116 protein-coding genes (2 of these 116 only partly in view) are annotated in these 115343 nt (G+C 46.1%); 44 read left to right on the forward strand and 72 right to left on the reverse strand.

Annotation, left to right across the window (positions count from 1 at the left end; genetic code table 11):
* The 8 genes in view from ACT6NV_RS13820 to moaD are tightly spaced (at most 48 nt apart) and all read right to left on the reverse strand, a layout consistent with a single transcriptional unit that may run on beyond the window.
* A protein-coding gene (locus ACT6NV_RS13820; protein ID WP_445385027.1) for an amidohydrolase family protein crosses the window boundary here: on the reverse strand, positions 1-516 show its 5' portion. It extends 579 nt beyond the left edge of the window; the window shows 516 of its 1095 coding nt (coding positions 1-516); its start codon is at positions 514-516; the stop codon falls past the left edge of the window.
* Between the two features lie 14 nt (positions 517-530).
* Positions 531-1142 (reverse strand): nucleotidyltransferase family protein, encoded by a 612-nt coding sequence (locus ACT6NV_RS13825; protein WP_445385028.1) that lies wholly within the window; start codon positions 1140-1142, stop codon positions 531-533.
* Positions 1139-2149, reverse strand: a complete 1011-nt coding sequence (locus ACT6NV_RS13830; RefSeq protein WP_445385029.1) for an XdhC family protein — start codon at positions 2147-2149, stop codon at positions 1139-1141. Before ACT6NV_RS13830 ends, ACT6NV_RS13825 begins: the two co-directional genes overlap by 4 nt.
* Positions 2146-3348: a molybdopterin molybdotransferase MoeA gene (locus tag ACT6NV_RS13835; protein ID WP_445385030.1), complete on the reverse strand. Its 1203-nt coding sequence runs from the start codon at positions 3346-3348 to the stop codon at positions 2146-2148. The genes ACT6NV_RS13830 and ACT6NV_RS13835 overlap by 4 nt, the downstream gene beginning before the upstream one ends.
* A gap of 48 nt (positions 3349-3396) precedes the next feature.
* Positions 3397-4461, reverse strand: coding sequence for a ThiF family adenylyltransferase (locus ACT6NV_RS13840; protein ID WP_445385031.1), 1065 nt, complete (start codon positions 4459-4461; stop codon positions 3397-3399).
* On the reverse strand, positions 4458-5054 hold the full coding sequence (mobA, locus tag ACT6NV_RS13845; protein WP_445385032.1) for a molybdenum cofactor guanylyltransferase: 597 nt from the start codon (positions 5052-5054) through the stop codon (positions 4458-4460). The genes ACT6NV_RS13840 and mobA overlap by 4 nt, the downstream gene beginning before the upstream one ends.
* 25 nt (positions 5055-5079) lie before the next feature.
* Positions 5080-6063, reverse strand: a complete 984-nt coding sequence (gene moaA, locus ACT6NV_RS13850) for a GTP 3',8-cyclase MoaA (protein WP_445385033.1) — start codon at positions 6061-6063, stop codon at positions 5080-5082.
* A gap of 21 nt (positions 6064-6084) precedes the next feature.
* Complete coding sequence (gene moaD / locus ACT6NV_RS13855; RefSeq protein WP_445385034.1) at positions 6085-6330, reverse strand: molybdopterin converting factor subunit 1; 246 nt, start codon at positions 6328-6330, stop codon at positions 6085-6087.
* Positions 6331-6595: 265 nt separating this feature from the next.
* On the opposite strand from moaD, the gene ACT6NV_RS13860 reads away from it, so the two are divergent.
* Positions 6596-7693, forward strand: a complete 1098-nt coding sequence (locus tag ACT6NV_RS13860; protein ID WP_445385035.1) for a vWA domain-containing protein — start codon at positions 6596-6598, stop codon at positions 7691-7693.
* 398 nt (positions 7694-8091) lie between these two features.
* Here the strand turns inward: ACT6NV_RS13860 and ACT6NV_RS13865 are convergent, their stop codons facing one another.
* The 4 genes from ACT6NV_RS13865 to ACT6NV_RS13880 all read right to left on the reverse strand — a co-directional run bounded on the left by ACT6NV_RS13865 (position 8092) and on the right by ACT6NV_RS13880 (position 11601).
* Positions 8092-9558: a M14 family zinc carboxypeptidase gene (locus tag ACT6NV_RS13865; protein WP_445385036.1), complete on the reverse strand. Its 1467-nt coding sequence runs from the start codon at positions 9556-9558 to the stop codon at positions 8092-8094.
* On the reverse strand, positions 9555-10265 hold the full coding sequence (locus ACT6NV_RS13870; RefSeq protein WP_445385037.1) for an N-acetylmuramoyl-L-alanine amidase: 711 nt from the start codon (positions 10263-10265) through the stop codon (positions 9555-9557). Before ACT6NV_RS13870 ends, ACT6NV_RS13865 begins: the two co-directional genes overlap by 4 nt.
* A complete protein-coding gene (locus tag ACT6NV_RS13875; protein ID WP_445385038.1) occupies positions 10262-10663 on the reverse strand; it encodes a 3D domain-containing protein in 402 nt (133 codons plus the stop codon). Before ACT6NV_RS13875 ends, ACT6NV_RS13870 begins: the two co-directional genes overlap by 4 nt.
* Before the next feature lie 65 nt (positions 10664-10728).
* The gene (locus ACT6NV_RS13880) at positions 10729-11601 is read right to left on the reverse strand and encodes a pirin family protein (protein WP_445385039.1); all 873 of its coding nucleotides are present in this window, start codon (positions 11599-11601) and stop codon (positions 10729-10731) included.
* A 43-nt stretch (positions 11602-11644) separates the two neighbouring features.
* Between ACT6NV_RS13880 and ACT6NV_RS13885 the strand changes: the two genes are divergently transcribed.
* Positions 11645-12988, forward strand: a complete 1344-nt coding sequence (locus ACT6NV_RS13885) for a serine hydrolase domain-containing protein (RefSeq protein ID WP_445385040.1) — start codon at positions 11645-11647, stop codon at positions 12986-12988.
* Between the two features lie 232 nt (positions 12989-13220).
* On the opposite strand, the gene ACT6NV_RS13890 is transcribed toward ACT6NV_RS13885, so the two are convergent.
* From ACT6NV_RS13890 to ACT6NV_RS13910, 5 genes are all read right to left on the reverse strand, one after another.
* Positions 13221-14069 carry a 1,4-dihydroxy-2-naphthoyl-CoA synthase gene (locus tag ACT6NV_RS13890; RefSeq protein WP_445386704.1) on the reverse strand — a complete coding sequence of 283 codons (849 nt, stop codon included), beginning with the start codon at positions 14067-14069 and terminating at the stop codon, positions 13221-13223.
* Positions 14070-14103: 34 nt separating this feature from the next.
* Positions 14104-15363, reverse strand: coding sequence for a glycosyltransferase (locus ACT6NV_RS13895; RefSeq protein ID WP_445385041.1), 1260 nt, complete (start codon positions 15361-15363; stop codon positions 14104-14106).
* 18 nt (positions 15364-15381) lie between these two features.
* Positions 15382-16893 (reverse strand): DEAD/DEAH box helicase, encoded by a 1512-nt coding sequence (locus tag ACT6NV_RS13900; RefSeq protein WP_445385042.1) that lies wholly within the window; start codon positions 16891-16893, stop codon positions 15382-15384.
* A gap of 116 nt (positions 16894-17009) precedes the next feature.
* Complete coding sequence (locus ACT6NV_RS13905; RefSeq protein WP_445385043.1) at positions 17010-17939, reverse strand: 2-hydroxyacid dehydrogenase; 930 nt, start codon at positions 17937-17939, stop codon at positions 17010-17012.
* Between the two features lie 12 nt (positions 17940-17951).
* Positions 17952-18458, reverse strand: a complete 507-nt coding sequence (locus tag ACT6NV_RS13910) for a DUF6155 family protein (protein WP_445385044.1) — start codon at positions 18456-18458, stop codon at positions 17952-17954.
* Positions 18459-18633: 175 nt separating this feature from the next.
* Here ACT6NV_RS13910 and ACT6NV_RS13915 point away from each other — a divergent pair, with 175 nt between their 5' ends.
* On the forward strand, positions 18634-19497 hold the full coding sequence (locus tag ACT6NV_RS13915) for a sigma-70 family RNA polymerase sigma factor (RefSeq protein WP_445382201.1): 864 nt from the start codon (positions 18634-18636) through the stop codon (positions 19495-19497).
* A gap of 441 nt (positions 19498-19938) precedes the next feature.
* Here the strand turns inward: ACT6NV_RS13915 and ACT6NV_RS13920 are convergent, their stop codons facing one another.
* From ACT6NV_RS13920 to ACT6NV_RS13945, 6 genes are read right to left on the reverse strand one after another with little or no spacing between them, the layout of a single operon-like run.
* Positions 19939-21156, reverse strand: coding sequence for a YaiO family outer membrane beta-barrel protein (locus tag ACT6NV_RS13920; protein WP_445385045.1), 1218 nt, complete (start codon positions 21154-21156; stop codon positions 19939-19941).
* Positions 21153-23543, reverse strand: coding sequence for a sulfatase-like hydrolase/transferase (locus ACT6NV_RS13925; protein ID WP_445385046.1), 2391 nt, complete (start codon positions 23541-23543; stop codon positions 21153-21155). The genes ACT6NV_RS13920 and ACT6NV_RS13925 overlap by 4 nt, the downstream gene beginning before the upstream one ends.
* Before the next feature lie 2 nt (positions 23544-23545).
* Entirely contained in the window at positions 23546-24973 is a 1428-nt protein-coding gene (locus ACT6NV_RS13930) for a glycosyltransferase family 2 protein (protein ID WP_445385047.1), read from the reverse strand.
* An 8-nt stretch (positions 24974-24981) separates the two neighbouring features.
* Positions 24982-27510, reverse strand: coding sequence for a hypothetical protein (locus tag ACT6NV_RS13935; protein ID WP_445385048.1), 2529 nt, complete (start codon positions 27508-27510; stop codon positions 24982-24984).
* A 6-nt stretch (positions 27511-27516) separates the two neighbouring features.
* The gene (locus tag ACT6NV_RS13940) at positions 27517-27888 is read right to left on the reverse strand and encodes a response regulator transcription factor (protein WP_445385049.1); all 372 of its coding nucleotides are present in this window, start codon (positions 27886-27888) and stop codon (positions 27517-27519) included.
* Entirely contained in the window at positions 27885-29639 is a 1755-nt protein-coding gene (locus tag ACT6NV_RS13945; protein WP_445385050.1) for an ATP-binding protein, read from the reverse strand. The genes ACT6NV_RS13940 and ACT6NV_RS13945 overlap by 4 nt, the downstream gene beginning before the upstream one ends.
* Positions 29640-29785: 146 nt before the next feature.
* Between ACT6NV_RS13945 and ACT6NV_RS13950 the strand changes: the two genes are divergently transcribed.
* Positions 29786-31075, forward strand: a complete 1290-nt coding sequence (locus ACT6NV_RS13950; protein WP_445385051.1) for a dipeptidase — start codon at positions 29786-29788, stop codon at positions 31073-31075.
* On the opposite strand, the gene ACT6NV_RS13955 is transcribed toward ACT6NV_RS13950, so the two are convergent.
* On the reverse strand, positions 31072-31467 hold the full coding sequence (locus tag ACT6NV_RS13955) for an acyl-CoA thioesterase (RefSeq protein WP_445385052.1): 396 nt from the start codon (positions 31465-31467) through the stop codon (positions 31072-31074). The two genes, ACT6NV_RS13950 and ACT6NV_RS13955, sit on opposite strands and share 4 nt — an antisense overlap.
* A 358-nt stretch (positions 31468-31825) precedes the next feature.
* Between ACT6NV_RS13955 and ACT6NV_RS13960 the strand changes: the two genes are divergently transcribed.
* Complete coding sequence (locus tag ACT6NV_RS13960) at positions 31826-32236, forward strand: glyoxalase (protein ID WP_445385053.1); 411 nt, start codon at positions 31826-31828, stop codon at positions 32234-32236.
* Here the strand turns inward: ACT6NV_RS13960 and ACT6NV_RS13965 are convergent.
* Complete coding sequence (locus tag ACT6NV_RS13965) at positions 32225-32905, reverse strand: DUF2461 domain-containing protein (protein WP_445385054.1); 681 nt, start codon at positions 32903-32905, stop codon at positions 32225-32227. The genes ACT6NV_RS13960 and ACT6NV_RS13965 overlap by 12 nt on opposite strands.
* Before the next feature lie 121 nt (positions 32906-33026).
* Here ACT6NV_RS13965 and epsC point away from each other — a divergent pair, with 121 nt between their 5' ends.
* Both epsC and cysM read left to right on the forward strand, forming a co-directional pair.
* Entirely contained in the window at positions 33027-33809 is a 783-nt protein-coding gene (gene epsC, locus ACT6NV_RS13970; RefSeq protein WP_445385055.1) for a serine O-acetyltransferase EpsC, read from the forward strand.
* 4 nt (positions 33810-33813) lie between these two features.
* Positions 33814-34698: a cysteine synthase CysM gene (gene cysM / locus ACT6NV_RS13975; RefSeq protein WP_445385056.1), complete on the forward strand. Its 885-nt coding sequence runs from the start codon at positions 33814-33816 to the stop codon at positions 34696-34698.
* Positions 34699-34749: 51 nt separating this feature from the next.
* Here the strand turns inward: cysM and ACT6NV_RS13980 are convergent, their stop codons facing one another.
* From ACT6NV_RS13980 to ACT6NV_RS13990, 3 genes are all read right to left on the reverse strand, one after another.
* Positions 34750-35247, reverse strand: a complete 498-nt coding sequence (locus ACT6NV_RS13980; protein WP_445385057.1) for a Dps family protein — start codon at positions 35245-35247, stop codon at positions 34750-34752.
* A 147-nt stretch (positions 35248-35394) separates the two neighbouring features.
* The gene (gene corA / locus ACT6NV_RS13985) at positions 35395-36486 is read right to left on the reverse strand and encodes a magnesium/cobalt transporter CorA (RefSeq protein ID WP_445385058.1); all 1092 of its coding nucleotides are present in this window, start codon (positions 36484-36486) and stop codon (positions 35395-35397) included.
* Between the two features lie 27 nt (positions 36487-36513).
* Complete coding sequence (locus ACT6NV_RS13990) at positions 36514-37314, reverse strand: tRNA pseudouridine synthase A (protein ID WP_445385059.1); 801 nt, start codon at positions 37312-37314, stop codon at positions 36514-36516.
* A 91-nt stretch (positions 37315-37405) separates the two neighbouring features.
* Here ACT6NV_RS13990 and ACT6NV_RS13995 point away from each other — a divergent pair, with 91 nt between their 5' ends.
* Together ACT6NV_RS13995 and ACT6NV_RS14000 are read left to right on the forward strand one after the other, a co-directional pair.
* On the forward strand, positions 37406-38626 hold the full coding sequence (locus ACT6NV_RS13995) for a DUF418 domain-containing protein (RefSeq protein WP_445385060.1): 1221 nt from the start codon (positions 37406-37408) through the stop codon (positions 38624-38626).
* Between the two features lie 217 nt (positions 38627-38843).
* Positions 38844-39269: a hypothetical protein gene (locus ACT6NV_RS14000; RefSeq protein ID WP_445385061.1), complete on the forward strand. Its 426-nt coding sequence runs from the start codon at positions 38844-38846 to the stop codon at positions 39267-39269.
* Positions 39270-39359: 90 nt separating this feature from the next.
* Here the strand turns inward: ACT6NV_RS14000 and ACT6NV_RS14005 are convergent, their stop codons facing one another.
* The 21 genes from ACT6NV_RS14005 to ACT6NV_RS14105 form a co-directional block, all read right to left on the reverse strand.
* On the reverse strand, positions 39360-40838 hold the full coding sequence (locus ACT6NV_RS14005) for an AAA family ATPase (RefSeq protein WP_445385062.1): 1479 nt from the start codon (positions 40836-40838) through the stop codon (positions 39360-39362).
* Positions 40839-40860: 22 nt separating this feature from the next.
* Positions 40861-42003, reverse strand: coding sequence for a vWA domain-containing protein (locus ACT6NV_RS14010; protein ID WP_445385063.1), 1143 nt, complete (start codon positions 42001-42003; stop codon positions 40861-40863).
* Positions 42004-42057: 54 nt separating this feature from the next.
* A complete protein-coding gene (hisIE, locus tag ACT6NV_RS14015; protein WP_445386705.1) occupies positions 42058-42675 on the reverse strand; it encodes a bifunctional phosphoribosyl-AMP cyclohydrolase/phosphoribosyl-ATP diphosphatase HisIE in 618 nt (205 codons plus the stop codon).
* 14 nt (positions 42676-42689) lie between these two features.
* Positions 42690-43445, reverse strand: a complete 756-nt coding sequence (gene hisF, locus ACT6NV_RS14020) for an imidazole glycerol phosphate synthase subunit HisF (protein ID WP_445385064.1) — start codon at positions 43443-43445, stop codon at positions 42690-42692.
* Positions 43446-43454: 9 nt separating this feature from the next.
* Positions 43455-43961, reverse strand: a complete 507-nt coding sequence (locus ACT6NV_RS14025) for a DinB family protein (protein WP_445385065.1) — start codon at positions 43959-43961, stop codon at positions 43455-43457.
* Positions 43962-43965: 4 nt separating this feature from the next.
* Positions 43966-44721 (reverse strand): 1-(5-phosphoribosyl)-5-[(5-phosphoribosylamino)methylideneamino]imidazole-4-carboxamide isomerase, encoded by a 756-nt coding sequence (gene hisA, locus ACT6NV_RS14030; protein WP_445385066.1) that lies wholly within the window; start codon positions 44719-44721, stop codon positions 43966-43968.
* 7 nt (positions 44722-44728) lie between these two features.
* A complete protein-coding gene (hisH, locus tag ACT6NV_RS14035) occupies positions 44729-45313 on the reverse strand; it encodes an imidazole glycerol phosphate synthase subunit HisH (protein WP_445385067.1) in 585 nt (194 codons plus the stop codon).
* Between the two features lie 23 nt (positions 45314-45336).
* Positions 45337-46476: a bifunctional histidinol-phosphatase/imidazoleglycerol-phosphate dehydratase HisB gene (gene hisB / locus ACT6NV_RS14040; protein WP_445385068.1), complete on the reverse strand. Its 1140-nt coding sequence runs from the start codon at positions 46474-46476 to the stop codon at positions 45337-45339.
* A complete protein-coding gene (hisC, locus tag ACT6NV_RS14045) occupies positions 46473-47528 on the reverse strand; it encodes a histidinol-phosphate transaminase (RefSeq protein ID WP_445385069.1) in 1056 nt (351 codons plus the stop codon). The genes hisB and hisC overlap by 4 nt, the downstream gene beginning before the upstream one ends.
* 16 nt (positions 47529-47544) lie before the next feature.
* The gene (hisD, locus tag ACT6NV_RS14050) at positions 47545-48837 is read right to left on the reverse strand and encodes a histidinol dehydrogenase (protein ID WP_445385070.1); all 1293 of its coding nucleotides are present in this window, start codon (positions 48835-48837) and stop codon (positions 47545-47547) included.
* A gap of 10 nt (positions 48838-48847) precedes the next feature.
* Entirely contained in the window at positions 48848-49705 is an 858-nt protein-coding gene (gene hisG / locus ACT6NV_RS14055) for an ATP phosphoribosyltransferase (protein ID WP_445385071.1), read from the reverse strand.
* A 191-nt stretch (positions 49706-49896) separates the two neighbouring features.
* Positions 49897-50712: a prohibitin family protein gene (locus ACT6NV_RS14060; protein WP_445385072.1), complete on the reverse strand. Its 816-nt coding sequence runs from the start codon at positions 50710-50712 to the stop codon at positions 49897-49899.
* A 12-nt stretch (positions 50713-50724) separates the two neighbouring features.
* Complete coding sequence (locus ACT6NV_RS14065; protein WP_445385073.1) at positions 50725-52752, reverse strand: vWA domain-containing protein; 2028 nt, start codon at positions 52750-52752, stop codon at positions 50725-50727.
* Between the two features lie 113 nt (positions 52753-52865).
* Positions 52866-53612, reverse strand: coding sequence for a 3-oxoacyl-[acyl-carrier-protein] reductase (gene fabG, locus ACT6NV_RS14070; protein WP_445385074.1), 747 nt, complete (start codon positions 53610-53612; stop codon positions 52866-52868).
* Between the two features lie 107 nt (positions 53613-53719).
* Complete coding sequence (gene sucD / locus ACT6NV_RS14075) at positions 53720-54592, reverse strand: succinate--CoA ligase subunit alpha (RefSeq protein ID WP_445385075.1); 873 nt, start codon at positions 54590-54592, stop codon at positions 53720-53722.
* A gap of 58 nt (positions 54593-54650) precedes the next feature.
* Positions 54651-55586 (reverse strand): UDP-3-O-(3-hydroxymyristoyl)glucosamine N-acyltransferase, encoded by a 936-nt coding sequence (locus ACT6NV_RS14080; RefSeq protein WP_445385076.1) that lies wholly within the window; start codon positions 55584-55586, stop codon positions 54651-54653.
* Between the two features lie 8 nt (positions 55587-55594).
* Complete coding sequence (gene efp / locus ACT6NV_RS14085) at positions 55595-56161, reverse strand: elongation factor P (RefSeq protein WP_445385077.1); 567 nt, start codon at positions 56159-56161, stop codon at positions 55595-55597.
* Positions 56162-56163: 2 nt separating this feature from the next.
* Entirely contained in the window at positions 56164-56949 is a 786-nt protein-coding gene (lpxA, locus tag ACT6NV_RS14090) for an acyl-ACP--UDP-N-acetylglucosamine O-acyltransferase (RefSeq protein ID WP_445385078.1), read from the reverse strand.
* Between the two features lies 1 nt (position 56950).
* A complete protein-coding gene (locus tag ACT6NV_RS14095; protein WP_445385079.1) occupies positions 56951-58345 on the reverse strand; it encodes a bifunctional UDP-3-O-[3-hydroxymyristoyl] N-acetylglucosamine deacetylase/3-hydroxyacyl-ACP dehydratase in 1395 nt (464 codons plus the stop codon).
* Positions 58338-59369, reverse strand: coding sequence for a UDP-3-O-(3-hydroxymyristoyl)glucosamine N-acyltransferase (gene lpxD / locus ACT6NV_RS14100; protein WP_445385080.1), 1032 nt, complete (start codon positions 59367-59369; stop codon positions 58338-58340). The genes ACT6NV_RS14095 and lpxD overlap by 8 nt, the downstream gene beginning before the upstream one ends.
* Before the next feature lie 48 nt (positions 59370-59417).
* The gene (locus ACT6NV_RS14105) at positions 59418-60647 is read right to left on the reverse strand and encodes an HD domain-containing protein (RefSeq protein ID WP_445386706.1); all 1230 of its coding nucleotides are present in this window, start codon (positions 60645-60647) and stop codon (positions 59418-59420) included.
* Between the two features lie 105 nt (positions 60648-60752).
* Between ACT6NV_RS14105 and porX the strand changes: the two genes are divergently transcribed.
* Positions 60753-62297 carry a T9SS response regulator signal transducer PorX gene (porX, locus tag ACT6NV_RS14110; RefSeq protein ID WP_445385081.1) on the forward strand — a complete coding sequence of 515 codons (1545 nt, stop codon included), beginning with the start codon at positions 60753-60755 and terminating at the stop codon, positions 62295-62297.
* Between the two features lie 27 nt (positions 62298-62324).
* Here porX and ACT6NV_RS14115 read toward each other — a convergent pair whose 3' ends face one another.
* Positions 62325-62633 (reverse strand): HTH domain-containing protein, encoded by a 309-nt coding sequence (locus ACT6NV_RS14115; RefSeq protein ID WP_445382239.1) that lies wholly within the window; start codon positions 62631-62633, stop codon positions 62325-62327.
* Between the two features lie 181 nt (positions 62634-62814).
* On the opposite strand from ACT6NV_RS14115, the gene ACT6NV_RS14120 reads away from it, so the two are divergent.
* A complete protein-coding gene (locus tag ACT6NV_RS14120) occupies positions 62815-63186 on the forward strand; it encodes a hypothetical protein (RefSeq protein ID WP_445385082.1) in 372 nt (123 codons plus the stop codon).
* Between the two features lies 1 nt (position 63187).
* Here ACT6NV_RS14120 and ACT6NV_RS14125 read toward each other — a convergent pair whose 3' ends face one another.
* Positions 63188-63484, reverse strand: a complete 297-nt coding sequence (locus tag ACT6NV_RS14125; RefSeq protein WP_445385083.1) for a hypothetical protein — start codon at positions 63482-63484, stop codon at positions 63188-63190.
* A gap of 888 nt (positions 63485-64372) precedes the next feature.
* Here ACT6NV_RS14125 and tsaE point away from each other — a divergent pair.
* The 5 genes from tsaE to ACT6NV_RS14150 all read left to right on the forward strand — a co-directional run bounded on the left by tsaE (position 64373) and on the right by ACT6NV_RS14150 (position 67641).
* Positions 64373-64792, forward strand: a complete 420-nt coding sequence (tsaE, locus tag ACT6NV_RS14130; RefSeq protein ID WP_445385084.1) for a tRNA (adenosine(37)-N6)-threonylcarbamoyltransferase complex ATPase subunit type 1 TsaE — start codon at positions 64373-64375, stop codon at positions 64790-64792.
* A gap of 179 nt (positions 64793-64971) precedes the next feature.
* On the forward strand, positions 64972-65187 hold the full coding sequence (locus ACT6NV_RS14135) for a hypothetical protein (RefSeq protein ID WP_445385085.1): 216 nt from the start codon (positions 64972-64974) through the stop codon (positions 65185-65187).
* Positions 65188-65555: 368 nt separating this feature from the next.
* Positions 65556-65969: a hypothetical protein gene (locus ACT6NV_RS14140; RefSeq protein ID WP_445385086.1), complete on the forward strand. Its 414-nt coding sequence runs from the start codon at positions 65556-65558 to the stop codon at positions 65967-65969.
* A gap of 104 nt (positions 65970-66073) precedes the next feature.
* Entirely contained in the window at positions 66074-67270 is a 1197-nt protein-coding gene (locus ACT6NV_RS14145) for an alanine dehydrogenase (protein ID WP_445385087.1), read from the forward strand.
* A gap of 2 nt (positions 67271-67272) precedes the next feature.
* A complete protein-coding gene (locus ACT6NV_RS14150) occupies positions 67273-67641 on the forward strand; it encodes a DUF4258 domain-containing protein (RefSeq protein ID WP_445385088.1) in 369 nt (122 codons plus the stop codon).
* A gap of 25 nt (positions 67642-67666) precedes the next feature.
* On the opposite strand, the gene ACT6NV_RS14155 is transcribed toward ACT6NV_RS14150, so the two are convergent.
* Positions 67667-68833 (reverse strand): proline dehydrogenase family protein, encoded by a 1167-nt coding sequence (locus ACT6NV_RS14155; RefSeq protein WP_445385089.1) that lies wholly within the window; start codon positions 68831-68833, stop codon positions 67667-67669.
* Between the two features lie 96 nt (positions 68834-68929).
* Between ACT6NV_RS14155 and aroB the strand changes: the two genes are divergently transcribed.
* Complete coding sequence (aroB, locus tag ACT6NV_RS14160) at positions 68930-69994, forward strand: 3-dehydroquinate synthase (RefSeq protein ID WP_445385090.1); 1065 nt, start codon at positions 68930-68932, stop codon at positions 69992-69994.
* A gap of 113 nt (positions 69995-70107) precedes the next feature.
* A complete protein-coding gene (locus ACT6NV_RS14165) occupies positions 70108-70413 on the forward strand; it encodes a hypothetical protein (protein WP_445385091.1) in 306 nt (101 codons plus the stop codon).
* Positions 70414-70415: 2 nt separating this feature from the next.
* Here the strand turns inward: ACT6NV_RS14165 and ACT6NV_RS14170 are convergent, their stop codons facing one another.
* From ACT6NV_RS14170 to ACT6NV_RS14180, 3 genes are all read right to left on the reverse strand, one after another.
* Complete coding sequence (locus tag ACT6NV_RS14170; RefSeq protein WP_445385092.1) at positions 70416-70946, reverse strand: DinB family protein; 531 nt, start codon at positions 70944-70946, stop codon at positions 70416-70418.
* A 25-nt stretch (positions 70947-70971) separates the two neighbouring features.
* Complete coding sequence (locus ACT6NV_RS14175; RefSeq protein WP_445382251.1) at positions 70972-71451, reverse strand: Lrp/AsnC family transcriptional regulator; 480 nt, start codon at positions 71449-71451, stop codon at positions 70972-70974.
* A 96-nt stretch (positions 71452-71547) separates the two neighbouring features.
* Positions 71548-72648: a M14 family metallopeptidase gene (locus ACT6NV_RS14180; protein WP_445385093.1), complete on the reverse strand. Its 1101-nt coding sequence runs from the start codon at positions 72646-72648 to the stop codon at positions 71548-71550.
* 247 nt (positions 72649-72895) lie between these two features.
* Here ACT6NV_RS14180 and ACT6NV_RS14185 point away from each other — a divergent pair, with 247 nt between their 5' ends.
* From ACT6NV_RS14185 to ACT6NV_RS14195, 3 genes are read left to right on the forward strand one after another with little or no spacing between them, the layout of a single operon-like run.
* Complete coding sequence (locus ACT6NV_RS14185) at positions 72896-73255, forward strand: helix-turn-helix transcriptional regulator (protein ID WP_445385094.1); 360 nt, start codon at positions 72896-72898, stop codon at positions 73253-73255.
* Positions 73256-73294: 39 nt separating this feature from the next.
* Positions 73295-73666: a DNA topoisomerase IV gene (locus tag ACT6NV_RS14190; protein WP_445385095.1), complete on the forward strand. Its 372-nt coding sequence runs from the start codon at positions 73295-73297 to the stop codon at positions 73664-73666.
* Between the two features lie 2 nt (positions 73667-73668).
* Positions 73669-74478, forward strand: a complete 810-nt coding sequence (locus ACT6NV_RS14195) for a TerC family protein (protein WP_445385096.1) — start codon at positions 73669-73671, stop codon at positions 74476-74478.
* 30 nt (positions 74479-74508) lie between these two features.
* Here the strand turns inward: ACT6NV_RS14195 and ACT6NV_RS14200 are convergent, their stop codons facing one another.
* From ACT6NV_RS14200 to ychF, 5 genes are all read right to left on the reverse strand, one after another.
* The gene (locus ACT6NV_RS14200) at positions 74509-75468 is read right to left on the reverse strand and encodes a sterol desaturase family protein (protein WP_445385097.1); all 960 of its coding nucleotides are present in this window, start codon (positions 75466-75468) and stop codon (positions 74509-74511) included.
* Between the two features lie 99 nt (positions 75469-75567).
* The gene (gene mscL / locus ACT6NV_RS14205) at positions 75568-75999 is read right to left on the reverse strand and encodes a large conductance mechanosensitive channel protein MscL (protein WP_445385098.1); all 432 of its coding nucleotides are present in this window, start codon (positions 75997-75999) and stop codon (positions 75568-75570) included.
* Between the two features lie 11 nt (positions 76000-76010).
* Complete coding sequence (locus tag ACT6NV_RS14210) at positions 76011-78686, reverse strand: DNA gyrase/topoisomerase IV subunit A (protein WP_445385099.1); 2676 nt, start codon at positions 78684-78686, stop codon at positions 76011-76013.
* A 22-nt stretch (positions 78687-78708) separates the two neighbouring features.
* Positions 78709-80568 carry a DNA topoisomerase IV subunit B gene (locus tag ACT6NV_RS14215; RefSeq protein WP_445385100.1) on the reverse strand — a complete coding sequence of 620 codons (1860 nt, stop codon included), beginning with the start codon at positions 80566-80568 and terminating at the stop codon, positions 78709-78711.
* Between the two features lie 145 nt (positions 80569-80713).
* On the reverse strand, positions 80714-81808 hold the full coding sequence (gene ychF, locus ACT6NV_RS14220) for a redox-regulated ATPase YchF (RefSeq protein ID WP_445385101.1): 1095 nt from the start codon (positions 81806-81808) through the stop codon (positions 80714-80716).
* Between the two features lie 178 nt (positions 81809-81986).
* On the opposite strand from ychF, the gene ACT6NV_RS14225 reads away from it, so the two are divergent.
* A complete protein-coding gene (locus tag ACT6NV_RS14225; protein ID WP_445385102.1) occupies positions 81987-83459 on the forward strand; it encodes a carboxypeptidase-like regulatory domain-containing protein in 1473 nt (490 codons plus the stop codon).
* A gap of 1 nt (position 83460) precedes the next feature.
* Here the strand turns inward: ACT6NV_RS14225 and ACT6NV_RS14230 are convergent, their stop codons facing one another.
* Entirely contained in the window at positions 83461-83814 is a 354-nt protein-coding gene (locus tag ACT6NV_RS14230; RefSeq protein WP_445382262.1) for a 4Fe-4S dicluster domain-containing protein, read from the reverse strand.
* Positions 83815-83918: 104 nt separating this feature from the next.
* On the opposite strand from ACT6NV_RS14230, the gene ACT6NV_RS14235 reads away from it, so the two are divergent.
* The 9 genes from ACT6NV_RS14235 to ACT6NV_RS14275 all read left to right on the forward strand — a co-directional run bounded on the left by ACT6NV_RS14235 (position 83919) and on the right by ACT6NV_RS14275 (position 92103).
* Complete coding sequence (locus tag ACT6NV_RS14235) at positions 83919-84989, forward strand: acyl-CoA reductase (protein ID WP_445385103.1); 1071 nt, start codon at positions 83919-83921, stop codon at positions 84987-84989.
* Positions 84990-85051: 62 nt separating this feature from the next.
* A complete protein-coding gene (serC, locus tag ACT6NV_RS14240) occupies positions 85052-86116 on the forward strand; it encodes a 3-phosphoserine/phosphohydroxythreonine transaminase (RefSeq protein WP_445385104.1) in 1065 nt (354 codons plus the stop codon).
* Between the two features lie 33 nt (positions 86117-86149).
* The gene (locus ACT6NV_RS14245; RefSeq protein WP_445385105.1) at positions 86150-87100 is read left to right on the forward strand and encodes a D-2-hydroxyacid dehydrogenase; all 951 of its coding nucleotides are present in this window, start codon (positions 86150-86152) and stop codon (positions 87098-87100) included.
* A 66-nt stretch (positions 87101-87166) separates the two neighbouring features.
* Complete coding sequence (locus tag ACT6NV_RS14250; RefSeq protein ID WP_445385106.1) at positions 87167-87802, forward strand: DUF937 domain-containing protein; 636 nt, start codon at positions 87167-87169, stop codon at positions 87800-87802.
* 76 nt (positions 87803-87878) lie between these two features.
* Positions 87879-88337 carry a DUF6146 family protein gene (locus ACT6NV_RS14255; protein WP_445385107.1) on the forward strand — a complete coding sequence of 153 codons (459 nt, stop codon included), beginning with the start codon at positions 87879-87881 and terminating at the stop codon, positions 88335-88337.
* 32 nt (positions 88338-88369) lie between these two features.
* Positions 88370-88687 carry a DUF6787 family protein gene (locus ACT6NV_RS14260; RefSeq protein ID WP_445385108.1) on the forward strand — a complete coding sequence of 106 codons (318 nt, stop codon included), beginning with the start codon at positions 88370-88372 and terminating at the stop codon, positions 88685-88687.
* 64 nt (positions 88688-88751) lie between these two features.
* Positions 88752-89066, forward strand: coding sequence for a hypothetical protein (locus tag ACT6NV_RS14265; RefSeq protein WP_445385109.1), 315 nt, complete (start codon positions 88752-88754; stop codon positions 89064-89066).
* A gap of 96 nt (positions 89067-89162) precedes the next feature.
* The gene (locus ACT6NV_RS14270) at positions 89163-91517 is read left to right on the forward strand and encodes a TonB-dependent receptor (RefSeq protein WP_445385110.1); all 2355 of its coding nucleotides are present in this window, start codon (positions 89163-89165) and stop codon (positions 91515-91517) included.
* Between the two features lie 13 nt (positions 91518-91530).
* Entirely contained in the window at positions 91531-92103 is a 573-nt protein-coding gene (locus tag ACT6NV_RS14275) for a type 1 periplasmic binding fold superfamily protein (protein ID WP_445385111.1), read from the forward strand.
* Positions 92104-92124: 21 nt separating this feature from the next.
* Here the strand turns inward: ACT6NV_RS14275 and ACT6NV_RS14280 are convergent, their stop codons facing one another.
* Together ACT6NV_RS14280 and folE are read right to left on the reverse strand one after the other, a co-directional pair.
* Positions 92125-92424: a hypothetical protein gene (locus ACT6NV_RS14280; protein ID WP_445385112.1), complete on the reverse strand. Its 300-nt coding sequence runs from the start codon at positions 92422-92424 to the stop codon at positions 92125-92127.
* A gap of 19 nt (positions 92425-92443) precedes the next feature.
* Positions 92444-93043, reverse strand: coding sequence for a GTP cyclohydrolase I FolE (gene folE, locus ACT6NV_RS14285; protein ID WP_445385113.1), 600 nt, complete (start codon positions 93041-93043; stop codon positions 92444-92446).
* A 171-nt stretch (positions 93044-93214) separates the two neighbouring features.
* Here folE and ACT6NV_RS14290 point away from each other — a divergent pair, with 171 nt between their 5' ends.
* Both ACT6NV_RS14290 and ACT6NV_RS14295 read left to right on the forward strand, forming a co-directional pair.
* The gene (locus ACT6NV_RS14290) at positions 93215-93877 is read left to right on the forward strand and encodes an ABC transporter ATP-binding protein (protein WP_445385114.1); all 663 of its coding nucleotides are present in this window, start codon (positions 93215-93217) and stop codon (positions 93875-93877) included.
* 49 nt (positions 93878-93926) lie between these two features.
* Positions 93927-94694 carry a TIGR02757 family protein gene (locus ACT6NV_RS14295; protein ID WP_445385115.1) on the forward strand — a complete coding sequence of 256 codons (768 nt, stop codon included), beginning with the start codon at positions 93927-93929 and terminating at the stop codon, positions 94692-94694.
* Between the two features lie 18 nt (positions 94695-94712).
* On the opposite strand, the gene ACT6NV_RS14300 is transcribed toward ACT6NV_RS14295, so the two are convergent.
* Positions 94713-95852, reverse strand: coding sequence for a Gfo/Idh/MocA family protein (locus tag ACT6NV_RS14300; protein WP_445385116.1), 1140 nt, complete (start codon positions 95850-95852; stop codon positions 94713-94715).
* Between the two features lie 127 nt (positions 95853-95979).
* On the opposite strand from ACT6NV_RS14300, the gene ACT6NV_RS14305 reads away from it, so the two are divergent.
* From ACT6NV_RS14305 to ACT6NV_RS14335, 7 genes are all read left to right on the forward strand, one after another.
* Positions 95980-97467, forward strand: a complete 1488-nt coding sequence (locus ACT6NV_RS14305) for a S10 family peptidase (RefSeq protein WP_445386707.1) — start codon at positions 95980-95982, stop codon at positions 97465-97467.
* An 89-nt stretch (positions 97468-97556) separates the two neighbouring features.
* Positions 97557-98135 carry a hypothetical protein gene (locus ACT6NV_RS14310; RefSeq protein WP_445385117.1) on the forward strand — a complete coding sequence of 193 codons (579 nt, stop codon included), beginning with the start codon at positions 97557-97559 and terminating at the stop codon, positions 98133-98135.
* 59 nt (positions 98136-98194) lie between these two features.
* Positions 98195-98896 (forward strand): SGNH/GDSL hydrolase family protein, encoded by a 702-nt coding sequence (locus ACT6NV_RS14315; RefSeq protein WP_445385118.1) that lies wholly within the window; start codon positions 98195-98197, stop codon positions 98894-98896.
* A gap of 245 nt (positions 98897-99141) precedes the next feature.
* On the forward strand, positions 99142-101061 hold the full coding sequence (locus ACT6NV_RS14320; RefSeq protein WP_445385119.1) for a BatA domain-containing protein: 1920 nt from the start codon (positions 99142-99144) through the stop codon (positions 101059-101061).
* Positions 101058-102311, forward strand: a complete 1254-nt coding sequence (locus tag ACT6NV_RS14325; protein WP_445385120.1) for a dihydroorotase — start codon at positions 101058-101060, stop codon at positions 102309-102311. Before ACT6NV_RS14320 ends, ACT6NV_RS14325 begins: the two co-directional genes overlap by 4 nt.
* Positions 102312-102638 (forward strand): hypothetical protein, encoded by a 327-nt coding sequence (locus ACT6NV_RS14330; RefSeq protein WP_445385121.1) that lies wholly within the window; start codon positions 102312-102314, stop codon positions 102636-102638.
* Between the two features lie 10 nt (positions 102639-102648).
* On the forward strand, positions 102649-103311 hold the full coding sequence (locus tag ACT6NV_RS14335; protein WP_445385122.1) for an alpha/beta hydrolase: 663 nt from the start codon (positions 102649-102651) through the stop codon (positions 103309-103311).
* On the opposite strand, the gene ACT6NV_RS14340 is transcribed toward ACT6NV_RS14335, so the two are convergent.
* Positions 103312-103806, reverse strand: coding sequence for a hydrolase (locus tag ACT6NV_RS14340; RefSeq protein ID WP_445385123.1), 495 nt, complete (start codon positions 103804-103806; stop codon positions 103312-103314).
* A 4-nt stretch (positions 103807-103810) separates the two neighbouring features.
* The gene (locus ACT6NV_RS14345) at positions 103811-104575 is read right to left on the reverse strand and encodes an MBL fold metallo-hydrolase (RefSeq protein WP_445386708.1); all 765 of its coding nucleotides are present in this window, start codon (positions 104573-104575) and stop codon (positions 103811-103813) included.
* Between the two features lie 88 nt (positions 104576-104663).
* Here ACT6NV_RS14345 and ACT6NV_RS14350 point away from each other — a divergent pair, with 88 nt between their 5' ends.
* On the forward strand, positions 104664-106124 hold the full coding sequence (locus ACT6NV_RS14350; RefSeq protein WP_445385124.1) for a TonB-dependent receptor: 1461 nt from the start codon (positions 104664-104666) through the stop codon (positions 106122-106124).
* Between the two features lie 30 nt (positions 106125-106154).
* Here the strand turns inward: ACT6NV_RS14350 and bcp are convergent, their stop codons facing one another.
* Complete coding sequence (gene bcp, locus ACT6NV_RS14355; protein WP_445385125.1) at positions 106155-106610, reverse strand: thioredoxin-dependent thiol peroxidase; 456 nt, start codon at positions 106608-106610, stop codon at positions 106155-106157.
* 49 nt (positions 106611-106659) lie between these two features.
* Between bcp and nth the strand changes: the two genes are divergently transcribed.
* On the forward strand, positions 106660-107322 hold the full coding sequence (gene nth, locus ACT6NV_RS14360) for an endonuclease III (protein ID WP_445385126.1): 663 nt from the start codon (positions 106660-106662) through the stop codon (positions 107320-107322).
* A 225-nt stretch (positions 107323-107547) separates the two neighbouring features.
* Here nth and ACT6NV_RS14365 read toward each other — a convergent pair whose 3' ends face one another.
* The 3 genes from ACT6NV_RS14365 to ACT6NV_RS14375 all read right to left on the reverse strand — a co-directional run bounded on the left by ACT6NV_RS14365 (position 107548) and on the right by ACT6NV_RS14375 (position 109247).
* The gene (locus tag ACT6NV_RS14365) at positions 107548-108132 is read right to left on the reverse strand and encodes an RNA polymerase sigma factor (protein ID WP_445382288.1); all 585 of its coding nucleotides are present in this window, start codon (positions 108130-108132) and stop codon (positions 107548-107550) included.
* Positions 108133-108451: 319 nt separating this feature from the next.
* The gene (locus ACT6NV_RS14370) at positions 108452-108595 is read right to left on the reverse strand and encodes a hypothetical protein (RefSeq protein WP_445385127.1); all 144 of its coding nucleotides are present in this window, start codon (positions 108593-108595) and stop codon (positions 108452-108454) included.
* 70 nt (positions 108596-108665) lie between these two features.
* Positions 108666-109247, reverse strand: coding sequence for an RNA polymerase sigma factor (locus tag ACT6NV_RS14375; RefSeq protein ID WP_445385128.1), 582 nt, complete (start codon positions 109245-109247; stop codon positions 108666-108668).
* 241 nt (positions 109248-109488) lie between these two features.
* Between ACT6NV_RS14375 and uvrA the strand changes: the two genes are divergently transcribed.
* Entirely contained in the window at positions 109489-112281 is a 2793-nt protein-coding gene (gene uvrA / locus ACT6NV_RS14380) for an excinuclease ABC subunit UvrA (protein ID WP_445385129.1), read from the forward strand.
* 158 nt (positions 112282-112439) lie between these two features.
* The gene (locus ACT6NV_RS14385) at positions 112440-113618 is read left to right on the forward strand and encodes a hypothetical protein (RefSeq protein WP_445385130.1); all 1179 of its coding nucleotides are present in this window, start codon (positions 112440-112442) and stop codon (positions 113616-113618) included.
* Positions 113619-113676: 58 nt separating this feature from the next.
* Here the strand turns inward: ACT6NV_RS14385 and ACT6NV_RS14390 are convergent, their stop codons facing one another.
* Together ACT6NV_RS14390 and ACT6NV_RS14395 are read right to left on the reverse strand one after the other, a co-directional pair.
* Positions 113677-115131, reverse strand: a complete 1455-nt coding sequence (locus ACT6NV_RS14390; protein ID WP_445385131.1) for a lipopolysaccharide biosynthesis protein — start codon at positions 115129-115131, stop codon at positions 113677-113679.
* Positions 115122-115343, reverse strand: partial view of a glycosyltransferase family 4 protein gene (locus ACT6NV_RS14395; protein ID WP_445385132.1) — the 3' end only. 1059 nt of this gene lie beyond the right edge of the window; 222 of the gene's 1281 nt are visible here — the last part of the coding sequence; the start codon falls outside the window, past its right edge — the gene reads right to left on this strand; the stop codon is at positions 115122-115124. Before ACT6NV_RS14395 ends, ACT6NV_RS14390 begins: the two co-directional genes overlap by 10 nt.

Raw genomic sequence — 115343 nt, forward strand, 5'->3', positions numbered from 1 at the left:
TTTTGCCCATATGGGGTCCAGACGGGGGTCGTCTACTGCTATGCGATTCCCGTCAACATCCCTGTTGCGCAAGCCCAGGCTTTTATAGATTTTGAGCCCAGAGGCTCCGTTTTTTACATCTTCTTCCAGCTGGGCAGCTGCTTTCTGGCCCCATCCCGGACTTCCTACCCCACTGAAGTCCACATTGGCAAACACCACAAAACGATTCGGATAATGTGCATTAACATTTTCGACAGCAGCTTTCAGGTTGTCCCCGGAACCCCCGCTGAGGTTCACCATTACTGCAAGGTTAAGGCTATCCATAGCCCGTACCAATACGGACAGTTCCTGAGAAGGCATCCTGAATTGATGACTATGGATGTCCACAAAAGGGAATTTAGCCCGCTTTACGGGATGTTCCGGCACCACCAAAGTGCTTTTCGGATTGTACTGCTCAAAACCCATTTCCTGTCCGTAAAGGCTTAAGCCTGGCGGGAAGGCAGTAAGTAAAAAAGTAATCAGTATGTATTTTTTCATAATTATAATGCTAATTAGTCTATCCCTGCAATTCGTTTGAGTTCGCCATAGGCTTCCGGGGTATCCATATCCCTGCCGGCATCTCCGGCCCGCAGTAAAACCAGCTCCCCCGGATTGCAATTGCGCATCAGGGCCTTTGCGCCACCGCCGGGCTTCAGTTTTATTAATTCGTTAAAGTACCTTCTGGGAAACAGGGCAGGTACGCCAGGGCCTTCAGTATATTCAGTGGCAATAATACTTTCTGGGTTTTCGCGAAACTTATGTATCATCCTTTTGAGATACATCGTATTTACAAGCGGTTGATCGGCCAGTAAGACCAATAATCCTTCTGAATCCGGGTAGTCTTGCTTCATACAAAGAACCCCCTGGCTGATACTGCTTCCCATGCCTTTTGCCCAATTGGTATTATGGCAGAGTACAGCAGATCCGGGTGGTAATTCCTGCGCAATTTCCTGTTGACTAGCCCCGCTTACCACTATAAGTTGTTCAAGGCCGGCTTTTTTTACCTGACCCAGCAGGTGGCGCAATACACTCTGCTTACCCCAGGGAAGCAGTGCTTTTGGGCTGCCCATCCTGCTCGAGGCTCCGGCTGCAAGAATAACGCAGGAGATTGCAGTATTCATCATGAATGTATGGCTGTTGATTTCTCTTTCAGGGAAACCGGTTGGACTGATCTGAAGACGGCCAGAATTTCAGCCAATATGGAAACTCCTATTTCCTGAGGGCCTTCAGCCCCAAGATCAATCCCTGCCGGGCCGTATATTTTATCGAAGAATTCCCCGGGAACTTCCGGCATCCTTTCCAGTAATTCATTCAAAAGACGTTCCCGTCGGTTTGCTGGGCCCAGGATTCCAAGGTAGGAGGGCAAGGTGCTGCTCAGTCTCAGTAAATATTTGAGGTCCTTCACATAGCTATGGGTCATCAGCACAACAGCTGTTTGTTCATCTACCATACTTACGTCTGCAGTTTCGGGAATGACGGGTAAAAACAAGTCAGCTGCCGGAAATTTATCGGCAGCCTGGGCTTCATCTGCTGCAACAACAACTAAAACCTCCCATCCCATACTGGCAGACAGGGAAGACAAGACCACGGCGTCGTGTTCGCCCCCGAAAAGTGCAATCCGCATTCTGGGTTTGTAGGTTTGCCTGAACACCTTCAGGTCTGCATCCTTTTTCTCGGCATCTGTTCTATCCTCCTTTTTACCATCGAGAAGAAATAGGGTTTTCATGCCTGTTCTACTCCCTGTTTTAGTATTGTAATAAGTATGTAGTTCAAAGGGTTTGCGGGCGCTTATTTGCTCTTCAAAATCCCGAAGCAGTTTCTCTTCGGGTCTAAAGGGTTCAATTAAAATGTATAATATACCCTCGCATCCCAACCGATACCGGCCATCATAAGTCATCATTTTGGGAGTACCCGTTTGAAAAACCTCGGCAGCCTGCCGAAAGACTTCTTTTTCCACACAACCACCACTTACCGCACCGTAGGTGCCCCCGTTTTCCAACAAAAGCATGCGGACCCCCGGACGGCGATAGGAAGACCCTTCAAGTTCCACCACAGTTGCCATTACGGTTTTGACTCCTGAGGCCTCTGCTTTTTTATACGCCTCTACTATATGTATCAGTTCATGTGTCACAAGAAATTTGTTTTAAAAGGGATGAAGGGTAGTTTGCAGCCGGGCGGGTATTCTTTATCGGAAGGTTCCAGTTGCACAAAACCATGGGCCCTTGAGAGGCTTAAAAAATCTCCCGATCCATTCATAGGAACCGGATACCCCTTTAACATTCCCTGCTCCGGCTCAATTCGGAGCAGTTTAAAATGAGTCAGGTCGGACGAATTGACCGTTTCCTGCCCCATTTCCACCATAGTTTTTTTTGTTTGTATCCCCATTCCGGCCCGTAACCAATTCCTAAAATACAAATGATAATTCAGAAATGTGGAAACCGGGTTCCCGGGAAAGGAAAATACAGTAGTCTTCCACTCCGGGTGAATTCCGAACCAAAAGGGTTTCCCGGGGCGCTGTGCTACTTTATGGAAGGCCTTTTCTACCCCTAAATTTCCCAATACCTCTGGTAAATAATCAAATTTACCCATGGACACACCGCCGCTGAGCATCAGAACATCTGCCCTTTCGAGTGCGCTTCTAAGTTGTTTCTCAATGGTCTCAGGATGGTCGGGTAAATGTATTTTTTCTGCGACAATTCCCTCTTTATCAAGGGCCGCGGACAGGGCGTAAATATTCGATTTCCGGATCTGATGTGGCTCGGGTACCTGCTCAGGTTCTACCAGCTCATCCCCAGTTGAAACCAGAATCACTTTTGGCCGCCTGTGTACCAGCAGCTTGCTCTTACCCACCGAGGCCAAAATAGAAATTTCTGCCGGGCTGATTTGGGTGTTAAGCGGAATCAACACGCTATCTTTCAGTGCATCAGTACCCTTGCCATGAATGTTTTTACCCGCCTGAACAGGTTTGTCCAGAGCGGCTATCCCCCCGTTTATACTGATATCCTCATATCTGATAACGGTGTCCGCCCCATTGGGAAGTACTGCCCCGGTCATCACCTCAAAACACTGATCCGTTTTTGGTAAATTCTGAACCGCTTCCCCTGCCCTGGCGATCCCCGAAACCTTAAAACGTTTCAGGCCCATTTTTAAAGCGTCCGAATGAATAGCGATACCATCCATGGTGACCCTGTCAAACGGAGGAAGGTCCCGATCTGCAAAAATCTCCTCAGCCAGATACAGGCCAACTGCTTCCTCCAATGGAAGCAGTTCGGTTCCAAAGCTACGGGAATGCCTTATTACTAAATTGTAAGCTTCTGCAAAAGGTGTCAAACCATACTGTTTTTTCGGGCGATCCTGCCCTTATTCACATTAAGCCTATCAAAGTAGGGCTTTTAATTCCTTCATCCCTCCCCGTATCCAGCTGAAAACTGTTTTCGGGTATAGCGGGCTCAATTCCCGGTAGGCCTGATAACTGCGTTTTCCGGATTGACAGATCAGGTATACCTGTTCCGTCTTATCCAAATCCGGCAGCGATTCCTTTAATTTCCCCAGGGGAATGCTTATAGCATCCGGGTGATGGCCTGCCTCGTATTCCCAGGGTTCACGGACGTCTATCAGCAGACTTTGGACTGCGGCTTTTTTTTGGGCTGCAAAACTACTGACCTCAATAGCGCCGGGAAGTTCACACCCAGTCTCACTGCCGTAAGTACTGGATTTCAAATCAGGTCGGGTCAATTTTATGTTTTTATTAAAGGATAGCTGATATATATTTTGAATCAACCCATTGTAAATCATTAGGTTGCCACTAAGGACACCCTCCATATCGCACAAAACCTTAATTGCCTCCAGCACCTGTAAATTACCAATGATACCCGGAAGGATCCCCAGGGTTCCCAGGGTGTTGCAATCGGGGATTTCATTTTCAGCAGGCATCTCGGGATACAAGCATCTGTAAGTTGGCCCGCCGCAGTAATTAAAGACGCTTATTTGCCCTTCATAGGCATGCAGGGCCCCATATACCCACGGGATATTGCAGATAACACTGGCATCGTCAATCAGATATCTAGTAGACAGGTTATCTGTGGCATCTATAACCAGGTCGTAATCCGCAAAAACACTGGTTGCATTCCCGGGATGCAGAAAAGTGTCGTAAACTATAATTTGCGTCTCAGGATTTTGTTTGTTCAAAAAAGCGGAAAGTACTTTAACCTTCTGTTTGCCGACATCCGATGGGGTGTAAAGGGGTTGCCGGTGCAGATTGGAAGTTTCGACAAGATCACCGTCCATAATCCCTATGGCCCCTACCCCCATTGCATTGAGGTACTGACAAACCGGAACGCCAAGCCCGCCGGCCCCTACTACCAAAACCCGGGCTTTACCCAGTCTGTCCTGGCCATCTTCCCCAAATCCCTTTAACCGTATCTGCCGGTCATATCGGTTCATATACTATTTAATTTGGCAAGTAGTTTCTGGTGCTCATCAGGCTCGTTGGCATTGGCCACCCACAAGTCATCTTCAGGATGAACCAAAGTGGTTTCAACGTTTAGCAGGAATTTTCTGGGGCAACTGCTTTCCGCAGTTTTCATGTAAATTTCTGCCTGCCTCAGGCCGTGAGGTTCCCATATGGCAGCAAGGGGTTCGGGTAGTCCTGTTTTGCGCGTGGCAAAAGCGGTTGCCATTGCTTTTTTGTTGCGCCTTTCCATTAAGTAATTCAAAACCTTTTCATTCACCAGGGGCAGATCGCAGGCAACCACCAGCCAGGCAGCTTCAGGAAATTGGTGGTGTGCGGATAACAATCCGTTTAAAGGCCCCCTGTAAACATTCTCATCCACAATATACCTGAATTTACCGGGGATTTCTGCTTGCTGCTCCGGACGGATACTCATAAAAACAGCATCACAAATATTTTGCAACTGTTCATATAAAAATTCCCTCTGGGGTTTATTGTGATATTGCAACAAGCCCTTATCCGTGCCCATGCGTGTACTACGCCCACCAGCCAGGACCAGTCCGTAGATTTCCATATTCTTATTCATGCTGTGTCCTTTGATTTTATTATTCTTAACCGCCAATAGAGGTCATGGAACTGCCAAATATGGAGCCGAAACGCTCCTGGGCTTCAAAGCCATCCCTGGCCCGGGAACGGACAGCGCTGATTAATTCTTCCTGTACAAAGGTTTCGTCCAGTCCGGAACGCAATAGTCTTCGCAGGTTCGTTACGGGTTTTCCATACAAACAGGTAATGACATCTCCGGTTGCCGTGATCCTCAGGCGATTGCAGCTTCCGCAGAAAGTACGGCTGAATGAGGGAATGATCCCGAAGGACCCTTCATGGCCCTGAACCTTGTAATTTACAGAGGTAGAAGTAAGGGGAGCCGGAAGTTTTTCAAAACCCGGATACTCCTCACGGATATGGTCTAAAATCCTTTTATGGTTCCATTTGAGCTTTCTGAAGTTCCGGCTACCTCCATTAAAGGGCATTTCCTCCAGAAAACGAACCCGGACCGGATAGGCTTTCTGAAACTCCATCATATGATAGATATCTCCTTCATTTTGTCCTTCGAGCACTATAAAATTGACCCGTACATCCATCTTAGAGTCAATCAGTCGCATCAGGTTCTCGTGAACCGTTTCAAAGTAATCCCGACGTGTGATGCGGGCAAAGGTCTCGGGTTGTATGGCGTCCAGGCTCACATTTATGCTGTTAACACCATAATCCTCGAGCTGTTTTATGTAAGGCCCTATAAGTGTGGCGTTGGTGGTTATAGACAACTCTCTCAGTCCTTCCTGCTTTGCCAAATGTTCCAGCAATTGCATCAGGTTTTTGCGAACAAATGGTTCTCCCCCCGTAAGCCTGATTTTATCCACCCCCTGCCCGATCAGGATATCACACAACCGCTTCATTTCCGATATGCTCAACAGGTCATTTCTTTTTGAAAAGGCAATTCCCTCTTCAGGCATACAATAATTACACCTCAGATTACAGCGGTCCGTTACCGCAAGGCGTACGTAATTAATGACTCTATCGTGATTATCTATCAGCATACTGTAATTTCCGTATTCTTCTTAGCCGCCGCTTACCGGGGGAATCAGGGCTATTTCATCCGATCCCTTAATCGACTCTTTATCTGTGGCGTATTGTTGGTTTACCGCTACGGCGAGGGAGCTTAAATCATTCAGCTCCGGATATTCCTTTTTCAGTTGCGCCTTAAGCTCACCAACCGTATTCAGGCCTTTAGAATCCTTTTCCGCTATCATCAGGCTGCCCTCGCCAATAATGTCCCTGGTGATTCCAAATAGCAATATTTTCATTTTTTATCAACTTATAAGTTATGGCTGCGAGGGTATTCCCATACTTCCATAACTTCAGGTATGGATTTTAATGATTAAAATTGAGCAAACTCGCTTTGAACTTTAAAGGTATCAAAAAAAATATTCAGGGCCTTCCCTTTAACATTATGTTGAAAATAGTCTCATTTGACTAGATTTGCAGCGTTAAAACCAGTGTCCAAAAGAATTTTACACCCCTCAAATACTAGGATAGTCAATTATCCGTTCTCAGAGAAATTATCACTATATGAAAATGCAAAGGCTTACCCGAATTTTACTTCAATTTTTATTTTTAATCCTCTTTATTTCCTGTGGGAATTCAGACGATGACGTTCGTTTTGATCTCAATGGCCAGGGAGACCTTGGTATAGGGACCCCTGTGGATGACTGTCTGGACCTGGGAACAAATGAATTGCTCCTCGCCATTCAGGACCAGTATACAACCCTACCGGGAAAAGTGTCGATTTTTTTCCGGGTATCGGATGACCTGGGCAATCCTGTTGCAGGCTTGACTGCGGATCAGTTTACGATTTACGAACAGGGACGCAATGACGACTGCTTCAACACCATTTCCGCTTCGGAATCCCAGGCGCGCATCTCCCCGAATTCCCAGATCTTTCAAAACCATACACTGTTGGTCCTGGACCTGAGTAATAGTGTATTAAGCAGTAGCCTGAATGAACTGAAGTCTGCTTCCAGTAGTTTTGTCAACAATGTAATGCCGGCAACCGAGACAGAATCCTTTAAAATGGCCATCTACTGGTTTGACGGGGAAGATGTGCTGCATGTACTGAACCCCCTGACCACTTCTAAGGCCGAGTTATTGGCAGCCATTGAAGGGATACAGGCCGATATCAGTAACGATCCCTCAACTGACCTTTACGGGGCAGTTATTAAGGCATCCGACATTGCAGAAGATTTGGTGGACGAAAGCCTTCAGAACGAAACCATTGGGGCTGCCTCTGTAGTGATCTTTACAGATGGGACTGACCAGGCCTCCCGCTATCCCGAACAGGCTGCCCTCGATAAGGTGGAAGATGCAGACAGCAATATTTCCTATTTCACCATTGGCCTGGGTGCAGAGATCGACAGCCAGATCCTGGAGGAAATCGGAAAGACATTCAGCGTTTTTGCAGGTAATAAGGAAGAACTGGAAACTACCTTTAATCAGCTTTCGCAAAAAGTATCAGAAAGGGCCAATAGCTATTACCTCTTTGAATACTGTAGCCCTAAAAGGGATGGCAGCGGGGAAAATAACCTGGCCATACAGGTACAGTCCGGAAATCGCCAGGGCGCCGTACAGACCAAATTCAATGCTACCGGATTTACAGGCGGCTGTCAGTAAACCAACAAAACACATTTGCATTAAGCCGGTATTTGTACCGGCTTTTTTTATGCCTAATCGGTATATGCGGGCCATTGGCCGGATAAATCCCGTAACACATCCCGAACAGGCCTCCCGAAGTAGGGTTTTTGGCCATAACCTTGTTTTAGAAGTATACAACCCGCCTTTACATCCTGAAAACGAAAACTAAGAATCATTAAATACGCAACATCATGGATGTAATCAATCAAATTATTCAGCAAAGTCCCATAGGGGCTTTCTCAAACGCAGTACGTAAAATTATTCTGACCGTATTTTTGGCCATTGTTTTAACCCTGTTAAGCATGTTAACTGCCCTGCTCCTGAATGGACAGCAAATTCACATCAGCTTCGGGTACTAAATAATGGGGCCAGCCTCCTTATCTGAAAATCATACTGTTCTTCCCTTCTCCCTGCTTTGATGGCATATGATAGAGAAAACCGTTGATAACCGCATAAACGGGTTCTGAATCCTTCCACAAGACAAAGGTTGGATTGTCCCCAACATGGAATTGCTCCTCCGGCGCCTTGAAGGATTTAGTAACCAGGTTCAGGGGAAAGGGAGAATAGCTGAGGTCATTTGGGATCTTCTCCAATGGGATATAGGTGTATCCCTGTCCCAGCAGCTCCCAGAAATCCAGCTGTTTTACTGCTTCGGTGTTCGCCAGCACCTCCGGATAAACCTTCCCGGGCTCCAGACGGTATTCCCCTGCCTGCAGGGTCTCATATCCATAATAGGTAGATAAATCTCCCATATCGATGATACGGCTGCTGTTCCAGTAGCTGTTGTGTCCTTCCAGGTCCACCTCCGGTCGTTGAATGCCAATATCGATCACGTATTCCTTGCCCAAAAGGGGATAGTTTACCTTCTCGATCTTCAGGTCAAATAGTTTCCTGTCGTTTTCGGGAATAGCCTCATAGGCTTGCAGGCTGATCTCCCTGTAATCGCCCCGCGCTATGGTATAGATGGCTGAAAGGATGGAGGTGTAATTTAATTTGCGAATTTCCTGCTTTTCCACATCTTCCGGATATCCTCCGGATTCGATCAAAATGGCTGAGGTTCCCCATTTCTGGATATTGTCACCGAAAGCGCGCGGCTCAAAATCATCGTTGTACTTCCCCACCTGCCCGGGGGCGTAATTTTGGATAATCCCGTTCATATAGGCTATTACACGCATGGCGTTGGCCCTTACTTCGTTTATGTCCTTTTCGTAATTGTAAGCCGGTGCCAGATAAGAAATTGTGGCGGGTTTGTCGGTTCGTTCTGCATTGTAATAAGTACTTTGATCGTGCAGGTTAAATCCGAACTCCGCTTGCAGGCTGTCACGAACCTTTTTGAGGGTTTGTCCTTCGGGAGATTGCAGGCGCAAGGCATCTCTGTTGATGTCAATCCCGAGCGTATTTCTTCTGCGAAACAACTCTGCCCCGTCCGGGTTGAGCATAGGCAGGAAATGCAACCGAACCGAATCCAGGATGGCCTGTTTTTCATCCTGGAAGTCTTCCGAGGCAAAGAAATTGAGGAGGTCGAAAATGGCCTGGGTAGCCGTAGGCTCATCCCCGTGCATCTGAGACCAGAGAAAAACATCTGTTTCACCCCTGCCCAGGCTTATTAACCTGAGAGCACGGCCCTCAATGGAACTACCAACCTTGTGTACCTCAAATCCCTCAAGCGAAGCGAAGCGGTCGATAAGCGGCTGCAACTCCGTATGCTTGATCCGCCTTTTTCCCAGGGCAGCTTCCCTGTAATTTTCATAACTCTGGTAAAATCTAGCACTAAAATCCTCTTCCTGCCCGTAAGCCCCGGTCAGAAACAATAAACAGATGGAAATGCTAATAAAAAATTTCATAATTCAGTGGTTTTTGCCGGTGCTGTACCCAAATTCAGGTCACGCAGAGCGCTCCGGAGTTTTTGCATGAAATCCGTTCCCGGATCAGATTTTTCGGTTCTGTAAGCACTGTCCCGTTCCTTCCAGAGGGGGTGGCCTTCAAACCGCGTATATTCATAATGTCCAATAAGGAAGCGTATGGGATATTTTCCGTTTAATTCCCGGATCAGCCATTCGTTTGCCTTTAATTGTTCTCTTGTTAGCGGGGTACCAGGAGTCCCTCCCACGTTTTCGATCCCGATGGCACAGTGGTTTAAGCCAATCACATGCCGGGCCATAAGGGTATCCGGCATCAGCTTATATATAGTACCGTCCCTGTCAATCAGGTAGTGGGCGGATACATTCAGGGCCCCGGCAGCTGTGATATCACCACGACTGTTGGGAAGCCTCGGATCTTTAAAGGCATCAAAGGAAGCCTTCAGGGTGGGGATGGCTGTCCAGTGTACCACTATCATCCTGGGTGTAATCCTGGCGTCTTGCTGAACGATCCCATAACGGTCTTTCAAATAAGCCCGGGTAAGTTCCAGTCTTTCTTCATTGAACTCAATTGGGCGCTCAACCATCAGCGGGCCATAGGATTTACAGGAATAGCCTGCTGACAACAAGAGGAGAAGGACTATTCGCCCAATTAAAATGCCTCGCCTGGCTGTAAAACCTTGCACATTCATTCCGTTTCGCTTTTTTGAGGTTTCAGCCCGTAGCTAATGGTTACTTTTTTGCGACCCCATTCCCTTGCTTCCCGGATATCCAAACCCATATAAATATCAATATGCTTCTTAAACCGGGCGTTCATTTTATCTTTTACAAGGTAGGTGCCCTCCATACCGCTGATTTTTACAGGTGTGTCCCTTACGAGGCCAAGTTTTAGGAGGTCCCTCGAAACAGCAATGCACTTCATCCCTGGTCTTAAAGTGTCGCCCCAGGCAGCAATGGAGGGATCATCAGAGGTTTGCCAGCTTACTGAATTATAGGCTGTTGCCGTTACTTCCATTTCGTGCCAGACCAGGGACTCCCCTTTCTTGCCACAGGAAACCAGCAACAAACCGACCGTTAAGGCCCCAATCATATATAAAAAATTTGCCCGCACGGCTCTAAAGTAAGTTTTTCCGCATGACTTTTCAAGAAGGGCCTTTATTTGGGAAGCGGAACATAACTTACCTCGCCTTCCATCATTGGAAAGGTTTTGTCCTTCCAGCTTTTTTTTGCCGCTTCAATCTGCTGCTGCTCTGAATGCACAAAATTCCAGTAAATATTTCGGGGTTCGGGAAAGGGATCCCCTCCAAATACAAGCACATGGCTTCCGTTCTCGAGGCTGATATTACAGTTGTCTGCAGCCTTGGCATAGAGAATGTTCCCTTTTTCAATTTCCTGATCACAGGCGTGCAGTTTTCCGTCTACAACTATTATTCCGATTTCACCGAATAAATGTTGGTGTAATGCCAGTTTTGTCAGTCCTTCAGTTTTTATTTCCACCATAAAGAGCTCGGAATGCACCGGTAAGGGTGATTGCCGTCCGAATCCCTTCCCGGCAATCAGCTTGAAACGGGCCTTCCCCTCCTCCCATTTGGGCACTTCTTCCGCTGATAAGTGATGAAATTCGGGAGGCATATTCTCCAGTTCGCGGGGTAAGGCAACCCATATCTGATAGCCATGCAGGGTATAGATTTTACCGTTTCGAAGGTTTTCCGGACTGCGTTCAGTATGGGTAACCCCTTTTCCGGCGCTCATCCAGTTCACAGCCCCGGGCCTGATCCGTTGTTCGGTGCCCAAACCATCTTTATGGATAATTTCCCCTTCCAGTAGATAGGTAAGGGTAGACAAACCAATGTGCGGATGCTGGCCAACATCCAGGTATTTTTCAGGCCCCAGTTGGGCAGGGCCCATGTGGTCCACAAAAATAAAGGGGCCAATCATCCTCTTGCGACGAAAAGGCAGCAGCCGCCCTACTAAAAAATCTCCGATATCCCGGCTCCGTTCGGGAATAATCATCCCACTATTGGACATATCTCAAATGCTTATATTCGTTTGACTAAAGATAAGTATCCGCATGCAACCAAAAAAAAGAATAATAGCAGGAATCAGCCTGGCGCTGTTAGTGTCCATCGGGACCATTGGCTATCTGCAATACCCTAAACTCGCCATAATCAGTGGCTACGCAGCTAAAAACATGGCCTCGAATGCCTTTTTGGCCGGGAGAAACCCGGATAGCATTCGCGCAAATGACTTGCAGGTTCCACTTATTTCCCTGGCTTCAGTATCTATTGAGAAGGATTCAGCAGCAACGGCCAGTGTTTTTGGTTTACAAACTAAAAAGGCCATTTACCGGGAGGGTTTGGGAGCTGCTCTAATAAGGGAAGGAAAAACAGCCTCCCGAAATTTCCTGAAACCTGATCGCAAACAGGAGGCCAGGCCACTCCCCTATCCGGAAGGTAATGGAGAGGCTCTGGATACTGTATTCCCTGAGGTTGATTACCAAAAACTTACAATCGCCATAAACCAGGCTTTCAGCGATCCGGAAAAGCAGCGGACCCGAAGCCTACTCCTGTTATATAAGGGTTACCTACTGGCAGAACAATATGAAGGAGACATTGATGCAACTACCCCGGTCCTGGGGTGGTCTATGACTAAAAGCGTCCTTGCTACCCTCTATGGGATCCTGCAATATGAAAACAAACTCAATCTTTCCTCCGCAGCAGATCTTGAAGCCTGGCAGCAGGATGATCGCAGGAATATCACTTATAATATGTTGCTGCGGATGCAAAGTTCCCTGGCCTGGGATGAAGACTATTCTGAGATTTCTGATGTTACCCGTATGCTTTTTTTAAGTGATGATATGGCCGCGGTACAGGCAGAAAAAAAACTGGCAGGCACCCCCGGAAGTATCTGGAATTACTCCTCAGGGACTACCAACCTTTTGTCCGGTCTCCTTAAAAAGCAGTTTGACGCACAGCAGGAATATCTGAACTTTCCGTATGCGTCCCTGATCGACCGTATCGGGATGTACAGCATGCTGCTCGAAGCGGATCTTTCAGGAACCTTTGTGGGCTCTTCCTATGGATGGGCCTCAACCCGCGACTGGGGAAAGTTTGGCCTGTTATACCTGAGAAAAGGGGATTGGTTTGGTGACCAGCTTTTTGACCCTGCCTGGACAGACTATGTAAGCCAGCCAACCCAGGGTTCCAACGGGAGATACGGGGCACATTTCTGGCTGAACCGCAATGGGGCATACCCCAGTGCCCCGGCTGATCTGTATTCTGCCAATGGTTATCAGGGGCAACATGTATTTATAATACCTTCAAAAGACCTGGTGGTGGTTCGCACCGGGCTGGCTGAAGAACCTGATTTTGATGCAGACGCCTTCTTCGCTGCACTGATGCTGGCTTTTCAATAGAAATAAACGGTCAGAATTTGGAAAAATAACCCGGTTTGCGCCGCTTACCACATCTCAGGGCAGTTTCACAACAAAAAGTGGTGCAGTTTGAAAAATGGAACTAGGTTTACCATGTAAAACAAAATAAACGGAGTTAATTTTTTTTCATTTTCATATAGTGTTCTCGTAAAAGAGTCCTGGTTCCAAATCAGGGCTCTTTTTAGTTTATGGCCCTCCGTTGTCCTGCCGTCAATTAAGGAATCCAGTTATTTTTGCCAAAATTTGGTTTACGCTTTTCAAGAAAGGCATTCCGTCCTTCTTTGGCTTCATCTGTCATATAAGCCAGTCGTGTGGCCTCCCCGGCGAACACTTGCTGTCCCACCATCCCGTCATCGGTCAGGTTCATTGCAAATTTCAGCATTTTGATAGAAGTAGGAGATTTGGCCAGAATTTCCTGTGCCCATTCATAGGCCGTTGCCTCCAGCTGATCGTGTGGGATAACCGCGTTGACCATCCCCATCTGAAAGGCCTCCTCTGCATTGTAGTTTCGCCCCAGGAAAAATATTTCACGGGCCTTTTTCTGACCTATCATTTTTGCAAGGTAGGCAGAGCCATAGCCTCCATCAAAACTGGTAACATCTGCATCGGTTTGTTTGAAGATGGCGTGTTCTTTGGAGGCCAGGGTCAGATCACAGACCACATGCAGGCTGTGCCCCCCACCTACTGCCCAACCAGGTACCACGGCGATTACTACTTTGGGCATAAAGCGTATCAGGCGCTGAACCTCCAGGATATTGAGGCGGTGGTACCCGTCTTCCCCCACATACCCTTTATGCCCCCTTGCTTTCTGATCTCCCCCGCTGCAAAAGGCGTAACCCCCATCTTTGGGCGAAGGCCCTTCCCCGGATAAGAGCACCACCCCAATGGAGGTGTCTTCCTGGGCATCGTAAAAGGCCTCGTATAGTTCTTTGGTCGTTTTGGGCCTGAAAGCATTGCGAACTTCCGGGCGGTTAAAGGCTATCCGGGCCACTCCATTGGATTTCTTATAGGTGATATCCTCAAAATTGCCAACGGTTTTCCAGTCTGGTATTTCTTGTTTCATCATGCTACTATCTTATTGACTATAAATATACGGGCTATAGCGGATTCTCTCTTTCAACAGGCCCTTTTTGTTTTTTCTCACTGATCCATTTGGAAAGATACCGGCTGCTGTCAAAGGCTTTTTTTCCAAGCAGGCTGGCCAGCAGGCCACTTTCCGTCCCGGGATATGAGGGCCGGGGTTTATGTAGTTTTTCAATAAACTGGGAGCCAAAGACTTGTGGATCTTGAAAATGGTCTTTTGCAGCATTGCCGGCCAAATGAAGTGCCTGCCCCCAAAGCTGCTGATCCCGATATAGCTTTTCAGCCGTTACTACAAACGTTTCCGGAGTATCCGCACTCAGTATTCGCGAAGTTGCCGCATCATATATTCCCTCTCCCCCAATCGCAGTGGTAAGGGAAGGTAGCCCCATTGTTATGCCCTGCAGTATTTTTCCCTTTACGCCTGCCCCAAAGCGCAAAGGTACCAGTTGCAACCTTGCTCCCTGCATTACAGGTGCCAGGTTTTCCACCCAGCCTATTACTTGCAGACGCTTCTTTTTAACGGCAGCTCGTTTGAGTCTATCCGGGAGATATGCTCCGTAAATAAACAATTCCGCTTGCGGTACTTTGCTGCTTAACTCCGGCCAGATTGTTTCCAACAGTAACTCTATAGCATCCAGATTCGGGCGGTGCTTTCCGTTACCCACAAAAATAAAGTCTTTACGGGCTTCAAAACCTGGCTGTCTTTGCTGTGGCATGTTGAACTGAAAAGGCAAATAGAGCAATCGCTCCGAAAGTACCGGGAAGGTATGCTGTAACTGCTGTAATTCATAGCTCGAGATGATCAGGCTGTAATCACACCTGAAGATACTGGCCATTTCCCTGTAAAAAACAGGGTCAGCCCTCCAGAGGGTTTGGTTCCACTGCTGTTTATTCAAAAAAGCCTGTTCCCGGCTGCTGCGGAGGGAATGCAAGTCTTCAGTATCCAAAATACGAAGGCATTCCGGCAGTATAGCCAGTACCCGCCATCCGAATTGTTCCTCGGTCATAAACCGGTCAAATACAGCAATATCGAAGGCCTCTTCTTTTAAGAACTGATCAAAGGAAGGGTCATTTAGCGCAATCTCCCGGGTGCTGACTCCCATTGCCTCCAAATCGCAGCTATATGGGCCCCGGGTGGAAGCAGAGCAAAAAGTTATTTTGTATCCCCTGGCTTTGAACCAGCCCAGCAGCTGCATAATGCGCTCACCGGCAGCCGTGGCCTTGGGCTCAGGCCAGGTTTTTCCAATAAGCAGTAATTTGGATCTTTCGAGCATTCGGGGCCGGGAAAAAAATTACATTCGGGCTGCGAATAATTGTGAAATGCGCAGGCGCAATCTTCGCTCATAGTCCTCCTGCAACCACTCCTTGTAATTTTTGGTGTTGTTCATGATACAGTAGGAATACTGTTTGATACGATACTCTATTTCTTCCTTGAGTTTTTTAGCCAGTATACGCGCCTCAAAAACATCCTCGCTGTTTTCCATGCAGATGCGGGCATGTTGTTCTATACTGCGCTCGAGGACCAGCTTGGATTTCTTCCCTGCTGCAAACACTTTCTTATACTCGGCCTTAATATCAAAGTCTATCTGTTCTGAATTCTTAAATTCTTCCCTGAGAGAATCGGGCATTTCGTAAACAAACTCCCTTTCAATTTCCTCGTCATTTCGGATGTTTTCAAGGAAGAAATCCGGAAAGTGGAAAATTTCCTGCCAGTCTACCGGGGCATCCCAGGGCCCGAAGCGCGCAATATTGTTCCCCAGGTCAATCACATTAAACTCCTCCTTGTTCTCCGTAATCCGGGAGCCTCTTCCAATCATCTGAAAATAGAGGGTAAGGGAACGGGTCGCCCGGTTCAGGATAATGGTTTCCACCGAAGGTTCGTCAAAACCAGTAGTAAGGATACTTACAGAGGTCAGGATGGCATCAGGGGTATTAGAAAACCATTCCAGGATTTCCCTGCGCTCTGAAGCCGTATTTTTATTATCCAGGTGCCTGATGGGATAGCCGGCCCGCTTAAAGGTCTCATAAACATATTTGGAAGTACTGATCCCGTTATTGAAAATAAGGGTTTTGGTGCCTTTGGCGAGTTCCTCGTAGGCCCCGATCAGTTTGCCCAGCATGTTCTGGTTGCTGTACAGGCTATCGGAAGATTTTACGGTATAGTCCCCGCTGATTCCCAACTTCAGCGATTTCAGGCTTACATCGTAATTGTACATATTGGCCCGGGCCAGGAATTTTTTCTTAATAAGTGATTCTATCGACTCTCCGATGATCAGTTTTTTATAGTGATCCTTCATCGGAAGTTTGATATTCGAACTCAAAGGGGTGGCCGTTACCCCCAGGATCACGGAATCCTCAAAATATTTGAAGAGTTTCCGAAAGGAATTATAGTGGGCCTCATCGATAATTACCAGGCCCACCCCTTTCAGTTCTATTGCTTTTTCCTGCAATCGGTTGTTCAGGGTTTCCACCATGGCCACAAAACACTGGTGGTCATCTTCTTCGTCCAAATGTTTTACCTCGCTATTGATGATCTTGTTCCGGACCCCGAAACCACTCAGCATCCTGGAGGTTTGACTGCTCAGTTCGATCCGATGCGTCAGGACCACCACCTTTTTTTGTTGTTTGGCAATGTATCTTCGGGTTATTTCCGAAAAAACAACTGTTTTCCCTCCCCCGGTAGGAAGTTGATAGAGCAGGTTTATATTATCAGGGGATTCCTCGAGACAGGAAAAGATCTTGTTGAGGTCTTCCAGCTGGTAATCGTACAGTGTTTTTTCGCTGTATGTGGTATTCGTACCCAAAAAATTGGTATTTAAGGCGTTCGCAGCCGGCCATTCCGTTATAACCGGCCTAATTTTGCAAAACTAGCCGTTTTTTGCGCTTTGAAGAAATTTCGGACCCCGGAATTCAGAAAGGATTAATAGCCTAGCTTCCTCGACACCTGATTTACAGGAACTTCCCCCTTTAAAATTGTTCTGTAATTCTCGATAATCTGAGGGGTAACCGAGGCCGGATCGGATATACTGGCGATATGCGGGGTAATATGAATACCCGGATGATTCCAGAAGGGATGCGATTGCGGTAAGGGTTCCTCATGGAAGACATCAAGGCTGGCCCCCGACAAATGTCCCGTATCAAGGGCGGCTATCAGTTCCTCATCCCTGACCAGAGGGCCACGGGCAACGTTGATCAGGTACGCTCCCCCGGGAAGCTGGTCAAAACAAGCTTTGCCAAGGATGCCGCGGGTTTGCTCGGTTAAAGGCAGCAGGCAAACCAGGATATCGGTCTGATTCAGGAATGGCCGCAGTTTAGCTTCCCCTGTAAATAAAGGGATTTCCTCCTCAGGATGGGAACTGCGGGTCCAGCCACTAACCGCAAAACCGGACTTTTTCAATAAGTTGGCTGTTTCCTTCCCAAGCGTTCCCAGCCCCATAATGCCTACGCTTACCTCTTTAATCCTCTTATAGGGCTTCGGTTTCCATCGATTGTGAAGCTGATCGGATTTATAGACAAGCAACTCCTTCAGACTGGCCATAACCTGTGCTAGTACGAATTCAGCCATATCTGCAGCCAGGTAAGGATCCACCACCCGGATAATGGGGATGTCAGCCGGAATGCCGGGGTCTTCAAAGATAAAATCCACGCCTGCACCCAGGCTATGGATAGCCTGTAGTCCTGAAAAGGCCCTCAGGGAATTTTCGGGATGTTTCCACACAGCGACCATTTTTATTGCTTCCGGGGAATAGGACTCGTCAGAGGTATAGATTGGGATATCAGGCGCCGCAGCTGACAGCTCCGCTTTCCATTGCTTTGACTTGGAATCGTTTCGCAGAATAAGTATAGCCATATGTTACTGGTGTTAAAGTTGTTCTTCCAGGGCAATAAATTCATATGTGTTGGGCCAGCTACCGGCTTCAACGGCCCGGATATAGTTGATAAAGCGCTCTTGAAACTCAGGGTAGACCCCCTCTTGAACCATAAAAGTCAACCATTCCCGGCATGATTTGTACATGCTTGTATAGAAAGCTGCCGGACAGTTCCTCGTTTTTTCGTATTTCAGGGCCGTTTCCAGGTTGTACCCCATAAGGTCCGCCAGTAAAAAAGGCTCCATCCCCAGGTTGGCGTAGTGTCGTATCAGTTTTTGGGCCACGGACCGTCTTGCCTTGGCCTTCTTTCTCCTCTTTGGAAAATACTCCTCCCCTATGCGGCACTTGGCTTCCTGTATTAATTTATCTTCTTTGGGGTTGAATACAAAATCGTAATAGGTTTTTACCACAGCAAAACGTTCATACAGGTCCAGGATCTGTTCGGAAAGTTCGGCTGGGCCAAGTTCAGCCAGATATTTTTTAAGAGCTCTTTTACTCATTCTTCATTAAAATAGGGAGTTGATACCCTTTTATTTCTGCCGATAATACCAATTAAATTCTTAAAGTTTTCAAAATTACTCATAATTAATGTATAAGATTTCCTGATTGTTTTTGGAAAAATGATAATAAAAGCGTATAATGAGAGGATGTTAACCTATAATCCAAAATACGTACATGAGGCAACTTAAAATTGTCAAGCAGGTGACCAACCGGGAGTCCAAATCCCTAGACAAATACCTGCAGGATATAAGTAAAATAGATCTGATAACAGCCAATGAAGAAGTAGAACTTGCACAGAGAATCAAAGCCGGAGACCAGGCCGCTCTCGAAAAATTAACGAAAGCGAACCTGCGTTTTGTGGTTTCTGTTGCAAAACAATATCAAAACCAGGGATTAAAACTGCCCGACCTCATTAATGAAGGAAACGTTGGCCTGGTTAAGGCAGCAAAGCGCTTTGATGAGACCAGGGGTTTTAAGTTTATTTCCTATGCCGTATGGTGGATCAGGCAGTCCATCTTGCAGGCCCTGGCCGAACAATCAAGGGTTGTAAGGCTTCCCCTGAACAAAATCGGGTCCATCAATAAAATCAAAAAGACCTTTTCCTATCTGGAACAGGCACACGAAAGACCTCCTTCCGCTGAAGAAATTGCCAAGGAATTGGATATGACTGTAAGCGAAGTAAAACAATCCATCAAAAATTCAGGACGCCACGTATCCATGGATGCGCCTCTGAAAGAGGGCGAGGATTCAAATCTTTATGATGTTCTCAGGTCCGGGGAATCTCCGAAACCGGATAAATCCCTGATGCGGCAGTCCCTGAACACTGAAATCAACAGAGCTCTGGAAACACTTTCACCCAGGGAGGCCGATGTTGTTAAACTGTATTATGGGATCGGGGATCAGCAATCGATGACCCTGGCGGAAATCGGACAAACCTTTGATCTGACCCGGGAACGGGTACGGCAGATTCGGGAAAAGGCCATACGCAAGTTACGGCACCACTCCCGTTCGAAGCTTCTCAAAGCGTATTTAGGATAAATAAAAAAGCGGCCCCACATGGGGCCGCTTCTGTTATCAGTATATTAATATCAGCTTAAGAGCAATTTAAACGGCTGATATTATAATCCATCAATATTTCATTTAAGTTCTGGATAAAATCCAGATAGGCTGCATTGTCCTGATTTTGATTTGCCATATTGTTAAGATTTGGGGTTATCCGCTTCCTCAGACTACAGATAGTCCAACTCCGCGAGTTCATTTATACTTAGGATTTCGTTTAATTCCCGAAGAAATGTCAGATATTCCTCGCCGTAGGTGTCGTATAACATGTTAAGATCGGTTTATCGGTTAAATGGCTTAAGATTGTGGATGAATCTTTAACGCAACTAAACCTAGTACTATTATATTTTTTGCCCAATATTTTGTGGTGTAGCCCTTTTTTTTTGTTGACAATCCCGTCCTGGCGGTGGTATCGCAGGCCTAAAAGCCGAGCAAAAAGTTGAATCCCGCACGGAAAACCCAGAAAAAAGATCCGGAATCAAAAATATATTCCTGCCTGCTCAGGCCCAGTTCTGCCCTGTAAGCTTGTTTTGAGGACTTGCCATGGAACTGGTATTCAAATAAAAGCTGTTGAGACTCCACATATAACACGGTTTCGGCCAACAAAGTTCCCCCTGAACGCAATTGACGCAGTTCAGGGCTAAAACCATAACTGCCGCGAATACTCAGGAAATGCATTGAATCCTTCAGGTACTTTCGGGCGAGAAAACTCCCGCTAAATCCCGGGTCCCTGGCATCCGTAAGGGTTACAAAAGGCCTCAGGCTCAGGTAGTAATTGCCCCTGTAGATTCCGAACGAGCCGGTAATCAGCCTGGCCTGGGTTTCACGGAAATCCAGGTAACGAACTCCCAGAGAGACTTCAAGTGCATTGGGCAGATTGGCATACAATTCCATTCCTGCCCGGTGATTCGGGTAAATTCCGGCCTCTGAAAATCCGTAATTCAAATAGGCATAAAATGTCTTTGAGAATTTGGGATATAAATCAACTTCGTATTGCAGGCCATTTTCCCCGAAGCGGTTACTGTAATTGATCCGCGGGATAATCTTACCATAGGCTGTAATGCCCTGGTATTCCAACCCGCCATACAGCATGGGGTCGTAAAATTCATCAAATACCTCCGCTGCACTCATAACAGTTATCCAGTTTTGATACCCCTCGTTTTTAGTTTGAAGGCTATCCTGAACTACAGGGGATTCTGAATACTCAGACGAGTCGGACAATAGGTCCTCCCGTATATTTTCCACCTCCTTACTGGATCCCAGATACAGCAGGGCCTTATTGGCGAGACCCAGTGCAATGGAGGTATTTCCGGCATATAACTCATTTTTAACAGCTGCCACCCATATATCTTCCTGCATTCGTACCCTGGAAGTGAGGCGGTTGAAGTGCCGGCGAGCCAAGTCGAACTGCCCTTCCCAACTATAGGTCTTGGCCAGCAGGTTTTCGATATCTGCGTAGTCCGGATAATCTGAAAGGACGCGGTTTAAAGTATCCCGGGCTTTTGAATAATGCCCCTCAAAGGCCAGCCCCTGAGCATATTTCAGGGCCCGGTCAGGATCGTAATCACCCTGCTGTGCGCTGGCCTGGAGGTTTACCAATACCGCCAAAGCGATAAGTATAGTTTTTATTCCTTTCATCGTTCCGTGGTTTTGGCAATGAGTCCCTGGGTTTCCCTTTTAGGTCCGGCAGAGACCTCGCTGGCCTGTTGTTTTGCCAATTGCTCCATAGCCAACTGCATCTTGGCTTTCAGTCTTGAATTCCCGGGCATGTGTTTTTCTATTAAAGGCTTCAGGTACAGGGCCCGGCGGTTTTGGTCAGACCAGAAATAAACATCCAGCAGTGCCGAGTAACAATCGTCGTAGACCGGATATTTCTGAACAACCTGTTCCAGGATGGCAATAGCCTCTTCATACTGTCCGTTCCAGGCATTGATCCGACCCATCAGAATTTCCGTATCCACATGCCCGGGTACTTCGGTTAGTATGTAATTGCACATGAGCAAAGCTTTTTCCCGGTCCCCGTCCAGAGCCAATTCACGAGCTATGGTATATGCATCGTCAAAATCCCGGCTGTTAAAAACACTTTGAATCCATACCATTTGCTTTTTATCCGGTTTTCGGAAGATCTTCTCAAAGGGCACAGCTGTGGCGGGAATAATCTTATCGGAAGCCGTAACATAGCTGCCAATAGCCCTGAAGTCTTTCAATATTTCCTTTATGGAATCTTTTAAGCCCCCAGAAGCAATGCGCTTGAGCTTTAGTGCCTCCTCCACTTGATAGATCCTGTTCCCGTTTAGGAAAATCTCATCATTGATCATATCCCTTAAACTCCCGTTAAATCGGTAAAGCGGAATCATTTTTGGGCCTGTAGAGACATCCAATTCAAAACCCTGCCCCAGCCAGGAGGCTTTTTCGGGTAATTCCAACCCGTATTGTTCTCCGAGATTCCCTAAAAGCCCCGGTGCAATGTCCATATGCGAGCTGATATTGCTAATGACTTCTGGTTTTTTAAGAAGCGGCCCAAAAAAGAAGAATGGCACCCTGTATTCCTCAAGGGTATTTGATGCAGGGAATTCATTGGAATGGTGAGACCCGGTTACTATAAACAAAGTGTTCCGGTACTCCGGAAGCCCTGAAAAGGCCGAAATGAATTCCTTCAGGCTTCTGTCTGCATATCGCATGGCTGCAATGAGTTCCTGGTTCCTTCTGATAAAACGCCTCTGTTTGGAATCAAAATTGTTTTCTTCGAGCATCTGCCGTACTTCCTCCAGCAGCGTCTCCTGTTCAGGGAAGCGGTACGGGTAAGAAGAACTCAGGTTGTGGAAATAATCAAATCGGGGCTCTCCGGTGGTAATGCGATTATCGAGATAGCGCTTGTAGAGCTCTGCATCCGGATAGCCCAGGGAACCTCCTGCTGCATCCTCAGGCAGCTTGTCAAAGTCATTTCCGAAAGACTTGCGATCGATGATTTCATCTACCCGTTCCTCAAACAAAAATCTTCCCCAGCCTTTTAACGATAAATTCCCACCAAACTGAAAGGCAGTGCGGTATCCGTTCTTTTTGAGTAAAGAGAACAGGCTGAGACGGTTCGGACTGTTTCTGAGCTTTGTAAAATCTTCCTCCCCCATGGGCAGAGAAGAACTGATTACCGGGAGAGAATTGGCCGATTCCTTTATATTACTGAGGTGGTTTTCCAAATAGAGAGACTGCTTGCTAAGGGAATCCAGAAAAGGCGTAAAAATCCTTAAAGCTCCCTTTTCCCCCACAAAGTCATTGCTGAGGCCTTCAATAGACAGCAAAACAATATTGGGCGGGGTTTCAGGCCAGTCAAGCCTGTTCAGAAGGCTGGCTGAGGGCTTCCACGGCTTCCAGAGCGGATAGGGGTCTTCTCCCCTGTAAACCGTTGAACCGGTCAGCTCATTAATATAATCGGTAATGAGGTATTGGGTTTTGTTCAGGTTTACTTCCTTCTTATCAGAGAAGAGTGTGGCAAGGAAAAGCGTAAAAAGTATGATTGTAAAGGGATACATTTTCCCGATAACAGTGTACAAACTATCAGTAGCCCGATACAATGTCCTGAAAGCTGTTCCCAGGATCAGTAACCCGATACAGGCCTGAATCAAAAGGGAGCCCGTGTTTTCGAAGTACAGGTAGCGCTCCAAAAATCCTTTCCCAAGGATTTCGTAGTGTTCCGTATAGTATTCCGTGAGCAATACTTCCAAAAGCAGAACGCCAATAAAAACCACCACGGAAAATTTAAAGCCCCAACCGGGTTTTTTTGACTCCAGCCCGTTGAATATAAAAACAAGAAATAAAGACAGAATTGCTGTAAAACCGCAGTGATGCAGCCATAAAAGCAAGAGGTTCTTATTCAATAGCGTGTCCAGCACCCCGTCGGCATATAGCCTGAATTGCTGATAGAAGGCAATCAGTACCAGCGAGCCAAAGAATGCAAATACCAGACGGGTGTAGTCCCGTAGGGTATATTTCGATTCGCGGGTGGTATTTAATTTGATTACCTTCATTTTTATGCTTTGGCAAATCCTTTGCGGACCTGCGACCCCCAGCCAGATTTAATTTTAAATAACTTTTTATAGTTCCCCCTCACTGCAGACCAGACCACAAGAGGATGAAAACTTATGGGTTCAATTATCGCACAGAGCAACAACAACAAGATGTCCCGGGTGCGGGTATATTGATTATAGGACCATACTTCCCAGAGGACCGCGTAGAAAGAGAACATGATGGCGAAGCCGTAAACCATAGCCGTAATGGCTATAAAGAATTCAGTATTCAGAATCCCCAGATATATAAAAAGCAATACACAGAAAAAGCCAAGGAATTCCAGGAGTGGAGCAAGCCATTCATAAAAGAACCAATAGGGATAACTCAGCATTCCCAGGCGCCCGAATTTCGGGTTAAAAAACATATCCTTATGTCGGTAAAGGGTCTCCAGGTTACCTCTTGCCCAACGGTCACGCTGGTTTATGAAAATCCCAAGGTCTTCCGGAACCTCTGTCCAGCAGAGTGGATCGGGCATGTATTCGATGGTATAGGGAAGCTTGCGCTCATGCATATACCGGCGCATCCTGAAAACGATTTCCATGTCCTCTCCGACCGTTTCGGTATCGTAACCGCCAACGGAAAGGGCTATCTCCCGATCAAAAAACCCAAAAGCCCCGGAAATGATCAGCAAGCTGTCTATCCGCCCCCATGCCATCCTTCCCAACAGGAAGGAACGGGTATACTCCAGTAACTGGAAACGAGCCAGCCAATTTTTTGGCAGTCTTATGGCTTCCAGGGTTCCCCCGGTTATTTTACAGGAATTGGCAATCCTGATAACGCCTCCAACTGCAATTACCCTTTTTTTAGAGCGTTGTGAAAAGGACTTCACTACGTGCAACAAGGCATCCGGCATCAGCAGGCAATCTACATCTATACAACCTACATATTTACTTTCTGACAGGAAGATACCCGCGTTTAGCGCATCCGATTTTCCACCGTTTTCCTTATCGATAACCGTTAACTTGGAGAAGGAAGAAAGGGTTGACTTATAGACCCCCCGAATGGGTTTGCACTTTAAGTCAGGATCTGTTTTACGCTCTGCCCGCACCAGGTTATAGGCATCTATCATTTTTTGGAGGGTATCGTCTTTACTCCCGTCGTTAACAACCATTACCTCATAGTTTACGTATTGCAGGGAAAGCAGGGAACGGATGTTTTCCACAATAGTGAGGCCTTCATTGTATGCAGGGGCGATAATGGTGATGCTCGGAGCCAGAGGAGAACCCATTATTCGGGAGATATCACCAAAGCTGTTTTTATGCCGGTAATGGATGGAATTCCGGGCAGATAAATACCCCATAAGGGTAAAGAATATAAACAACAATCCTGTAAACAGCAGGAAGACGATGTTTATATACTCCAGTAATATTTGATAAATATTCGAGTCCATTCAGTGGTTCAGGTCAGAGGCCAGTCAATATTCTTTTGCAGCCGCTTTTTGTGTTTTTTATTTCTTTTGCTCGTATACCCTTCCCGGGAATTTGAAAGGGCCACGGTTTGGTCAAAATGGGGTGTGAAATCCAAATGACCTCCGCTTATAAATTGTCTTGATCCGGTCGTCCTGGGCTGCAGTATCCTCTTTTTTCCAAAAGGCTTATCTTTCGTTTTACCGGCTGCTACTGACTTTTCAGGAACCTTAGCCGATTCGGAACTTGTTGTCTGCTCCTGTAGTTGCCCCTCCAGATTCTTTTGTAGTTGCTGGCTAACCAGCCTGGCTTTGCGCGCTATTTTTGGATTCGGATCCCTGAAGAGGGTCTGAAGGAACAACAACTCCTTCCATTCCCCGATTGCCGGTATTTCATCCAGCATAATCAATTTTGATTCGGTATCGTAATTCCGGAAATACTCCTGGAAAATTGAAAAATGGGGCATCTCCTGTTCTGCTGGCTCCGAATCTGTTTCCACTTCTTCTGCCAGGGAAGGTTCCTCAATCAAATCAAGTGGAACCGCGGGTTCTTCAGAGGGCTCCGTAACCTTTTCCGATGGTACGGCTACGTGTTCAAGCTCGTCTGCATTCCCGGCAGTATTCTCAGAGGGAACCACAGAAATATCATCCATTGCTGAATCTGCTGTTCTTCCGGAATCTGCTGGCTGCTTTTCCTCCTGTTCTTTCCCAGCGGATTCTGCGGGCTGAGCCTCAGAAAACTCTTTATAAGGTATTTCTTCAGCTGTTTCCGCCTCAATTAAAGCCTCTTCCGCCTTTTCATGCTCCGAAACTGGTTCCGGCTGTGTTTCCTCGTCTGCAGATGGCGTTTCCGGGTTATTGGTTATCCAGGGGATAAAGCTGAGGTCAAATATCTCAGCAAGCTCGGGATAGTCCCCAGATAGGGTTTCTCTGAGCTGCTCATTGTAATTATCGGGTTCTACAACGAGCGGGTCCATGACCTCAATTTGCATAAGGTGGTTGTGGTCAGCAGGTTTGTTTGATGGTTTCATGGGAGTTGGGTTGATGTTATGGGTAACCAGGGGTAAAAACTCCAGCGGGAGTTCCCGTTGGTTCGGATCGTCTTCAGTGCTGGACAGGATGTCCTTCAATTCTTCCAGAAAGCACTGATCAAATATGGTTTCATCTTCAATATCCCAGGGTTGCGGGTTCTGCGCGGCTACCTGGGCTGCAATAGGATCAGTCTGATTTGGTTGTTCTTCATTTTCATTGGGCTGTTCGGCCTCACTGACTTCTTTAGTATCCTCAGCGCCTGAAGCTACCCGGGGTCCTTCTTGTATATTTTCGGGCTTTTGTTCCTGCAGTAATTCCTCATCCATAGCTGGCACGGAAGCTTGCTGCGCATTGGTAGACGCATTAAGGTCTGCGTTTTCCTGCTCAGTTGGTTCGGCATCCACAGTGGGAAATCCTTTCTCAAGGTCGTTTTGCGGGAGAATTGCTCCGGGAATTATAGTATTAATGGCAGAGAGGGCCTTACTGCGAACTACAAAGTTCCAGTCTTTTGCCGCCTTCTCTTTCAGAAAAACCACATCTTCTGAATTCCCGAACTGTGCCAGCACATCCAGAATCAGTAGTTTTAATTCCTCTCCGGACCTTTTGAACAATATTTTTAAATGAGGACGTGCCTTTATAAAGCCAAAATCCCGGATACATTCCAGGGCTGCGTATTTTATAGTAGATGAACGATGTCTGAGCAGGGTGATGATTGATTCTTCTGCCTCGCTTTGGCGGTAATGCCTGATTAGCCTCAGGCTGAACAGGACCACATCTTTATTCTCAGAGGTAAGCCAGTTATTGAATTTAGGAGGGATATAATCCTGCTTTTGTCTGAGTATTTCCAGGAGCTTAAGTTGTTGCCATTCGGAGATTTGGTAGCGGGCCTTATCCAGAAAATATTCAATACCCTCCTCCTTAAGGCTAACCGTGGCAAGTTGTGCCTGCTTTCGGATGGTTCCCCGCCGATGGTTGATAAACTTACGTATAAATATATAGGATTCAACCACCTGCATTTCAGCAAGTTGATTGATGCCTTTTGAAATCCGTTCCCAGCGCCTGCTTTTGAGCATTTCAAAGGCGTCCTGCTGCAGTCCCAGATTCACATATAGTTCCAGTAACTTTTTGCGGGCGTCCCCGGAAACATCCATTTTAAGGTCCATCAAAACCTCTGTAATGACTTCCCGGTTCAGTGGGTCCTTCAGTAATTCCCGAATCTCAATTTTCATTCGGATATACTCTTCCTGCTCCTCCCGGTCTGCCTGCTGCTCGTAAAAAAGGAAATTACTAATCATGGGTGCCAGCATCCTTTTTTGCTGGATGATGGCCTCCTTTCGTGCAGAAATACGGTTTCGCAACCTGAAGATGAGTAGAAAATACAGTCCAGCAATTCCTGAAAATAGGATACACAGCTTCCACAAGAGCCCTGTTTCAAGAACAGGCAGTTCCAAAAGGGGTAAAAGCTGGTATGTAAGTACTGTATATTTCAAATACGATTAGCTTCTCAGGAGTTTCCCTACCCGAACCAGGAGTTCAGAGGGGCTAACGGGTTTGGTTATAAAATCATCTGCACCCAGTTCAAAGGCGTTCAGAATATTGGATTCATTGCCTGCCGTTGAAACAATAATTACCGGGATATCGGAGCCCATTTCATTTCGAAGGAACTCCAGCAATTCTATCCCCGAGAAGTAAGGCATCATGATATCGCTTACGATAATATCCGGCAACTGTTGGCTCAGAATTTCTTTTACCTCCCGCCCATCCTTGGCCAGAACCACCCGATACCCTCCTTTTTCAAGACGGTATTTAAGCAGCGTGGATAACATTTCATCATCTTCGGCCAATAAAAGTTGTTTGCCCGGATTCATTCGGAATCTTTTAATTGTTGAAAGGCGGTCTTTATTTCTTCATGAAACAAGGGGTATTCACTGATAAACATCTCGAAAGCTCCGCGAATCTCCTGCAGGCCTGTACCGGTTTTGGCGAGCTGATGCATCGTTTCGGTCAATTCTACCAGTTGCCCTGCTTCCAGTAGTTTTAATCCTGCCTTTACTTTATGGGCCGCACCCGCAATTCCCTTGTAATCTGAAGATTCCAGAAATAATTTCATCTTTCCCAGAAATTCAAGGATGTTGTTGTCAAACAGTCCCAAAAGTTCTTCCAGCATATCCAGGTCCCCGGAACATTCATCCAGTAGATTGCCCAGGTTAATATCTCCGGAATACCCAATGCTCTCTGTGCTGCTGTCAGTCCGGCTCGGTCTTGCTGCCGGGGCTTCCCTTTTCGATTCTGCGGAATAGAATTTTAGCTTGGAAAACAATTCATCCGGACTGTAGGGCTTTAAGATCACATCATCTATCCCGGACTCCGTAAATTGACGGTTATCTTCTGCAGTGAAATCTGCGGTAACCGCAATAATTGGAATCTTGCGGATGTCTCGGTTTTGATGTGTTCGTATTTTCGCACTGGCCTGGTATCCATCCATTCCGGGCATTCTCAGGTCCATCAGGATTATATCTGTCTCCAGTTTTCTCAAAAGGCTTATCCCGTATGCCACCCGGTCGGTGCTGGTAACCAGGCACCCCCAGGATTTAAGGCGGGTCTCAATAAGCTTCTGATTAAGCGGGTTGTCTTCAAAAACAAGTACCCGAAGCCCTTCCAGCTCCTTTTTCGGCAGAATTTTTTTCGCTCGAGTTGCTTTAACCTCCGTATGGACAATGCTGTAAGGAATGGCGAGCTTGAAAGTAGTTCCGATTCCGGGCCGGCTTTTGACAGACACCTTCCCGTCTTGCTGTTCTATTAGTTTTTTTACAATCGAAAGCCCCAGGCCCAGGCCTTTTCTGTTTGAAGATATGGGCTGCTTTCCCTGGTGATAGGTGTTAAAAATATAAGGGATCTCCTCGGAAGCGATACCCACACCGGTATCCTCAATGCAAAAACGCATTTCACATTGCTGCCCTCTGGTTTTATGAGAAACCCTGAGGGTAATTCTGCCCTTCTTAACGTATTTTATCGCATTCCCAAGCAGATTTATCAGGATTTGTGAGAGTTTGGAAGGGTCCCCTTCCAGAACTCTGGGAAAATCCGATTCCAATTGTATTTCGAGATTTACGTCCGATTCAACAATAAGCGTACGGCATAAATACCCGACTTCATTTATAAGGCGTAGTGGTTCAAAGGCAATGCTGTTAATTTTATCCAGGCCTGCAGATAATTTTGAATATTCCAGCAGGTCGTTCACGATTTCCAATAAGGACTGAGAAGCCGAACGGATAGCATTTACATACTCCTGTTGATCTTCTCCCAGATTCCGCTCCTCCAACAATTCCGTAAATCCGATAATTCCATTGAGGGGGGTCCGCATTTCGTGGCTCACAGTGGCAATTAGCAGGGCCGATTCATTTTTGGTTTCCGAATCGGGGTCAACAGTTTCCGTGGCCGGGCTAAGCGGGCTGCCTTCTGGTTTCCAGATCTGATCCTCCAGGCGCCTTCGAAAGTCCTGAAAAGTGCTTTTTAATTGCTTAGCCTCTTCGGATTTCATATTCGCAAAGGAAAAGTGCTCCAGTGCCAGTTGCAGGTCCTCTATCTGGTCAAGTAAATCTTTGGATTTAAGCGGCATTTTGGGGGATTAAAGGTTGGTTTTTATCGATTAAATACATTATTCCCCTAAAAATCCGCAATTGGTTGACCGCCTACAATTAAATGTTCCCTATCTTTCCAATTCTGTTGTAAAACCGTAAATACTTGTTGGTTAAATTTTAATAAATGAGAAAGTCTTTGCTCCTCCCCCTGATAATACTGCTTGCAGCATGCGGACAGGAAAAGAACGAGAATACCGAAAATGTAATGGAAAAAGCCCGGGCCATTCACGAGAAAGTCATCAGCGTAGATACCCATGTAGACATCAATGTCAAAAATTTCACGGATAGTGTAAACTACACCCAGCGCCTTGGCACCCAGGTTAATTTGCCTAAAATGAAAGAGGGTGGCCTGGATGTGGCCTGGTTCATTGTATATACAGGACAGGATTCGCTCAATGCAGCTGGTTATGAGCGCGCAGCAGCAAACGCCATGTCCAAGTTTGAGGCCATTCACAGCCTTTGCGAGGAAATTGCCCCGGAACAGATCGGGCTTGCGCTTAATTCGGAACAGGTTCGTAAGATTCATGAGTCCGGAAAGAAAGCAGCAATGATAGGGGTCGAAAATGCATACCCCATAGGAGAGGACTTAAGCCTCTTTGAGGCTTACCACGCTATGGGAGCCCGTTATATTTCCCTGGCACATAATGGTCACAGCCAGTTTTCGGATTCCAATACGGGTGAAGCAGACAGTATATGGTTACATAATGGTTTAAGTGATCTGGGCCAAAAAGCTGTTATTGAGATGAATAGACTGGGAATTATGATTGATATCTCACATCCTTCGAAACAAGCAATTATGCAAATGCTGGAGCTTTCCAAAGCCCCTGTAATTGCCTCCCACTCTTCGGCCCGCGCCCTTTGTAATCACAGCAGGAACCTTGATGATGAACAATTATTGAAACTAAAGGAAAATGGGGGTGTCGTTCAGACGGTTGCCTTTTCCTCCTACCTGAATGAAGACAAAAGCGCCCTGCGTTCGGAGTATATGAAGGAATTGAGAGCTCAAATTGCGGATTCCCTCGGCCTGGAATGGTATAGCAGATCAGAATTTCGACAGTTAACAGACGATCAGCAGGAGGCCTATATGGAAAACTATCCCCGGATCCGGGAACTGGCAGATTCACTGGCCAGCCAACGAGCCGATGTGCCACCTGCGGTAAATGTTAGTGATTTTGCAGACCATATAGATTACATGGTCAATCTCATCGGCATAGATCATGTGGGTATCAGCTCCGATTTTGACGGGGGCGGCGGAATAGAAGGCTGGTCAGATGCTTCCGAAACCTTCAACATAACCCTGGAATTGGTCAAAAGGGGCTACAGTGAAGAGGAAATAGCCAAACTATGGGGAGGAAACCTGCTCAGGGTCCTGGATGAGGTCCAGGCAATTGCAGCCAGCTGGGAGCAGGACTAATCTTCCTTTTCGAGCCGGTCCTTCACGTATTCTATTTGTGTTTTCCCGTGTGGTTTGGGTGCGCCGTCTTTGTCCAGGTTCACCATTATAAGCTGGTCTACGGTAACAATGGTATCCCTGGTCATCTTATTGCGGGCTTCACATTTCAGGGTCAGAGAAGACTGTCCGAAGGAAACTACTTCTATCCCAATTTCCACAATATCCCCTTTGGCAGCAGAACTCATAAAATTGATTTCTGACATATATTTTGTCACCACTCGCTTATTCTCCAGTTGAATAATAGTGTAAAGGGCTGCTTCCTCGTCAATCCAGGAAAGCAGGCGCCCTCCGAACAAAGTTCCATTCGGGTTCAGGTCTTCTGGCTTGACCCATTTTCGGGTGTTAAATCTCATATTTTTCTTTCAAAGATATTTTCACTTTTCCATAAGCCGAAATGAAACTTCAATAATCGATGATTATTGCGAAATCCTAAAGTTTGTTAAGTTCAGAATAAACTTTTCATAAAATGATAACAAGCTGATAATTAATATCATAAATTAGGATTAACCTAAACAAAAACAAACAATGCAAGCCATCGTAAAATTGATAATAGCGCTTACTCTCGCATTTCTGGAGCACTGGCTTTAGGTACTTACAAGGACAACTTCCTGTACTGCCCTCATGTTTTATGTTCATAACCCCGTTGACAACTAAAACATGCAAGACCTCCGACACCCCCGGAAATATGTAATTTTAGAAAAACTTCTACCCATGAGTACTAGGTCATCCGATCTGTTGCGTATTCGCCCGGTTTTAAAGAATGTCAAGATCAGTCCTGAAATGTCTGCAGACGAGTATTTTCAGAACAGTACGCTAAGGCCTGTCATTAAATTACAAAACGAATTGTTGCTGGCGGCGTTCCGCAATTATGCAACAAAACACAAAGGGCATTTTTTTGAGTTGAGTCCAGAAAAGAAAATGGGGTATATCGAAAACGCCATTCAGAAAGACATAAAATTCCGCAATTCCCTGAAGGGGATGATCATCGGGCAGTTTACAGTACCTGAATACGAAACCTATATTCAGAATTCCTCAGCTCTGAACAAGCGAATGATGAATATGGTCATTGAGCGGCTTAAAGACCAGCTGCAAGGCTTGCACCATCCTGTTCTAGCTCAATAGGGATTCCCCATTCAGGTTTGTAGTAAGGATTTCACTCATCAGGTCAAAATAGGGCCGGATAGCTTTGAAACTCTCATTGACCTGAACCATGAATTCAGGAGCCAGCACTTCTTCATCACTGAATTCCCTGGTAAATACGAAGGCTTTTTTTCGGATCAGGTCAATATCCGGATGGTGCCGGTCAAAGCCCTTTGGCGCAGTTTTGACTTCCTCTCCCTGAAGTTCCCCCCAGATTTCCCGGAATCCTTTTTGCTCAATGCACTGACGGAAGGATGCGGAATCCATCTCCAGTTCTTTCCTGATGCGCAGCAAATCTTCTTTATTGGGCTGCCAGAAACCGCCGGCAATAAAAGATTCCCCTGGACGAATCCGCAAATAATAGCCTCCCCTGAGTGCTTCCCCCATCCGGGAAAAAGAAACTGCAAAATGGGGTTTGTAGGGTGTTTTATCGGCAGAGAAGCGCACATCCCTGTAAATCCGGAAAAGCTTGACCTTATCAATCTCATCGTGCTCCCTTAGCCGGTTAGCCAGGGCAGTATGGAATTCTTTTATAGCGTTTTGATGTTTTTTAAATTCTTTTTTGCGCGCTTCAAACCACTGTCGGTTATTATTTTCTTTCAGTTGTTTTAAGAATTCAAGGGCTTCTTCAGATATTACCGGACTGTTCATGGGTGGCTTTTATACAGAAATAGTAGCCGCCTGCAGCGGCAAAATTTTTAATTAAAGTTAACCTTTTTGATCCATTCTCTTTTTTAATAATGGCTACATTTGATTGACCATAGCAACTATTATGTGGAAAAAGGAAGTTATCAGGCAAATTGAAGACCATAAGGCCCATTCCAGATTGCGCTTCAGGCTTAAGGAACGCACTGAACAATTTACAGATTTATTGTTCCTGACACTCTTTGACAGCGAAACTTCAGTTAGTGGAAATCTCGATATCCTGGAAACCCGCTTTGATGAGCTTGTAGATTTGGCCTGCTGGGAGGTAAACCAGCCCTGCCGGGATATTTGGCAGGGATATGTGCAGGAATTACCGCGAATACTGGAGAAACTGAATCTGGATGCTCAGGCTATTTCCGATTGCGACCCTGCCTCTCTTTCCCTGGAGGAAGTTTATATGGCTTATCCGGGCTTCTACGCCATTGCTATTTACCGCCTGGCCCACGAATTTTATAAAAGTGGCTTCCCGATGATGCCCCGGCTTATGACAGAATACGCTCACCAGAAAACCGGTGTAGACATCAATCCGGGGGCACAGATTGGGGAATCCTTCTTTATTGATCACGCCACCGGAGTTGTAATTGGGGAAACAGCGGTTATAAAAAATAATGTGAAAATCTACCAGGGCGTTACCCTGGGAGCGCTTTATGTCGCTAAAAACCTGAAACAAACCAAAAGGCACCCTACTATTGAAGAGAACGTTACCATTTATGCCAATGCAACTATTCTGGGTGGAGAAACCGTTATTGGAGCCAACTCCGTGATTGGGGGTAACGCCTGGCTTACCGCCTCGGTACCGCCCAATTCGAAGGTATTCCACAATCCGGAAATTAGTATCAAAACCAAGTAGAACAATGCCTTCAAGTATACTGGAACTTATTTGTAATACCCCCCTTGTAAAGTCAAAAAGGCTCCTGAATAAACCAGGGGTGCATTTGTATTTTAAGCTGGAAGGGCAAAACCCCGGAGGAAGCGTAAAAGACCGTCCTGCCCTGAATATGATCCGTTCGGCCCTGGAGCGCGGAGAGATTACCCCAAATACTAAATTGATTGAGGCTACCAGTGGAAACACAGGGATTGCACTGGCAATGATTGCCAAACTGGTCAATTTGAATATGGAGCTGGTAATGCCTGAAAATGCAACCAGAGAAAGGGTGCAAACCATGAGGGCATACGGGGCTAAGGTTGTCCTAACCCCCGCTTCAGAAGGAATTGAAGGGGCCCGGGATTATGCAGAGCAAAAGGTTAAAAATTCAGGGTATTTTATGCTGAATCAATTCGCAAACCCCGATAACTGGAAAGCACATTTAAAAACCACCGGACCGGAAATATGGGAAGATACCCAGGGGAAAATAACCCATTTTGTATCCTCCATGGGTACTACCGGCACTATCATGGGAACGGGCAGGTATCTGAAATCGCGTAATCCGGAGGTACAAATAGTTGGAGTACAACCGGACGATGAGGCGAGCATTCCGGGTATACGAAAATGGCCACAAGCCTACCTTCCCAAAATTTACGATCCTTCGGTAGTAGATTCCATACTGGAAGTTTCTGAAGCCGAAGCTCGTAATATGGCCCGCAGGCTGGCTTCCGAGGAAGGAATCTTTTCAGGTATGAGCAGCGGAGGTGCGGCCACTGCAGCGCTGCGACTGGCCGATAGTCTCGAACAGGGGGTTATTGTTTCCATCGTCTGCGACCGGGGAGACAGGTATCTCTCCTCAGACTTATTTGATTAATTGCAAAAAAAAACGCCCCGAACGGAGCGTTTTTCAATTGTTTATCTGAGATTAGGCTATGCTCTCCAGCAGTTTGTCTACCTTATCTGTATTCCAGGCGTCCAGCATCCAGCTGGTTTTCTCCAATTCTCTGATGTAGGCGCCAATCAGATCAATTGTTCCTTCATCTCCAATCTCTGTGGCTTCTTCTACTACCGCGCTCATCCTTCTAAGCAGTAAGCCGTGGGCTTTTAACAACTCCCTCACCATTTCGGTATCTGTAAGGGCGGATTCGCTTTCTTCAATGGATGAAACATTCAGATAGGTACTCAGATTGCTCATGGGCCTTGATCTCAGGGTGAGAATTCGTTCCGCTATTTCATCTATTTTAGAACGGGCATCCACGTACATCTCTTCAAACTTTTCGTGTAAATCGAAAAAGTTTTTTCCCTGTACATTCCAATGGAAGTTTCTGAGTTTCTGATAATATAGGTGATAATCGGCGAGAAGGAAATTCAGTTCTTTTACTACTGGTTCAATTTTTTTCTCGTCAATATTTAAATAATTCATATTAAATTAAGGGTTTTAGATTTGTAAGTTAGCCATTGCATTCTGCAATGATTGTATTCAACTAACACTGTATAATATATAGTATATCTACTTGATTACAAGTTTTTTAACACTTTTAACCCTTCTTAACAATATCTTTAAAGAAACTTATAGCCAGCGCTTGTTTTTAAAGTAGATCATCATGCCAATAAAGAGTGCCAGCATAACCCCAAGCACCACAAAATAGCCATATTCCGTCTCCAGTTCAGGCATATTCTTAAAATTCATACCGTATATCCCGGCTACAAAGGTTAGGGGTATAAAGATTGATGCCATTATGGTGAGTACCTTCATCACCTCATTCATACGATTACTAACATTGCTCATATACATGTCCATCAGGCTGAAAGCCATTTCCCTTTGTATTTGGAGGTTTTCATTGATTTCTATGGAATGGTCCAGGGCATCCCTGAGAAAGACCCGGGTATCTTTGCCTATCAAATCAGATTCACTTTCAATAAGGCGGTTTACGAGCTCTTTAACCGGTGCCATCCATCCCCTTAATGTAATCACTTCCTTCCGGATCGTCTGTATTTTTACGGCAGTATGGGCGGTAGGGGAAGTATAGACCTCATTTTCCAGCTCGTCTATCTGATCCTCCATAGCGTCCAAAACCAGAAAATAGTTATCTATCAGTGCATCAATTAGGGCAAAGAATAAATAGTCTGCCCCCCGGCTCCGGATTCTGCCTGATTTTCCGTCAATCCGCTCACGTACCCCCCCAAAGACATCTGCCTCTACTTCCTGGTAAAGAAAAACCTGTCCTTTCTTTAAAATCAGGGCAACGTGCTCCTTTACAATTTTGCGATCCCCATTCAGATACAACATTTTAAAAACTGCAAAAATGTGGTCTTCGTATTCATCCACTTTAGGACGTTGTTCCGTGTTTACTATATCTTCAACAACCAGTGCGTTCAAGCCAATTTGCTCCCCCAGCCTGCTCATGGTGGCTTCTTCACTGAGCCCGGTAATATTAATCCACTCGGTTAAACCCTCTGCGGCTCCTTTGTGGACGGCGTCAGCTGTTATAGTGTTTTTCTCAAGGATTTCGTCGTTGTAAACAATTTGCTGTATACTGGAAGTCCCTCCTTCCCTGTTCCCGATATAGGTGACCGTTCCGGGTGCTTTTCCAAGTTTGCGACCTCTTTTGGAGATTCTGGGGGTGCGGATGCGAATGCGGCTTGCCTTCTTCTTAGACATATGGATGCTTTTTTTAAAGATAAGAATCTATACGGAGCTTTTATTGAATTCTACGGATCTAAGCTGTAGTCCGGAAGCCGGGGCGAGATTCTTTAACTGGAGGCTATCCGGATCCGAAAGGGCAACCTTTATGTCTGAGGGGCCCAGCTCTCCCCTCCCTACGGCCGCCAGGGCTCCCATCATCATACGGATTTGATAGCGGCCAAAGCCTTTCCCCGACACCTCCAGAAAATAGGATACTGCGGGAAAGAATACCGCAGTAAAATCCAGATTTTCCCGTATTTGGCATTTCTCAATGGTCCGCAAATATGTCCCTGACTCAGCAGACCCTGCGATAAACGACTTTAGATTGTGCTCGCCAATGAAAAGGGTGGCAGTTTTACTCATATCCTCGAGATTCAATTGCCCCCGGAAATATCCAAAAAAGGGAGCTGCATAGGGGTGCGGCTTTTCGCCAAAACAAAAATAGTAACGATACGTTTTTTGCCCTGCATCGCGGATTGCATTGAATTCGGGTGAAACCGATTTAAAGGACAGCAGGCGGATATCCGGGGGTAAATTCTCATTTAGGGTTTTAGCGAGCATCGATAAATCCTGTAATTCTTCTCCCTTTACGATCATTTGCACTGCAAAATCTTCAGCAGATACCAGGGCATCTGTGCGTCCGGCCCCCAAAAGTTTTACCGATTTTTTCGGAAGCACAAAGCGAATGGTTTTACGCAACATCCCTTCTATCGTTTTTACTCCGGGCTGCTGCTGCCAACCACTGTAGCGGAAACCCAGGAACTCCAGGCGAAGCAGGTAGTGATGTTTTTCGATGGTATCCATAAGCGAGGTTTCCTCTTCGTAATATTTATAAATTTAACAGAATCATGTAACAATAACCCGCTACCTGCCTCTAATAATAAACGCCTAAGAGATGAATGGACAAATTTCAGGGTCAACCAAACAACGATTGGCTATTGTTGATGCACTTCGGGGCTTCTCACTGGCAGGGATCGTAATTGTGCATATGGTGGAAAATTACATCGGGGGGCCGGCACCTGAAGAGGCCTTTGCGGCAACTACACCAGGGATAATCGATCAGGTTGTAAACGTTTTTATCTTCATATTTCTAAGGGGTAAATTTTTTGCTTTATTCTCTTTCCTTTTCGGTTTGAGTTTTTTTCTTCAGATGGATAGTGCCAATGCGCGGGGAGAAAGTTTTGCCTTGCGGTTTGCATGGAGACTTAGCCTATTGCTCGTAATCGGATATCTGCACCATTTATTTTACAGGGGTGATATCCTCACCATCTATGCCCTGCTGGGGCTTTTACTGATACCATTTTACCGGATAAAATCGGGCTGGATACTGGCACTGGCCGGTTTATTATTTTTAGGAATCGGCAGATATGCCATCTTTTGGATCAATAAGGGCCCTGATTTACTCATGGAAGATTTGATCAACCCGAATAATCCTTTGATCCTGTCCTATTATGAATTGCTTCAGAACGGGAGCTTATGGGAGGTTTTCCGCAGCAATGCCACATCCGGGCACCTGATGAAAGTGGATTTCCAGGTGGGCATATTCGGACGCGGTTATCTCACCTTTGCGTTTTTCCTAATAGGGTTATGGGTAGGGCGTATCAAATTTTTCCGGAATTTCCGGGATTACCGGGAAAAAATCTGGCTCGTTTTCTGGATTTCACTGGGTGTTTTTCTGGTCGGGACCGTACTGATGGGCGTTCTTTTCTCACAAATGGGCTCTGCTATAGCATTCGATAGCTGGAAAGCCATGTTTGCCCTTACAGCCATGGACCTGAGCAACCTGGGCATGACAGCGCTTATAGTCTGCAGTTTTGTACTGCTTTTTACGCATTCAAGGCTGTCCAAATTCCTGAATTCATTTGCCGCCTATGGCCGGATGGCCCTTACCAATTATGTGGCGCAAAGCCTTTTAGGTACCTTTATTTTCTACGGTTGGGGTTTGGGTTATCTTACTTCTATCCGCAATTCATACGTGTTTCTGATTGCCCTGCTGATTATTGGCTTGCAAATGGGCTTAAGTAAAGTTTGGTTGCAACGATTTTACTATGGCCCATTGGAATGGGCCTGGAGGAGCCTGACTTTTTTCCGCGCTTATCCGATGAAGCGCAAGTAATTTTGGGATTCCTTTAACCAATACCTCGTTTTCACAACAGCTTTAAGCCTGTTCGCAACATCGCGCGCGGTTCATCGAAAAGCTTGAAATATTGGGGATGCACTCCCGTTCTTAAAGAGAAATAAAAGTTCCCAAATCAGTGAATCCCCATAATTCGAACAATACCTTAAAACAGTTGATTTCCTGGAAGACCTGTTTGTATTTAAATTACATCCTGTTGTTTGTTCTGACCATCCTTAACTTTTATGGTCTGTACAGCAATCAGTTTTACTTTCAGAAGATAGACAATTACATCTTTCCACTGGTCAGTATTTTGCAGGTGACATACCTCAATGCTCTAAACGAGAAAATAAAGCACTCCCAATACGCAGATACTTCCCTGAGAAATCTGGAATACGGCGTATACGCCCTGCTGCTCATCCATTTGTTTAAGGGCCTGGAAACCCTTTACATCCTGTTGAGTTTTAACGATTATGATGTAACCCTCCTTCCGGATACCTTTCTTCCGGTCGGTTTACTTACACTTTTATTACAGGGTTTACTGATGATGACAACCCTGATTGCCTTCTGGTACCGTAAAAAGGAAGTGGGGGCATTTAATTTTGACCAGATTAATGAAAATATTGATTCCTGGCCATCCTAGCCGGGAAACCCTTGTGTTGTGGCAGACAAAAACCCCGGGAATGTCCCGGGGTTTTTCAATTATAAGAATGTCAGTTGCACCCTCTCTGAGTTACAATCCGCTAATATAGCTTCCATAAAGGTCCTTAAACTGGTAGCCTTCATCGAAACGATTTTTACTGAGCTTCTCATAGCCCACTAACCCCCAAAGCACTAACTCTTTAACAAAGTAACTGTCTGCTTGCTTCAGGTCAGGTTGATACTCCCTGACCAACTTATCCAGGGGTTCTACGCGGTCCAGGGCTTGGGTGTACTGTTCCTCCGAAGCAGCATCCGCTATTTCTACGCCAGCCCCTTCAAAGAACCACAAAACGAGTTCATCATACGGGGATTCCTGGTCTTTGCGTTCGAGCTTTCTGATTTCCGGAAACAGGTTTGAAAAAATAGTCTTTATAGCCTCTTCAATAATATTTAGTGCAACGGCATCCACCCCTTCCTGCTCTCCTTCGTATACCAACTCTATTTTCCCGGTGAGCGCTGGGATCACGCCCAGGAAATCCGACAGGCGGACCGCAGTTCGCTCCAGGCCGGCCCTGAGCATTCGCCTTTCGGCTGTGCTTATCAGATTTTCCAGGGCAGTAATACTCGTTCTTGCACTAACCCCGCTTTTAGCATCAACATAACTACTTTTACGAGCCTCAAAGCTGATTTGCTCCAGCAGGTCGCGGGCAACCTCAGGGACGTGTATCCGTTCAAGCTGTGGCCCGTCCAAAGCAGCCTCCTGGGCCGTAATCTTTCGGGCTGTGGCGATATCTTCAGGATAGTGCGTCAGGATTTGGGAACCAATACGGTCTTTAAGTGGGGTAACAATACTTCCCCGGTTAGTATAATCCTCGGGGTTTGCCGTAAAGACAAATTGTAAATCCAGTGGGAGCCTGACTTTAAATCCGCGGATCTGTACATCACCCTCTTCCAGTATATTAAACAGGGCCACTTGTATACGTGACTGCAAATCAGGTAGTTCATTGATTACAAAGATACAGCGGTTGGCCCTGGGGATCATCCCGAAATGCACCACCCGGTCATCCGCATAGGACAGTTTTAGATTGGCTGCCTTGATCGGGTCCACATCCCCGATCAGATCAGCTACCGTTACATCAGGGGTTGCCAGTTTTTCGTAAAATCGCTCGCTGCGGTGCACCCAGCTAACAGGAGTCTCCTCTCCATGTTCTGCAAGTTGTTCCCTGGCATATCGCGAGATAGGATTTAAAGGGTCGTCGTGTATTTCCGACCCGGCGATTTCTGGCATCCATTCATCCAGCAGGTTTACCATTAGCCTTGCCAGCCTCGTTTTGGCCTGCCCCCTGAGGCCCAGTAAATTAATATGGTGCCTGGAAAGCAAGGCCTGTTCCAGTTCCGGGATGACCGTATTTTCGTAACCCCATACTCCCTGAAAGCTCTCCTGCCCACTTTTGATCCGATCAATCAGGTTGGCCCTGAGCTCATCCTTGATGGAACGGGATTGGTAACCTGACTTTCTCAGTTCGGCCAGGGTCTTTATTGCGGGAGGGGTAAGTTTCTTTTCCTTCATCTAATTGCCTAATATTTTATGTTTATCCGCGAAGTCGCCTTTTGCGGTTTTGTTCGTAATCTTCAAAAATCATTTCCCCTAAACCTTTTAAGCCTGTAAATAAGGCTTTTCCTTTATTGGCCTCCGTAAAATGCCGGACAAATTGCATGAGATAGGGGTCTCTGGCAATCATAAAGGTGGTAATCGGAATATGTAATTTGCGGGCCTGGCTCGCCATATTATAGCATTGTTCCACAATAAAATCATCCAGACCCACACTGTTTTTATAATAGGTTCCATCGGGCATCCTCAAACAGGAAGGTTTGCCGTCTGTTATCATAAAGATTTGCTTATTGGTATTGCGCTTGCGCCTGAGCAGGTCCAAAGCGAGCTGCAATCCGGCAACGGTATTGGTGTGGTACGGCCCAACTTTAAGATAGGGAAGTTCCTTTACAGTAATGGGCCAGGCATCGTTTCCAAAAACCAGTATGTCTAAGGTGTCTTTGGGATAGCGGGTGGTAATCAGTTCTGCCAGGGCCATGGCTACTTTTTTGGCCGGTGTAATCCGGTCTTCCCCGTATAGGATCATGCTGTGACTGATGTCAATCATCAGCACCGTACTCATCTGGGCTTTGAAGTGGGTATCTTCCACTACCAAATCGCCTTCATCCAGCCGGAATTGATCCATTCCGTGATTTACCTGGGCATTTTTCAGGCTTTCGGTCATGGAAATATGCTCCAGCCCATCCCCGAAGCGGTAAGCCCGGAAGTCCCCGGTATGTTCATCTCCACTGCCGGCCTTTCCGGTACGGTGGTTCCCGGACCCCCTGCGCCTGAGTTTCCCGAAAATCTGATCCAGTGCCCGCTGCCGCAGCATGCGTTCTAATTTAGAGGTGATGGAAAGGGAGGGGCCTCCCTCTTCTCCTTCCCCTTCACCCTCAGGCCCGAATTTCGGTTCCTCGCGCAGGAAGCCCTTAGCCTTGAGGTCTTCTATAAAGTCATCTATAGTGTAATCCTCATCGGTAAGCTCGTATTCCTTGTCCAGCTCCCGAAGCCAGTCCAGGGCCTCATCCACATCCCCGGAAGTGTGGGTGATGAGTTCCTGAAATATATCGAAGAGCTTTTCAAAAGGGGAAAGTTCCGGTTTTTGATAAGCTGTAAAACGAAATCCACTTCTTTTTTCCATAGCTGTCCTAAAAATAAACTATTTACGCCATGGGGGTCAAGAAATTAAGAAATCTTAACGTCTCTGCTGGTGACGCTCTTCCAATATTCCAATAATATCCCGCATGCGAAAACCCTTGGCCTGCAGCAGTATAAGCAGGTGGAATAACAGGTCTGAGGCTTCATTAAGGAACAGGGAATCATCATCATCTTTGGCCTCAATAACCGTTTCAACGGCTTCCTCCCCTACTTTTTGGGCAATCTTGTTGATCCCTTTGCGAAATAAAGAAACAACATAGCTGTCGGATGCTGCTGCCGAACGGGCGACCTCCTGTCTGGAGGCGATCAGATCCTCCAGGGCCTGCATAAATGCCCCATCCGCCTTATTGGTTTCTCCCCAGCAGGTATCCTGCCCGGTGTGGCATACCGGACCTTCTGGTTTGACTTTAATAAGCAGTGTATCCCGGTCGCAATCCAACTTCATTTCCTTTACATTCAGAAAGTTTCCGCTCTCCTCTCCTTTGGTCCACAGGCGATTACGGCTACGGCTGAAAAAAGTAACACGCCCGGTCTTCTGGGTATGTGCAACGGCCGCTTCATCCATATAACCCATCATCAGCACCCTGTCGGTTTGCAAATCCTGAATGATAGCCGGGACCAGCCCGTTTCCTTTATTAAAATCAATTGCTTCCATATTCATAAAATAGTTTAAATCCGCACCGGGATGCCTCTTTGATCCAGATAATTTTTCAAATCGATAATAGGGATTTCTTTAAAGTGAAAAACACTTGCGGCCAGGGCCGCATCTGCTTTCCCCTCCAAAAAGGCATCTGCAAAGTGTTCCATGTTCCCGGCTCCGCCAGAGGCAATAACCGGGATATTGACCAGCTCAGACAGCTTTCTGAGGGCATCATTGGCAAAGCCCCCTTTGGTGCCATCGTGGTCCATACTTGTAAAAAGCAATTCTCCGGCCCCCCTTTCGGTTACTTCCCGGGCCCACTCAAACAGATCGAGCTCGGTTGGCACCTTGCCTCCTACCAGGTGTATTTTCCAATTTCCCTCTATTTCCCGGGCATCCAGGGCTACAACAATACACTGAGACCCGTATCGGGAAGCCAGGGTATCGATTAAATCCGGATTACGCACGGCAGCGGAGTTTACCGAAACCTTGTCGGCACCGTTGTGGAGCAGTACTTCTACATCTTCCAGAGAGGAAATGCCACCCCCAACTGTAAATGGAATGTCGATTCTTTCGGCTACATGCCGAACCAGCTGCGCCAGGGTCCTGCGCCTTTCTTCAGTTGCGGATATATCCAGGAACACCAGCTCATCCGCCCCGGCCTCTGCATAAGCAGCAGCCAGTTCAACCGGGTCCCCGGCATCCCTTAGATTCACAAAATTTACACCTTTAACCGTCCTGCCATTCTTTATGTCCAGACAGGGTATGATTCTTTTTGTAAGCATCCCTTATTTTTAATTACGGGTATTTAAGTCAATCCCCGTGTAAAAACCGAGATCTTCCCCACTTCGCGCCTTTACCATATGGGCAATCTGTCCGGTATGATAGCTCAGATGTTCCACTACGTGCATTACCATTCCCAGCCCGCTGAGTGAGAAACCCTGCACCAAGCTGTAGGACAGAAGCCTTTCTTTGGAACATGAAGTGATAATCTCCCTTGCTTCATTTATGGTTTTCGATAATTTTCCCCAGACCTGTGAAACCTCCTCTTTACTGCTATTGCTAAATTCCGATTCCCTGTTTCTGTTGTCTTTCTGGCCTGCCAGCCCACTGATGATGTACTGCCTGATGTTCCCTTCTAAATGGAGAAGCAGGGTGCCTATGGAATTTGTGTTTTCATTGACCCGGTACCAAAAAAAATCCCTGTCAATCCCCTTAAGGCATATATCCAGCATCCGTACCGATTCTGAAATCCGATAATCTGCCTGTTTTTTGAACTCTGCTGTCCAATCCGTTTCCATTGATTCAGTTTTCTGAAATAAAGTTTTGCAATTGTTTTAATGAAATCTTCCCTTCGTAAAGCGCTTTCCCGATAATGGCTCCTTCACATCCGGTTTCCTTCAAAGCGGTGAGGTCCTCAATAGTGCTAACCCCTCCACTGGCAATCAATTTAATTCCTTTGCCGGATGCCCCTGGAGCAGTGCTTCCAGAGGTCGCTTCCAGTAATTCCCTGTACAATTCGGTAGCGGGTCCCTGTAGCATGCCATCCTTACTCACATCTGTGCAAATGACATACTGTATGCCTGCTTTCTGGAATTTTTGCACGAAAGGGATCAGGCTGCTGGAAGATCCTTCCTGCCAGCCCGAAACGGCAATACTGCCATTTTTGACATCCGCTCCCAATATTATTTTACCAGCCCCGTAGTTCTGAAGCCAGGACAGGAAAGTCTCGGGTTCTTTAACCGCTATGCTACCCCCTGTGACCTGCCTCGCCCCACACTCAAATGCAATGCGCAAGTCTTCATCAGACTTAAGACCTCCCCCAAAATCTACTTTTAAAGAAGTGCCAGAACATATAGCCTCCAGCACCTTGTAATTTACAATATGGTTGGAGCGCGCACCGTCCAGATCAACCAGGTGAAGGTACTCAATTCCGCTTCCTTCAAAGTGGCGGGCTACTTCAAGGGGATCTTCATTATAAACTTTCTCCGTTGCATAATCGCCGCGGGTGAGCCGGACGCATTTGCCCCCAATAATATCAATGGCAGGGATCAATCGCATAACCTCATTATTTTAATTCTAAAAAATTACGCAGGATTCGGGCTCCAGCCTTGCTGCTTTTTTCGGGATGAAACTGAACTCCGTAAAAATTATCTCTGGCAAGGGCCGCACTGTATTCTAACTCATAGGTGCTGCTGGCAATGGTATCTGTTCCCGCAGCAGCGTAATAGCTGTGGACCATATAGACAAAAGCACCCTCCTGAACGCCTTTAAACAATGGTGATTTCAGTTTTTCAATCTTGTTCCATCCAATTTGCGGCACCTTTAATCCGGGTCCGAACCGAATGACCTCCTCATCAAAAATGGAAAGCCCAGGAGTGTTTCCTTCCTCGGAGTGATGGCACATTAACTGCATCCCCAGGCATATCCCCAGGACGGGTTGCCGAAGCTCGGGGATAAGCGTTTCCAGTCCACTCTGTTTCAATTTATGCATCGCGCTGGAGGCCTCCCCCACTCCGGGAAATATAACGCGATCTGCCTTGCTGATGACTTCAGGATCTGATGACAACCCGGCATGAACCCCAAGGCGTTCAAAAGCAAACCGAATGCTTTGAATATTTCCCGCACCGTAATTAATTATTATGACTTTCATAAACAGGAGCCGCGGCTATTTAGCTATAACATTCCTTTTGTTGTAGGTAAAACCATCTTATCCGGGTCGCGCCTAACTGCCATTTTCATGGCTTTTGCAAAAGCTTTAAAGATAGCTTCAATCTTATGGTGTTCATTGGTGCCCTCTGCCTGAATATTGAGGTTGGCACGTGCCGCATCGGTAAACGACTTAAAAAAATGCAGGAACATTTCCGTTGGCATATCCCCGATCTTTTCCCTTTTAAATTCAGCCTCCCATACCAACCAGTTCCGGCCACCAAAATCCAGAGCGACCTGCGCAAGGCAATCATCCATGGGAAGACAAAAACCGTAGCGTTCAATACCCAATTTGGAGCCCAGGGCCTGGTATACAGCTTCTCCCAATGCGATAGCGGTATCCTCAATAGTATGGTGTTCGTCTACCTCAAGATCCCCCTTAACCTGGATAATGAGATCCATTTGTCCATGCCTGGCCAGTTGGTCCAGCATATGGTCAAAAAATGCCAGGCCGGTTTGGATATGACTTTGCCCCTTGCCGTCCAGGCTTAATTCTATGTGAATTTCGGTTTCTGCCGTTTTCCTGTTCACCAGGGCCTTACGGCTTCCGAGTTTAAGAAAAGTATACAAGCCTTCCCAGCTGGAGCCTTCCCAGTCAATTACATCGGAGAGGGCATCCGGGCTATGGGCCAGCTCATCAAGGCCCAACCCCTCATTATTGTTGATAAAAAGCCCCCGGGCACCAAGGTTTTTTGCTAGCTCCATATCGGTCAGGCGATCCCCTATCACATAGCTCCCGGCCATGTCGTAGGCATCTGTCAGGAATTCCTGCAGCATTCCCGTTCCTGGTTTTCGGGTATCTGCCTTTTCGTGCGGAAAGGTTTTGTCAATAAAAACGTTTTTAAAGCTTACTCCTTCGTTGTGGAAGCATTCGATAATAAACTGCTGCAGCGGCCAAAACTGTTCCTCCGGAAAAGATTCGGTCCCCAGGCCATCCTGATTGGTTACCATGACCAGTTCGTAGTCCATTTCCCGGGCAATCCTGCCCAGAAATCTGAAAACCTCAGGGTAGAATTCCAATTTTTCAAAGGAATCGATCTGTTGGTCTTCCGGCTCCCGAATCAGGGTTCCGTCCCTGTCGATAAATAATACTTTTTTTGCTTTCATTGGGAGGGTGTTTGAGACAGTTTATTCAGGGTTTCAAGGATGTGATCGTTCTCCGCACGGGTCCCGATGGTGATCCGTAGCGTCTGTTCGCAGCCCTGCTGTGCAGAACGGTTACGTACCACAATTCCAGCATCGATCAGCTGTGAATATCGCAGGCTCGCATCATCTACCCGAAGCAATAAAAAATTGGCCTGAGATGGAAAAATATGCCGGACAAATGGGATATCTTCCAGTAAGGACCTCAATCGCTCCCGCTCTGCTTTGAGCATTCCAATTTCTTTCTCTATCGCCGCTGTATCAGCAAGGCGGTTAATGGCAAACTGCTGGGTCAGTTCATTAACATTATATGGGGGCTTTATTAATTTAAGGTATGAAATAACCGCCGGGGAAGCCATACAGATACCCAGGCGTATCCCTGCCATACCATAAGCTTTGGAAAGGGTGCGGGTTACCACCAGATTGGGATGCGCCAGCAATAATTCAGCATAACTTCCTTCTTCGGAAAAGTCAACATAGGCCTCATCTATCACCACCAGTCCCGGGAAACCCTGAATCAATTCCGTCACCAGGTCACGGGAAAGTGTATTGCCGGTAGGGTTGTTGGGTGAACACAGGAACAGTATTTTGGTTTCGGGACCTGCCTGCTTCAAAATGGCAGGTACATCCGGCTGAAAATATTTGTCCAGTGGTATTTCAATATTTTTAACGGCATTTATTCCGGCCAGAACCTTATACATGCCATATGTTGGCGGTAAGCTGATGATAGCGTCCTTATAAGGTTCGCAAAATACCCGGAACAACAAATCCAGTACTTCGTCGCTTCCATTTCCCAGCAATAACTGTTCTTCAGAGACCTTCCAAAGACTGCTAAGCACCTTCTTTAATTTCCGCTGATGAGGGTCCGGATATCGGTTTACCCCGTTCTCGAATGGGCTCTCGTTGGCATCCAGAAAGGTCATGGACCCGCCTGCAGAGCTAAATTCATCCCGGGCAGATGAATACGGCCTGAGCGTTTTAATGGAGGGGCGCACCAATTTATCTATCGATTCCATAGGATTTCCGGCTACTTCATTTTGATTTATCTGCGTTTTCCAGGCGCAGGGTTACGGCATTTTTATGGGCCTGCAGCCCTTCTGCAGCTGCCATGATTTCAATGGACGGACCAATCTGCTGTATCCCCTCAGGGCTCAGGCGCTGGTATGTAATACTTTTCATAAAACTATCCAGGTTTACCCCGCTGTATTGCTTGGCATAACCATTGGTTGGCAAGGTATGGTTGGTACCGGAGGCGTAATCGCCTGCGCTTTCAGGGGTATTATTTCCCAGGAAGACGGAGCCGGCATTTACAATTGCCTCCAGCAAAAACCCTTCATCCTTATGGCAGATGATCAGGTGCTCCGGGCCGTATTCATTAACCATTTCCGCAATTTCATTTTTGGATGGCAGTAATATGGAACGGCTGTTGGCAATTGCAGCTGAGGCTATTTCTTTTCTCGGCAACGCCTGCAATTGTGGGGGCAGAGCCCGATGTACTGCCTCCAGGAGTTTTGCGTTATCACTTAAGAGGACTACCTGGCTGTCTTTGCCGTGCTCTGCCTGACTCAACAAATCTGCGGCTACGTAGTCCGGGTTTGCGGTATCGTCAGCAACCACCATAAGTTCGCTGGGGCCTGCAGGCATGTCAATAGCTACACCCAGGCGGCTGGCCCACTGCTTGGCAGCGGTAACATATTGATTCCCCGGTCCGAATATTTTATAAACCGCAGGGACACTGGCCGTCCCGTAGGTCATTGCTGCAATGGCCTGGATCCCGCCAACGCTGCAAACAGTGGTAACGCCACAGAGTTGAGCTGCATAAAGAATAGCCGGGTGCAGCATTCCCTCAGGCCCGGGCGGGGAACAAAGTACTATTTCCCGGCACCCGGCAATCTGCGCCGGAACTCCCAGCATAAGTACTGTTGAAAATAAAGGCGCAGTACCCCCAGGGATGTATAAACCAACTTTCTGGATAGCCTTTTTCTCTAACCAGCATTCCACTCCCCTACTGGTCTGCACCCTGACCTTTTGAGTTTGCTGCGCCCGGTGAAAAGCCGTAATGTTCCGGTACGCCAGGTCTATGGCCTTTTTGAGAGATTCCTCCGTCATAGCGGCCCTGGCAGTTATCCCGGATTGATTCATGGCAATTTCCTCAGGGACCAGGCCATCAAATTTCCGGGTGTACCGTTTCAAAGCGGCATCATCTTCGGCTTTAACGGCATTGAATATTTCACGGACCTGGCCTTCCAGCTCAAAGGAGTCTACTGCCGGCCGTTGCAGCAATTGTTCCCAATTTTTCTTTTCGGGGTATTCTATGTATTGCATTGCAGCCATGCTATAAAATCATCTTTTCAATAGGGCAGACCAGAATACCTTCAGCCCCGGCCTTTTTTAGCTGGTCCAGTACCTCCCAGAAAGTGTCCTTGTTGATAACGGTATGTACAGAGCTCCAGCCTTCCTCCGCCAGGGGCAGCACCGTTGGGCTCCGCATCCCCGGCAGCAGTTTAATGACGGTATCCAGTTTATCATTGGGAGCGTTCATCAGTACATATTTATTCTTACGTGCTTCCAGTACGGATTGGATACGGAACTGTAATTGCCCTAAAATTGCCTTTTGTTCGGCTCCGATCCTGGGGGAGACCGCCAGGACCGCCTCACTGCGGTACAGGACTTCCACTTCCTTCAGGTTATTTTTGAACAAAGTGCTGCCGCTGGATACAATATCGCAGATGGCATCTGCCAGGCCGATGTTTGGAGCGATTTCAACCGACCCATTTATAATATGCAGTTCTGCCTTTAAGCCGGCCTTATCCATAAATTTTTGCACGGTATTCGGATAAGAAGTAGCAATGCGCTTTCCGGCGAGGTCCCCTATCCCATTATAGGAATCTGATTTTGGTACGGCCAGGGAAACCCGGCATTTGGAAAAACCAAGTTTTTCAGCTACACCGATATCTTCACCTTTTTCAAAGAGTACATTTTCGCCTATGATGGCAATATCCACTACCCCGTCACGTAAATATTGAGGAATATCACCATTGCGCAGGTAGAGCACTTCCATAGGGAAGTTTCGGGCGGCAGCCTTTAGCTGATCCCTTCCGTTATCTATGGAGATACCACAGTCCTTTAATATTGCCAGGGAATCTTCATTGAGACGGCCACTTTTTTGAATGGCAATTTTAATTTTACTCATAGTCTAATCCGATAATGCTTTAAAAACAAAAAACCCGCTTGAATACTCAAACGGGTTTGGAAATATCTTGGTTTTACATCATACCTTCCTACCTCGCCTGAGTGCAAGTATTGAAGTGATGATGTAAAAAAGTTTGTTTCATAATAAGGTCAAAAATATAACTTAAATCTTAAAGATAAAAATCCTAAAACTTAATTATTCCCCAAGATTATTGGAAGCCCTGATTCTCCTGAACCAACAACCACGACCTTCGCATTTGGAGATTCTGAAAGCTTCAGAGTCGCTTCTATTCCCTTGTCCTGAAGGATTTTATCAGTAAGGGATGCGCTCAGGATACGGTTGGCATCTGCCTTTCCCTGTGCTTCAATTCGCTGTCTTTGTGCTTCCTTGTCTGCGGTTATCAGTCGGAATTCATATTCCAGGGATTCCTGTTCCTGCTTGAGTTTTCTCTCAATGGCGTTCTTAATGGTTTCGGGCAGGGTAACGTCCCTTACCAGTATTTCATTTAGCTGAATATACTGGTCTTCCACTATTTTCTTGGTTTCCTGATAGATCTCGTTCTGAATGGCATCCCTTTTGCTGGAATAGAGTTGTTCGGGGGTATATCTGCCTACAACTGAGCGTGCCGCAGAGCGGATAGCTGGCAAAAGGATGCGCTCCTTATACATTTCACCTTTTTCCTGGTGCAGCCTTCCAAGGTCTCCGTAGTTCGGCTGGAACCATGCAGAAGCATCTAATTGAATATCCAGTCCGTTGCTGGAAAGCACTTTCATTTTTTCAAAAACTTCCTGCTGCCTTACTTCATAAACAAAAACCTTGTTCCAGGGGGCTACCAGGTGGAAACCTTCCCCCAGTGGTGGTTCGTCAATTACCACCCCATCCCCGAAAGTACGGTACAGGACACCCGCCTCTCCGGAGCCAATGGTTATGGCAGATTTTGAAATTAAGATTGTCAGTACAATAATGATAACGATTGCCGGCAAGGCAATTTTAGGTAACTTATCCATAGTATTTTTTAATTAAAGTAATCCGTTGTATTTCCTGATAAACCATTCGGCAGCAAAGGCTGCAAGAATGAGCGCCATCAGCCAATAATATTCCAGCAAAGATACGATATTCCTGCGGCTTTTCTGTACGGGACGGTAGCGTTCCGCACTGAGCAGACTATCGGTAAGCACTTTGGGTCGATCCGGGAAAATTACACTCCCGTTATTCTCCAGGGCCAGCTTAGAGAGCCAGTCCACATCGGAGGGAAGCGGTTGCTGTTCCACAGACGCCCGCTGCAGGCTAAAGCTGCCCGATTGTCTCAGACTGCCATCCTGTAACTCCACCGTAAAAGAATACTTTCCAGGATCCAGAAAACTAATGTCTGTCTGATAGATATCCTTTCCCAGTGACATAGGGAATTCTCCCGCTGCCGTGCCGCTGCTGTCCCTTAGTTTTAATACCAGGCTCGCACCCGGATCAAAGGAATAGGCCTCATCAAAATATCTTGCACGAATATAGCTTTCCTCCGCCCCTCTGTATATGGGCTCGTATTCCACTGCGAGTCGTTGGTTAACAGCATCTGCGGTTAGAAATTGGACGACCTTGGAAATCAGGCCGTCAAACGATTCAAAGCTTCGCTCCGATTTAAAGGTAGCCATGCGCCATTTCCACAACCCGCTTCCAAAAAAAACGGCTTGCCTCCGATCGCTGCCTTTTAATAAAGCCAGTAAAGGTTCTTCAAGGGATATTCCCTTTACCCGCTGGCCCAATATCCATTCGTTTGGAACCGTAAAATCATAGGAGCCTAAAAGGCCCTCTACCGGAGGGAAATCTTCCGTTTTCCAAGCGCTGACATCAAAATAGCCGAACCCGGCATTGAGTTCTGCAAATACTTCCTCGGCAGGTCCCCGCTCTTCCAGCTGAAACCCCTGCTGAACGGAATTCACAAAGTTCCAGTCTGCCTCCGGTCCGCAAAACCAGAAAATGGGGGTATTCTTGTTTTTCAATAGCCTGTACAGGGGGGCAAAGGAAGCATCCGGCTGATAAAAAATCCACAGGTCTGTTTCCTCAATCCGGCCTGAAGCGGCATTCGGACTCATTATATCCAGCTGTCTTTGCTGATTCTGGGTCAGGCTGCGGCGGAGACTTCCAATATCTGGATGGGTTTCTGTACTAACCAATCCGATCTGCAATTGTTCATCAAGTACCTCTATCCCGGCAGTTGCTGAATTATTTTGAAGGTTGCGTTCCCCGTCTAAGGAGGTAAGAGATGCCCGCAGGATATGAAGCCCCGGCTTGCCGGCGTCTAACAGCAATTCTCTTTGTCCGGACCCACCCCCTGCCGGGAAGGATACCCTGTTGCGATAAACGGGACGGCCATTATCCGTAATTTGCAGACTAACTTCTGCAGGAGCCTGTCCGGTGTAGGAATAAAGGATTTCTACAGGGTACTTATTCCCTTCGAATGCGTATTTATTCGCAATTATGCGGTCTATCCTGAGATCGCTGAAGGTGGTTGTGTCCCCGATAACCACAGGGTAGATATCCAGCTTGGGATTGGCTGAAAACCACTGGCTGCTGCCGCTATTCAGATTGCCATCTGTGAGCAGAACAACTACCGCTTTTTCATTGTTATGTACCCGGGAAAGGGATTCCAGGGCTGCACTGATATCTGTCTGACCTTCAGTAAAGTCCAGACTGTCTCCCACTCTGAGGCTTTTCCCGAATAGATAATTTTGAATTTCAAAACGATCCTGCAGATCCGGATTAGCTTCCAATAATGAAAGAGTCCTGAGGATGGCCTGCCGCTCCTCCTGCAAATCGATGGATGCACTGTTATCGGCAAGAAACAGGAGTTTGGTTTTGGTAAGATAGGTCTGAAGTTTTTCAACCTCCGGATTAACCAATAAGAGCAAAATGCCAAAAACAGCAAGGAACCTGAGCAAAGCAAGGGTATTTCGCCAGGGCCTGGGCTTTGTTTTGTAATAATATTGAAACCAGACCAGCAAACCGGATGCTACAAGAGCAGCAAGAATCCATAAAAAGGCAGACCTGGGCATTGATTCGTATTTTAGCAGACAGTTATTTATGACCTGGCGAGAAGTATGCAATAGCCCTGAAAGTCAGTATACCTGGCAGGACCTGGTTTTTATTTAAACTACCCGCCTCCGTATCAGGTGAGCATGCCACCGTCAACATTGAGGACCTGCCCCGTGATATAGGCAGATAGGTCCGACGCCAGAAAAAGGCAGGCATTGGCAATATCCTCCGGAGATCCTCCCCGTTTGAGCGGGATGGCATCTCTCCAGCCCTGCACTGTTTTTTCGTCAAGCTTTCCGGTCATTTCCGTTTCGATAAAGCCCGGCGCAATGGCATTACAGCGAATATTTCGGGAACCCAGTTCAAGGGCAATACTTTTGGTAAAACCAATCATCCCGGCCTTGGAAGCCGCATAGTTGGCCTGCCCGGCATTTCCCTTAACCCCCACTACACTGCTCATGTTGATGATGGATCCGCTGCGCTGTTTAAGAAATGTTCTTTGAATGGCCTTGGTCATATTAAAAACCGACTTCAGGTTAATATCTATGACCTGGTCAAAATCTTCTTCGCTCATCCGCATCAGCAAATTATCTTTGGTAATCCCTGCGTTGTTTATAAGGATATCCACAGAACCGAAATCTTCCAATACGGCATTGACCAGTTTCTCTGCTTCTTCAAAGCTGGCGGCATTGCTCTTATATGCTTTGGCATTAACTCCTTTGGCTTTGAGTTCTTTTTCCAGCTCCAGGGCCGGACCTTCACTACTGCTATAGGTAAAGGCAACATCTGCCCCATGAGCTGCAAATACTTCTGCAATTCCTTTTCCAATTCCGCGGCTGGCCCCGGTAATTATTGCTTTCTTTCCTTCCAGGATTTTCATATCATTAGAGTTTATCGGTTGGACGACTATCAAATATACTTCCCTTTCGGAGAAGTGACCAACAAAAAATCCCGCGGTTGCGGGATTTTATCATACTGTTAACTATTTCAAGCCAATACTTCCTTGACCTTCATGCCGATCTGAGCCGGGGAATCCACAACATGGATGCCGCATTCGCGCATAATCCGCTTTTTGGCCTGGGCGGTATCATCGCTACCACCAACGATCGCTCCGGCGTGACCCATGGTTCGTCCGGCAGGGGCTGTTTCCCCGGCGATAAATCCGATTACCGGTTTCTTGCTGCCATTGGCTTTATACCATCTGGCTGCTTCTGCTTCCAGCTGCCCGCCTATCTCGCCTATCATTACTACGCATTCGGTCTCAGGGTCTTCTACCAGCATCTCCAGGGCCTCCTTGGTTGTGGTGCCGATGATCGGGTCTCCCCCGATTCCTATTGCCGTAGTAATACCAAGGCCCTGTCTCACTACCTGATCGGCAGCCTCGTAGGTAAGCGTACCGGATTTTGAAACAATCCCCACGCCGCCTTTTTTAAAGACGAATCCGGGCATAATCCCCACTTTGGCTTCACCAGGGGTGATAACGCCGGGACAATTAGGGCCTACCAGGCGTGCTCCCCGTTCCTTCACATAGGAATTGGCCTTGATCATATCCGCCACCGGTATTCCTTCTGTTATGGTGATAATCACCGATATACCTGCATTGGCAGCCTCCATGATGGCATCTGCCGCAAAAGCAGGTGGCACAAAAATAATGGTGGTATCGGCTCCCGTTTTTTCAACAGCCTCGGAAACGGTGTTAAAAACAGGCTTGCCCAAATGTTCCTGCCCCCCTTTGCCAGGGGTAACTCCTCCTACCACATTGGTTCCGTATTCGATCATTTGCTCGGCGTGGAAGGTACCTTCACTTCCCGTAAAGCCCTGTACTATTATTTTGGAGTTTTTGTTTACTAGAACACTCATTTAGTTTTTTTTAATTTTTAACAAAAATAGCCTTTACAGTAGAAAGGCTAAAAAATCCCTACAGTTTTTTTAGTTGTTCCATCATGGAGGGGATCTGCCGTACGTTCGCCAGTTGTTTGAGCCGTTCCCGGGCTTCTTCCACCGGACTGCCAAAATAGGTTTTTCCACCGGCCAGGGATTTTGAAACCCCTGTTTGCGCCAGAATTACGGCTCCTTTTCCAATGGTAATAGCGCTGGTCACACCCACCTGACCCCACAAAGTTACTTCGTCTTCAATGATAACGCAGCCTGCAATTCCCGTTTGTGAGGCTATCAGACACTTTTTCCCGATTTGGGTATCATGCCCCACATGAACCTGATTGTCGAGTTTACTGCCCTGCCCAATAATAGTATCGCCGCTTACGCCCCTGTCTATGGTGCAAAGCGATCCGAGCTCCACCCCGTCCTCAAGGATCACCCGACCTCCGGATAGCAGCCGGTCGAAACCCTCAGGCCGCTTTTTGTAGTAAAAAGCGTCAGAACCCAGAACGCTCCCGGAGTGGATTATTACCCCGTCCCCGATAACGCAATGGTCATTGATGCTGACATTGGAATGGATAACGCAGTTTCTGCCGATGTTTACATGGTTCCCTATAAAGACATTTGGCTGAATAATGGTGCCCTCCCCAATGCTTGCAGTTGAAGCTATTGCCGTATTTGAATTTTGAAAGGGCCTGAAATGTTTAGTAATGCGGTTAAAGTCCCGAAACGGATCGTCCGAGATCAGCAATGCCTTGTTCTCAGGGCATTCCACCTCCTTATTGATCAGGATAACCGTTGCCTTGGAATTAAGTGCCTTATCATAATATTTCGGGTGGTCCACAAAAACAATGTCTCCGGGTTCCACCACGTGGATTTCGTTGATTCCCTGAACCGGAAAATCCGGGTCCCTGATATATTCCGTGCCAATAATTTTGGCAATTTCTGATAAGCTGTGGGTCCTTGGGAATTTCATAGGGTTTTCTAGTCTTTAGCCCGCTCCATGTAACTGCCTTTTTCCGTATCAATTTTTATTTTATCCCCTTCGTTGATAAAAAGCGGAACATTGATTCGGGCGCCAGTCTCCACTGTGGCAGGTTTAGTGGCATTGGTTGCCGTATTACCTTTAACTCCGGGCTCGGTGTGGGTTACCTCCAGGATCACACTGGCAGGCATATCCACGGAGAGGGGCATGGCGTCCTCCGTATTGAACATAATGGTCACCACTTCTCCTTCCTTGAGTAATTCGGGTGCGTCCAGGGCGCTCTCCTGCAAGGCGATCTGGTTGTAATCATCCGTATTCATAAAATGGTAGGTCTGCCCTTCCGAATACAAATACTGATAGGAACGGGTTTCCACCCGTACGTCTTCAATCTTGTGGCCGGCCGAAAAGGTATTATCGATAACCTTGCCGGTGGTAACACTTTTAAGTTTTGTTCGGACAAAAGCCGGGCCCTTCCCCGGTTTTACATGCAAAAACTCCGTAATCTTATAGATGTCGTGGTTATAGCGAATACAAAGTCCCTTTCTAATATCTGATGTTGATGCCATAATTAATTGCTGCTAAAATATCCTTTCATAATACCGCGCTGCGAATCCCGGATAAACTGTAGAATTTCATCCCGTTCCGGAGTTGCCTCCATTTCAGCCTCGATGATCTGTACCGCCTGGGAATTGTTGTAATTCTGCTGATACAGGATACGGTAAATATTTTGTATTTCTCTGATTTTATCGGCTGTAAACCCCCTTCGCCTGAGCCCTACAGAATTGATCCCCACATAAGACATGGGCTCTCTGGCCCCCTTCACAAAGGGAGGGACATCTTTTCTCACCAATGATCCTCCTGTTACAAAAGCGTGGGTGCCAATGGAAACAAACTGATGTACGGCAACCAGGCCGGCCAGCACCACATGATCACCAATGGTAACGTGGCCTGCAAGGGTTGAATTGTTGGAGAAAATACAATTATTCCCCACAACACAATCGTGAGCCACATGGCAATACGCCATGATCAGGCAGTTCTTGCCAATAACGGTTTTCATCCGGTCTGCCGTGCCTTTATTGATAGTGGCGCATTCGCGGATGGTGGTGTTATCCCCGATTTCCACAGTGGTGTCTTCACCATCGTATTTCAGATCCTGGGGAGGGGCTGATATAATGGCTCCGGGAAATATATTGCAATTTTTACCAATCCGGGCGCCTTCCATTATGGTTACGTTGGAACCGATCCAGGTCCCCTCTCCAATAGTCACATTATTATGGATGGTGGCGAAGGGCTCAATCACCACATTTTTGGCAATTTTAGCGCCGGGATGTACATAAGCCAAAGGCTGATTCATACTAGTCTTTTTTGGTTTTAACGATCTGTGCCATTAGCTCGGCTTCCGAAACCAGTTTGCCATTGGCGTAGGCATAGGCCTGCATATGGCAAATCCCGCGTCGGATGGGGGAAATCAGATCGCATTTAAAAATAAGGGTGTCTCCGGGCAAAACCTGCTGTTTAAACTTGACATTGTCAATCTTCATAAAATAAGTCAGGTAATTTTCAGGGTCCGGCACCGTGCTGAGAACCAGAATGCCTCCGGTTTGCGCCATGGCTTCCACCTGCAGTACCCCTGGCATAACAGGGGCTCCTGGAAAATGCCCAACAAAAAAGGGCTCATTCATCGTTACATTTTTTATTCCCACCACGTGCGTATCGGACAGTTCCAGGATCTTATCAACTAATAGAAAAGGCGGGCGATGGGGTAGCATTTTCATGATCTGAACCACGTCCATCAATGGTTCCTGGTTCAGGTCGTATTTGGGAACATTATTCCTTTTTTCCAGCTTGATTATTTTAGAAAGCTTTTTTGCAAACTGCGTGTTTACGTAATGCCCGGGTTTATTGGCGATAACCTTTCCCTTGATCCGGGTTCCTATAAGGGCCAGATCCCCAATAACGTCCAGAAGCTTATGCCGGGCCGCCTCGTTGGGATAGTGCAGGGTCAGGTTGTCAAGTATGCCATTGGGTTTTACGGATAATTTTTTCTTTTTAAATGCCTTTTCAAGCTTTTTCATGGTCTCCGGAGAAATTTCCTTATCTACATAAACAATGGCGTTGTTAAGGTCTCCCCCTTTAATCAGGCCGTGTTCCAAAAGCATTTCCAGCTCGTGTAAAAAGCTAAAGGTCCGGGAATCTGCAATATCTTCTTTAAATTGTGAAAGGTGTTCAATGGAGGCATTCTGCGTTCCCAGAACCTTGGTCCCAAAATCTACCATGGTGGTAATCTGGTATTCCTCGGCCGGGATAACCGTAATTTCACTGCCGGTAGCCTCATCCCTGTAGGTAATAACCTCTTTTACCTCGTAGACTTCCCTTTCGGCATCCTGTTCAACAATACCTGCCTTTTCCAGGGCTTCCACAAAATACTTGGATGAACCATCCATAATTGGCGGTTCCGGCGCATCCAGTTCAATCATCACATTGTCTATCTCAAGCCCTACCAGGGCTGCCAGTACATGTTCGGAGGTCTGTATTTTAACGCCCCGCTTTTCCAGGTTGGTGCCGCGTTGCGTATTGATAACATAATTGGCATCAGCCTCAATAATAGGCTCCCCTTCCAGGTCTACTCTTTTAAAGGCATACCCATGATTTTCCGGTGCGGGTACAAACTTCATAGTGACTTGTGCTCCTGTGTGAAGCCCCACCCCTTTCAGTGTAACCTCCTTCGAAATTGTTCTTTGCTTAACCATTGCTTTTCCCCTGGTTTTTTTCGAGATCTTCTATACGATTAACAATTCTGGGTAAATTTTTAAAATGGACGTAAGATTTATTATAGTCCCCATAGTTTAATGCAGGAGAACCCTGTAGCACTTCATCACTCTTTATATTCCGGGAAATCCCGGACTGGGCCTGAATCTTTACCCGGTCTCCAATTACGATATGACCTACAATACCAACCTGCCCCCCTATCATACAATGTTTACCGATTTTGGTAGAACCTGCTATTCCTGTCTGTGCAGCAATTACGGTGTGTTCGCCTATTTCGACATTATGTGCTATCTGGATCTGGTTATCGAGTTTCACACCCCTCCTAAGGATTGTTGACCCCAGCGTGGCGCGGTCAATGGTCGTGCCTGCGCCCACATCCACATGGTCTTCCAGAATTACATTTCCTGTCTGGGGGACTTTGGAGAATGCCCCTTCCTCATCCGGGGTAAAACCGAATCCGTCAGCACCCAAAATTACCCCGCTATGGATCACGCAATCCTTTCCGATGATGGTTTCGGAGTAAATCTTAGCCCCGGCAAAAACCGTGCTGTTATCCCCTATTTTTACATTATCCCCTATATAGACATTGGGGTAGATCTTTACGTTATCGCCTATTTCCACATTATTGCCCAAATAAGAGAAAGCCCCGAGATAGAGGTCGGAGCCGTAGCTTGCTGATTCAGATACAAATACCGGGCTCTCTATTCCGGTCTTATTGTTTTTTACCTGGTTGTAGTAAGCCAAAAGTTTTGAGAAGGACTTATAGGCGTCCTCCACTTTTATCAGTGTGGATTTCAGGTCTTGCTCGGGCACAAAGCCTTTGTTCACAATAATGATGGATGCCTCCGTGCTGTATATATAGGGGGTATATTTAGGGTTCGCCAGAAAGGTAAGGGAGCCCTCAGTACCTTCTTCAATTTTCGCCAGTTTATGAACCGCAATTTCCGGGTTGCCTTCAACCTCTCCTTCCAAGATTCCTGCGATCTGACTAGCCGTAAATTCCAAAGGTAATTTGCTGTTTGATTAAGATGCTGACAAAAGTAAGAAAAATTGTTATATGCCTTTTTTGGGATAACATATATAATATTTGGTGACCGGTTGAGAGAGGACCTCTAAGTTGAGATGATCCGATGCGCTGGCTACATCTATTACCTTTCCGTTTGGTTTAATGATATTGATATTCTGGTTATCCTGGTTGTAGGCTCGGTTATGAAGAACCCCTTCAAAAACAAAATAGGCGGCTTCTGACTCGGACATACCCGTTTTGGCCCGGCATTTTTCCAGCTTATTTTGCAGGCTGCCGGCTGAAATAGGGGCTTTTTTGATTTTTATGGATAAGAGTCTGCGCTCCAGCAGCATCTTACATAAAGCGGACAGTACCCGGTCATCTGCCTTTTGCCACTTTTTAAGGCTTGCCAGAATATCGATATCGTCCAGTTCTGCATATTGTTGCAGGGCCTCCGCTGTAAATTCCAATTGTCCCGGGTTTTGATTCAGGAAAAAATCGAGAGCCGGCGAAACAGACTGCAGCCGGGCGCTATGCCCCAATTCCCGGGCCCGCTGAATAACCCGTATCAGCAACTGCTCGGCAACCACTCCCGTTTTATGCAAATAGACCTGCCAATACATAAACCGGCGGGCCAGTAAATACTTTTCAACCGAATAGATCCCCTTCTCTTCCACAACCAGCCGTCCTTCATTGACCGACAGCATCGTTATGAGCCGTTCTGCGTTGATATTGCCTTCTGCTACACCAGAATAAAAGCTGTCCCGTTTGAGGTAGTCAAGCCGGTCCATGTCCAATTGACTGGATACCAGCTCGTTCAGATATTTCTTCGGGTAAGAGCCTGTAAAAATAGCGATGGCCAGATCAAGCCTCCCGGAGAACTCCTTGTTAAGCTCTTCCATAAACCGCAGGGAAATAGTCTCATGGGAGATGCCACTCACCCATTCGTTTTCCAGGGCGTGGGAAAAAGGACCGTGTCCGATATCATGCAGTAAGATTGCGCAAAGCAGGCCCTCCTCTTCATCTTCGTCAATCCTAAACCCCTTTCGCCGAAGCAGGGATATAGCCTGCTGCATCAGGTGCATGGCCCCCAGGGCGTGGTGAAACCTGGTGTGATGTGCCCCAGGATACACCAGATAGCTAAGGCCCATCTGCGAGATCCGCCTGAGGCGCTGAAAATAAGGATGGGCAATTAAATTGAAAACCAGTGGGCTGGGAATACTTATAAATCCGTAAATTGGATCATTAAATATTTTGAGCTTTGAAGATTGCTTCAAATCTTTCATTTTGTGTTGTCTTTCCAAAGGTAGAAAATTGACCAGAGAGTGTCATCACTATTTTAGGTCAACGATACAATCAGAATGTCCCAAATTTTATTAAAGATGAAGAAAATAACCGTATTGTGGGTTGATGACGAGATCGATTTGCTGAAATCCCACCTGTTATTCCTCAAGGAACGCAATTACGAGGTAGTCACCTGCAGAAGCGGTCAGGATGCCCTTGAGGCAATTGAGGAACAGCCGTTCGACATTGTATTTCTGGACGAGAACATGCCGGGCCTCTCCGGATTGGAAACCCTCAGTGAATTGAAACAAAAGCAACCCGGCCTTCCCGTGGTAATGATAACCAAAAACGAGGAAGAAGCGATTATGGAAGAAGCCATCGGTTCCAAGATTGCTGATTACCTGATCAAGCCTGTTAACCCAAACCAGATACTGCTCTCCCTTAAAAAAAACCTGGATCACTCCCGTTTGGTGTCGGAAAAGACAACGGCAAGCTACCAGCAGGAATTTGGGAGGATAGCCATGGACCTCTCTATGGTGAATACCTATGAGGCCTGGGCAGATTTATACAAAAAACTCATCTATTGGGAATTGCAGCTGGAATCCATAGAAGACAGCGGCATGTTTGAAATTCTGGAGTCCCAGAAATCGGAGGCCAATATGCAATTCGGGAAGTTTATTGAAAAAAATTACCCCGGCTGGTTTCAAAATGGTGACGGGCCGGTTATGTCCCATACGCTTTTCCGGGAAAAGGTTGTTCCCATCCTCGAACAGGGCCCAACCCTCATGGTAGTTATTGACAACCTCCGTTACGATCAGTGGTTTGCCTTTGAGGAATGCCTGTCCCCTTTTTACAAAAAGTCCCAGGAAAGCCCCTATTACAGTATTTTGCCAACAGCCACCCAGTACGCCCGGAACGCTATTTTTTCTGGATTGATGCCACTTGAAATGGAAAAGCAATTTCCGCAGTGGTGGAAAAACGATACGGATGAGGGGGGCAAGAACCTGCACGAGGCCGAATTTTTAGGAGCCCAGCTCAAAAGGCTGGGACTGGACCTGCAATGGGAATACCATAAAATCAGTAACCTCAGGCAGGGCAAGCAGCTGGTACAACAGAGTAAGTCACTGAAAAAGAATGACCTGACTGTTGTGGTTTATAATTTCGTAGACATGCTCTCGCATGCGAAAACGGAAATGGAGGTAATTAAGGAGCTGGCCTCCAATGACAAGGCCTACCGCTCCCTTACCCAAAGCTGGTTCCGCAATTCTCCCTTGCTGGAAATCATTCAACAGGCCCAGGCCATGGGGCTGCAGTTAATCATTACCACAGATCACGGAACCATAAACGTCAAACAGGCCTCCAAAGTAATTGGAGACAAGGAAACCAGCCTGAACCTCAGATATAAGACCGGCCGGAGCCTTACCTATGAAGACAGGGATGTAATGGCCGCAACCCGGCCCGCAGAGCTATACCTGCCCACTATAAATGTTAGCAGCTCCTATATCTTTGCCAAAAACGATTTGTTTTTTGCCTACCCCAATAACTATAACCATTACGTGAGTTATTACCGCAATACCTATCAGCATGGCGGGGTTTCCCTGGAAGAAATGATCGTACCCTTTATCAGTTTGCAACCGCGGTAAGTGAAAGACCAGAGTAATTTCAGGGAATTAACGTGCATATCCGCTGGTATTGTTGTTGAAGTAGCTACCTTCCAGAATTTCGGTAACCTGGTCGTGGTTGCCGATGCATATTGAAAAATTAACCTCCAGCACAAAGTCATCCTTATAATAGTAAGTCCTCCTGCTGCGGTCATAAGCAATTATAGCATCGTAATCCTTTAATTGTTCAATTAAATAATAGACGGTACGCTCACTAATTTCAAGGCGGTCAGCTATTTCTGAAGGGGAGCCTGTACATTCTTGTTGAATGAGGTAATGAAGCCTCTGCAGGCGCTCGATGTGCTTGATGGTTTTCATAGAATGGATTTTTGTAGGGTTATTAATATATCTATGGGCGACCAGAGTAAATTAAAAATATAGTATATTTTCTACATATACAAATTATATTCTATATTATATCAAATATTAAATCATCATAGAGAATATTTTCCTATAACCTCAAGATACCCTATCTTTGTGCAAAAGAATAGCAGCTTTTATGATAAAAACCATCGATCGACTCATGCAGTTTATTGAACATGCCGGGCTAAGTGCCCGTCAGTTTGACTTATCAATAGGAGCCAGCAATGGCTATACCCTGAGGATGAGTAAAAACAAAGCTTCGGTAGGTAGTGATGTCATCGAAAACATTATTCGGACCTATCCGGATCTGAATGTCGCTTGGTTGCTCACAGGGGAAGGGAGCATGCTAAAATCAGAAATGGAGGAAGAACCGTTGGATTTTGATAAGCTACCTCCCTCCCGGCAACAGGAGATCGAACAAATTATTGAAAAAAAGATAAGGGAAAGGCAAAGGGAAGAAATGCGGAATATGCTCAGGGAAATCACCGACGAGATTCGGAAGAAATAAATTAATGCTTCATCGCACGTCGGCTCAGCACCTCTATCCCCTTATCCAGTTCTGCCTGTAGATAATCCTTATAGTCCAGGGTGCGGCTGCGTCTTCGGATCACTTTCGAAAGTAGCATTATAAAAACAATAGTAAGGAACACCAGGGGAAATACCCTGGCATTTTCATAGTCTTCAACAGTTTCAAGCCCCTGAAAAGTCTCCCAGAATTGATAGAGATAAAGCACCAGGGGAGAAAGCAAGGCATAACGCCACCAATGCGGATTACTGACAAACCACACCGCCAGGATGATGATCATGGAAAGTTTTTGGGTAATGTACCAGACGAATATTTGAAAGTTCTTAAAGCCGAAACTTTCAAATTTGAAGTTATTGTTTGAAGGTATAAAATTATCTAAGTAAACTAGAAGTCCAGCCAATACCAACAACCCTCCAAAAATCCAATTCTTTAAGTCAATTTGATGATTTGATTCCTCTTTATCTGAAGTAGATGAATGGTAGTTGTTTTTTACAATCCGCTGTAAATGATATAATTGTGCTAAGTGTTTTAATTTAATCGTACTTCTTTTCCTCAGCGAATTATTTATTTGATTATTTAAACGATTTGATCTTTTATGGATCCATTCGTTGATTAAATCTTTGGAGGAGAGTCTGATAATTAATTCCCTGAATTCTTTCTTAATAGATCTATCAATAATACACATCCAGTCAACTATTATTATAGCCAGGATAAAGCCTTGAATAGAAATTACAAAATCCAAGTAACTATTATAGCTAATAAAATACTGACAAATAGAAGTGCTAATGATGAAATAAAAAAATAAGAATAGACAATATCGAATTCTATATCTTAACGTCAAAAACATTATAGAAATCAGAATAAGCGGGATTAAATTTGCAAAAACCGACCAGACGAATGCATTATTACTGTCAAAATTATGATTGAATTCAATACCTAAAAAAGCTATTGAATTCTGCTCTGTGTCAGCAAATAAATGAAGAAATGAACTAAATGGGATGATTACTATAATAGAAGCTATAAGCAGATCTTTCCTGAACTTTTTAATCCATATAGAAGAATATTTATTCATATTATATTTTGAGGAAATAACTACCTAAAATATTTTATTGATATTAGAAATATAAAAACCGAAGTATTTTATCAAAGTCTTTCCAATATACAAATAATGGAGAAAATAATCTATAATATAGAAAATATTTCTGAAGTATCCGTAAATCTACTCTCCAAAATCAAGCACAAGACTGTTTGCCTGTATGGCCCTATGGGTTCCGGAAAAACGACCCTTATCAAAGCTTTAATTACAAACCTGGGAGCCATTGATGCGGGAAACAGTCCGTCTTTTGGAATTATCAATGAATACCACCGCCGGGAAGGAGGCCTGCTTGCACTACATTATGACTGTTACCGCCTAAAAGACGAAGAAGAAGCCCTGGATATGGGGATGGAGGAACTACTGGAAGCCGATTGCTGGCATTTTATCGAGTGGCCTGACCGTATACAAGACCTGCTGCCTCCGCATTATACCTCCATACAGCTTGAAATGCTTCCGGGAGGGGACCGCATGCTGACGCAGCAGGACGTTTAGGTGCAAAAGCCGTATCGTCCGGACCGCATTTTTATTGCAGTTAAATCGATGAAATGCATAATTTTCGCTCAAATGCTTGTTTTGATCGATGAAATGCACTATTTTTGATTGTAATATGAAAAGTTCACAGGGAATTTTTCCTACATTTGATTTAAGAATACTCAAAAGCCTCCGAGACGATGAACACTAGAAAAATTTTATTTGGCATACTGACATTTTCGGTATTAATATTCGCTTCATGTACGAGTGACTCGGCAGATGTTGAATTATATGAAACTGGAATAGATAAAAGCAAGATTACCAAAGGTCCCGATTCAATTGACAAAAGCAAGATAACTAAAGGGACAGACGCAATTGATAAAAGCAAAATCACTAAAAACAACAAAAAACGTTAGGGAGTAAATCGACTTAAAGATTTATACAAACTTTATCCGATTTATTAGACCATTTATCGATAAGTTAAAAACCGGCCAATAAGTCGGTTTTTTTTTCGTTTTCTTCTTAAACATAAGTCAATTTAAATCTTCTTAAAATGAAGGTAGAAAGCCAAGAAAGGGGAAAAGCGAGAAAAAGATTTTTAATTGAATCATTTTGGTTACTATTAATAATCGGTTGCCCATTTATTTTTAAGTTACACGAGTACGTACCATCAGGACCGAACGATACCTTAAACTTTATAGGAATTGAAATTACCAAAAATGGATTTCAATCTGTAGACGTTTATATTTGGTTTCTACTCGGAAAATTAATTCCACTCTACCTGTTGACTATATGGTTCTTTACCTGCAAACACTGGTGGTATCATATCCTGCTGATCCCTATCTGTATGTATGCCTTCCAGATCTTTGAGGTGATCTACTCAGAGGATCTGTATGTTGACACTGAAAATGTCCTTTGGTTACTTCCTGTATGTATGGTAGTCATTCCCTTTGTTTACTTTATCCGATTGAAATTATTCGATAAGTACGTACACGGGATAGACCTGGAGGCCATGGACGCCGAACTGCAGTATTACAAGAACAAGGAAAGGGAACAAATGCAAAAGGCAGGAATTCAAATAGACAAGCAGCTAATCACTGATGCTGAAGAAGACTTAAGTAATAAAACCCCCAAGCGTACCCTCAACCAGCTTATGAAACAGTTGCAGACGGCCATGAAGAGTTTGCTAAGCCTTTAATGGCTACAAGTCCTTTGCTTCGTAAGTCCGGCAGCTTAAAATTTTGGAATTTATTGTATTTTTGGAAGATAGGCCGTTTTTGACGGCCATTCCAATATAATGGTATGAACCAACCCGCTTCCCCATTCAGCAAACAACAATTGCTCCCTCAGGAGGAAAAGCTGGAAATTTTACAGCAGAAAGGCGAATTATTTATCGGTATTCCAAAAGAAAGTCAGTACCAAGAAAAGCGTATCTGCCTGACCCCGGATGCCGTTAATGCGCTTACCGCCAATGGCCATAGGGTCTTGTTGGAATCCGGAGCCGGGGAAGGAGCCAGTTTCAGTGACCTGGATTATACCAATGCCGGAGGAACCATTACGCGCGATACCAAGAAAGTATTTGGCTGCCCGCTTATCCTGAAGGTGGAGCCCCCTACCCTTTCCGAAATTGAACTGATCAACCCGCAGAGCACTGTCATTTCGGCCCTGCAGATAAAAACACAAACCAAATCCTATTTCGAAACCCTGGCCAAAAAGCGGATTACAGCCATCGCTTTTGAATATATCCGGGATGATGAGGGAAAATATCCGGCCGTTCGTTCACTAAGTGAAATAGCTGGTATTTCATCTGTCCTGATTGCAGCAGAAATTATGGCGGCCGACGAGGGCAACGGCCTGATGTTTGGCAATATTAGCGGGGTCCCCCCGGTTGAAGTGGTAATCCTGGGGGCAGGTACGGTTGGGGAGTTTGCTGCGCGCTCTGCCCTTGGCCTTGGGGCGAATGTTAAAATTTTTGATAATTCAATCACCAAGCTGCGGAGTATACAGACCAATCTGAACCGAACCCTTTACACTTCCACCCTGCAACCCAAGAACCTGCTGAAAGCCCTTAAGCGCTGCGACGTGGCCATTGGCGCTGTCAGAGGGAAAGACCGCTCTCCCATACTGGTATCCAAGTCTATGGTGGAAAACATGAAAAAGGGGGCCGTTATTATTGACGTGAGCATAGATATGGGAGGTTGTTTTGAAACCAGCGAACTGACCACCCACAACAAACCCACCCATAAAAAATACGGGGTCATACATTATGCAGTACCCAATATTCCTGCACGCTACCCCAAGACTTCTTCCATCTCCATCAGCAATATTTTTACACCCTATCTGATGAAAATCGGGGAAGACGGCGGTCTGGAAAATTCTTTGCGATTCGATAAGGGCCTCAGAAACGGCCTGTATATGTATCATGGAATTCTGACCAACCGCACCGTTGGAGAATGGTTTGGGATGAAGTTCAGTGATATCAATTTCCTTATATTTTAAGAATGCCGTTTTTAAAACGCCTAGGCTATTTTTTAATGGGGCTGTCCATAGGACTGATTTTCCTTACTTTTTTTCTGAAAAAGAAATCTGATGAAACCGGGGTTGAATTCTGCTACCTGCCCAATTGCAGGGTCTTAAAAGAATTACGATCCAAACCGCTGGTAATTGATGATTCCCTGCAGCCCTTTTCGGACTCCCTTGCTATCAGGGCAGTATTAGAGGATGGCGATGTGCTTTTCAGAAAAAGCGACACAGAAGCCAAGCCCTGTAAAATTTATGTGGTGCGCGGGCAATCCAATCAGGAGGAATTAGAACTCACCTTTCTGAATTGTGAGAGCGAGACACGTCTTAAAGACTACATAAAGTTATAGCCATCCCGCTTAAAGCCCGGAACTATTATAATTTCCGTCGTTTGCGCTCCTTTTTGAGCAGCTCCAGTTCCCGATTGGTCTGCCCGGCTACAGAGGTGTTTTCCTCTGCACGCCTGATCAGGTAGGGCATCACATCCCTTACCGGACCAAAAGGCAGGTACTTGGCTACGTTGTAGCCCTCTTTTGCCATGTTAAAACTGATATGGTCGCTCATCCCGTACAACTGTCCAAACCAAATCCGGGGGTCGTTTGCGGGAATTTCCCGCTGCTGCATTTGCTCCATGAGCTTATGGGAGCTCAATTCATTGTGGGTCCCCGCGAATACTGAAATGGTTTCCAGATGATCCAGGCAAAAAACAACGGCCCTGTCAAAATTCTCATCTGTTTCCTGCTTGGAACTGCATATTGGTGATTTATAACCTTTATCCTCAGCACGCTCGTTCTCCTTTTCCAGATATGCTCCGCGCACAACCTTGATCCCGAGCTTAAATCCTTCTTTCTGGGCAGTTTCATATAATCTCTCCAGATATTCCATACGGTCCCATCGGTACATCTGAAGCGTATTGAAGACAATTGCGTGCTCCTGATTATACTTGCGCATCATTTGCTCTACCAGATCGTCTGCCGCATCCTGCATCCAACTTTCTTCTGCGTCTATCAACAGGGATACTCCCAGGTCAAAAGCCTTTTTACAAGTTTGGTCAAATCTGTCCACTACCCTTTCCCACTCGCTTTTCTCCGGGGACGTCAGCGTTTTTCCTTCACTTACCTTTTGGAAAAGCGCGAACCTCCCGTATCCAGTAGGTTTGAAAACCGCAAAGGGAATGGCATCTTTTCGCTTTACAAAATCAAGCATTTCCAGGGTCTTGGCCAGGGCATCATCCAGGGGATCCTCTGTTTCTTTTCCCTCTACGGAGTAATCCAGGACCGTGCTAACCCTTTTGCCCCACATTTTCTCTACCACCGGCATACAGTCCTGTTCGCTTACTCCCCCACAAAAGTGATCAAAAACCGTTGTCCGTATTAGCCCTTCTACAGGCAGACGGGCTTTAATGGCAAAGTTGGTAAGGCCGGTCCCGATTTTAACCAGGGGCTCGTTGGAAATTAATTTGAAAAGGAAATAAGCCCTTTCCAGTTCTGCATCACTTTTAAGGGCAAATGCGGTTGCGGTATCTTCAAAAATTCGGGTCATTTTTACGGAATTCTCAATACCCCAAATATACTGACAGTATTTGTAAAGAAATCTATAAAATTTTCGGTTATTTTGCCTGTGTTAAGCAACCCCTTTATGGAGTCCATTCTAACAGCGTCATATGCCATACATTTCTCCGAGAAGGGAGAAAAACAGCTTGCCCGGTATGTGCAGGATAAAAAGTATTCAAAGGTTTTTATTCTTACGGATACCAATACCCGTGAGTTTTGCCTTCCGGTCCTGTTGGCGCAATGTCCTACCCTTAAAGACAGGGATGTGTTTTCCATCCCGGCAGGGGAACAGCATAAAAACATCCAAAGCTGCATTGGTGTCTGGGAATGGCTCTCAGGCGAAGGGGCAGATAGAAACAGCCTGCTCATCAACCTGGGAGGTGGCGTACTTACAGATCTGGGTGGTTTTGTAGCCTCTACCTATCAGAGGGGGATAGCCTTTGTAAACATCCCCACTACCCTGCTTTCTATGGTAGATGCCTCTGTTGGTGGTAAAACAGGGATTGACCTGGGCAAATTAAAGAACCAGATTGGCCTGATAAGGCAACCGGAAATGGTTGTTATTCAACCCGATTACCTGAAGACCCTGGAGCTGAGGCAAATTAAAAGCGGTTTTGCGGAAATGTTGAAGCACGGGCTTATACAAGATCGCGACTATTGGCAAGAATTATCTGAAATTACAGATTATTCCAATCTCAAGGAATATATCTACCGCTCTGTTGTTCTTAAAAATGAAGTAGTATTAAAAGACCCCTTGGAGCGTAATATCCGTAAAATGCTAAATTTCGGACATACCCTCGGTCACGCAATTGAATCCTACTTTCTCGATAAAACTCCTTCAAAGCAATTGCTGCATGGAGAAGCTATCGCAATAGGCATGATCATGGAATCCATGCTGTCTGTAAAATTGAGGGGGATGTCTCCACAGGCCCATGCTGAAATCAAAAGTGTGTTTGCACAGCATTTTCCACACAAAGTCATTGATCAGTCAGAACGCAGTGCTATTATTTCCCTGTTGCGGCACGATAAGAAAAACACCCATGGCAAGGTGCTGTTTAGCCTGCTGGATACAATAGGTTCTGCTTGCATTGATATGGAAGTACCAGAAAAATTACTGCTCCAGGCTTTTGATGACTACGCCCAAAGCTGATTTGGCTTACTAAAATATCCGTTTCACAACTCTTTGGCTCCCATCCATTTATAAATTGGTTAGATTGGTTATAACAACTGAAACATGTATTTGTTTCGCAATACCAATCAGTGATGAAACGAGTTATTACAGATTTCAAAAAACTTAGCCCGGAACTGGCAGCCTTGTTCTTGCAGCGTTACCCGGGGGGTTATGGCGATGACGACATCCTGGCTTTTAAAAAACCCAGCGGCGACTGGATTGAAGCAGTGGAGCTGCCCACCCGGGACACACTCTACCTTGTAAAGATCAATCAGGGGATGACCGATTTATTAGCGTACTTTGATGATTTGGCATCTTCCGATACCTTTTCGGAATCGTTCGGTCTGGAAACAGAATACGACGGAGCCACAGAGAATTACGTGTTGCCCGAAGACTGAATTTAAGACTGATCAGTGTTCAGGTATCGTTGCCGTATAATGTTGCGGTGATGTTTCTGGTGCCCGCAGATGATGAACCCCAGTGCTGCGACACTAATAGGGACCCCACTGGCCGTTCCCTGTCTGATCAGCTCCTCTTTCGAAAAAGTTTCAAATAAGCTTACGGTTGCAGCCCGGATGCAGCTGTATTCAGCCAATACGCTTTGTTTACTTCTTTGATTGGCCCGGCTCTGCGGAACGTACAGGTCCTGGTCAAAACCCGGGAGCGAAGTTTTGTCATTTCTGCCAAATCGCAAGGCCCGGTACTGAAAGACGCGCTCGGTGTCCAGGATATGTAGCAGTACTTCTGCGATAGTCCACTTTCCCGTTGCATAGGAGGATGTCCATGCCGACTCTGGGATACTTTTTATAAAATTTGGAAAGTTTTTGCTTTGACTCTTTAGCTGATCCAGAAGTTCGACCTCCCCTAAAACCTGCAGGTAGGGTTTATAATATTCCGGGCAGGCGGCAGCTGGTAATTCAGAAAGCAGCATTGAAATTTGTTTGCGAAGCAGATGCTTACAGTTCGTTAAATATGGTGTGCATCAATCGTTTTTTATCGTTGATGCTCTCTTCCAGGGAAATCATTGTCTCCGTGCGGCTTATCCCCTCTATATCGTCAATTTTAAAGATGATATTTTTTGCATGATTGGTATCCTTAGCGCGGATCTTGCAAAAGATGTTGAACTTGCCAGTTGTGATATGGGCAACAGTCACATTCGGGATCTGCGCCAGGCGTTCCATCACGAATTTGGTTTGATGGGTTTTTTCAAGAAAAATCCCAATGTAAGCGATAAAGGCATACCCGAGTTTTACATAATCCAGGGTTAGAGAACTCCCTTTAATAATCCCCGCTTCTTCCATTTTCTTAACTCGCACGTGAACCGTACCCGCAGAAATAAGTAATTTCTTGGCTATATCGGTAAAAGGTGTCCTGGTATTGTCTATCAACATATCCAGGATCTGGTGGTCTATCTCGTCTAATTTAATCTTGCCCATTATTAACGATATTTTTGCCAAAAATACGTAATTATAAAATATTATTTAACAAACGAATTCCTTTTTTGCAATATGTGTAATTTTTACCGCTTTCAATCAGGAAATTAATTTAATAATACCGGGGCGTTTTTTCAGCAACGCCATCTGTTCGGGCTGGCTTAAATCCCATTCCTGGTGTCCGTACACCTCTTCTTTACCCTCCTTCTCACTGAGTTCGGGCACAAATTGTATTTCTCCATCAGCGAGAACCTCCTTAAAACAGATTCCTATAATGGCGTCGCGTGGGTGATTATTACTGATAAGGTCCGGCCGCCGGATCAGGATATCCACAAACTGTTTTGCATTTTCAGGGATACCCAAATAATCTTCCTGAGAAAAGGAAGCATATTCCCCTGTCATAATTCCTTCAAGCACATATATTAAAGACTTAAAGAAATAGTAGCGACTGCTTTCCCGCTCATAATCCCCGGGGTAGTGACCGGCTTCAAACAAAAGTGTGGGAGTGCCCAGGGATTGAAAATGGTCGCCTACGCAATTGGGGTTGAAGGTGTCATCATAGCGCCCTACGCCTCCGGGCAGGATCGTCAGAAGCCTTTCGTTCATATAGGCTATCAGTTGCATAGCGGTAAGACGGTTGGCGGGAACCGAACGCCCGGCGTCCATAGCCGGAGCCAGAAATGACAGGGTGGCCGGAATACGGCTGTTGCCTACATTATAAATGGTTCGCTGGTCGTGCAAATTAAAGCAAAAGTCTGGCTGAAAATCCTCATACTCCTTGCGGAGCACCACGCTCTCCGGCTGAGATTGATTTAGGGCATCCCTGTTAAGGTCCATTTCATTTGCGTTAAAACGCGTATAGCGATCCGCACCGTCCGGATTAAGAATGGGAAGGAATGAAAAGCTAAAATGATTCAGAAACTTTTCACTGATTTCAGTGCCCGAATGCAGCCATGCCATAAAATCCAAAAGGCCTTTGGTGGTGGTAGATTCATTCCCATGCATTTGGGACCACATCAGAATTCGTTTGGCACCCCGGCCTAATCTGATTCTGTGAACTGGTTTTCCCAGTACCGAAAAACCAGAGGGATGCCACTGGTCAGAAGGCCAGTTTTTTGATGCCAGTTCGGCTATCTTATCCGAAGGCAAATACCGGCCGCTGATCTGAGTGAACTTAATTTTCTCGTACTCCTTATCCAATACTATGTTGATTTAGTCTTACAAATTTAGGTGCTATTTAGGTTACAATTGTATAATTAAAAGTTACATTTGTATATCTGATACAGAGCAAGACCCCTCGTTTTATACATTTGTGAACACACAATATATAATTTATTTTATTTAATTGTTTTCCAATGTATTAAAATGTTTTACCTAAAGTCTATATATAAATATAATTGAATGCAGTAGCCTGTTTTAGAGATAACCTTGTTAATTATTGTTTATCATGGTAAACAACGAAGCCTTTAAATCCCGTTTAGAAAAAATAATGTCTTATTACGACCTTAGCGCTACTGCTTTTGCAGATGCAATCGGGGTACAGCGCTCCAGCATTTCACATTTGCTCAGCGGGAGAAACAAGCCCAGTCTCGATTTTGTGATGAAGGTAATTCAGCAATACCCGGAGGTGAATCTGTATTGGTTACTCAATGGCAAAGGAAGCTTCCCTGCCCTATCGGAAAAACAATCCACTGCCAAAGTTTCCTCCATACCGGAAAAGGAGATCGTCAATTCATCAAAGGAAATATCAAAAGTGCTGATTCTCTATACGGATGGTAGTTTCCAGGCTTACGATTCCCTTAACTGAAACTGGCATTAGGCTTGCAGGATTCTTATCTTTGGTCCTATGAAAAAAGTGTGCCTGCTGCCCGTCTTATTGCTCCTTATCAATTGTTATCAGCCCAGGCGGGATTGTACCTCCTTTAAAACCGGAACCTTTTCTTTTACCACAGAACTGGAAGGGGCTGAAATAACCACGCGATTCAGGCGAACCGAAGATCTTGAAATCTCCGAGTTTAAAGGGGTGGTAGATTCTGCTTCTGTGCGCTGGATCAATGATTGTGAATATATTCTGACCAACCTGAACCCCAAAAGCCGCAATGAGGAAAAGCCCATCCATATGAAAATATTGTCTACAACGGATAATTCCTATATTTTTGAGTACAAACTGGTCGGAAGCACCAAAACTTCGAGGGGAACGGCCATAAAAACCAATTGAGAATGTTCGAAATTTTCAGCAGCCCGGATGCCTGGATTGCCCTTCTCACCCTCACCTTTTTGGAAATCATCCTTGGGATAGACAATATTATTTTCATATCCATTGCCGCAGGGAAGCTCCAGCGCAAGCAACGCAATAAGGCCACCAATATAGGACTTGTCCTGGCAATGGCGATGCGTATCCTCCTCCTTTTCGGGATTGCCTGGCTAACCTCGCTCAAGAAGCCCTTTCTCATCCTTAAAGAATCGTGGATCCATGGTGGCATTAGCTGGCAGGCGATCATACTCTTTGCAGGAGGATTATTCCTGCTGTACAAAAGCACCAAAGAAATACACGAAAAAGTTGAAGACAGGGGTCATGACGAACGGGAAGTCAAGAAAGCACAGTCCAAATCCCTAATGAATGCCATTGTGCAAATCACAGTAATCAACATCGTTTTCTCCTTTGACTCTATACTGACAGCTATAGGGATGACCAACGGGATCTCTCCAAACCCCAACGATGCGCTTATCCTGATGATTGTAGCGGTAGTGATCTCCGTAATTATCATGATGCTGTTTGCCAACCCTGTTGGCAACTTTGTCACCCGCCACCCTTCTATTCAAATCCTGGGGCTTTCTTTCCTGATTCTAATCGGATTTATGCTGATTGCAGAAGCGGCCCACCTTTCCCACCTGGTAGTCTTTAATAACGAGGTAGGCAGCATTCCCAAGGGCTACCTGTATTTTGCAATTGCCTTTTCGTTAATGGTGGAGTTCCTCGATTTAAGACGACTCAAAAACCGAAACTCCAAAGAAGAAGAATCACCCTGACATTAAAAGCTGCAGGAGTGTGTAAATGGTTTAATTGGGCCGTAAAAAGGCCGTTTTAATATCTTTTTTCTTGTATTCCCTGTAAAGCCTTTGCTGTTGCTTTACCGTCAGGGTACTGCCGTCTGGACTCCATCCCGGAGGTCCGAAAACATACATAAATGCATGCCTGATATTTCTGGATTTCCGGACATCCCGCCAGATATCCTTGAATTCGTGGGTGAGTATTACCAGGGGATTGTAGGACTCCGGGGCATGTATAACCCCATATTCAATATCAACTGTATCATCCAGGGGTTTCCAGGTGCCGAACATCCGGTCAAAGATATTGAGGATGCCCCCGTGATTCTTATCGAGGTATTCCACGTTTTGTGCGTGATGTACCTGATGCATGGTATGCGTATTGATGAATTTTTCCAGGAAACCCAGCTTTGGGACATAAACCGTATGCAATTGAAATTGCCATAGGGCTTCTATTCCAAGGCAAAACAGCACCATTTCCGGCGGAAAACCAATAGCTGGCATCCAGGCATAGAAAAAGGGTTTGTAAACAATGGTAAACCATCCGTTTCGAATTGCTGTACCCAGATTAAAGTTTTCTGAAGAGTGATGCACAATATGGGCAGCCCAGAGGATGCGCACCTCATGATTGGCCCTGTGGAACCAGTAGTACGTGAAGTCGTCAGCCAGCATGCAGAGCAGCCAGACATACCAGGCATAACCAAAAGATTCATAACCCATAATGTTGGTGCGAACACCTTCAGCATTGGCAGGGTTGAAAATTTCATAAGTTCCTTCAAAAAGGGCGATTGCCAGCACCACTTTGAAGAGTGCTCCTAAAAACGCAGAGCCCACACCCATAAATCCGCTTGCAAACAGGTCTTTCCAATGGTAGAGGTGATCATCCCCATGGGTTTTACTGTAAGCAAGTTCGAGTATAATAAAAGCAATAAAACAGGGTACACCGTATACCAGGGGGTTGGTAAAATCCATTCTTAATTAAAACTGAAATTTGGGTTAGGTAGTGTGGCATCAATGATACTAATAAAAATTGGTAGGCGAAAGTATAATGAGCCCCAATCTACAATAGTTTTAAACACTTCGTTTTTTTAGGAGTTCATTTTGCTCTTCCATCAATTTTTCAATCCTGGAAAGCAATTCAATATTTTTTGGGGTTATTTCCTTGCTGTTTTCCGGATCTTCTGCCCTGGACCGGATACGGTTCATTACTTTGATCAAAAGGAAAATTGTCAGGGCTATAATCGTAAAGTCTATTAGCGCTTCCAGAAGCGCTCCGTACCCCAGGGCTATTTCTTCTGCTGTTTCACTGGCCTCGCGGATCACAAAACGCATGTCCGCAAATTGCACGGTGCTTGTAAAATAAGCCAGGGGCGGCGTAATGATTTCCTTTACAATGGTGTTTACCACATTGTTGAAGGCCGTCCCGATCACAATTCCAATGGCCATATCAATCATGTTGCCTTTAATGGCAAACTGCTTGAATTCATTGAAAAAAGCTTTCATAAGGTACAGGTTTAAAAGAGGGTTGGCTGCCCCTCCGATTCTCCGGTTTCTTTATCATCCTTTGCGGAATTCCCTTTTTTTGAAGAAGCATCTCCCTTTTCTGCATCCTTTGGCGATTCCGTTATATTTTCCTCGTCAACCACTTCCATATCCCTGGCTTCTACTTTTTCAGGTTCTGAATACGGCAGCGGATCCTTGGCATTTATCTCCAGGACTTTCTCTTTGGTTAACTGGTTGCCCATCGCAGTAATCCCCTTGACCGATATAAAATCTTCAAGGTCTACTTCCCAGTTGGGTTTTCGCTCCTGCCCCCTTTTCTTAGCAAAGACCACTTCTGCGACGGGTCTGAAATCCGTAAAAATCTTTTCAAGATAAGACTTGGGGTGGTCCGTTAGGATATTTTCCTCCCGGTCCGGGTTTTCTATAAGAAAGCGCTTCACGTAAAAAAGCTCTTTATCCCCTTCCCAGTAAATAGCTGAGAGCGGCTTATCCGGACGCCATTTCTCAAGGACAATCATGTCGTCGTCAAAGCGCATCGTAATTTCGGGTATGACCGTTTTAACCCATCCCTTCTGATTCACAATAAGCAGACGATCTTCGGAGGTGAATTCGCCCAGTAATTCCCCTCTGCCATCTACATTGAGGCGCTGCACGGTGTCATCAAACCAAATCTTCCTTGGTTTCAGGGTGGAAAGGCCTTTCTCCTTCAGTTCGATACGTTTAATGGAGTATTTGGTTACAATATTCCCTTTGGCTCCCCTTCCCTTGATCAGGACATCGGCAAAATCGAGGTCCCATTTTAATTTTTTAATACTGCCCGCCTGCCGGAGGTTTATGGTCACTATCTCCGCCTCCCCATTCGGGTTGGCGCTGAAATACAACACATCAGACTGAGCTTTGCCGGCGGTCAGATCGTACATCTTATCACGTGTGATGGAAGTAACATTAAACCGCTTAACATAGGCTGCCCCGCCCCTGCCGTCTTTGTAAATCATATTGTAGGTAGTGCGCTTGTCTTTCTTTTTAAAAACCGCCACATGGATAATATTCTTTCCGACAAAGGTTTTGGAGTCTACCTTGGTCACCATCATTTTGCCCTCCCCTGTAAAAACGATTATATCATCGATGTCACTACAATCTGTAACGTATTCGTCCCGTTTCAGTGAGGTCCCCACAAAACCTTCTTCACGGTTTACGTACAACTTGGTGTTCCGGATCACTACCTTGGTGGCCTCGATTTCATCAAAAATGCGGATCTCGGATTTGCGTTCCCGGCCTGCTCCGTATTTCTTTTTCAAAGAATCAAAATAAGCGATTGCGAAATCGACCAAATGATCCAGGTGGTGCTGGGTTTCAGCGATTTTAGCCTGTAATTCATCCAGCTGTTGCTGGGCCTTGTTCAGGTCAAAGCGCGAGATTTTCTTGATGCGTATCTCAGTAAGCCGGACAATATCCTCTTCGGTAACCTCTCTTTTCAGCTCTTTTGTATGTGGCTTTAACCCGGTCGCTATAGCCTTTATAACGCCTTCCCAGGTCTTTTCTTCCTCAATGTCCCGGTAGATACGATGCTCAATAAAAATACGCTCCAGGGAGGCAAAATGCCATTGCTCTTCCAGCTCGCTCAATTGAATCTGCAGCTCTTCCTTAAGCATTTCCACCGTATTGTCGGTGGAGCGACGCAGCATTTCGCTGACCCCCATAAAAATGGGTTTGTTATCTTCAATAATACAGGCCAGGGGCGAGATGGAAGATTCACAGGCCGTAAAGGCATACAGGGCGTCAATGGTCTTATCCGGAGAAATACCGGAAGGCAGATGGATCAGGATCTCGACCTCAGCAGCCGTATTATCCTCAATCTTTTTGATTTTAATCTTGCCTTTGTCATTGGCCTTAAGGATGGAATCTATTAAAGAAGAGGTGTTGGTGCCATAAGGTATCTCATTAATTACCAGGGTATTCTTATCGTATTGCGATATTTTTGCACGAACCCTTATCTTACCCCCTCTAAGCCCATCATTGTAATTGGTAACATCAATGATGCCCCCTGTTGGAAAGTCCGGAAAAAGCTTGAATCGCTGCCCTTTCAAATGTTTGACAGAGGCATCTATCAGTTCGTTGAAATTGTGCGGAAGTATTTTGGTAGAGAGACCCACAGCAATTCCTTCAGCTCCCTGAGCCAGCAAGAGTGGAAATTTTACAGGAAGGTTTACGGGTTCTTTTTTACGCCCGTCATAGGATAGCTGCCATTCGGTTATTTTCGGACTGAAGACGACCTCCAGGGCAAATTTGGAAAGTCGCGCCTCAATATAACGTGATGCGGCGGCCCCGTCTCCGGTAAGGATATTTCCCCAGTTCCCCTGTGTGTCAATAAGCAGGTCCTTCTGCCCTATTTGCACCATGGCATCCGCAATACTGGCATCTCCGTGCGGGTGGTACTGCATGGTGTGCCCTACTACGTTGGCTACTTTGTTATAGCGCCCGTCGTCCATTTCCTTGAGGGCATGCATAATTCGCCTTTGCACGGGCTTAAAACCGTCTTCAATGGCCGGGACCGCCCGTTCAAGGATAACATACGAGGCGTAGTCCAGAAACCAATCCTTATACATACCGGTTACCCGGGTCAGGGCATCCTGCTGATTCTCTTCATGTGTACCCTCCGGGTCCGTCACCTTCTCATTTTCCTCCATATGGAAAGAATCCTAATCCTGTTTAAATTTGATTTTCCTGTACCAGATCTACTTCAACCTTGAGGTTTTCTATGATAAATTCCTGCCGGTCCGGGGTATTTTTCCCCATATAAAATTTCAGTAACTCCTCAATTGACATGGCCTTATCAAGCATTACGGGTTCCAGGCGGATGTCATCCCCTATAAAATGCTTGAATTCATCCGGGGAAATCTCCCCCAGACCCTTAAAACGGGTAATCTCTGGCTTCCCGCTTAATTTCTCCAGTGCCGCCTTTTTTTCTTCCTCGCTGTAGCAATAAATCGTTTCCTTTTTGTTTCGTACCCGGAACAAGGGTGTCTGGAGGATGTACAGATGATTCTCTTTGATCAGTTCCGGAAAAAATTGCAGAAAAAAGGTAATGAGCAGCAGACGGATATGCATTCCGTCAACATCGGCATCCGTTGCAATCACGATGTTGTTGTAGCGAAGGTCTTCTATAGATTCTTCGATGTTTAAAGCAGCCTGCAGGAGGTTGAATTCCTCATTCTCGTACACAATCTTCTTAGACATGCCGTATGAATTCAGCGGTTTTCCCCTCAAACTGAAAACGGCCTGTGTATTGACATCCCTCGATTTGGTAATAGAGCCCGAAGCTGAGTCTCCCTCAGTGATAAACAGCGTGCTTTCAAGCCTTCGCTCGTTTTTCATATCACCCAGGTGAATACGGCAATCCCTGAGCTTCTTATTGTGCAGGCTTGCCTTTTTAGCCCGTTCCCTGGCAAGTTTCCGAATCCCGGAGAGCTCTTTTCGCTCCTTTTCGGCCTGCATAATTTTCCGCTGGATCTTTTCAGCCGTTTCCGGGTTTTTATGAAGGTAATTATCCAGCTGGCGGCCCACAAAATCATTGATGTATGTCCTTACGGTAGGCAGGTCTCCCCCCATGTCGGTGGAGCCCAGCTTGGTTTTGGTCTGGCTTTCGAAAACGGGTTCCATTACCTTTATGGAAATGGCCGCAATCACGGATTTTCGGACATCCGAGGAATCGTAATTCTTTCCGTAAAAATCCCGGATGGTCTTTACCAAGGCCTCACGGAAGGCCGCCTGATGTGTCCCTCCCTGTGTTGTATTCTGTCCGTTAACAAAGGAGTGGTATTCTTCACTATACTGGGTTTTGCTGTGGGTCAAAGCCACTTCAATATCCTCTCCCTTTAAGTGAATGATAGGGTACAGCAGGTCGTCCGGGCTGTTGTAGTCTTCCAAAAGGTCTTTCAGGCCGTTCTCAGAGTAAAATTTCTCACCATTGAATACAATGGTGAGGCCTGGATTAAGGTAGACGTAATTGCGGAGCATGCGTTCCACATACTCGTTGCGGTATTTGTATTTTTTGAAAATGCTCTCGTCCGGAGTAAAGGTTATCTTGGTTCCCCTTCTTCTCGAACTTTCTTCAAGCAACTCTTCGTTTACTAATTCCCCGGTTTGAAATTCAGCCGCCTTGGATTTACCGTCCCGGTTAGACTCCACCCTGAAATAAGTGGAAAGGGCGTTTACAGCCTTGGTTCCGACACCATTGAGCCCCACCGATTTTTTGAAGGCACGGGTATCGTATTTTCCCCCGGTATTCATTTTGGAGACCACATCCACTACCTTGCCCAGCGGAATACCGCGGCCGTAGTCCCGCACGTTTACCTTATCCTCTTTAATGCTGATTTCAATGGTCTTACCAGCGCCCATTACGAACTCATCGATACAGTTGTCGATGACCTCTTTGAGAAGGATATATATTCCATCGTCTTGGGAGGAGCCGTCGCCTAATTTTCCGATGTACATCCCGGGGCGCATACGGATATGCTCCTTCCAGTCCAAAGAGCGGATATTATCTTCGGTATATTGTGTTTGAGACATAAAGTCGGAGATTATCCCTGCTAATATAAAATTTAGGCCAACAAATCAAAATCAGGGCATACTAAAGTAATTAACAATACGCCCAATGGTTGTTGATATACCCTATTTAAGGCCTTTTCCTCTGAATTTAGCAGCTATTAAGCCACTAAACGTTAAAACGGAAGTGCATAACATCCCCATCTGCAACCACATACTCCTTTCCTTCCACCCGCATTTTACCGGCCTCCCTGACTTTGGCTTCGCTTCCGTATTTCTGGTAATCATCAAAAGAAATAACCTCAGCACGAATAAAACCCTTTTCGAAATCCGTGTGAATTACCCCTGCTGCCTGAGGGGCTGTTGCCCCAACCGGAATGGTCCAGGCCCTTACTTCTTTTTCCCCGGCCGTAAAATAGGTTTGCAAATTCAGTAGCCTGTAGGCAGCCCGGATCAGCTTGGAAGAGCCGGGTTCCTCAAGTCCCAGGTCTTCGAGAAAGAGCCGGCGTTCTTCGTAAGTGTCCAGTTCGTTGATATCTGCTTCGGTAGCTACCGCCAGCACCAGAACTTCGGCCTGTTCATCTTTCACTGCCTGGTGGACTCGTTCCACGTAGGCATTCCCCAAGGTTGCTGCACTCTCATCCACATTACAGACGTATAAAACAGGCTTGTCGGTAATAAGCTGCAGCGGTTTTACATAGGCCTGATACCCCTCTGCCGGTATGGATATGGCCCTTACTGAAATCCCGCTTTCCAGATTCTTTTTCAATAACTGCAATATTTCCGCTTCCTGTTGTGCTTCTTTATTGCCGGTTTTGGCGGTGCGCCCCACCCGCTCCAATCGTTTCTCCACGGTTTCCAGGTCCTTGAGCTGCAGTTCCATGTCTATGGTCTCCTTGTCCCTAATAGGGTCAACAGAGCCATCCACGTGCACTACATTATCATTGTCGAAGCAACGAAGTACGTGCAGAATGGCATCCGTCTCGCGGATGTTTCCCAGAAACTGGTTTCCCAGCCCCTCTCCTTTGCTTGCCCCTTTGACCAGGCCGGCAATATCCACAATTTCAACAGTGGCCGGAATGACACGCTGGGGTTTTACGAGGCTTTCAAGCTCCTCCAGACGTGGATCTGGCACATTAACCACCCCTATGTTCGGTTCTATGGTGCAGAAGGGGAAATTCGCACTTTGGGCCTTTGCATTGGAAAGGCAGTTAAATAAGGTGGATTTGCCCACATTCGGGAGGCCGACTATTCCAGCTTTCATAATTCTCGCTCACTTAGGAAAGGCCATGATAAACAGCCTTGATTTTTATGGCTGCAAATATAGTTCTATTTTACCTTTCTAAAGCCCGGTATTAGCGGTAAGTGTTTACAACCTAATTCGAAATAATCCGTAACAATACGGGAACCACATCGTCTAAGCAATGAAAGACTTCAGAATAATGAGAAAAATACTGTTTAGAATAGCGCTTTTATTGGTAATCCCGGGCTTCGGGCAGAACTACACAGCCAGGTTGCTGGATGCCTCCAACGGCGAACCCGTTCCTTTCGCCACCATCAAAACGGGTACCGACAGGGGAACTATAAGCAACGAAGAAGGTTATTTTACTCTAGACATCGGTACCCTGGAGGCAGGCGGGATTGAGATTTCCTGCATGGGGTACAGAACCACCGCTGTCGAAGCAGGTAAACTTTCTGCCTCCCTTACCGAGATTTCCCTTGAACCTGCGGCTATCAACCTCAATGAGGTACAATTGTCCAATCGGATTCCGGATGCGGACGAAATCATCGCCAATGTGCGGGATCGCCTGAAGGTAAACTACGGGCTTGTGCAACCTACCTATGAGCTTTTTTACCGGAAATCGGAATACATGCAATTTGATGATCTTGATTTAGAACTGGAAAAAGCCTCTGACCTGAATCGCAGGGAACTCGAGGCAGCGGACAAGGAATTACAGAGATTAGGGGATGCGATTATAGCCAGCGAAGCCAAAGATTTCCTGGATTTTAAGGGCCTGCTCAGGATCGATTCCGACACAGCCAGTACCTTCCGGATGCAACGGGCCACACGACTGACTGATTCCAAAAAGAATTTTTCTACCGATAAAATCCAGGAAAGGGCGCAGCAAATAATCCTGTCCCATTTGGATAGCAACCAGACCTATAAGGTTAAAACCGGAATTTTTAAGATAGAGGACAGTATCTCCCTAAAAGAGGCCTTTGTGGAAAGTGAACCTTCAGACAGCACCGATTTGGATAACCTGAAAGGCCAGTCATTGTCCTTGCTTAAAATTGCCAGTTGGAAACCGGAAAGCCGCTTGCGTAAATTCCTGGACGGGGATATGTACAATTATTCCTTTAAGAAGGCTACCTATTTTAACGGAAACTATGTTTACGCCCTTGGTTTTGTACCCAGGCGTTCACGGGCCAAATTTACAGGAACGTTGTATGTTGATGCCATTAGTTTTGCCATCCTGAAAGCAGATTACGAGTATGCTAAGGGGCGGGAGGGTCAGAAAGTAAATTTAAAATTACTACTGGGGATTAAGTTTATAGATAATCTTCACAGAGGCACGGTTATATTTCAAAAAGACATTGAAGGTTTGTACAGGCCCTATTTCATTCAAAGGCAGAAGGGTAACTACATTTACCTGCACCGGAGCCTTAAGTTTATTGAAAACAGTGCTAATCGTAAAAAAGTGCGTTTTGATTTTCTTCTCGAAGGTGGCACCCGGGAGAATGAACTCCTGCTGATTAGGCCTGCCAGTACCGATCAAAGCACAGAACTCACAGCGTATAAGGAACCCAAAAAAGTGCCGGTTATAAGATTGACAAGGTACGAACCCACCATTTGGCAGGATTCCGAAATAATTGCTCCCTTGCAGGAAATGAAAAATTTCAGGGTGTCTGAATAGTTTAGTCCTCGGGGTGCATAAAGCGTTGCTTGCCCAGGAGTTGTTCTTCGGTTTCAACATGATCTTCATCCGGAACACAACAATCTACCGGGCAGACTGCTGCACATTGGGGTTCTTCATGAAATCCCATGCACTCGGTGCATTTATCGGGCGCTATGTAATAAACCTCATCGCTGATGGGTTCCTGAACCGCATCCGCATCCACCTCTTTACCGTCGGGCAGCATTACCTTACCGCTGAGGGAAGTACCATCACTGTAGCGCCATTCGTCGGCACCCTCATAGATTGCCGTATTCGGACATTCTGGTTCGCAGGCCCCGCAGTTAATACATTCGTCTGTGATGATAATTGCCATAGTTTTCTTTTTCAGGTAAATACCCGGCCGAGGGTTTGTCTCAGGCCACGGGTATCTTTATTTTTGCACAAAGGTAATGGCTAAACCATTTTCCAACAAATATTATGAACCAACACTATTCTACTGTTCCCGCATTGGTGAAATTAGGTTCCTTTCTGAGGGAATATGTGACATACAGGACTGCCGGAGGCAATGCTCTTAAATCAGTGCCTGTATCCTTCAGCGCTTTTGATGAGGTCCTGCTCAGGGCAACAGCCGAAAATGCCTGGTTTACAGAATCAGAAATTCTTTTTGCATTACACTCATGGGCAGGGAATCTGAGGGAAGAAACCCTTCGGGGCTGGCTTGAGAGGTATGCCCTGCCCGCCCAAAAACCCTTGACCGTTGCCCTGATTATGGCGGGGAACATTCCGCTTGTAGGGTTCCACGATTTTTTGTCCGTTCTGGTTTGCGGGCATAAGGCCCTGGTTAAATGCTCCGCTAAAGACCAGCGGTTATTGCCTTTTCTGGCTCAAAAACTAATGGAATACGATCCCGATTTAAAGGGGTGTATGGAATTTACAACCGGCCAATTGGGTAGCTTCGATGCCGTTATCGCCACAGGCAGTAATAATACCAGCAGATATTTCGAATACTATTTTGCAGATAAACCGCACATTATACGGAAAAACAGAAATAGCGTTGCCGTGCTTAACGGAAAAGAAACCCAAGCAGACCTCAGCGGGCTGGCGACAGATGTCTTTCGTTATTTTGGGATGGGATGCCGCAGCGTATCGAAATTGTACGTTCCCGGCAACTATGACTTCAGCGACTTATTTAAAGCTTTTTATGAATTCCGGGATGTCATCAACCATCATAAGTACTCCAACAATTACGATTACAATAAAGCGGTATACCTGATGAGCGGCAGCAAGATGCTGGATAATGATTTCCTGTTATTAAAGGAAGATACCGGCTTCGGTTCGCCTATCGGGACCCTATTCTATGAGCACTACCAATCGGAAGAAGCATTAAAGAGAGTTCTGGAACAAAACAATGAGAATATTCAGTGCCTGGTAGGACATGAGGCTATTCCTGGCGCAATCCCGTTCGGAAAGGCCCAGAAACCCGACCTTTCCGATTACGCAGACGGAGTAGACACTGTTGAGTTTCTGTTAAAAAACAGCATAAAATAAGCCAGAAGCGTACTGGTATTTAAGGTCTATTTTCAGACCTTTGCAATTCTAAAAACCTACAAATGAAAAAGCATAATTTCAGTGCCGGGCCATGTATCCTGCCGCAGGAAGTAATGAAAAAAGCATCCGAGGCGGTTGCAGAACTCGATGGAATGGGGCTGTCCCTTATTGAAATATCGCATCGCAGCAAGGCTTTTGTCGGGATTATGGAACAGGCACGTGAGCTGGCGCTGGAATTGCTCGGATTGAAGAATAAGGGGTACGAAGCGCTATTTTTACAGGGGGGAGCGAGTTTGGAATTTCTGATGGTCCCTTACAACCTGCTCGAAAACAAGGCCGGATACATCAATACCGGTACCTGGAGCGACAAGGCCATAAAAGAAGCCAAATTATTTGGAACGGTAGTTGAAATTGCTTCTTCAAAGGATAAAAACTATAATTACATCCCCAAGGGTTTCAGCGTGCCCAATGATTTGGATTACCTCCACCTTACATCCAACAATACCATTTTCGGCACGCAGTTCAAATCCTTTCCCGAAACCAAATTACCAATGGTTGCTGACATGAGTTCGGATATTTTCTCACGGGATATCGATCATTCCCAATTTGACCTCATTTACGCCGGAGCTCAGAAAAATATGGGACCTGCCGGTACTACCCTGGTTGTGGTCAAAAAGGAAATCCTTGGAAATGTAAGCCGTAAAATACCTTCCATGATGGATTATCAGGTTCACCTGAGCAAAGACAGTATGTTTAATACTCCTTCAGTATTCGCGGTATACGTCTCCATGCTTACCCTGCAATGGCTGAAAGAACTGGGAGGGGTTTCGGCCATTGAAGAAATCAATGAGAAAAAAGCTAAACTGCTCTATTCGGAGATCGATCTGAATCCCTTGTTCGAAGGATATGCGGCCAAAGCCGATCGCTCCCTGATGAATGCTACCTTTAACCTGAAAGAGCCAAAGCTCAAGGAAACCTTTGACAAAATGTGGCAGGAAGCGGGAATTAATGGCCTTGCAGGACACCGTTCCGTGGGGGGATACCGCGCCTCCATGTACAATGCCCTTTCATTGGAAAGCGTTGGGGTTCTGGTAGATGTGATGAGTGATCTGGAGCGAAAAGCCTGACCCCTAATTAGTATCTGCCTTAATTCTTTATCAATGGTTATACATGCAAATGACGGAATATCCGAATCGGGAAAAAATGCCCTTGAAAAAGAAGGTTTTACCGTCCTGACCACCCGGGTGGCCAGCGAGCAACTCATACCCTATTTACAACAACACCGCGTTAACGCACTTCTGGTGCGTTCTGCAACCAGCGTGACACGGGAAATAATTACAGCCTGCCCGGCTTTAAAGCTTATCGGAAGAGGAGGCGTCGGAATGGACAATATTGACGTGGATTTTGCGAAATCAAAGGGTATCCATGTAATCAATACACCGGAGGCGTCAGCAGACTCCGTTGCTGAACTGGTCTTTGCCCATTTGCTTGGAGGCGTGCGCTTCCTTCACGATTCCAACCGAAATATGCCTCTGGAAGGAGACCAGCATTTCAAAAGCCTGAAAAAGACTTATTCCAAGGGTAGTGAGTTAAAGGGAAAAACACTGGGTATTATAGGGTTCGGCCGAATCGGAAAAGCAGTGGCCAAAATAGGAATCGGAATGGGGATGCAGGTAATTTTCAGTGATGCGCATCAGGAGCAATGTGCCATTACCCTCGAATTCTATGACGGACAACAGCTGGATTTTAATCTGAAAGGTTATTCCCTGGATAAGCTTCTTCAGAAATCTGATTTCGTAAGTCTTCACGTACCGGCTCAGGATTCCCCTATCATTGGGAAAAGGGAACTGGGCCTTATGAAAGAGGGCGCCGCACTGATTAATGCTGCCAGGGGCGGAGTGGTAGACGAAGTTGCCCTGCTGGATGCCCTGGAGTCGGAAAAGATAAGTTTTGCGGGCCTCGATGTTTTCGAATCAGAACCCAGGCCAGAAGTACAGTTGTTAATGCACCCTAAACTATCTCTTAGCCCTCATATCGGGGCTGCCACACGCGAAGCTCAGGACCGGATTGGACTGGAATTGGCTGAACAGATCATTAATTTGTTAAAATAGGACTATTCCAGGTATACAGCTATAGGCCTTTTCGTATCTTTTCCACATAACTACAAAAAAAAATATATGTCTGGTTTATTAGATCTTATCAATAGCCCGATGGGCAAACAACTTATTAGCGGAGTTGCGAAGGAAACGGGGCAACCCGAGAACAAAACGGCTGATATCCTGAGTATGGCAATGCCCCTACTGGTCGGAGCCATGAAGAAGAATGCCTCTGACACACAGGGGGCTGCAGGGCTTATGGAGGCTTTGAACTCCAAGCATAATGGCGGCATTTTAGATGACCTGGGTGGCTTGTTCGGAGGTGGTGTGGATTCGGGCTTAAAACAAGACGGTGCAGGCATTCTGGGCCATGTCCTGGGAAGCAAACAGGCTGTAGTTGAAAATGCACTTAGCAAACAAACGGGGGTAGACAGCAGCGCGATCTCTGAAATCCTTAAGATTGCAGCACCCATCATTATGGGATACCTGGGCAGGCAGGCCTCTCAGGGAAAGGTATCAGACTCCAGCGGGCTTACGAGCCTACTGGGCAGTATGCTCGGAGGGCAGCCCAGGCAGAACCAGAGCCTGATTACCAGCCTTATTGATGCAGACGGAGATGGAAGCGTCCTGGACGACGTAGCCGGGATGGTGCTGGGAAACTCCAAATCCAAAAAAGGAGGACTAGGTGGACTGCTGGGTGGAATATTCGGAAAATAGTGAAATACCCTTTATAATAAGTTAAACTGCTTGCTGACACAGGCAGTTTTTTTTATTTTAAAGAAAAAAGAAAGCTATGAGAGTCAAAGGAGTATTACAATTATACATAACTGTTCTCAGTATTATCCTGCTGGCTTCCTGTGGCGCCCAGTCCGGGGCAGTCAGCGTAAGCCCTGAGGAAAAAGCAGTATTCGAACAGCAAAAGGGAGATCCGGTTAAAATAGCAGATGCCGAATCCAAATACGAGATAGTCATTATTGACCCGGGGTTCTATAGCTGGCTGAAAAGTTTTGCACAACCGGAGGGCTATTACTCTCAGACCTTCCTGGAAAACCGCAATGCCATCTATGTCATGAACTGGAACCAGCGCGTACTACTCCCCATGCAATACGACCCGAACCTATATGAATTACAAATCGATTATGACCCCGACATTGATTACGGCTATGAGGTCAATTACAAATTGTACAATTATTTTATCTATTTCCAACGCAAGTACAACCAGCGCCTCGGGCCTTACCTGCCCAGAATATAATTTATTATCTTCGCGGTCAGAATTAAAAATCCATGAACCGACTTAAGGAACGCTGGGGCATAAGCTCCAACTGGCAATTAATAGTAATCCTTTTTGTCTTCGCCATTACGGGCTCTTCTTCTGTATATGTGGCCAAACCTTTTTTGCAATGGATTGGTCTTACTTCAGGGTCTTTTGATGAAAACTGGTGGGGACCCTGGATCTACTGGAGCCTTCGCATTTTATTGATTTTTCCTTTTTATCAGGTTTTACTGGTGCTGTTCGGATGGTTATTCGGGCAATTTCAGTTCTTCTGGAATTTCGAAAAACAAATGCTGGCTCGTCTGGGTTTAGGATTCCTGTTTCGGTAAATTAAGCTTTCTTTAACAGGCAAAGCAGCTATTATACGGTTAATTTGTAAAAAATGCTTTTTTGATGTTAAAGAGGCTTTTTTCGATCTGTTTGCTTCTCTGCATGGTTTATCCGACCATCGCATCGGTAAGGCATGCCCTAACCGATCATGTTGAGCGAAACTGCCAGGACGATATTCCCAATCATTTCCACAGTAGTGAGAGCAGCTGTGATTTTGACCAGTATCACAGGGATTTACTGTACCAGCAAACCTTTGCTGAATCAGAATGGTTTTCCGAAAGACTGCTGCTGGACGCTCCTGTTACCAAAAGTCTATTTTATCCTCAGTACCTTACTAATCATAAAAAAAGCAGAGCACCACCCGCAAATTTGATGTAATACTCAGGAAAAGTTATTATCGAACGCATCAAATTTCACTAAATGCTATTTTTAAGACACTGTCTTTTTGCATGTGCCGTGTTTCTATCCCTCTTTATGAGCGGGCAAGAGTGCCAGCTAACAATCGAAGGGAAAATCCTGGATTATCACGACCGGTCCCCCCTGGCAGGTGCCCTTATTCAGGTAAATAAACAAGAGCGCTACGTACAGACAGACCTAAATGGGAATTTCCAGATAAAAGGCCTTTGCCCGGGCGTCTATGAGTTGGAGGTTTCGCATCCGGAATGTCGTACCACCTTCAAGGTCTTCCGCATAGCGGAAAACCTTAGCACTACTATCTTGCTGGAACACCATTTACAGCAGCTGGAGGAGGTGCAGGTTGTTGGTACAGCAGATCCCAATAAAACCAATTCCGGAGCAGAGGTTGTCTTGGAAAAGAAGATTTTAGAACGATACGCAAGTGGAAGCCTGGGGGATGCCCTGAAGGAGATAAGCGGGGTATCCAGCATTAACACCGGAGCTGCCATAGTGAAACCTGTTATCCAGGGACTTTATGGGAGTCGGGTACTGGTAATGAACAATAATGTAAGGATGCAGGACATGGAGTGGGGTGAGGATCACGCTCCCAATGTTGATCTGAACAGCCTTGACCAGGTCCGCCTTATTAAAGGATCTGCAGCTCTGAAGTATGGCGGTGATGCCATTGGCGGGGTTATCGTGCTTGAAAACGACTGGGTTCCGAGTATGGACAGCATATGGGGAAGTACCAGCCTCTCTGCCGTGTCCAATGGAAAAGGTGGCTCTCTTACGACAGAGCTGAACAGATCCTGGTCCGGTGGCTTCTACCTGAAGGGACAGGCCAGTTATCGCCTGATCGGGGACTTCCGGGCACCCGATTATATCCTTTCAAATACCGGGAACCGGCAGCTTGGCCTCAATTTTGAAGCCGGGAATCGCTCTTTTGAACAGGGCTGGAGTGTAAACTACTCTTATTTTGATGCGACTATTGGAGTTCTCAGGGCTTCGCATATTGGAAATGTTGATGACTTAATCAGGAGTATCAACAACCGCAGCCCGGAAGTAATAGAGCCCTTTACCTACAGCATTAATGAACCCCGTCAGGAAGTTAGTCACCATCTGGGAAAAGCCAAGTATTACCGGCGGATCTCAGGTTTAGGGACCTGGGAGATTCAGTATGATGTACAGCGTAACCGAAGGTTTGAATTTGATGTTAACCGCACGCAGACCCAATCGGATATTCCTTCTATAGACCTCACGCTCACAACGCACAGTTTACAAACGGACCTGAGCCTGGACCGGTCGGAGAAGGTATCGCTGGATTTCGGACTGCTGGGGCGCTATCAGGACAATTTTGCGGATCCACAAACCGGGGTTCGCAGACTTATCCCTGATTACACGCGGCTGGAACTGGGGGCTTATGGGTCTGCGGAATGGATGCTTTCGGACAAACTAACGGCAGATGCGGGCCTGCGCTATGATTTCAGCCGGATAGATGCCCTGAAATTCTACAGGACCAGTCGCTGGGAGGAACGCGGGTACGACCAAAGCTTCCCGGAATTGGTAGTGGAAGACCTGGGAACCCAATTGCTGACCAACCCGGTATTTGATTACAATAACTTTTCCGCAGCGGCCGGGATCCGGTGGACCCCGGATACGGCCTGGGACCTCACCCTGAATCTTGCGCGTTCCCAAAGGGCTCCTAACCCTTCAGAATTGTTCAGCGATGGCTTACACCATTCTGCCGCACGCATAGAACTGGGAGACCTCAGGATCAGTAGTGAGGTCGCAAACAGGATTACGGCCACCGCTGAATATAAGAGTACCTTCTGGGGGCTAAGCCTGAATCCTTATCTGAACAGCATCAATAATTTTATCCTGCTGGAACCTACAGAGGTGGAATTCACCATCCGTGGTGCTTTCCCGGTCTGGAGTTACCGGCAAACCGATGCGGTGTTGGCAGGGATTGATGCATCCGGATATTTTAACTGGATGCCGCAACTCACTAGCCGTCACCAATTTTCGCTGGTCAAGGGAAGGGATATGGAACGGGAGGAACCGATTATTAATATGCCTCCGGCACGCTTTACCAATTCCGTAGTTTTTAATAAGACCATATGGAATAATTTCCAGCTGGAACTGGAAAGCGATTACGTATTCCGGCAAAATGAATTCCCGGAAGATATACAGGTTTTTTCACCAGAACAGGGCGAGGAAGTGTTGTTGCAAATCAATACCCCTCCGGATGCCTATCATTTATTTAATCTGAACAGTAGTGTTGATTTTGACCTCGGCAATAGCCAGGCACTGGCCGTTTCCCTAACTGCAAGAAACGTGTTCAACACCCGTTTCAGAGACTACCTGGATCGTCTGCGCTATTTTGCAGACAGCCAGGGCATCAATATGATTTTAAACATAAAATTCACTTATTAATAAATATATAACCATGTTACAATACACTAAATTTCAGAAACATACCTCTATTTTCTTAATGGCTGCTTTAAGTTCTTTTTTCCTGTTGAGCTGTAGCAATGACAATGACAATCCCGAACCTATAGACGAGGAGGAAACCATTACGACCATGAATGTAAGCCTGCTGAGCAGTGGAAATCCGACGGTAACACTTCAGGCGAGAGATCTGGACGGGGACGGCCCGAATCCGCCTGTGATAACCGTATCCGGAACACTCATTGCCAATACCACTTATCAGGGCTCAATTGAACTACTCAATGAAACCGTAGATCCTGCAGAAGATATTTCCGAAGAGGTGGCGGCAGAAGCAGAAGAGCATCAGTTCTTTTTCGACATTAATGGCAGTATAGATACTGCCGCGGCAACAGATCAGGATGCCAATGGCAACCCCCTTGGATTGAGTTTTCAACTGGTTACGGCCGCTGCGGGGAACGGGACCCTGAGCATCACCCTGAGGCATGAGCCCAAAAAGCCCAATGACGGAAGTCTTTTTGATGCAGGGGGTGAGACGGACATTGCACAAAGCTTCAGCCTTGTGATTGAATAAGATCCGAGCTACATTACTTATTTACGCCTGTTTTCGGACAGGCGTTTTTTTTGGGGGGTTGATCAGATATGTATAAATCCACATCAGTGTAAAGGTTGGGAACCAATCGGTCCCCGGGATCAATTCTTCAGCAAAAGCAATAAAACCAGCGGCTTTTCCAGCTCGTCCCCTGTACATCCGTGTCATCAGCCACCCGGCCAGAGGCGCCCAGATCATATCCGAAAATTCACCGATGCCGGGGATGGCAAATGAAAGCATCCCCAGGCCATCAAAAAACAGGCCGGCAAGTAATTTCTTGTATTTATCTGGGAAGTTGCCCATTAAATATTTAAACCAAGTTTCAGGATAAATGTGAACTGATCAACTTTAAAAATTCATTCCGGGTCTCGATTTTCTCGAATTGCCCCCTGAAACCGGAGGTAGTGGTAACCGAGTTTTGCTTTTGCACCCCGCGCATCATCATGCACATATGCGCAGCTTCTATCACAACGGCCACCCCTTTGGGCTTGAGAGTTTTGTTGATACATTCAAGGATGTCATCGGTAAGTCGTTCCTGTACTTGCAGGCGTCTTGCGAAGACATCTACCACCCGTGGGATTTTACTCAGCCCCACAATATGGCCGTCCGGGATATAGGCGATATGGGCCTTCCCAAAAAAGGGAAGCATATGGTGCTCGCAAAGGGAATACACCTCAATGTCTTTGATAATTACCATTTCGCTGTAGGATTCCTTAAACATCGCACTTTTAAGGATTTCCACTGCATCCTGTTTATATCCCTGGGTCAAAAATAGCATCGCCTTGGCTGCCCGCTCGGGGGTCTTAACCAGGCCTTCCCTATTTACATCCTCTCCAATTTCATCCAGAATACGCTCATAACGGGTGCGCACCTCGTTGGTGATTTCAATATTGTATTCCTCTAAGTGCCTGTACGGAGCCATAGCTTGCTTTTTGCCTAAATATCTTAAAAAAAGTTGAGATGAATAGGGTTCTGATTAAATGCTGTTGAAAATTACTACAGAAAACACGCGGTACGTCCTAAAGCTTTTTATAAAATGCCATTTTGCCAAGTGTAAGCGAATGTTTACTTTCAGGCCATCAAATTTCAGGGGATGATCAGTGCTCGGAATATACATAAAACCTATGGCGACCTCGAAGTGCTCAAAGGGGTTAATCTGGATATACAGGCAGGAGAAATCGTATCCGTAGTAGGCGCTTCCGGAGCCGGAAAAACCACCCTGCTTCAAATTCTGGGGACCCTGGATAGCCCGGACCCTGGCAGAGAGAGCCTGATAGAAATCGACCAGGTAGATGTAACCCGGCTGGGGGAAAAAAAATTAGCCCGGTTCAGAAACCGGCATATCGGATTTATATTTCAGTTCCACCAGCTCTTACCGGAGTTTACAGCTATAGAAAATATTTGTATCCCGGCCTTTATTCAGGGAATACCGCCAGAAGAGGCCCGGGAACACGCCAGGGAGCTTATGGAATTTCTGGGGCTCTCAGGCCGTTCAGAACACAAGCCACGCCAACTTTCCGGAGGGGAACAGCAACGGGTAGCCGTGGCAAGGGCACTGATCAACAAGCCGGCCGTAGTCCTTGCTGATGAACCCAGCGGGAACCTGGATTCGGCCAGTGCCGATCGGTTGCACCAACTTTTTTTCAAACTCCGTGATAGTTTTGGGCAGACCTTTGTAATTGTGACCCATAATGAAGAGTTGGCGGATATGGCAGATCGTAAACTCACCATGGTGGACGGCCTGATTGTAGATTAGACGCCCTGCTGCCATAGTTGAGAGCGTAACGGATAATAGCATTTTACCATTGAAAAAAGCAGAAATCAGGGAATTTCTGGATGAAAAGGTCGCCACCTACCAGCATACTTCCTTCCTCGAAACGGATCCAATACAAATCCCTCATCTGTTTGAAGATCAGGGAGATATTGAAATAGCAGGCTTTATAACGGCCACCATAGCCTGGGGCAACCGTAAAAGCATTCTTACCAGCGGCCGAAGGCTGATAGCGCTTTTCGAAAACCGCCCCTTTGATTTTGTCATGAATGCTTCCGAAAAGGAAATTCAGGCAATCGGACCCTTTGTACACCGTACCTTTAATGAAACAGATCTCGAATTCTTCATTCGCGCTTTGCGAAATATTTATAAGCATCACGGGGGGCTGGAGCATCTTTTTGCACTCTATGCAAAAGCACAAAACCTGCAACCGGCTATTTCAGCTGTAAAACGGCATTTCTTCGAAATCCCGCACCCGCAACGAAGTCGGAAACATTTTTCGGATCCCGAAAGGGGCTCTGCCGCAAAGCGCATCAATATGTTTCTGAGGTGGATGGTCCGCCCCGCAGATTCAGGAGTGGATTTCGGGCTCTGGAAAGCATTAAAACCTTCCCAGCTATCCTGCCCCCTGGATGTGCATTCCGGAAAGGTAGCGCGGGCCCTGGGGCTTCTTAAGCGTAAACAAAATGACGCCAGGGCTGTGGCAGAACTGGATGCCTCATTGCGAAAGTTAGACCCTGATGATCCGGTTAAATATGATTTTGCTTTATTCGGCCTGGGAGTCTTCGAGAAGTTTGGGTAAAAATGAAAACTTCTGAACTCACCCGCCCATTCCATAGTTATCGGGCAGGTCTATTGCGACCCGCTTTCCGCCCTCCCGGATGGACTGATATATCGCTTCCACTATTACCATATCCCTTCTGCCCATCTCACCGGGCGCTGTATTGGGGGTACCTTCCAATATATGCCTGGCGAAATCATCCATTTGTAATTTCTGCTGGCTTTCATGGGGAAAGGAAATGGGGCCTTCGGAGGTCCTTCCGCTTAAAGGGCCGTAATTGTTAGCGGGTTGCAGCTCAAACCAGCCGGAGTCGCAGGAACCGTAAAGGCGGTTTGCCCGGGCATTATGGGAGGTCATCATCTGCCCAACGGTTCCGCCGGGAAACTCGAACTGGGCAGTTATGGTTTCATCGGTTTCCCTGAAATAGTCAGGCCGGGTACTGAATTCCTGAGCTGTGACGGCCACAGGGTTTTTCCCGCAACCGTAAATACAACTCTGAATGGAATAGACCCCCATGTTCATCAGTGCACCACCCCCCGACAAGGCCTTGTTCAGGCGCCATTGATTTGGGTTCCCCCTGGAAATATAAGCCGCATCCGCCGAAATAAAACGGACTTCCCCAAAAGTCTTGTCCCGTACAAAGCGTTTGACTTGCCGCGTATAGGGTTCGGAGTGCAAACGATATCCCATCCCCAGCGCAACCCCTGCATCCCTGCAAGCTGCGATTATGGCATCGCATTCAGCCACATTCAGGCCCATGGGCTTTTCGCATATTACGTGCTTCCCGGCACGGGCTGCCCGAATCGAATATTCGGCATGCATACTGTTGGGCAAAACGATGTACACAATATCTATAGCCTGGTCGGCTGCGATATCATCAAAATTTTCATAATTATAGACATGCTCAGGTGACAGCTTGTATTTCTTTTTCCAAACTTCGGCTTTTTCAGGGGTGCCGGTTACAATTCCGGTCAATTGGCAATACTGTGTTTGCTGCAAAGCAGGTGCCAGCTGGTAGGTGCTGTAACTGCCCAGGCCTACCAGGGCAATCCCCAGTTTCTTTTGGGGATAGCTGCATGAAGCCATAACACTGTTCAGAGGCAAACTGCCCAGGGCAAGTGTTCCTGCCAGGCCTTTGCCAAGCCGTCGGTTAAACTGTCTTCTGTTTATTGGGGCCATAACTTTGATTTTTGAAAAGATACTAAAGATTCAGGAGCTTGTAAAAATGGAATTCTTTATCAGTGCAACCTGTCAACTGCCTTAAAAATGTTATTTTTAGGACTATTAAACCAACAATTTCATGAAGATGACAAAATACATCTGCACCTCTCTGCTTTTTTCGTTCACTTTGCTTCTCAGCAGTCAAAACAGGAAGATCCCGGTAGATACAACAGTAATCACGCAGCATTCGGTTACTGCAAACGGACAGAGCTTTAGCTACACGGCCGAGACCGGAACCCAACCGGTCTGGGATGAAATGGGCGAACCCATTGCTACATTGCATTATACCTATTACACCCGAAACAATATTAAAGACAGGGCTTCCAGGCCTTTACTGATCTCATTTAACGGGGGTCCGGGTTCCGGGTCCGTCTGGATGCACCTGGCCTACACAGGCCCACGGGTGCTACGGATTGATGATGAGGGTTACCCGGTACAGCCCTATGGGGTGGATTCGAACCCCTACTCGGTTCTGGATGTGACAGACATCGTTTACGTGAACCCTGCTAATACCGGATATTCCAGAACCATCCCGGAGACGGGCAAAGATGTAGACCGGGATAAATTTTTCGGGATCAACGCGGATGTTGCTTACCTGGCAGAATGGCTCAATACCTTTGTTACCCGCCATAATCGCTGGAGTTCCCCCAAATATATCATTGGCGAATCCTACGGTGGAACCCGGGTCATGGGTCTTTCCCTGGCCCTGCAAAATCGGCAATGGATGTATTTAAATGGCGTTATCATGGTCTCTCCGGCTGATTACAAGGTCCTCAGGCAAGACAATCCGGTTAGCAGCGCCCTGAACCTGCCTTATTATACGGCAGCTGCCTGGCATCAGAAAGCATTGCCGCCGGCGCTGCAACAAAAGGACTTGCTGGAGATTTTACCGGAATCTGAAACCTTTACCGTCAATGAATTGATCCCTGCCATAGCCAAAGGAGGCTTTATCCCGGAGCAGGAAAGGCAGGCAATTGCATCCAAAATGGCTTATTACTCCGGCCTGAGCGAAAAGGAAATCCTGGACCACAACCTGGATGTCCCTACTTCATATTTCTGGAAGGCACTGCTAAGGGATCGCGGTGGGTATACGGTAGGCCGGCTGGACAGCCGTTACCTTGGGATAGATAAGATGCTGGCCGGAACACGGCCCGATTATAATTCCGAAATAACCTCCTGGCTGCATAGTTTTACACCGGCTATCAATTATTACCTGCAGGAAGAGCTCAAGTTTAAAACAGACATTAAATACAATATGTTCGGGCCTGTACGCCCCTGGAATAATGAAAACGACAATACCCGGGACAACCTCAGGCAGGCCATGGCTCAAAACCCCTATCTCAATGTGTTGATTCAATCCGGTTATTACGATGGCGCCACTACTTATTTCAATGCGAAATACACCATGTGGCAGGTAGACCCAAGCGGGCGCATGAAAGACCGGTTTGAATTTAAAGGGTACCGCAGCGGGCATATGATGTATCTGCGCAGGGAAGATTTAAAACAAGCCAATGATGATCTGCGCGCCTTTATCCTGCGCACACAGGCAAAGGGGAAAAGTGCCAAATATTAACCTAAGGTCCAGGCTCCCTTTATTTAGAGATAAAATTGGCTATCTTAATGGGAGTTTAAAATGTGATTTTACCAAAAACCGCTGAATCGATGAAAACTATTGCTGCTTTACTGGGTATGTTGCTGCTGGCAGGTTATGCCTATTGCCAGAACATCCCGCCCAGGGAGTGGCAGATCAAAACAGCTCTGATGGCCGTACCGGAGGAATACCGGGATGCCGCCAAAGTTTACGGGTATGATGCCATGGGTAATTTTACCACGCTCAGGGAAGGAAACAATGCCTATATAGCCCTGGCCGACGACCCTTCAATCGAGAACTTTTCCACAGCCGCCTATCATAAAAGTCTCGATCCTTTTATGGCAAGGGGCAGGGAACTGCGATCAGAGGGAAAAGATTTTAAGCAGGTATTCGATATTCGCGAGGCCGAGGTCAGGGACGGGAAATTATCCATGCCGGAAAGAGCTACGCTTTGTGTATTTACCGGAACAGTCGATAAGGAAAGTGGTGAAATCAAAGACCCGTACCTCCGGTATGTGGTTTATATACCTTTTGCAACCGGAGAATCTACAGGGCTGCCCACCACTCCTACCCCTCCCGGACATGCCTGGCTTATGGACCCGGGCACACATCGTACACATATTATGATCTCTCCACCCAAATCCAATTAAACCTCAGGTCTCATAAAGAATGGTACAATCCCTTACAGCCCCTTTTGAATATGTATCAGATGAATTTAAAATGCCGATTACCGGCAATAATCCTATATATTTTCCTGTTGAGCGGTACCAATAGCAGCGCACAAGACTGGCCCAACCTATCGGCCTACCAGCAAGGAAATAAAGAACTTGGAAAACCCTCAGGGGAAACCGGGCGCGTGGTTTTTATGGGGAATTCAATTACCATTGGCTGGCTGGCTGCCTACCCGGAGTTTTTTGAAGGAAAACCCTATATAAACAGAGGGATAGGCGGGCAAACTACCCCGCAAATGTTACTGCGTTTCCGGCAGGATGTGATTGACCTGCAACCAAAGGTTGTTTTGATTCTGGCAGGCACCAATGATATAGCAGGCAACACCGGGCCAATGAGCCTGGAACAAATTCTCGATAATCTGAAATCCATGACGGAACTGGCCCTGGCCAATGATATTGAACCTGTTTTATGTTCCGTACTGCCTGCGACGGAGTATCCCTGGAAACCCGGAATGGAACCATCCGTAAAGATTCCGGCCCTAAATAGCTTAATGAGGCATTATGCGAGGGATAAGGGTATCATATATCTGGATTATTATTCTGCGATGGTAAATGAAGCCAACGGCCTTGATCCGGAACTGGCAGAAGACGGGGTACATCCCACCAAAGCAGGTTATCGCATCATGGGCCCTTTGGCGGAAGCAGCCATTCAAGAGGCACTGAAAAAAGCGCAGAAATAATACCAGAAAACGCCTTAGAATTTCCACCTGAAATCAGGATGCATTATTAACTGCCTGTACACTAGTCAATACCAAATATGCCCGAATTGGAATTAATAGGCCACCGGGCTTTGTGCCCTAATCCATTCTTTTTCTGTGGATATTGGAGGATTTAGTCCGGCTCATTCGTTTTAGGGATAAATTGGGAAACAACAGAACGCATGGCGTGCGGATTTCCGTATATTTGAAACAAGCTTTATTGATTTATGCAGTTTGAGAAACCTGATCTTCTTTGGGGGCTGCTTGCGCTGGTCATCCCTGTTATCATTCACCTTTTTCGACTTCGGAGATTTCATAAGACCCCTTTTACCAATGTCAGGGTTTTACAAAAGCTTCTCGCAGAATCCCGAAAGAGCAGCGAGCTCAAAAAATGGTTATTGCTATTAAGCAGGCTTGGGCTGGTCGCGGCGCTGGTTCTTGCCTTTGCACATCCTTTTGAAGTCTCAGAAACCGCCAGGGTAGAACGGGAAATTGTGCTTTATCTCGATAATTCGTTCAGCATGCAGGCCCCGCAGGAAGATGCAACGCTTCTGGAGAATGCGGTGCAGTCACTGCTGCAAAACAGTCCGGAAAATAAACAATTCCATATTTTAACCAATAACGGCAGTTTTCCCGGTGTACGTCCCAAGGAGATTCAACAAAGCCTGCTCAACCTTAAATTCACTGCCGATTCCCCGGATTTTGAAGAATTATACCTGAAGGCCCGGGCACTATTTTCAAAAAATAACAAGACTCGCAAAGAGCTCTGGTTGATCAGTGATTTTCAGAAATTGCAGCTCTCTGATGCCTCATATACGGATTCCCTTTTAATTCGAACGGTGGTGGCCCGTCCTGAAAAGCGTTTTAATATTTCTCTGGATACCGCTTTTATCCTGAACCGCAATGCCGAGGGCCTGGAATTAGAGGTAGGTATCCGATTGGACGACAGCCTGCAAAAAAAGCCCGTTTCCCTTTTCAATGGTGATACCCTTATAGCCAAAGCATCACCGGAAATGAGGTCCGATGGAAGGGCATCTGTTATTTTCAGCCTCCCCGCAGACAAAAACATAAATGGGACCTTAAGTGTCATGGACGATGGCCTGAAATACGACAATATGCTCTATTTCAACATTTTTAAGGACCCCCTTATAAAAGTACTGTCTTTGGGCCCAGGGCCTACTGACTATTTGGAACGCATCTACACGTCAGACGAATTTGAATTTCTCAGCATGTCGGAACGCCAGCTGGATTATAATCTTATGGAACAGCAGCAGCTGATCATACTCAACGAATTAAGGGATATCAGCCCGTCGCTGGGAAAACTTATTCGCGATTACAGGGATACGGGAGGGAGTCTGTTGATCATTCCTGCCAGGGAAATGAATGTGAGCAGCCTTAATCAGCTGCTCTCAGGGCTTGGGAGTATTCGCTTTGGGGAGCGGCTCGATACGGAGATACGCATAACAAAGGTCAATACCACACATCCCTTATTCCGTGAGGTTTTTGAAAAACAGGTTGCCAATTTTGATTTTCCGGTACTTCAATCTTATTTTCCCCTGATCAACGGCCCGGCTAAGATTCTTGAATTACAAAACGGGGAAGCGTTCCTCAGCGGCCGGGATGGAACTTATGTATTTACGGCTCCCATCAATCCGGATGAAAGTAATTTTTCGGCTTCGCCTTTAATAGTCCCAACTTTTTACAGGATTGCGAAAGAGAGCCTCTCCCCTGCCCCCTTATATTTTGAAATTGGCAGGCAAAATTCCCTCGACCTTGAAGCGAAGGCCCGGCAGGACGGAGTTATGGAACTACAGTCTGAGTCTTATGCCTTTATCCCGAGGCAACAGCAATTCGCCCGGAAAACCAGATTGTTTTTTTCAGAAGAACCCGAAACAGACGGGATATACTCCATCCGATACGGCGGTAACCCTTTAAGGGATATCAGCTTTAATTTTCCCAGAACAGAAAGTGTAACGGTTTATCCGGAATTAAATTTTCCTGAAAACGTGTATGCCTCGCCGAGTATAGAAGCATTGCTCGAACAGTATCAAAATGAAACAAATATTAGGTCGCTTTGGAAATGGTTTGTTATTTTAGCACTGCTGTTTGTGTTGGCTGAAATGATCCTCCAAAAAACGCTTCAATGACCATTCTTTTAAAATCTGCTACCATAGTAAATCCGAAGCAGCCGGATCTACACCTGAAAAAAAAGGATATTCTAATTGAAAATGGTCAAATTACCAGCATAGCCAACCGCATTGCAGAAGACGGGACGGTCAAAACCATCGCTTTAGACAAATTGCACGTTTCCCCTGGTTGGTTTGACAGCAGTGTCAGCTTTGGGGAACCCGGATTTGAGGAACGGGAGACCATAAAAAATGGGCTTAAAGTAGCCGGAAAGAGCGGATTTACAGGGATTGTACTAAATACCAATACGCATCCGGTACCGGACTCCAGCGGAGACATCAGTTATTTAAGGGAAACCGCCAGGGGCAGCCTGACCGAGTTATTTCCTTTGGGGGCCCTTAGCCGGATGTCTGAAGGCAAAGACCTGGCTGAGCTTTACGATATGCACCTCTGCGGATCCGTAGGGTTCAGCGATTATAAAAATCCTACGGAAAACCCCAACCTGCTTAAGATGGCTTTGCTCTATTCCCAGAGTTTTGACGGCCTGGTCTTTTCCTTTCCAATGGATGGACAACTGGCCGGTCAGGGTCAGATGCACGAAGGTGAGGTTTCGATCAGGCTGGGGCTGAAAGGCATGCCCGCCCTGGCTGAACAGCTGAGGGTGGAAAGGGATTTGGCCATCCTGGAGTATACAGGGGGAAAGCTGCATATCCCCACCATATCTACAGAGGCAGCCATTACACTAATTGCCGGTGCCAAGAAAAAAGGGCTCAATGTTAGCTGCAGTGTTTCAATTCACAATTTGGCCAAAACAGATAAAGCCCTTGAGGATTTTGATTCCGTTTATAAGGTCCTGCCTCCGTTAAGGGGAAGTGCCGACCAAAAAGCATTGCTTAAAGCCGCAAAATCTGGGGTTATCGATTTTATATGCTCCGATCACTGTCCGATAGACATAGAAGGGAAAAAGCAGGAATTTGACCGTTCAGAGTTTGGTAGTCTGGGCCTGGAAAGCAGTTTTGGCATCCTCAACCAGCTCCTTGACCTGAGTGATTGTATTGAAATGCTTACCCGGGGCAGAGCCCGCTTTGGGCTGCCGGAGCCCGGCATAGCCGTTGGGGAAAAAGCCAACCTTACCCTTTTTGACCCGGAATTCAGCTATACGCAGGAGGTTGACAAGCTGGCTTCTACCTCCAAAAATTCCATGTATCTGGGGACGGAACTTCAGGGGAGGGTATATGGCATCATTGTTGGAAACCGCACAAACCTCTAAATGAAAAATCCTCAGAAGGAAGCCAGAATAACAGCTATCGTAGCCTATCTGACCATAGTAGGAGCCCTGATCGCCATCACAATGAATTCGGAGCCCAAATACGCATTTGCGCGGTTTCACTGCCGACAGGCATTCGGGCTGCACCTGGGTTTCCTCGGTTTCGCATTATTTTTAAGTGTCTGGTTTAATCAATACGCCTGGTACGGGCTGTATGTTTGCTACTTCGCCTTATGGCTTTACGGATTTCTCTCAGCCATCAACAATAAAATGAATCCGGTTCCAGTATTAGGCGAATATTTCCAGAAATGGTTCACCTTTATTTCCTAATTGTGCTCCCATGAATCCAAAAGATCTGTCCCTTTTCCATCTTATCCGCCCTTCCAAAAATACGGATGCCAAAGCTCCCGCACTATTTTTGCTGCACGGGTACGGAAGTAATGAAGAGGATCTTTTTTCTTTTGCCCCTGAACTGCCGGAGGAATTATTTATTATTTCCATACGGGCCCCTTTTGCCCTGCAACCCTTCGGATATGCCTGGTACAGTATTCATTTTGATGCCCCGCAGGGAAAATGGAATGATGTACAACAAGCAGGCGAAACCCGGGAACGGTTGCGATCCTTTATAGGAGAAGCGGTTGAAGCCTACAAGCTCGATGAAAATCATATCAATTTACTGGGTTTTAGCCAGGGAAGCATCCTCAGTTATGCCCTGGCCCTCTCCTACCCCGAACAATTCAGAAGTATTGTAGCCCTCAGTGGGTATATTGACCGGGAAATGCTGCTGGCAGATTGGCAAAAGAAAGATCACAGCACGCTGGAAATATATGCTTCACACGGGCAACTCGATCCCGTAATTCCCATTGCCTGGGCCCAGCAATCTGCTGATTTTCTGGCCAGGGTAGACTTAAAGAGTTTTCAATTCAGGGAGTTTCCCGTTGGTCATGGGGTGTCAGCCGAAAATTTCAGGGATTTTAAAAGCTGGCTCTCCCGGGTGTATTGATTATTGCGAACGGGTATACAACAGATGGTCCAGGAGCGTAAAATCCACATCGCCGTTATCTTTAAGTTCGTATTGTAGAAACAATTCGCCCCAGAATTTCCCGTCCGAAAAATCAGCAACAATCCACTTGTGATTCAGAATTTTGATCTTATTGATTTTAAAGTCACCTTCCATGCCCTCATAGGGGACCAGCGGGTTGTCTCCCGCCCTCTCATTTGACTCCAGGAGTTTATCGGATATATATCCTGAAGGGTCCTCCATCCCCAGATGGTCATAGTAGGCAAGGGCGTCATCATTATTTGCCAGGCTGAAATACTGCATACCGAGGAGGTCCAGGTGTAAGCCCTGCAGGGAATCCTGTAATTGTCCGATCTCTTCCTGCATCCGCGTCTTTTCCTTTTGCCAGCTTTTGGATTGTCGATTCCCGCTAACACCCAAATACAGGATGATCAGGGCAGCAAAAAAGAACAAATACATAAAAATCCTCCGACTCATAAGTTCAAATATTAAGTATTAAATTATCATAGGCCAGCCTGACGTGATCCGGCAAGGTCTTTTCCACTTCTGCATGGAAGCCCATACGGTGGCTGATATGTGTAAGATAGGCCCGTTCCGGCCCTACCATATCTACGAATTCCAGGGCTTCCTTTAAATTGAAATGAGAGTGATGCGGCTCTATCCGCAAAGCATTGATGACCAGAACACCTATCCCTTCCAGCTTTTTTATTTCAGTCTCCTCAATGGTTTTGACATCGGTAAGGTAGGCGAAATCCCCTATGCGGTATCCAAAAACCTGCAGGCGGTTATGCCAGGCCTCGATGGGGGTTACCCAGTGCTTGCCCAATAAAAATGGGGCTTCCCCGGAAACGGGGTGGACCTGCACGGCAGGGGCTCCCGGATAGCGGTTTTCCCCGGCAAAAATATAATCAAAGCGCCTTTGAAGGGATTTTATAACCCGCTCATGTGCATACACGGGAATATCGCCCTGACGAAAGAAAAATGGACGGATATCATCAATTCCGGCCGTGTGGTCTGCATGTTCATGGGTAAAAAGGATGCCGTCTAGCCGTTGCACATTATGGCGCAGCATTTGCTGCCTGAAATCCGGTCCGCAGTCAATAACATAATTCTGACCGGGAAAACTGACCATTACTGATACCCGCAGGCGTTTGTCTCTGGGATCTTCACTCAGGCAAACCGGATCATCACTGCCAATTACTGGAATGCCCTGAGAAGTACCTGTACCTAAAAATGTAATCTTCAACGCCTGGTCTATTTTATTCAAATTTATAACTTATTTATTACTCCAAATGCGCAATCTTTTTAACTTTGCTTATAGAAATTACCCTAATATGGCTACGGTTCAGAAGAAAGAATTTGCATTTGAGAATATTCCTTCCATCAAAGCCAAAACCCTGCGCATCAATCTGAACCCTGAAATTTACGGAACCTTTGCCGAGATCGGGGCCGGTCAGGAAACTGCGCGGCATTTTTTCAGGGCCGGAGGTGCTTCCGGAACCATTGCCAAGGCGATGAGTGCTTATGACAAAGCCTTCAGTGACGCTATTTACGGACTGGAAGAAGACGGTCGCTACGTTACCCAGAGCCGGTTGAAAAAAATGCTGGCTTACGAAATGCAACTGATGGAGGAACGTATAGACCGGAAAACCTATCCGGACCGCCTGTTCTTTTCGTATGCCAATACAGTAGCCACTATCGATTTTTCCAAACGCTACAAAGGACATGGCTGGGTTGGGATCCGCTTTCAGCTCGACCCGAATCAAAAGGAGTTCGACGAAATTATCCTGCATATTCGCTTTAAGCAGAACGAGGCGCGCCTGCAACAGGAAACCCTTGGAATTGTTGGGGTAAACCTTATTTACGGAGCCTTCTACAAATACCACAAACCGCGTAAACTCCTTAAATACCTGTATGACCATATCGATAAGGACACCCTGGAGATCGATATGGTAAACTTTGCCGGACCAAACTTCGCTCATGTCGATAACCGACTGATGAGCCTGCAGCTGATCCGCAATGATATGACAGATGCTGTGATGTTCGGAGCAGACGGGAATAACCTCTTGCCGGCTGCGGTGCTGTATAAAAAGAATATCCTTGCCCTGCGGGGAAGTTTCCGGCCTGTTACCAAAGTGAATATGGACATGTTCCAGAAATCCTATGATATCTTTATACGGGAGCAGACGGTAGATGAAGAGAACACTATTGTGATTTTCGAGATTACCCTTGCCAATCTGAAGGCTTCAGGGGAGATAGACGAGCAGGATTTTATGGACCGGGCCGAACTACTCTGTTCCATGGGCCATATGGTAATGATCTCCAAATTCCAGGAGTACTACAAGGTTGTAGAGTATTTTAATAACTACACAAAGTCCCGAATAGGCCTGACAATGGGGGTTAACAACCTTATTGAGGTTTTTGATGAGAAGTATTACCGCCACCTGAGCGGAGGTATACTGGAAGCCTTCGGGAAATTATTCTTTAAAGACCTTAAAGTCTATCTCTATCCGATGAAAAACCCGGAAACCGGGCAGATCATGACCAGCAACAATATCAAAGTACACCCTCGTATGAAAGAACTCTACAAGTTCTTTAAATACAATGGAAAGGTGATGGATATCATCGATTACGACCCCGACATCCTTCATATATTTTCACGGGATGTCTTGAAAAAGCTTACTAACGGGGAAGAAGGCTGGGAAGACATGCTTCCGGAAGGAATTGCGGAAATAATCAAAGAGAAGCATTTGTTCCTCCCCAAAAAGGAAGAATCTACGGAGACCGTAAAATAGAAAAAGCCGGCTGCTAGCCGGCTTTTTTATTTAGTCCTCCAGAATTTGGGCAGCGTGTTCTTTGGTTTTTACTTTATCAATCACCCGGCTTATAACACCTTCTTCATCAATGATGAAAGTCTTGCGATGAATACCGTCGAATTCACGACCCATAAATTTTTTCGGGCCCCATACACCAAAGCCCTGTATAACCGTTTTATCCTCGTCGGCTAACAAGGGGAAAGGGAAATCGTATTTATTGCGAAAATTCTGTTGCTTTTTTTCAGAATCTGCGCTCACCCCCAAGAGGGAATAACCAGCCTCCTGAAGTTCTTTATAGTGGTCCCGCAGGTCACAGGCTTCGGCCGTACAACCAGGGGTATTCGCCTTTGGATAGAAGAAAACGATCCATTTTTTACCTTTATAATCGGCACTCGAAATGGTGTTTCCGTCCTGATCCCGGGCGGTAAACTGAGGAACTTTGTCTCCTGCTTTCAGTGTTTGCATATGTTTTAATTTTTTTGTTTACTTATTTTTACGCAAAATTAAACAATATATGACTAAAAAAGAAAAGGTCGCCTTTGTTCTTCAAACACTCGATGAACTTTACCCTAAAATTCCCGTTCCCCTCGATCATTCCGACCCCTATACCCTGCTGATAGCCGTTTTATTGTCGGCTCAAAGCACAGACGTACGGGTAAACAAAACTACACCAATCCTTTTTGACCGGGCCGATAACCCGGCAGCCATGGTCCGACTGAGCGTAGAAGAGATCCGGGAAATCATAAAACCGGTAGGCCTCTCCCCCACCAAGGCCCGGGCAATACACCGGTTATCTGAAATATTACTCGAAAAATATAAGGGAGCTGTTCCCGAAACCCTGGAAGAACTCGAAGAATTGCCGGGAGTTGGTCATAAAACCGCCAGCGTGGTCGTCTCACAGGCCTTTGGTATTCCGGCCTTCCCGGTAGATACCCATATTCACCGGCTGATGTACCGCTGGGGTTTCTCTACAGGCAAAAATGTTGTAAAAACTGAAAAAGACGCCAAACGACTGTTCCCTAAAGAGTTGTGGAACAAACTTCACCTGCAGATTATCTGGTATGGCCGGGAATACTCGCCGGCAAGGGGGTGGGACCTGGATAAGGATGTCATTACCCGGACCATTGGAAGAAAAAAGGTGCTGCAGGAATATCGGGCCAAAAAAAAGACCCGCTAAAAGCGGGTCGGATGTTTTAATTCAAATTTGTCTCAAATTTGAAGCCCTTGTAACCTAACACATGTAAAGAACGGGAATACTGTAACAGCATGTTAATGGTATCCTGAGAAACCCGAACAATTTTACAGGCATCGGCCTTTTCTGAGTAAATTTTTTCCATATGCTTAGAGTTCGTTACACTAAGATAACGCGGGGCAAATGGAAATATTGTTTACGCCTTTCTGATTAGTAGTTCGTCAGGACGATCTTGTTTTTCTGAATAATCTTCCTGAGGTTGATTAAAGCATACCGCATACGGCCCAGGGCAGTATTTATGCTTACTCCGGTGCATTCGGAAATTTCCTTAAAACTCATGTCCTTGTAAATGCGCATGATTAAAACTTCACGCTGATCATCCGGCAATTCGTCAATGAGCTGACCAAGGTCGCTGTCAATCTGGTCTTTGATGAGTTGTTTCTCTGCATTCAGGCGATCGTCTCCAATGACCGTGAAAATGTTGAAATCATCACTTCCCTCAAATTTAGGCATACGCTTGTTTTTCCTGAAAAAATCGATGATCAGGTTGTGTGCTATGCGCATTACCCAGGGCAAAAACTTCCCTTCTTCGCTATAGTTTCCTTTCTTCAGGGTTTTGATAACCTTTATAAAGGTATCCTGAAAGATGTCCTCCGTGATATCCCGGTCCAGGACTTTTGAATAAATAAAGCTTGAGATGCGCTGGTTGTGCCGGTTGATTAAAATTTCAAGGGCGCGCTCATTTCCGCTAATGTAATCTTGTACCAGGGCTGAGTCGTCGATCTGTAGTTCCATAGAGCGTATTTTTAGTTCAGTTTAGGGCCGTGTGCAGGCTATTTGGTTATTTACTTTTAAGGGGTGTAATCAGCAACTTGCTTTCAAACACATTCTAAAAGTAGCCAAAGAGCCTCCCCGCAGAAAAACTATGTTGTCAAACGCTCAAAACCTGATGTAAAAACGGGATTTTAGTTTTTTTGATGATAAATGATGAAAATACACCCTGTGAAATACCCATTAAAAACGAGCCTTTCTGGACGAAAGGCCTAATTGGAATATAAAGGTGACCCAATTGTGTACAATAATCTGGGTAAAAATGTGTTGGCAGGCCCGGGTATCAGTTCAGATTGCTCTCAAAGCTTATCCCGTCTGTTTCGATTACAGAGAGGGATTTTGAATAATCTGTAAGGAAGCGAATGGTTTCCGCAGAAGTGGAAACCAGTTTACAATGATCTGTAGGATGGGGGTAGATATGTTCCATACGTTGCATTATTATTTCAAAATAACGCAAGCAGGACCAATGCCCGTACCTTAACTCGTCCTACGGTATATTAATTCGTTAAAACAATCTGATGTTGCTCAATCAGTTTCCGCAGGTTGATCAGGGCATAGCGCATGCGTCCCAGAGCCGTATTGATACTTACCCCGGTATTCTCGGATATTTCCTTAAAACTCATGTCCTGGTACATTCTCAGGCGTATAACTTCCTGTTGTTCCGGAGGGAGTTCTGCTATCAGGGCAGATACATCCGTTTCAATCTGTTCTTTGATCAATTGTTTTTCGGCATTCAGCTGGTCGTCTTTCAGGGCAGAAAAAATATTGTACTCCGGGCTTCCCTCAAAACGGGGCATTTTGTTGTTCTTTCTGAAGTGGTCCATTACCAGGTTATGTGCAATGCGCATCACCCAGGGCAAAAACTTCCCCTCCTCATTGTATTTCCCGAGTTTAAGGGTTCGGATCACCTTGATAAAGGTGTCCTGGAAAATATCCTCTGTGATTTCCTTATCAAAAACCTTGGAATAAATAAAACTTGTGAGACGTTGGTTGTGCCGGTTAATCAGAGCTGCTAGAGCGTTTTCGTCGCCGGCTAAATAATTTCGGACCAGGGTGGAGTCATCGATCTGTAATTTCATACAACTTACTTTTTTTTGGTTCGGAATCCCACAGGCAGGTATGCCGGGGGAGTCATTCGCTACATTTCAAAAAAGTAATTGTGCTGTATAGGCGTGATCGATTTTATGAATTACATCTCAAATATAGGTAAATTTTATTTTCATAAAAAAATGTAAAGTTTTGTTTCTTTCACAATGAGGACAAAAAGGTGGCTGGTTATTGAGGGGGACAAGTTGTATCTTTGCACCTTATTTGAGCAGCATGCCTGAATCTTCCACTACTGATATCAAAAACCAGATCCTGATAAAAGGTGCCAATCTGCACAACCTTAAGAATGTGGATGTGGCCATTCCCAGAAATAAATTAGTGGTTATTACCGGAATGTCGGGTTCCGGGAAGTCCAGCCTTGCTTTTGATACGCTTTACGCAGAAGGTCAAAGGCGGTATGTGGAAAGCCTCTCCTCATATGCAAGGCAGTTCCTGGGAAAACTGGATAAACCCAAGGTGGAGTACATTCGCGGTATTGCCCCGGCCATAGCCATAGAACAAAAGGTAAATTCCACCAATCCACGATCTACTGTGGGTACTTCAACGGAAATTTACGACTACCTGAAATTGCTGTATGCCCGTATTGGCAAGACCTTTTCACCTATATCCGGAGGCGAAGTCAAAAAACACCGGGTCCACGATGTTGTGGATTTTATAAAATCGTTTGAAGAAGGAAGTAAACTCCTGCTGCTTGCCCCTGTTAACATCCCCGAAGACAGGGACGTGCAAAAGAGCCTGAAATTACTTTCAAAACAGGGCTATGCACGGATAAAAGCCAATGGTAAGGTTTTGCGCATTCAGGAGGAGATGCCCGAGGTCGGAAGAACTTTTGAGCTGGTTGTAGACCGTGTCATCGTGCGGGAAGACGAAGATTTTCTGAACAGGCTGGCAGGAGCGGTGGATACTGCATTTTTTGAAGGGAAAGGGATTTGCAGCATAGAAGATCTCGAGTCCGGAAAGCAGACCCCCTTCAGTAATAAGTTTGAACTGGACGGCATTAATTTCCCAGAGCCCAATGTTCATTTATTTAGCTTTAACAACCCATACGGGGCCTGTCCCAGGTGTGAAGGCTATGGGGATGTGATCGGAATTGATGAAGACCTGGTTATCCCCAATACGGCCCTTTCTGTTTACGATAACGCTATTTTCCCCTGGAGAGGTGAAAGTATGGGATGGTACAGGGACGAACTGGTAGACAATGCCTATAAGTTCGATTTTCCTATTCACAAGCCCTGGTTTGAGCTTACTGAAGAGCAAAAAGCCCTGGTTTGGGAGGGGAATCAGTACTTTACCGGGCTGAACGATTTTTTTAAAAAGCTGGAGGACAAAAGCTACAAAATCCAGAACCGTGTAATGTTATCTCGATACAGGGGTAAGACCCGCTGTTCCCAGTGTAAAGGAAAAAGGCTTCGAAAAGAGGCCGAATACGTAAGGGTTTACGGTAAATCCATTACAGAGCTGGTAAACCTTCCCGTTTACCGCCTTGCTGAATTTTTTGAGGGAATGGAACTCAGCCAGCAGGATAAAAAGATTGCCCAAAGATTATTAGTGGAAATTACTAATCGGCTTTCGTATTTGCTGAAAGTAGGTCTGGGCTATCTCACCCTCAATCGCAAATCGAACAGTCTTTCAGGAGGTGAAAGCCAGCGTATCAATCTGGCCACTTCCCTGGGCAGCAGCCTTGTAGGCTCCATGTATATCCTGGATGAACCCAGCATTGGGCTGCACCCCAGGGATACCGAAAACCTGATTGAAGTCTTAAAATCCCTGAGAGATCTTGGCAATACCGTGATTGTTGTTGAACACGACGAGGAAATGATGCGGGCTGCAGACCATATCATCGACATAGGCCCCGAGGCCGGAACGCTGGGGGGAGAAGTTGTCGGGGAAGGGTCCCTGCAAGCCATCCTGAAAGGGAATTCTTTTACGGCTAAGTACCTTAATGGCTCACTGGAAATGCCACTGCCCAAGAAAAGAAGAGAACAAAAAGGCTTTATCAGGGTTCAGGGCGCACGTGAGAACAACCTGAGGAATATTGACGTGGATTTCCCTCTTCAGGTTCTAACGGTGGTAACAGGGGTTTCGGGAAGCGGGAAAAGTACGCTGGTTAACCGCATCCTCTACCCGGTGCTACAGAAAAAACTGGGGGGATACGGGGATAAAGCCGGGCAGCATACAAGTGTAGATGGGGAATTCAGCTTTGTTTCTTATGTGGAATTCGTAGACCAGAATCCCATAGGCCGGTCTTCCCGCTCCAATCCGGTAACCTATTTGAAGGCCTATGATGATATACGAAACCTTTTTGCCAGCCAGAAACTGAGTAAAATACGCGGCTACAAGCCCAAGCATTTTTCATTCAATGTGGATGGGGGCAGATGCGAAAAATGTAAAGGGGAAGGAGAAATTACGGTGGAAATGCAATTTATGGCCGATGTCCACCTGGAATGCGATCAGTGCAAAGGCAAGCGATTTAAAAAGGATGTACTGGAGGTAGCATTTGAAGGAGCCTCAATCGATCAGATGCTAAATATGACCGTGCATGATGCAATCGACTTCTTTAACTTACATAAGCAGGATAAGATAGCCTCCAAATTACAGGCCTTACAGGATGTGGGACTGGGTTATGTTACCCTGGGGCAGCCCTCCTCCACCCTTTCCGGGGGCGAGGCACAGCGTATAAAGCTCGCTTCCTTTCTAACCAAGGGACAAAGCCGGGAAAAAGGGCTGTTTATTTTTGACGAACCCACAACAGGACTACATTTTCACGATATCAAAAAATTACTTGCCTCATTTGACGCCCTGATTGCCAAAGGGCATTCCATAATCGTAATAGAGCACAATATCGACCTTATCAAATGTGCGGATTTTATTATCGACCTGGGGCCTGAGGGTGGTGACAAGGGCGGGCAATTGCTGGCTTTTGGCAGGCCTGAAGAGGTTGCCGGGAATCCCGGTTCCATAACGGGAAAATACCTCAGGGCGAAATTAGGCGATAAGGTATCCTGAACATTCCTTCCTGGCCGCTTAAAGGGATTACCATAAAGATTAAACCTATAACATACTGTTTTACAAGCATTTAGATAGGTTTGTATTTTTTTGGCACGCTGTTTGTTTACTATAGGGTGGATGCAAATAATTACATCCGGAACTTAAAACCTTATAGTATGAAAAATTTAGTATTTCTTTTAGTGGCTCTTTTCGTGGGAACAGGAAGTTCCACAGCCACGTCGACAGAAAATAAGGTTGCACTGAGCAATGCTTTCAGGTACGACAATTCATTCATCTTTGTTGAGAATGGCATTACCTTTTCAGTGTATCCGGATGGTGAATTCGACTTTTTTATCGACAACCGCGTAAATGTTGGGGCCAATGTTCGCCTGGGAGGTGCACAAATTACCTTTAACTCAGGATTCGATTACAACCCCTTTGTGCAGTACGATGACTACGGAGCTGTAATCCAGGTAGAAAACGTTCCTGTTTTTTACGATTATTACGGAAGGGTAAACCGTATTGGCGGGGTTAACATCTGGTATAATAATGGCCGCCTGTACCGTATTGGAGGAATGCGGGTATTCTATAACAACAGAGGGTTTTATGACTACCATGTGGGATTCATAAACATCTACAACAGAAATTATATATACCGCCCATTCCACCGATTCTTTGTACGTCCGGCAGTAGGTTTCTGCCTGGTGTATAACAGGCCTTACAGAAGGTTTTACAACCCGGTCAGGTATACCTATTATCGCCCCTACAGACACAACGTAAGACGTGCTTATGCAAGGGTTGGGAATACCTACCGTTACCAGGCAAGACAGGACAGGAACCGGATATACCGCAATGACAGCAGGGTTGCCCGTCGCAGCTTTAATGCAGACAGAAGGTCCGACAGGGTTGCGACCAACCGGGGAGCGGACAGAATGAGCCGAAGCCAGGGTAATTACCGCAGCAACAAAGCGGCTAGCCGTGGAGGTGATTTCAGCAGAAGCAGCCGTACCGCTGTAAGAAATGGCGACAATGGCCGAAAAGCTAACATTGATAGAAGTACCCGTACAGTTAGCAAAAAAGGCGTGGTAAGCCGAAGCAGCCGGGAAGTGCGCAATACACCCAAAGGTCGCACGGTTCAGACAAGCCGATCGGTAAGCAGTCGCAAGCCGGTTGCCAACAGGAGTCCGCAGCGTAGCGAAAAGGCCAGAAGCAGTGTTCAGCGAAGTAGCCGTTCTACTGCAAAAGCCAGCCCCGCAAGGAAGTCCGACAGGTCTTCAGCAGTTCGGAAAAGTACCTCTACCAATAGCAGGAGGAGTGGCGTTTCCACCCGGAGCAACAGGAAGCGGGTACAGTAAAAATCGTTTTTAGGTTGGTTAGTTGTTTAAGCCCCGAGAAAGAATCTCTTTCCGGGGCTTATTTTTTAAGGAATTTCGTAAAGAAGCCTGTGACTTCCTCAGACAAATTAAAGTAGATCACCGAGCCTGCAAATACCAGGCAGAGCAGCACACTTTTAATCCCAATGTTCAGAATGGGATGAAAAGGCAATTGGATCCATAAAAAAACAAGGACGCAAACACCCATTAAAAACAAAAGGCGGAAGGTGTTGGCAGACCAGGGCACCAGGGAAAATTTCCAGCGTACAAAGAAGAGTTTGGCAAGGTTATACAGGAAGACGGCAGTAAAAGTTGCATAGGCGGCCCCTTCTATACCGAATACCGGGATCAGCCACATGTTCAGGAGGACAGTGAGGCCCGCCAGAAGAATCCCCATCAGCAGCAGACTGCGATAATATTTGGAATTGTAGAGGATGGCATTGTTGATACCGAGAAAAGAATCGAACAGTTTTACGCCGCCAATGAGCAATACCACCACAAACCCGTCACTGTAGTTCTCGGGTAACAACCGGTACAGATCTTCCAGATTCAGCAAGATCAGCAAGTAAATCAGTCCCGCCACTGTGAGCAGGCTTTGTGAACTTTTTTTATAGAGCTGGCTGAGTCCCTCGGTATCCTTTTTGTGTAAAAGGGAAGCCGTAAGCGGATAGGTTATCTGGTGCATGGCACGGGAGGGTACAATAATCACGGTAGCCATAAAGATGGCAACCGTATAATAGGCAACATTTTCAATTTGTATGTATTGGTTGATCATGAAACGATCTACCTCCAGCAGCAGAACGGCAACAGAGCCCCCGAGGATTATGAGCGTACTATACCAAATTACGGAACGCCCGCCACGAATTTTTCCCAAGGATATTTTAAAAGGAGTGGAGCGCAGCGCATATATCCCCATTAACAGGCAACGAAGCAGGTATAAAAGCACGAGGCCATTTAAAAAAGTATTTACGTCAATCCTTTGATACGCCAGCAGAATCAGTAAAATCATAATTGCCAGGCGAATAAATACTTCTTTTAAAAAAGTTCCAAACGTGGTCTTGAGCTGTACCCTGCTCCAGGCAAAGAATACTTCAAAATACGCCATGGACATCCCAATGATAAAAATATGCCATACATATCCTTTTACGATAGGGTTCTTATTCGCCAAAAACGCCCCTATTGCATCATTTGCGAAGTAACTGAACAGACCCAATGGAACAATTATTAAAACGGGTAAAAGTAACATCAGACTTAGGAAACGATCAGACCGGTCTGCTGTCTTATACCCTTCGTAATATTTAACCAGCGTATTGGGGATTCCAAATGCCATTACCGGCATCAACAGGGTGGCGGTAGAAAGTAAAACACCCACCAGGCCAAAGTATTCTTCCGACATGAATCGGGTGTAGAGGACCAGCGTATTAAGGGCCCCCAGGCCAAAACCGGCATAGGTAAGCAATGTATTCTTGATGGATTGCCGGATTATTATTCCCATAGGAGGATTTTGGCCAGTTCTTCAGTAAGTGCCCGACGATGGTATTTTTCTACCCCCTTGGCCGGGATCTCCAGACCCCCTTGCCGATAAGCCGAATACCATTTCAGAAGCTGAGACTTTATTTTTTCTTTCTCCGAATATCGGAAAAAAGCACCGCATTTACTGTGCTCTACAAGTTTGCCTGCCTCCCACCCGGAAGGACCTATTGCCAG

The sequence above is a fragment of the Robiginitalea insularis genome (assembly GCF_052497835.1).

Bases quoted from the DNA above. Each gene is read 5' to 3' on its own strand.
- ACT6NV_RS14065 (WP_445385073.1), bottom strand. From the start codon at position 52,752: ATGCCCAGGTCTGCCTTTTTATGGATTCTTGCTGCTCTTGTAGCATCC.
- ACT6NV_RS14365 (WP_445382288.1), bottom strand. From the start codon at position 108,132: ATGGAACTACAGATCGACGACTCAGCCCTGGTACAAGATTACATTAGC.
- ACT6NV_RS13880 (WP_445385039.1), bottom strand. From the start codon at position 11,601: ATGTCCAATAGTGGGATGATTATTCCCGAACGGAGCCGGGATATCGGA.
- ACT6NV_RS14125 (WP_445385083.1), bottom strand. From the start codon at position 63,484: ATGATCATCATCCTGGCGGTGTGGTTTGTCAGTAATCCGCATTGGTGG.
- ACT6NV_RS14335 (WP_445385122.1), top strand. From the start codon at position 102,649: ATGAATCCAAAAGATCTGTCCCTTTTCCATCTTATCCGCCCTTCCAAA.
- hisG (WP_445385071.1), bottom strand. From the start codon at position 49,705: ATGAGTAAAATTAAAATTGCCATTCAAAAAAGTGGCCGTCTCAATGAA.
- ACT6NV_RS14115 (WP_445382239.1), bottom strand. From the start codon at position 62,633: ATGAAAACCATCAAGCACATCGAGCGCCTGCAGAGGCTTCATTACCTC.
- ACT6NV_RS14210 (WP_445385099.1), bottom strand. From the start codon at position 78,686: ATGGAGGAAAATGAGAAGGTGACGGACCCGGAGGGTACACATGAAGAG.
- ACT6NV_RS14195 (WP_445385096.1), top strand. From the start codon at position 73,669: ATGTTCGAAATTTTCAGCAGCCCGGATGCCTGGATTGCCCTTCTCACC.
- ACT6NV_RS14385 (WP_445385130.1), top strand. From the start codon at position 112,440: ATGAAAAATTTAGTATTTCTTTTAGTGGCTCTTTTCGTGGGAACAGGA.
- ACT6NV_RS14010 (WP_445385063.1), bottom strand. From the start codon at position 42,003: ATGGAAAAAAGAAGTGGATTTCGTTTTACAGCTTATCAAAAACCGGAA.
- bcp (WP_445385125.1), bottom strand. From the start codon at position 106,610: ATGCAAACACTGAAAGCAGGAGACAAAGTTCCTCAGTTTACCGCCCGG.
- ACT6NV_RS13865 (WP_445385036.1), bottom strand. From the start codon at position 9,558: ATGAAATTTTTTATTAGCATTTCCATCTGTTTATTGTTTCTGACCGGG.
- ACT6NV_RS14315 (WP_445385118.1), top strand. From the start codon at position 98,195: ATGAATTTAAAATGCCGATTACCGGCAATAATCCTATATATTTTCCTG.
- fabG (WP_445385074.1), bottom strand. From the start codon at position 53,612: ATGAAAATCCTGGAAGGAAAGAAAGCAATAATTACCGGGGCCAGCCGC.
- ACT6NV_RS14245 (WP_445385105.1), top strand. From the start codon at position 86,150: ATGGTTATACATGCAAATGACGGAATATCCGAATCGGGAAAAAATGCC.
- folE (WP_445385113.1), bottom strand. From the start codon at position 93,043: ATGGCTCCGTACAGGCACTTAGAGGAATACAATATTGAAATCACCAAC.
- ACT6NV_RS14350 (WP_445385124.1), top strand. From the start codon at position 104,664: ATGGCTACGGTTCAGAAGAAAGAATTTGCATTTGAGAATATTCCTTCC.
- ACT6NV_RS14375 (WP_445385128.1), bottom strand. From the start codon at position 109,247: ATGAAATTACAGATCGATGACTCCACCCTGGTCCGAAATTATTTAGCC.
- ACT6NV_RS13875 (WP_445385038.1), bottom strand. From the start codon at position 10,663: ATGATTGGGGCCTTAACGGTCGGTTTGTTGCTGGTTTCCTGTGGCAAG.
- ACT6NV_RS13995 (WP_445385060.1), top strand. From the start codon at position 37,406: ATGAATGGACAAATTTCAGGGTCAACCAAACAACGATTGGCTATTGTT.
- ACT6NV_RS14255 (WP_445385107.1), top strand. From the start codon at position 87,879: ATGAGAGTCAAAGGAGTATTACAATTATACATAACTGTTCTCAGTATT.
- ACT6NV_RS14185 (WP_445385094.1), top strand. From the start codon at position 72,896: ATGGTAAACAACGAAGCCTTTAAATCCCGTTTAGAAAAAATAATGTCT.
- ACT6NV_RS14095 (WP_445385079.1), bottom strand. From the start codon at position 58,345: ATGGTTAAGCAAAGAACAATTTCGAAGGAGGTTACACTGAAAGGGGTG.
- aroB (WP_445385090.1), top strand. From the start codon at position 68,930: ATGGAGTCCATTCTAACAGCGTCATATGCCATACATTTCTCCGAGAAG.
- ACT6NV_RS14300 (WP_445385116.1), bottom strand. From the start codon at position 95,852: ATGGCCCCAATAAACAGAAGACAGTTTAACCGACGGCTTGGCAAAGGC.
- ACT6NV_RS13955 (WP_445385052.1), bottom strand. From the start codon at position 31,467: ATGAGATTTAACACCCGAAAATGGGTCAAGCCAGAAGACCTGAACCCG.
- ACT6NV_RS14250 (WP_445385106.1), top strand. From the start codon at position 87,167: ATGTCTGGTTTATTAGATCTTATCAATAGCCCGATGGGCAAACAACTT.
- ACT6NV_RS13910 (WP_445385044.1), bottom strand. From the start codon at position 18,458: ATGAGTAAAAGAGCTCTTAAAAAATATCTGGCTGAACTTGGCCCAGCC.
- serC (WP_445385104.1), top strand. From the start codon at position 85,052: ATGAAAAAGCATAATTTCAGTGCCGGGCCATGTATCCTGCCGCAGGAA.
- ACT6NV_RS14200 (WP_445385097.1), bottom strand. From the start codon at position 75,468: ATGGATTTTACCAACCCCCTGGTATACGGTGTACCCTGTTTTATTGCT.
- ACT6NV_RS14060 (WP_445385072.1), bottom strand. From the start codon at position 50,712: ATGGATAAGTTACCTAAAATTGCCTTGCCGGCAATCGTTATCATTATT.
- ACT6NV_RS14310 (WP_445385117.1), top strand. From the start codon at position 97,557: ATGAAAACTATTGCTGCTTTACTGGGTATGTTGCTGCTGGCAGGTTAT.
- ACT6NV_RS14225 (WP_445385102.1), top strand. From the start codon at position 81,987: ATGAGAAAAATACTGTTTAGAATAGCGCTTTTATTGGTAATCCCGGGC.
- ACT6NV_RS14390 (WP_445385131.1), bottom strand. From the start codon at position 115,131: ATGGGAATAATAATCCGGCAATCCATCAAGAATACATTGCTTACCTAT.
- ACT6NV_RS13840 (WP_445385031.1), bottom strand. From the start codon at position 4,461: ATGAACCGATATGACCGGCAGATACGGTTAAAGGGATTTGGGGAAGAT.
- ACT6NV_RS14370 (WP_445385127.1), bottom strand. From the start codon at position 108,595: ATGGAACATATCTACCCCCATCCTACAGATCATTGTAAACTGGTTTCC.
- ACT6NV_RS13885 (WP_445385040.1), top strand. From the start codon at position 11,645: ATGCAACCAAAAAAAAGAATAATAGCAGGAATCAGCCTGGCGCTGTTA.
- moaD (WP_445385034.1), bottom strand. From the start codon at position 6,330: ATGAAAATATTGCTATTTGGAATCACCAGGGACATTATTGGCGAGGGC.
- ACT6NV_RS13990 (WP_445385059.1), bottom strand. From the start codon at position 37,314: ATGGATACCATCGAAAAACATCACTACCTGCTTCGCCTGGAGTTCCTG.
- ACT6NV_RS14215 (WP_445385100.1), bottom strand. From the start codon at position 80,568: ATGTCTCAAACACAATATACCGAAGATAATATCCGCTCTTTGGACTGG.
- ACT6NV_RS14280 (WP_445385112.1), bottom strand. From the start codon at position 92,424: ATGGGCAACTTCCCAGATAAATACAAGAAATTACTTGCCGGCCTGTTT.
- hisB (WP_445385068.1), bottom strand. From the start codon at position 46,476: ATGAAAGCAAAAAAAGTATTATTTATCGACAGGGACGGAACCCTGATT.
- hisH (WP_445385067.1), bottom strand. From the start codon at position 45,313: ATGAAAGTCATAATAATTAATTACGGTGCGGGAAATATTCAAAGCATT.
- ACT6NV_RS13945 (WP_445385050.1), bottom strand. From the start codon at position 29,639: ATGCCGCTTAAATCCAAAGATTTACTTGACCAGATAGAGGACCTGCAA.
- ACT6NV_RS14340 (WP_445385123.1), bottom strand. From the start codon at position 103,806: ATGAGTCGGAGGATTTTTATGTATTTGTTCTTTTTTGCTGCCCTGATC.
- ACT6NV_RS13925 (WP_445385046.1), bottom strand. From the start codon at position 23,543: ATGAAGGTAATCAAATTAAATACCACCCGCGAATCGAAATATACCCTA.
- hisD (WP_445385070.1), bottom strand. From the start codon at position 48,837: ATGCAATACATAGAATACCCCGAAAAGAAAAATTGGGAACAATTGCTG.
- ACT6NV_RS13930 (WP_445385047.1), bottom strand. From the start codon at position 24,973: ATGGACTCGAATATTTATCAAATATTACTGGAGTATATAAACATCGTC.
- mscL (WP_445385098.1), bottom strand. From the start codon at position 75,999: ATGAAAGCTTTTTTCAATGAATTCAAGCAGTTTGCCATTAAAGGCAAC.
- ACT6NV_RS14275 (WP_445385111.1), top strand. From the start codon at position 91,531: ATGTTACAATACACTAAATTTCAGAAACATACCTCTATTTTCTTAATG.
- ACT6NV_RS14170 (WP_445385092.1), bottom strand. From the start codon at position 70,946: ATGCTGCTTTCTGAATTACCAGCTGCCGCCTGCCCGGAATATTATAAA.
- ACT6NV_RS14080 (WP_445385076.1), bottom strand. From the start codon at position 55,586: ATGAAATTCCCAAGGACCCACAGCTTATCAGAAATTGCCAAAATTATT.
- corA (WP_445385058.1), bottom strand. From the start codon at position 36,486: ATGTCTAAGAAGAAGGCAAGCCGCATTCGCATCCGCACCCCCAGAATC.
- cysM (WP_445385056.1), top strand. From the start codon at position 33,814: ATGCCTTCAAGTATACTGGAACTTATTTGTAATACCCCCCTTGTAAAG.
- ACT6NV_RS13905 (WP_445385043.1), bottom strand. From the start codon at position 17,939: ATGGCTATACTTATTCTGCGAAACGATTCCAAGTCAAAGCAATGGAAA.
- ACT6NV_RS13825 (WP_445385028.1), bottom strand. From the start codon at position 1,142: ATGATGAATACTGCAATCTCCTGCGTTATTCTTGCAGCCGGAGCCTCG.
- lpxA (WP_445385078.1), bottom strand. From the start codon at position 56,949: ATGAATCAGCCTTTGGCTTATGTACATCCCGGCGCTAAAATTGCCAAA.
- ACT6NV_RS14325 (WP_445385120.1), top strand. From the start codon at position 101,058: ATGACCATTCTTTTAAAATCTGCTACCATAGTAAATCCGAAGCAGCCG.
- hisC (WP_445385069.1), bottom strand. From the start codon at position 47,528: ATGGAATCGATAGATAAATTGGTGCGCCCCTCCATTAAAACGCTCAGG.
- ACT6NV_RS13965 (WP_445385054.1), bottom strand. From the start codon at position 32,905: ATGAACAGTCCGGTAATATCTGAAGAAGCCCTTGAATTCTTAAAACAA.
- ACT6NV_RS14150 (WP_445385088.1), top strand. From the start codon at position 67,273: ATGCCGTTTTTAAAACGCCTAGGCTATTTTTTAATGGGGCTGTCCATA.
- ACT6NV_RS14260 (WP_445385108.1), top strand. From the start codon at position 88,370: ATGAACCGACTTAAGGAACGCTGGGGCATAAGCTCCAACTGGCAATTA.
- ACT6NV_RS13860 (WP_445385035.1), top strand. From the start codon at position 6,596: ATGAAAATGCAAAGGCTTACCCGAATTTTACTTCAATTTTTATTTTTA.
- ACT6NV_RS14005 (WP_445385062.1), bottom strand. From the start codon at position 40,838: ATGAAGGAAAAGAAACTTACCCCTCCCGCAATAAAGACCCTGGCCGAA.
- nth (WP_445385126.1), top strand. From the start codon at position 106,660: ATGACTAAAAAAGAAAAGGTCGCCTTTGTTCTTCAAACACTCGATGAA.
- ACT6NV_RS13980 (WP_445385057.1), bottom strand. From the start codon at position 35,247: ATGAATTATTTAAATATTGACGAGAAAAAAATTGAACCAGTAGTAAAA.
- ACT6NV_RS14145 (WP_445385087.1), top strand. From the start codon at position 66,074: ATGAACCAACCCGCTTCCCCATTCAGCAAACAACAATTGCTCCCTCAG.
- ACT6NV_RS14155 (WP_445385089.1), bottom strand. From the start codon at position 68,833: ATGACCCGAATTTTTGAAGATACCGCAACCGCATTTGCCCTTAAAAGT.
- ACT6NV_RS13960 (WP_445385053.1), top strand. From the start codon at position 31,826: ATGAGTACTAGGTCATCCGATCTGTTGCGTATTCGCCCGGTTTTAAAG.
- ACT6NV_RS14025 (WP_445385065.1), bottom strand. From the start codon at position 43,961: ATGGAAACGGATTGGACAGCAGAGTTCAAAAAACAGGCAGATTATCGG.
- ACT6NV_RS14320 (WP_445385119.1), top strand. From the start codon at position 99,142: ATGCAGTTTGAGAAACCTGATCTTCTTTGGGGGCTGCTTGCGCTGGTC.
- hisA (WP_445385066.1), bottom strand. From the start codon at position 44,721: ATGCGATTGATCCCTGCCATTGATATTATTGGGGGCAAATGCGTCCGG.
- ACT6NV_RS14330 (WP_445385121.1), top strand. From the start codon at position 102,312: ATGAAAAATCCTCAGAAGGAAGCCAGAATAACAGCTATCGTAGCCTAT.
- ACT6NV_RS14165 (WP_445385091.1), top strand. From the start codon at position 70,108: ATGAAACGAGTTATTACAGATTTCAAAAAACTTAGCCCGGAACTGGCA.
- ACT6NV_RS14120 (WP_445385082.1), top strand. From the start codon at position 62,815: ATGATAAAAACCATCGATCGACTCATGCAGTTTATTGAACATGCCGGG.
- ACT6NV_RS14175 (WP_445382251.1), bottom strand. From the start codon at position 71,451: ATGGGCAAGATTAAATTAGACGAGATAGACCACCAGATCCTGGATATG.
- ACT6NV_RS14135 (WP_445385085.1), top strand. From the start codon at position 64,972: ATGAACACTAGAAAAATTTTATTTGGCATACTGACATTTTCGGTATTA.
- ACT6NV_RS13950 (WP_445385051.1), top strand. From the start codon at position 29,786: ATGAGAAAGTCTTTGCTCCTCCCCCTGATAATACTGCTTGCAGCATGC.
- mobA (WP_445385032.1), bottom strand. From the start codon at position 5,054: ATGAATAAGAATATGGAAATCTACGGACTGGTCCTGGCTGGTGGGCGT.
- epsC (WP_445385055.1), top strand. From the start codon at position 33,027: ATGTGGAAAAAGGAAGTTATCAGGCAAATTGAAGACCATAAGGCCCAT.
- tsaE (WP_445385084.1), top strand. From the start codon at position 64,373: ATGGAGAAAATAATCTATAATATAGAAAATATTTCTGAAGTATCCGTA.
- ACT6NV_RS14290 (WP_445385114.1), top strand. From the start codon at position 93,215: ATGATCAGTGCTCGGAATATACATAAAACCTATGGCGACCTCGAAGTG.
- porX (WP_445385081.1), top strand. From the start codon at position 60,753: ATGAAGAAAATAACCGTATTGTGGGTTGATGACGAGATCGATTTGCTG.
- ACT6NV_RS14270 (WP_445385110.1), top strand. From the start codon at position 89,163: ATGAGCGGGCAAGAGTGCCAGCTAACAATCGAAGGGAAAATCCTGGAT.
- ACT6NV_RS14235 (WP_445385103.1), top strand. From the start codon at position 83,919: ATGAACCAACACTATTCTACTGTTCCCGCATTGGTGAAATTAGGTTCC.
- ACT6NV_RS13915 (WP_445382201.1), top strand. From the start codon at position 18,634: ATGAGGCAACTTAAAATTGTCAAGCAGGTGACCAACCGGGAGTCCAAA.
- ACT6NV_RS13890 (WP_445386704.1), bottom strand. From the start codon at position 14,069: ATGAAACAAGAAATACCAGACTGGAAAACCGTTGGCAATTTTGAGGAT.
- hisIE (WP_445386705.1), bottom strand. From the start codon at position 42,675: ATGGAAGCAATTGATTTTAATAAAGGAAACGGGCTGGTCCCGGCTATC.
- ACT6NV_RS13920 (WP_445385045.1), bottom strand. From the start codon at position 21,156: ATGAAAGGAATAAAAACTATACTTATCGCTTTGGCGGTATTGGTAAAC.
- sucD (WP_445385075.1), bottom strand. From the start codon at position 54,592: ATGAGTGTTCTAGTAAACAAAAACTCCAAAATAATAGTACAGGGCTTT.
- ACT6NV_RS13940 (WP_445385049.1), bottom strand. From the start codon at position 27,888: ATGAATCCGGGCAAACAACTTTTATTGGCCGAAGATGATGAAATGTTA.
- ychF (WP_445385101.1), bottom strand. From the start codon at position 81,808: ATGAAAGCTGGAATAGTCGGCCTCCCGAATGTGGGCAAATCCACCTTA.
- ACT6NV_RS14305 (WP_445386707.1), top strand. From the start codon at position 95,980: ATGACAAAATACATCTGCACCTCTCTGCTTTTTTCGTTCACTTTGCTT.
- ACT6NV_RS13895 (WP_445385041.1), bottom strand. From the start codon at position 15,363: ATGCTCGAAAGATCCAAATTACTGCTTATTGGAAAAACCTGGCCTGAG.
- uvrA (WP_445385129.1), top strand. From the start codon at position 109,489: ATGCCTGAATCTTCCACTACTGATATCAAAAACCAGATCCTGATAAAA.
- hisF (WP_445385064.1), bottom strand. From the start codon at position 43,445: ATGCTTACAAAAAGAATCATACCCTGTCTGGACATAAAGAATGGCAGG.
- ACT6NV_RS14190 (WP_445385095.1), top strand. From the start codon at position 73,295: ATGAAAAAAGTGTGCCTGCTGCCCGTCTTATTGCTCCTTATCAATTGT.
- ACT6NV_RS14230 (WP_445382262.1), bottom strand. From the start codon at position 83,814: ATGGCAATTATCATCACAGACGAATGTATTAACTGCGGGGCCTGCGAA.
- ACT6NV_RS14265 (WP_445385109.1), top strand. From the start codon at position 88,752: ATGTTAAAGAGGCTTTTTTCGATCTGTTTGCTTCTCTGCATGGTTTAT.
- ACT6NV_RS13870 (WP_445385037.1), bottom strand. From the start codon at position 10,265: ATGAATGTGCAAGGTTTTACAGCCAGGCGAGGCATTTTAATTGGGCGA.
- moaA (WP_445385033.1), bottom strand. From the start codon at position 6,063: ATGCTGATAGATAATCACGATAGAGTCATTAATTACGTACGCCTTGCG.
- efp (WP_445385077.1), bottom strand. From the start codon at position 56,161: ATGGCATCAACATCAGATATTAGAAAGGGACTTTGTATTCGCTATAAC.